Source organism: Prescottella sp. GW823-FHT02E09 (genome assembly GCF_058797375.1).
Map to the genome: position 1 here is coordinate 290,405 of NZ_JBXAJP010000005.1, position 115,343 is coordinate 405,747.

96 protein-coding genes, 5 tRNA genes and 1 pseudogene (1 of these 102 cut by a window edge) are annotated in these 115,343 nt (G+C 68.6%); 33 read left to right on the forward strand and 69 right to left on the reverse strand.

What is annotated here, in order from left to right; translation table 11 throughout:
* Nucleotides 1-11 precede the first annotated feature (11 nt).
* Complete coding sequence (locus tag AC1RIF_RS14925; RefSeq protein WP_492602134.1) at nucleotides 12-677, reverse strand: HNH endonuclease; 666 nt, start codon at nucleotides 675-677, stop codon at nucleotides 12-14.
* A 176-nt stretch (nucleotides 678-853) separates the two neighbouring features.
* On the opposite strand from AC1RIF_RS14925, the gene AC1RIF_RS14930 reads away from it, so the two are divergent.
* The 6 genes and pseudogenes from AC1RIF_RS14930 to AC1RIF_RS14955 all read left to right on the forward strand — a co-directional run bounded on the left by AC1RIF_RS14930 (nucleotide 854) and on the right by AC1RIF_RS14955 (nucleotide 6,482).
* The gene (locus AC1RIF_RS14930) at nucleotides 854-1,261 is read left to right on the forward strand and encodes a globin (protein ID WP_492602135.1); all 408 of its coding nucleotides are present in this window, start codon (nucleotides 854-856) and stop codon (nucleotides 1,259-1,261) included.
* Nucleotides 1,262-1,305: 44 nt separating this feature from the next.
* Nucleotides 1,306-2,916 carry a glycoside hydrolase family 13 protein gene (locus AC1RIF_RS14935; protein ID WP_492602136.1) on the forward strand — a complete coding sequence of 537 codons (1,611 nt, stop codon included), beginning with the start codon at nucleotides 1,306-1,308 and terminating at the stop codon, nucleotides 2,914-2,916.
* A 559-nt stretch (nucleotides 2,917-3,475) separates the two neighbouring features.
* A pseudogene (locus AC1RIF_RS14940) lies at nucleotides 3,476-3,691 on the forward strand (FAD-binding protein); the annotation flags it as partial.
* A 29-nt stretch (nucleotides 3,692-3,720) separates the two neighbouring features.
* Nucleotides 3,721-4,497 (forward strand): glucose 1-dehydrogenase, encoded by a 777-nt coding sequence (locus AC1RIF_RS14945; protein WP_492602137.1) that lies wholly within the window; start codon nucleotides 3,721-3,723, stop codon nucleotides 4,495-4,497.
* Between the two features lie 126 nt (nucleotides 4,498-4,623).
* On the forward strand, nucleotides 4,624-5,865 hold the full coding sequence (locus tag AC1RIF_RS14950) for a cytochrome P450 (protein WP_492602138.1): 1,242 nt from the start codon (nucleotides 4,624-4,626) through the stop codon (nucleotides 5,863-5,865).
* Nucleotides 5,862-6,482 carry a TetR/AcrR family transcriptional regulator gene (locus AC1RIF_RS14955; protein WP_492602139.1) on the forward strand — a complete coding sequence of 207 codons (621 nt, stop codon included), beginning with the start codon at nucleotides 5,862-5,864 and terminating at the stop codon, nucleotides 6,480-6,482. Before AC1RIF_RS14950 ends, AC1RIF_RS14955 begins: the two co-directional genes overlap by 4 nt.
* Here AC1RIF_RS14955 and AC1RIF_RS14960 read toward each other — a convergent pair.
* The 17 genes from AC1RIF_RS14960 to AC1RIF_RS15040 form a co-directional block, all read right to left on the reverse strand.
* Entirely contained in the window at nucleotides 6,472-7,158 is a 687-nt protein-coding gene (locus tag AC1RIF_RS14960) for a DUF8010 domain-containing protein (protein WP_492602140.1), read from the reverse strand. The two genes, AC1RIF_RS14955 and AC1RIF_RS14960, sit on opposite strands and share 11 nt — an antisense overlap.
* Nucleotides 7,151-7,615 carry an acyl-CoA thioesterase gene (locus tag AC1RIF_RS14965; RefSeq protein WP_492602141.1) on the reverse strand — a complete coding sequence of 155 codons (465 nt, stop codon included), beginning with the start codon at nucleotides 7,613-7,615 and terminating at the stop codon, nucleotides 7,151-7,153. The genes AC1RIF_RS14960 and AC1RIF_RS14965 overlap by 8 nt, the downstream gene beginning before the upstream one ends.
* Entirely contained in the window at nucleotides 7,612-12,477 is a 4,866-nt protein-coding gene (locus AC1RIF_RS14970) for an NAD-glutamate dehydrogenase (RefSeq protein ID WP_492602142.1), read from the reverse strand. The genes AC1RIF_RS14965 and AC1RIF_RS14970 overlap by 4 nt, the downstream gene beginning before the upstream one ends.
* Before the next feature lie 108 nt (nucleotides 12,478-12,585).
* The gene (locus tag AC1RIF_RS14975; protein WP_492602143.1) at nucleotides 12,586-13,008 is read right to left on the reverse strand and encodes an acyl-CoA thioesterase; all 423 of its coding nucleotides are present in this window, start codon (nucleotides 13,006-13,008) and stop codon (nucleotides 12,586-12,588) included.
* Between the two features lie 3 nt (nucleotides 13,009-13,011).
* A complete protein-coding gene (gene ettA / locus AC1RIF_RS14980; protein ID WP_492602144.1) occupies nucleotides 13,012-14,691 on the reverse strand; it encodes an energy-dependent translational throttle protein EttA in 1,680 nt (559 codons plus the stop codon).
* Nucleotides 14,692-15,544: 853 nt separating this feature from the next.
* Entirely contained in the window at nucleotides 15,545-15,850 is a 306-nt protein-coding gene (locus AC1RIF_RS14985; protein WP_492602145.1) for a hypothetical protein, read from the reverse strand.
* A gap of 171 nt (nucleotides 15,851-16,021) precedes the next feature.
* A complete protein-coding gene (gene ssb, locus AC1RIF_RS14990) occupies nucleotides 16,022-16,510 on the reverse strand; it encodes a single-stranded DNA-binding protein (protein ID WP_492602146.1) in 489 nt (162 codons plus the stop codon).
* Between the two features lie 198 nt (nucleotides 16,511-16,708).
* Nucleotides 16,709-18,739: a bifunctional copper resistance protein CopD/cytochrome c oxidase assembly protein gene (locus tag AC1RIF_RS14995; protein ID WP_492602147.1), complete on the reverse strand. Its 2,031-nt coding sequence runs from the start codon at nucleotides 18,737-18,739 to the stop codon at nucleotides 16,709-16,711.
* A gap of 36 nt (nucleotides 18,740-18,775) precedes the next feature.
* Nucleotides 18,776-20,014 carry a VWA domain-containing protein gene (locus tag AC1RIF_RS15000; protein ID WP_492602148.1) on the reverse strand — a complete coding sequence of 413 codons (1,239 nt, stop codon included), beginning with the start codon at nucleotides 20,012-20,014 and terminating at the stop codon, nucleotides 18,776-18,778.
* Nucleotides 20,011-20,643 (reverse strand): SRPBCC family protein, encoded by a 633-nt coding sequence (locus tag AC1RIF_RS15005; protein WP_492602149.1) that lies wholly within the window; start codon nucleotides 20,641-20,643, stop codon nucleotides 20,011-20,013. The genes AC1RIF_RS15000 and AC1RIF_RS15005 overlap by 4 nt, the downstream gene beginning before the upstream one ends.
* Nucleotides 20,644-20,662: 19 nt before the next feature.
* Nucleotides 20,663-21,562, reverse strand: coding sequence for an AAA family ATPase (locus tag AC1RIF_RS15010; RefSeq protein WP_492602150.1), 900 nt, complete (start codon nucleotides 21,560-21,562; stop codon nucleotides 20,663-20,665).
* Complete coding sequence (locus tag AC1RIF_RS15015) at nucleotides 21,559-22,149, reverse strand: nucleotidyltransferase family protein (RefSeq protein WP_492602151.1); 591 nt, start codon at nucleotides 22,147-22,149, stop codon at nucleotides 21,559-21,561. The genes AC1RIF_RS15010 and AC1RIF_RS15015 overlap by 4 nt, the downstream gene beginning before the upstream one ends.
* Nucleotides 22,140-23,045: an XdhC family protein gene (locus tag AC1RIF_RS15020; protein WP_492602152.1), complete on the reverse strand. Its 906-nt coding sequence runs from the start codon at nucleotides 23,043-23,045 to the stop codon at nucleotides 22,140-22,142. The genes AC1RIF_RS15015 and AC1RIF_RS15020 overlap by 10 nt, the downstream gene beginning before the upstream one ends.
* A gap of 13 nt (nucleotides 23,046-23,058) precedes the next feature.
* Nucleotides 23,059-25,458: an aerobic carbon-monoxide dehydrogenase large subunit gene (locus AC1RIF_RS15025; RefSeq protein ID WP_492602153.1), complete on the reverse strand. Its 2,400-nt coding sequence runs from the start codon at nucleotides 25,456-25,458 to the stop codon at nucleotides 23,059-23,061.
* A complete protein-coding gene (locus AC1RIF_RS15030) occupies nucleotides 25,455-25,952 on the reverse strand; it encodes a (2Fe-2S)-binding protein (protein ID WP_492602154.1) in 498 nt (165 codons plus the stop codon). Before AC1RIF_RS15030 ends, AC1RIF_RS15025 begins: the two co-directional genes overlap by 4 nt.
* Before the next feature lies 1 nt (nucleotide 25,953).
* The gene (locus AC1RIF_RS15035; RefSeq protein ID WP_492602155.1) at nucleotides 25,954-26,844 is read right to left on the reverse strand and encodes an FAD binding domain-containing protein; all 891 of its coding nucleotides are present in this window, start codon (nucleotides 26,842-26,844) and stop codon (nucleotides 25,954-25,956) included.
* A 108-nt stretch (nucleotides 26,845-26,952) separates the two neighbouring features.
* Nucleotides 26,953-28,080, reverse strand: a complete 1,128-nt coding sequence (locus tag AC1RIF_RS15040; protein ID WP_492602156.1) for an XdhC family protein — start codon at nucleotides 28,078-28,080, stop codon at nucleotides 26,953-26,955.
* An 88-nt stretch (nucleotides 28,081-28,168) separates the two neighbouring features.
* Here AC1RIF_RS15040 and AC1RIF_RS15045 point away from each other — a divergent pair, with 88 nt between their 5' ends.
* Both AC1RIF_RS15045 and AC1RIF_RS15050 read left to right on the forward strand, forming a co-directional pair.
* Entirely contained in the window at nucleotides 28,169-29,122 is a 954-nt protein-coding gene (locus tag AC1RIF_RS15045; RefSeq protein ID WP_492602157.1) for a LysR family transcriptional regulator, read from the forward strand.
* Between the two features lie 47 nt (nucleotides 29,123-29,169).
* A tRNA-Arg gene (locus tag AC1RIF_RS15050) sits at nucleotides 29,170-29,246 on the forward strand.
* 446 nt (nucleotides 29,247-29,692) lie between these two features.
* Here AC1RIF_RS15050 and AC1RIF_RS15055 read toward each other — a convergent pair.
* The 7 genes from AC1RIF_RS15055 to AC1RIF_RS15085 form a co-directional block, all read right to left on the reverse strand.
* The gene (locus AC1RIF_RS15055; protein WP_492602158.1) at nucleotides 29,693-29,974 is read right to left on the reverse strand and encodes a hypothetical protein; all 282 of its coding nucleotides are present in this window, start codon (nucleotides 29,972-29,974) and stop codon (nucleotides 29,693-29,695) included.
* 41 nt (nucleotides 29,975-30,015) lie between these two features.
* The gene (locus tag AC1RIF_RS15060; protein WP_492602159.1) at nucleotides 30,016-30,543 is read right to left on the reverse strand and encodes a DUF4236 domain-containing protein; all 528 of its coding nucleotides are present in this window, start codon (nucleotides 30,541-30,543) and stop codon (nucleotides 30,016-30,018) included.
* A 15-nt stretch (nucleotides 30,544-30,558) separates the two neighbouring features.
* Nucleotides 30,559-30,954 carry an excalibur calcium-binding domain-containing protein gene (locus AC1RIF_RS15065; RefSeq protein ID WP_492602160.1) on the reverse strand — a complete coding sequence of 132 codons (396 nt, stop codon included), beginning with the start codon at nucleotides 30,952-30,954 and terminating at the stop codon, nucleotides 30,559-30,561.
* Nucleotides 30,955-31,174: 220 nt separating this feature from the next.
* Nucleotides 31,175-31,555, reverse strand: a complete 381-nt coding sequence (locus tag AC1RIF_RS15070; RefSeq protein WP_492602161.1) for an Rv1352/Rv1906c domain-containing protein — start codon at nucleotides 31,553-31,555, stop codon at nucleotides 31,175-31,177.
* Between the two features lie 130 nt (nucleotides 31,556-31,685).
* Entirely contained in the window at nucleotides 31,686-31,934 is a 249-nt protein-coding gene (locus AC1RIF_RS15075; protein WP_492602162.1) for a hypothetical protein, read from the reverse strand.
* A 585-nt stretch (nucleotides 31,935-32,519) separates the two neighbouring features.
* Nucleotides 32,520-33,482, reverse strand: coding sequence for an esterase/lipase family protein (locus tag AC1RIF_RS15080; protein WP_492602163.1), 963 nt, complete (start codon nucleotides 33,480-33,482; stop codon nucleotides 32,520-32,522).
* Between the two features lie 202 nt (nucleotides 33,483-33,684).
* Complete coding sequence (locus AC1RIF_RS15085; protein WP_492602164.1) at nucleotides 33,685-35,037, reverse strand: glycoside hydrolase family 183 protein; 1,353 nt, start codon at nucleotides 35,035-35,037, stop codon at nucleotides 33,685-33,687.
* A gap of 427 nt (nucleotides 35,038-35,464) precedes the next feature.
* Between AC1RIF_RS15085 and gdhA the strand changes: the two genes are divergently transcribed.
* Nucleotides 35,465-36,808, forward strand: a complete 1,344-nt coding sequence (gdhA, locus tag AC1RIF_RS15090; protein WP_492602369.1) for an NADP-specific glutamate dehydrogenase — start codon at nucleotides 35,465-35,467, stop codon at nucleotides 36,806-36,808.
* A 66-nt stretch (nucleotides 36,809-36,874) separates the two neighbouring features.
* On the opposite strand, the gene AC1RIF_RS15095 is transcribed toward gdhA, so the two are convergent.
* Genes AC1RIF_RS15095 through AC1RIF_RS15105 form a run of 3 tightly spaced genes read right to left on the reverse strand, consistent with a single transcriptional unit; the run spans nucleotide 36,875 to nucleotide 39,426 of the window.
* Entirely contained in the window at nucleotides 36,875-37,084 is a 210-nt protein-coding gene (locus tag AC1RIF_RS15095) for a hypothetical protein (RefSeq protein WP_492602370.1), read from the reverse strand.
* A gap of 14 nt (nucleotides 37,085-37,098) precedes the next feature.
* Nucleotides 37,099-38,280 carry a fatty acid desaturase family protein gene (locus AC1RIF_RS15100; RefSeq protein ID WP_492602165.1) on the reverse strand — a complete coding sequence of 394 codons (1,182 nt, stop codon included), beginning with the start codon at nucleotides 38,278-38,280 and terminating at the stop codon, nucleotides 37,099-37,101.
* Nucleotides 38,281-38,313: 33 nt separating this feature from the next.
* A complete protein-coding gene (locus AC1RIF_RS15105; protein ID WP_492602166.1) occupies nucleotides 38,314-39,426 on the reverse strand; it encodes a ferredoxin reductase in 1,113 nt (370 codons plus the stop codon).
* Between the two features lie 174 nt (nucleotides 39,427-39,600).
* Between AC1RIF_RS15105 and AC1RIF_RS15110 the strand changes: the two genes are divergently transcribed.
* Complete coding sequence (locus AC1RIF_RS15110; protein WP_492602167.1) at nucleotides 39,601-40,230, forward strand: TetR family transcriptional regulator; 630 nt, start codon at nucleotides 39,601-39,603, stop codon at nucleotides 40,228-40,230.
* Between the two features lie 22 nt (nucleotides 40,231-40,252).
* A complete protein-coding gene (locus tag AC1RIF_RS15115; protein ID WP_492602168.1) occupies nucleotides 40,253-41,098 on the forward strand; it encodes an alpha/beta fold hydrolase in 846 nt (281 codons plus the stop codon).
* A gap of 10 nt (nucleotides 41,099-41,108) precedes the next feature.
* On the opposite strand, the gene AC1RIF_RS15120 is transcribed toward AC1RIF_RS15115, so the two are convergent.
* Nucleotides 41,109-41,678, reverse strand: a complete 570-nt coding sequence (locus AC1RIF_RS15120; protein ID WP_492602169.1) for a TetR/AcrR family transcriptional regulator — start codon at nucleotides 41,676-41,678, stop codon at nucleotides 41,109-41,111.
* 90 nt (nucleotides 41,679-41,768) lie between these two features.
* On the opposite strand from AC1RIF_RS15120, the gene AC1RIF_RS15125 reads away from it, so the two are divergent.
* The gene (locus tag AC1RIF_RS15125) at nucleotides 41,769-42,614 is read left to right on the forward strand and encodes an acyl-CoA thioesterase (RefSeq protein WP_492602170.1); all 846 of its coding nucleotides are present in this window, start codon (nucleotides 41,769-41,771) and stop codon (nucleotides 42,612-42,614) included.
* 49 nt (nucleotides 42,615-42,663) lie between these two features.
* Here the strand turns inward: AC1RIF_RS15125 and AC1RIF_RS15130 are convergent, their stop codons facing one another.
* Entirely contained in the window at nucleotides 42,664-44,001 is a 1,338-nt protein-coding gene (locus AC1RIF_RS15130) for an MFS transporter (protein WP_492602171.1), read from the reverse strand.
* A gap of 553 nt (nucleotides 44,002-44,554) precedes the next feature.
* On the opposite strand from AC1RIF_RS15130, the gene AC1RIF_RS15135 reads away from it, so the two are divergent.
* From AC1RIF_RS15135 to AC1RIF_RS15165, 7 genes are all read left to right on the forward strand, one after another.
* Nucleotides 44,555-46,252, forward strand: coding sequence for a sodium:solute symporter family protein (locus AC1RIF_RS15135; protein WP_492602172.1), 1,698 nt, complete (start codon nucleotides 44,555-44,557; stop codon nucleotides 46,250-46,252).
* A gap of 47 nt (nucleotides 46,253-46,299) precedes the next feature.
* Complete coding sequence (locus AC1RIF_RS15140; RefSeq protein ID WP_492602173.1) at nucleotides 46,300-46,431, forward strand: putative transporter small subunit; 132 nt, start codon at nucleotides 46,300-46,302, stop codon at nucleotides 46,429-46,431.
* A 109-nt stretch (nucleotides 46,432-46,540) separates the two neighbouring features.
* The gene (locus tag AC1RIF_RS15145) at nucleotides 46,541-47,101 is read left to right on the forward strand and encodes a PadR family transcriptional regulator (protein ID WP_492602174.1); all 561 of its coding nucleotides are present in this window, start codon (nucleotides 46,541-46,543) and stop codon (nucleotides 47,099-47,101) included.
* Between the two features lie 29 nt (nucleotides 47,102-47,130).
* Nucleotides 47,131-49,161, forward strand: coding sequence for an FAD-dependent oxidoreductase (locus AC1RIF_RS15150; RefSeq protein WP_492602175.1), 2,031 nt, complete (start codon nucleotides 47,131-47,133; stop codon nucleotides 49,159-49,161).
* A gap of 45 nt (nucleotides 49,162-49,206) precedes the next feature.
* The gene (cmrA, locus tag AC1RIF_RS15155; protein ID WP_492602176.1) at nucleotides 49,207-50,010 is read left to right on the forward strand and encodes a mycolate reductase; all 804 of its coding nucleotides are present in this window, start codon (nucleotides 49,207-49,209) and stop codon (nucleotides 50,008-50,010) included.
* 152 nt (nucleotides 50,011-50,162) lie between these two features.
* On the forward strand, nucleotides 50,163-51,518 hold the full coding sequence (gene lysA, locus AC1RIF_RS15160; RefSeq protein ID WP_492602177.1) for a diaminopimelate decarboxylase: 1,356 nt from the start codon (nucleotides 50,163-50,165) through the stop codon (nucleotides 51,516-51,518).
* A 78-nt stretch (nucleotides 51,519-51,596) separates the two neighbouring features.
* Entirely contained in the window at nucleotides 51,597-52,715 is a 1,119-nt protein-coding gene (locus tag AC1RIF_RS15165; RefSeq protein ID WP_492602178.1) for an NDMA-dependent alcohol dehydrogenase, read from the forward strand.
* Nucleotides 52,716-52,739: 24 nt separating this feature from the next.
* On the opposite strand, the gene AC1RIF_RS15170 is transcribed toward AC1RIF_RS15165, so the two are convergent.
* A complete protein-coding gene (locus tag AC1RIF_RS15170; RefSeq protein WP_492602179.1) occupies nucleotides 52,740-54,458 on the reverse strand; it encodes a helicase HerA-like domain-containing protein in 1,719 nt (572 codons plus the stop codon).
* Nucleotides 54,459-54,542: 84 nt separating this feature from the next.
* Between AC1RIF_RS15170 and orn the strand changes: the two genes are divergently transcribed.
* The 3 genes from orn (at nucleotide 54,543) to AC1RIF_RS15185 (ending at nucleotide 55,776) form a co-directional block, all read left to right on the forward strand.
* Nucleotides 54,543-55,142, forward strand: coding sequence for an oligoribonuclease (orn, locus tag AC1RIF_RS15175; RefSeq protein ID WP_492602180.1), 600 nt, complete (start codon nucleotides 54,543-54,545; stop codon nucleotides 55,140-55,142).
* A gap of 83 nt (nucleotides 55,143-55,225) precedes the next feature.
* A tRNA-His gene (locus AC1RIF_RS15180) sits at nucleotides 55,226-55,298 on the forward strand.
* Nucleotides 55,299-55,641: 343 nt separating this feature from the next.
* Nucleotides 55,642-55,776, forward strand: coding sequence for a hypothetical protein (locus AC1RIF_RS15185; protein WP_492602181.1), 135 nt, complete (start codon nucleotides 55,642-55,644; stop codon nucleotides 55,774-55,776).
* Nucleotides 55,777-55,878: 102 nt separating this feature from the next.
* Here AC1RIF_RS15185 and AC1RIF_RS15190 read toward each other — a convergent pair whose 3' ends face one another.
* Nucleotides 55,879-56,112 (reverse strand): hypothetical protein, encoded by a 234-nt coding sequence (locus tag AC1RIF_RS15190; protein WP_492602371.1) that lies wholly within the window; start codon nucleotides 56,110-56,112, stop codon nucleotides 55,879-55,881.
* A gap of 46 nt (nucleotides 56,113-56,158) precedes the next feature.
* Nucleotides 56,159-57,346, reverse strand: coding sequence for a L,D-transpeptidase (locus tag AC1RIF_RS15195; protein WP_492602182.1), 1,188 nt, complete (start codon nucleotides 57,344-57,346; stop codon nucleotides 56,159-56,161).
* 331 nt (nucleotides 57,347-57,677) lie between these two features.
* Here AC1RIF_RS15195 and AC1RIF_RS15200 point away from each other — a divergent pair.
* Nucleotides 57,678-57,750: transfer RNA gene (locus AC1RIF_RS15200), tRNA-Lys, on the forward strand.
* Nucleotides 57,751-57,774: 24 nt separating this feature from the next.
* Nucleotides 57,775-57,847, forward strand: a tRNA-Lys gene (locus AC1RIF_RS15205).
* 149 nt (nucleotides 57,848-57,996) lie between these two features.
* Here the strand turns inward: AC1RIF_RS15205 and AC1RIF_RS15210 are convergent.
* Nucleotides 57,997-58,218, reverse strand: a complete 222-nt coding sequence (locus tag AC1RIF_RS15210; protein WP_031936604.1) for a DUF3618 domain-containing protein — start codon at nucleotides 58,216-58,218, stop codon at nucleotides 57,997-57,999.
* A 206-nt stretch (nucleotides 58,219-58,424) separates the two neighbouring features.
* On the opposite strand from AC1RIF_RS15210, the gene bcp reads away from it, so the two are divergent.
* Nucleotides 58,425-58,895, forward strand: coding sequence for a thioredoxin-dependent thiol peroxidase (gene bcp, locus AC1RIF_RS15215; protein ID WP_492602183.1), 471 nt, complete (start codon nucleotides 58,425-58,427; stop codon nucleotides 58,893-58,895).
* A gap of 10 nt (nucleotides 58,896-58,905) precedes the next feature.
* On the opposite strand, the gene AC1RIF_RS15220 is transcribed toward bcp, so the two are convergent.
* Nucleotides 58,906-60,273 (reverse strand): dipeptidase, encoded by a 1,368-nt coding sequence (locus AC1RIF_RS15220; protein ID WP_492602184.1) that lies wholly within the window; start codon nucleotides 60,271-60,273, stop codon nucleotides 58,906-58,908.
* A 74-nt stretch (nucleotides 60,274-60,347) separates the two neighbouring features.
* Nucleotides 60,348-61,076: a TetR/AcrR family transcriptional regulator gene (locus AC1RIF_RS15225; protein ID WP_492602185.1), complete on the reverse strand. Its 729-nt coding sequence runs from the start codon at nucleotides 61,074-61,076 to the stop codon at nucleotides 60,348-60,350.
* A gap of 104 nt (nucleotides 61,077-61,180) precedes the next feature.
* Here AC1RIF_RS15225 and AC1RIF_RS15230 point away from each other — a divergent pair, with 104 nt between their 5' ends.
* The gene (locus AC1RIF_RS15230; RefSeq protein ID WP_492602186.1) at nucleotides 61,181-62,134 is read left to right on the forward strand and encodes an ATP-binding cassette domain-containing protein; all 954 of its coding nucleotides are present in this window, start codon (nucleotides 61,181-61,183) and stop codon (nucleotides 62,132-62,134) included.
* Entirely contained in the window at nucleotides 62,131-62,919 is a 789-nt protein-coding gene (locus tag AC1RIF_RS15235; RefSeq protein ID WP_492602187.1) for an ABC transporter permease, read from the forward strand. Before AC1RIF_RS15230 ends, AC1RIF_RS15235 begins: the two co-directional genes overlap by 4 nt.
* A gap of 42 nt (nucleotides 62,920-62,961) precedes the next feature.
* On the opposite strand, the gene AC1RIF_RS15240 is transcribed toward AC1RIF_RS15235, so the two are convergent.
* Nucleotides 62,962-63,894: a helix-turn-helix domain-containing protein gene (locus tag AC1RIF_RS15240; RefSeq protein WP_492602188.1), complete on the reverse strand. Its 933-nt coding sequence runs from the start codon at nucleotides 63,892-63,894 to the stop codon at nucleotides 62,962-62,964.
* Nucleotides 63,895-64,234: 340 nt separating this feature from the next.
* On the opposite strand from AC1RIF_RS15240, the gene AC1RIF_RS15245 reads away from it, so the two are divergent.
* Nucleotides 64,235-65,710, forward strand: a complete 1,476-nt coding sequence (locus AC1RIF_RS15245; RefSeq protein ID WP_492602189.1) for an amidase — start codon at nucleotides 64,235-64,237, stop codon at nucleotides 65,708-65,710.
* Nucleotides 65,711-65,815: 105 nt separating this feature from the next.
* Entirely contained in the window at nucleotides 65,816-66,469 is a 654-nt protein-coding gene (locus AC1RIF_RS15250; protein ID WP_492602190.1) for a TetR/AcrR family transcriptional regulator, read from the forward strand.
* Between the two features lie 138 nt (nucleotides 66,470-66,607).
* Here the strand turns inward: AC1RIF_RS15250 and acpS are convergent, their stop codons facing one another.
* Both acpS and AC1RIF_RS15260 read right to left on the reverse strand, forming a co-directional pair.
* On the reverse strand, nucleotides 66,608-67,018 hold the full coding sequence (acpS, locus tag AC1RIF_RS15255) for a holo-ACP synthase AcpS (RefSeq protein ID WP_492602191.1): 411 nt from the start codon (nucleotides 67,016-67,018) through the stop codon (nucleotides 66,608-66,610).
* On the reverse strand, nucleotides 67,018-76,326 hold the full coding sequence (locus AC1RIF_RS15260; protein WP_492602192.1) for a fatty acid synthase subunit beta domain-containing protein: 9,309 nt from the start codon (nucleotides 76,324-76,326) through the stop codon (nucleotides 67,018-67,020). Before AC1RIF_RS15260 ends, acpS begins: the two co-directional genes overlap by 1 nt.
* A 479-nt stretch (nucleotides 76,327-76,805) precedes the next feature.
* Between AC1RIF_RS15260 and AC1RIF_RS15265 the strand changes: the two genes are divergently transcribed.
* The 3 genes from AC1RIF_RS15265 to AC1RIF_RS15275 all read left to right on the forward strand — a co-directional run bounded on the left by AC1RIF_RS15265 (nucleotide 76,806) and on the right by AC1RIF_RS15275 (nucleotide 78,790).
* A complete protein-coding gene (locus tag AC1RIF_RS15265; protein ID WP_492602193.1) occupies nucleotides 76,806-77,474 on the forward strand; it encodes a DUF8548 family protein in 669 nt (222 codons plus the stop codon).
* Between the two features lie 78 nt (nucleotides 77,475-77,552).
* Nucleotides 77,553-77,637: transfer RNA gene (locus AC1RIF_RS15270), tRNA-Leu, on the forward strand.
* 157 nt (nucleotides 77,638-77,794) lie between these two features.
* Nucleotides 77,795-78,790 carry an ester cyclase gene (locus tag AC1RIF_RS15275; RefSeq protein WP_492602194.1) on the forward strand — a complete coding sequence of 332 codons (996 nt, stop codon included), beginning with the start codon at nucleotides 77,795-77,797 and terminating at the stop codon, nucleotides 78,788-78,790.
* 27 nt (nucleotides 78,791-78,817) lie between these two features.
* Here AC1RIF_RS15275 and AC1RIF_RS15280 read toward each other — a convergent pair whose 3' ends face one another.
* The 22 genes from AC1RIF_RS15280 to AC1RIF_RS15385 all read right to left on the reverse strand — a co-directional run bounded on the left by AC1RIF_RS15280 (nucleotide 78,818) and on the right by AC1RIF_RS15385 (nucleotide 108,729).
* Nucleotides 78,818-80,044: a winged helix DNA-binding domain-containing protein gene (locus AC1RIF_RS15280; RefSeq protein WP_492602195.1), complete on the reverse strand. Its 1,227-nt coding sequence runs from the start codon at nucleotides 80,042-80,044 to the stop codon at nucleotides 78,818-78,820.
* A 166-nt stretch (nucleotides 80,045-80,210) separates the two neighbouring features.
* Entirely contained in the window at nucleotides 80,211-82,064 is a 1,854-nt protein-coding gene (locus tag AC1RIF_RS15285) for a lipase family protein (RefSeq protein WP_492602196.1), read from the reverse strand.
* A gap of 231 nt (nucleotides 82,065-82,295) precedes the next feature.
* On the reverse strand, nucleotides 82,296-83,381 hold the full coding sequence (locus AC1RIF_RS15290) for a metal-dependent hydrolase family protein (protein ID WP_492602197.1): 1,086 nt from the start codon (nucleotides 83,379-83,381) through the stop codon (nucleotides 82,296-82,298).
* Between the two features lie 8 nt (nucleotides 83,382-83,389).
* Nucleotides 83,390-84,970 carry a signal recognition particle protein gene (gene ffh, locus AC1RIF_RS15295; RefSeq protein WP_492602198.1) on the reverse strand — a complete coding sequence of 527 codons (1,581 nt, stop codon included), beginning with the start codon at nucleotides 84,968-84,970 and terminating at the stop codon, nucleotides 83,390-83,392.
* 188 nt (nucleotides 84,971-85,158) lie between these two features.
* A complete protein-coding gene (locus AC1RIF_RS15300) occupies nucleotides 85,159-87,690 on the reverse strand; it encodes a [protein-PII] uridylyltransferase (protein WP_492602199.1) in 2,532 nt (843 codons plus the stop codon).
* The gene (locus AC1RIF_RS15305; RefSeq protein WP_492602200.1) at nucleotides 87,680-88,018 is read right to left on the reverse strand and encodes a P-II family nitrogen regulator; all 339 of its coding nucleotides are present in this window, start codon (nucleotides 88,016-88,018) and stop codon (nucleotides 87,680-87,682) included. Before AC1RIF_RS15305 ends, AC1RIF_RS15300 begins: the two co-directional genes overlap by 11 nt.
* A gap of 58 nt (nucleotides 88,019-88,076) precedes the next feature.
* Nucleotides 88,077-89,336: an ammonium transporter gene (locus AC1RIF_RS15310; RefSeq protein WP_492602372.1), complete on the reverse strand. Its 1,260-nt coding sequence runs from the start codon at nucleotides 89,334-89,336 to the stop codon at nucleotides 88,077-88,079.
* Between the two features lie 205 nt (nucleotides 89,337-89,541).
* Nucleotides 89,542-90,702, reverse strand: coding sequence for a phosphodiester glycosidase family protein (locus tag AC1RIF_RS15315; protein ID WP_492602201.1), 1,161 nt, complete (start codon nucleotides 90,700-90,702; stop codon nucleotides 89,542-89,544).
* 195 nt (nucleotides 90,703-90,897) lie between these two features.
* A complete protein-coding gene (ftsY, locus tag AC1RIF_RS15320; protein ID WP_492602202.1) occupies nucleotides 90,898-92,316 on the reverse strand; it encodes a signal recognition particle-docking protein FtsY in 1,419 nt (472 codons plus the stop codon).
* Between the two features lie 119 nt (nucleotides 92,317-92,435).
* Nucleotides 92,436-92,969, reverse strand: a complete 534-nt coding sequence (locus AC1RIF_RS15325) for a glutathione peroxidase (protein ID WP_492602203.1) — start codon at nucleotides 92,967-92,969, stop codon at nucleotides 92,436-92,438.
* Nucleotides 92,970-93,061: 92 nt separating this feature from the next.
* Nucleotides 93,062-96,667 carry a chromosome segregation protein SMC gene (smc, locus tag AC1RIF_RS15330; protein ID WP_492602204.1) on the reverse strand — a complete coding sequence of 1,202 codons (3,606 nt, stop codon included), beginning with the start codon at nucleotides 96,665-96,667 and terminating at the stop codon, nucleotides 93,062-93,064.
* Nucleotides 96,668-96,689: 22 nt separating this feature from the next.
* On the reverse strand, nucleotides 96,690-96,971 hold the full coding sequence (locus tag AC1RIF_RS15335; RefSeq protein ID WP_492602205.1) for an acylphosphatase: 282 nt from the start codon (nucleotides 96,969-96,971) through the stop codon (nucleotides 96,690-96,692).
* An 8-nt stretch (nucleotides 96,972-96,979) separates the two neighbouring features.
* Entirely contained in the window at nucleotides 96,980-97,909 is a 930-nt protein-coding gene (locus AC1RIF_RS15340; RefSeq protein ID WP_492602373.1) for an SMP-30/gluconolactonase/LRE family protein, read from the reverse strand.
* A gap of 177 nt (nucleotides 97,910-98,086) precedes the next feature.
* Nucleotides 98,087-98,521 (reverse strand): OsmC family protein, encoded by a 435-nt coding sequence (locus tag AC1RIF_RS15345; protein ID WP_492602206.1) that lies wholly within the window; start codon nucleotides 98,519-98,521, stop codon nucleotides 98,087-98,089.
* Complete coding sequence (locus AC1RIF_RS15350; protein WP_492602207.1) at nucleotides 98,514-99,956, reverse strand: alanine/glycine:cation symporter family protein; 1,443 nt, start codon at nucleotides 99,954-99,956, stop codon at nucleotides 98,514-98,516. Before AC1RIF_RS15350 ends, AC1RIF_RS15345 begins: the two co-directional genes overlap by 8 nt.
* Nucleotides 99,957-100,013: 57 nt before the next feature.
* Nucleotides 100,014-100,694 carry a response regulator gene (locus AC1RIF_RS15355; RefSeq protein ID WP_492602208.1) on the reverse strand — a complete coding sequence of 227 codons (681 nt, stop codon included), beginning with the start codon at nucleotides 100,692-100,694 and terminating at the stop codon, nucleotides 100,014-100,016.
* A complete protein-coding gene (locus AC1RIF_RS15360) occupies nucleotides 100,691-103,267 on the reverse strand; it encodes a DUF4118 domain-containing protein (protein WP_492602209.1) in 2,577 nt (858 codons plus the stop codon). Before AC1RIF_RS15360 ends, AC1RIF_RS15355 begins: the two co-directional genes overlap by 4 nt.
* Nucleotides 103,245-103,895 carry a potassium-transporting ATPase subunit C gene (locus tag AC1RIF_RS15365; protein WP_492602210.1) on the reverse strand — a complete coding sequence of 217 codons (651 nt, stop codon included), beginning with the start codon at nucleotides 103,893-103,895 and terminating at the stop codon, nucleotides 103,245-103,247. The genes AC1RIF_RS15360 and AC1RIF_RS15365 overlap by 23 nt, the downstream gene beginning before the upstream one ends.
* 7 nt (nucleotides 103,896-103,902) lie before the next feature.
* Nucleotides 103,903-106,011, reverse strand: coding sequence for a potassium-transporting ATPase subunit KdpB (gene kdpB, locus AC1RIF_RS15370; protein WP_492602374.1), 2,109 nt, complete (start codon nucleotides 106,009-106,011; stop codon nucleotides 103,903-103,905).
* Nucleotides 106,012-106,025: 14 nt separating this feature from the next.
* Nucleotides 106,026-107,726: a potassium-transporting ATPase subunit KdpA gene (gene kdpA / locus AC1RIF_RS15375; protein ID WP_492602211.1), complete on the reverse strand. Its 1,701-nt coding sequence runs from the start codon at nucleotides 107,724-107,726 to the stop codon at nucleotides 106,026-106,028.
* 21 nt (nucleotides 107,727-107,747) lie between these two features.
* On the reverse strand, nucleotides 107,748-107,846 hold the full coding sequence (gene kdpF, locus AC1RIF_RS15380; RefSeq protein WP_114722480.1) for a K(+)-transporting ATPase subunit F: 99 nt from the start codon (nucleotides 107,844-107,846) through the stop codon (nucleotides 107,748-107,750).
* A gap of 226 nt (nucleotides 107,847-108,072) precedes the next feature.
* Nucleotides 108,073-108,729 carry a pyridoxamine 5'-phosphate oxidase family protein gene (locus tag AC1RIF_RS15385; RefSeq protein WP_492602212.1) on the reverse strand — a complete coding sequence of 219 codons (657 nt, stop codon included), beginning with the start codon at nucleotides 108,727-108,729 and terminating at the stop codon, nucleotides 108,073-108,075.
* 77 nt (nucleotides 108,730-108,806) lie between these two features.
* On the opposite strand from AC1RIF_RS15385, the gene pdxR reads away from it, so the two are divergent.
* Nucleotides 108,807-110,285 carry a MocR-like pyridoxine biosynthesis transcription factor PdxR gene (pdxR, locus tag AC1RIF_RS15390; protein WP_492602213.1) on the forward strand — a complete coding sequence of 493 codons (1,479 nt, stop codon included), beginning with the start codon at nucleotides 108,807-108,809 and terminating at the stop codon, nucleotides 110,283-110,285.
* A gap of 7 nt (nucleotides 110,286-110,292) precedes the next feature.
* On the opposite strand, the gene AC1RIF_RS15395 is transcribed toward pdxR, so the two are convergent.
* From AC1RIF_RS15395 to rsmD, 8 genes are all read right to left on the reverse strand, one after another.
* Nucleotides 110,293-110,745, reverse strand: coding sequence for a hypothetical protein (locus AC1RIF_RS15395; RefSeq protein ID WP_492602214.1), 453 nt, complete (start codon nucleotides 110,743-110,745; stop codon nucleotides 110,293-110,295).
* A gap of 90 nt (nucleotides 110,746-110,835) precedes the next feature.
* Nucleotides 110,836-111,702 carry a bifunctional DNA-formamidopyrimidine glycosylase/DNA-(apurinic or apyrimidinic site) lyase gene (mutM, locus tag AC1RIF_RS15400; protein ID WP_492602215.1) on the reverse strand — a complete coding sequence of 289 codons (867 nt, stop codon included), beginning with the start codon at nucleotides 111,700-111,702 and terminating at the stop codon, nucleotides 110,836-110,838.
* A gap of 25 nt (nucleotides 111,703-111,727) precedes the next feature.
* Nucleotides 111,728-112,519, reverse strand: a complete 792-nt coding sequence (rnc, locus tag AC1RIF_RS15405) for a ribonuclease III (RefSeq protein WP_492602216.1) — start codon at nucleotides 112,517-112,519, stop codon at nucleotides 111,728-111,730.
* A gap of 16 nt (nucleotides 112,520-112,535) precedes the next feature.
* The gene (gene rpmF, locus AC1RIF_RS15410; protein ID WP_081880878.1) at nucleotides 112,536-112,718 is read right to left on the reverse strand and encodes a 50S ribosomal protein L32; all 183 of its coding nucleotides are present in this window, start codon (nucleotides 112,716-112,718) and stop codon (nucleotides 112,536-112,538) included.
* A 2-nt stretch (nucleotides 112,719-112,720) separates the two neighbouring features.
* Nucleotides 112,721-113,362: a YceD family protein gene (locus AC1RIF_RS15415; protein ID WP_492602375.1), complete on the reverse strand. Its 642-nt coding sequence runs from the start codon at nucleotides 113,360-113,362 to the stop codon at nucleotides 112,721-112,723.
* Nucleotides 113,363-113,463: 101 nt separating this feature from the next.
* Nucleotides 113,464-114,219, reverse strand: coding sequence for a DivIVA domain-containing protein (locus AC1RIF_RS15420; RefSeq protein ID WP_492602217.1), 756 nt, complete (start codon nucleotides 114,217-114,219; stop codon nucleotides 113,464-113,466).
* A 149-nt stretch (nucleotides 114,220-114,368) separates the two neighbouring features.
* Nucleotides 114,369-114,863, reverse strand: coding sequence for a pantetheine-phosphate adenylyltransferase (gene coaD / locus AC1RIF_RS15425; RefSeq protein WP_492602218.1), 495 nt, complete (start codon nucleotides 114,861-114,863; stop codon nucleotides 114,369-114,371).
* On the reverse strand, nucleotides 114,860-115,343 hold the 3' portion of the coding sequence (gene rsmD, locus AC1RIF_RS15430; RefSeq protein WP_492602219.1) for a 16S rRNA (guanine(966)-N(2))-methyltransferase RsmD. It continues 83 nt past the right edge of the window; only the last 484 of its 567 coding nucleotides appear in the window; the start codon falls outside the window, past its right edge — the gene reads right to left on this strand; its stop codon occupies nucleotides 114,860-114,862. The genes coaD and rsmD overlap by 4 nt, the downstream gene beginning before the upstream one ends.

Here is a 115,343-nt window from a genome sequence, read left to right on the forward strand (position 1 = left end):
GCCGAGGGGTTTCAGGCCGCGCCCTCACCCAGATAGGGAAGCCAGGTGGGATGCACCTCGGTGGTGGTCGACAGCAGCCGCCAGTGCGGTCCTGACGGTGGCACGAGGGCGGTCTGGAGCGTCCACCCCAGCTCGGTGAGCAATTTGTCTGCTTTGCGGTGATTGCAGGGGGCGCAGCACGCGACGCAGTTCTCCCACGAATGCCCGCCTCCGCGACTGCGTGGCACCACGTGGTCGATCGTCTCGGCCTTGTCCCCGCAGTACCCGCAGCGGAAGCGGTCGCGGTGCATGAGCGCGGCGCGAGTCATCGGGATGCGGGTCCGGTACGGGACCCGGACGTAGTTGCGGAGCCGGATGACGAACGGCACCTGGAGGGAGCAGCCCTCCGAGTGGATCACGGGACCGAGCGGGTCCTCGTGCACCGGGTCGGCCTTGTCACAGACCATCAGCACGACGGCGCGACGCGCCGGCAGTGCGGTGAGAGGTTCGAACGTGGCATTGAGCAGCAGCACCCGACGTTTGTTCCATGAGGTCAGGGTGCCCACACTCGGCAGACCGAGCCCGGACGATCCGGGCTCGGGGATGACATGCAGCGGAAAAGCCCCCGACGTGCGGTTTCCCCACACGTCAGTGGGCACGAGTTGTCGGTGCGCTCGCGCGCTCTGTCGATGTGTCATGCGACCTCCGCGAAGACTGACCCCAGTTGACCACGGATGATCGGCTCCCGCACACCCATTTCTGCGAAAAAGTTGCCGCACGGCCGGTGAACGAACGGTGCCGCGCACCACCCGCGGGCGAGCTCAGGCATCCTCGAGGCATGCTCGACTCGAAACCGGGCACAATGGGACGGGACATGACTGAAACAAACCCCATCACGAAGCAGACCTTCTACGAAGCCGTCGGCGGAGCCGAGACGTTCCACAAGCTCACGGCCCGCTTCTACGAGGAAGTGGCGAAGGACGAGGTGGTCCGGCCGCTGTATCCCGAGGAGGACCTCGGGCCGGCCGAGCGCCGCATGCGCATGTTCCTCGAGCAGTACTGGGGCGGGCCGCGCACCTACTCCGAGGAACGCGGACATCCTCGCCTGCGGATGCGCCACAATCCGTTCCGGATCGGCCCGATCGAACGGGACGCGTGGCTGCGCTGCATGCACACCGCGATCGCCTCGATCGACGAGCAGACGCTGGACGAACCGCACCGCCGGGCACTGATCGACTACATGGACACGGCGGCGGCGTCGATGGTCAACTCGCCGGTGTAGCGGCCACGGTTCCGCGTTCGCGGGTCCTCGATGCGGCACTATGAATGACTGTGACGCCCCGCGAGGATCAGTCGACCAGCCTTATCACCGGCGACGCCCGTTCGTGGTGGTCGGACGCTGTCTTCTACCAGATCTATCCGCGGTCGTTCTCCGACTCGAACGGCGACGGCATCGGTGATCTGGGTGGAGTGATCGACCGGCTCGGCTACCTCGAACTGCTGGGCGTCGATGCGCTATGGCTCAGCCCCGTGATGCGGTCGCCGATGGCCGATCACGGCTACGACGTCTCCGATCCCCGGGACATCGACCCCCTGTTCGGCGACCTCGCCACGATGGACGAGCTGATCGCGGCGGCACACGCCCGCGGCATCCGCGTCACGATGGATCTCGTCCCCAATCACACGTCCAGCGAGCACCCGTGGTTCCGGGAGGCCCTCGACGCGGGTCCCGGCAGCAGCGCCCGGGACCGCTACATCTTCCGTGACGGCCGCGGTCCGGACGGCGAACAGCCACCCAACAACTGGCCGAGCGTCTTCGGCGGTCCCGCGTGGACGCGGATCACCGAGCCGGACGGCACCCCGGGACAGTGGTACCTGCACATCTTCGCGCGCGAACAGCCCGATCTGAACTGGGACAACCCGGAGGTGTTCGCCGATCTCGAGACGACCCTCCGATTCTGGCTGCACCGCGGCATCGACGGTTTCCGCATCGACGTCGCGCACGGCATGGCCAAGCCGGAGGGGCTCCCCGATCACGACTGGGCCACCAACGAGCTCCTGAAGAACGACGACGACGATCCGCGGTTCAACAACCCGGCCGTGCACGAGATCCACCGGGGTATCCGCCGGGTCATGAACGAGTACCCGTACGCGATGGCGGTCGGCGAGATCTGGGTACGCGACAACGAGCGGTTCGGCGAGTACGTGCGCCCCGACGAACTGCACCTCGGCTTCAACTTCCGGCTCGCCGAGACCCCGTTCGACGCCGACGCGGTGCGCGCCGCCGTCGAGAACTCACTCGACGCCGTGGCACGGGTCGGTGGCACCCCCACCTGGACGCTGTCGAACCACGACGTGGAACGCGAGGTGACCCGGTACGGCGGCGGAACCCGCGGGGTCGCCCGCGCCCGCGCGATGGCGCTGGTGGAGTTCGCGCTGCCAGGGGCGGCGTTCGTCTACAACGGCGCCGAGCTCGGCCTCCCGAACGTCGATCTCCCCGACGCCGTCCTCCAGGACCCGACGTGGGAGCGGTCCGGGCGCACCGAGCGCGGTCGCGACGGGTGCCGGGTCCCGTTGCCGTGGGAGGGCGACCGACCGCCCTTCGGGTTCTCGACGACGCCGGACACGTGGCTGCCGATCCCGCCGCAATGGGCGGCGCTGAGCGTGGAAGCCCAGCTCGAGAACGTCGACTCGACGCTGTCGCTCTACCGCGCAGCCCTGGAGATGCGAGCCGGCCTGCCGGAATGCTCGGGACCCGGAATCGATTGGTACGGAAGCCCTCCCGGTTGTTTCGCCTTCCGCCGCACCGGCGGGCTCATCTGCGTGTTGAACACCACGGACACCGCGATCGAACTCCCTCCGGGCACGGTGCTGCTCACCAGCACGCCCCTCGCCGACGGGCTGTTGCCGGCCGATGCGGCAGCCTGGTTGGTCTGATTCGCGGGCCTCCCGCCCAGCGGGAGAGTCGATTTCGGACCGATCCGAGCGCTCCCTAGTGTCGTGGACGCGACGTGACGTGTCGGCTGGACGCAGCGTCACCGCCTCCCCCACGCCCCCCGAGGAGTCCCGCGATGCCCGCGATGCCTGCGATGCCTGCGATGCCTGCGACCGAGTCGCCCCGGACCGAGCAGTCCACCGAGCCCCGGTGGGCCCACGAGGTGGATCTGCTCTTCGTCGGCAGCGGCGCAGGTGGTTTCACTGCGCTGCCCGGCGGCGCAGTGTGGGTACCGAACAATCCCCTGCTGGTCGGTGAGGGTCTGGGCGACTCCCGCGAGGACGTCCGCCGCTACCTCGACGCGGTCCTCGGCGACCGGGTCCCGTCGGCCAACCTCGACGCCTATCGACGCGTCCAAGCACAACAGCGGCGACGGCGTCGCGGGCCAGAATGTCGGCGCTGCGGTCGATCTCATGGACGATGCATGGTGGATGATCACCTCCGGTGCCGTCGCCGAGGCCATCGCCGTCGTTCCAGCGACCCGACGGCATCGTGCAGGTGATGGTCGCCGGGGACCTGGGCACCAAGTGCGGACTGGTGCACAACGAGGACGGTCAGGTCCTGCGCCCGGACGGCGGCGTCATCGACGGCCTGTACGCGACCGGCAACACGTCGGCCTCGGCCATGAGCAACGACTACGCCGGAGCAGGCACGCCCATCGGTCCCGCGATGGTCTGCGGCTTCATCGGCGCCCGGCACGCCGCCCGCGGCAAGTGACACCACATCTCCCCAGAAAGGTTGAACCCATGAGTGAGGCTTCGAAGATGTTGTCCGGCAAGGTTGTTCTCGTCACAGGCGGCGCCCGCGGGCTCGGAGCCGCATTCGCCCGCCAGATCGTCGACGGCGGCGGCAGGGCGGTGATCGCCGACGTCCTCGACGACGACGGCCGCGCGACCGCTGCCGACCTGGGCGATGCGGCCCGGTACGTCCACCTCGATGTCACCGATGCCGACGCGTGGCGCGCCGCGGTCGAGTTCACGGTCTCCGAGTTCGGTGGTCTGACCGGGTTGGTGAACAACGCGGGAGTCTCCACCGGGCAGTACATCGAGCACGAGCCGCTCGAGCACTTCCGGCAGGTCCTCGACATCAACCTGGTGGGCGTGTTCAACGGCCTCCAGGCGGTCATCGCGCCGATGCGCGCCGCCGGTGGTGGCTCGATCGTGAACATCTCGTCTGCGGCGGGCCTGATGGGCCTGGCCCTCACCGCCGGCTACGGCGCATCGAAGTGGGGGGTGCGCGGGCTGACGAAGATCGCCGCCGTCGAACTCGGCACCGACCGGATCCGGGTGAACTCCGTACATCCGGGCATGACGTATACGCCGATGACCGCCGGCATCGGGATCCAGCCGGGCGAGGGCAACTACCCCAACACCCCGATGGGCCGTGTGGGCGAGGCCGACGAGATCGCGGGTGCGGTCACCTTCCTACTCTCGGACGCCGCGTCGTACGTCACGGGCGCGGAGATCGCGGTTGACGGCGGCTGGACCACCGGCCCGACCGTCAAGTACGTCATGGGTCAGTAACGCCGTGCGGCAGAACCCCGGCCGTGGGTGCCCGCTTCGGGCAGCTCGGGCGGCCCAGCCCACGGCCGGGGTTCGCCGCATCTCGGGACCCTTGACAAAGTTCGCGATCTGTCTCACTGTCTAAACATGATGACAACAATGTCCAGCCAGGCGTCCTATGTCCCCCGGTCGGGCGAGACCTGGCGCGACCCGTGGGGGATGTACGCGGCCCTGCGCGACCACGACCCCGTTCACAACGTGATTCCGGCGGACTCGCCCGAGAACGACTACTGGGTCCTCACCCGGCACGCCGACGTGTACGCGGCGGCGCGCGACGCCGACACGTTCTCGTCCGCCGAGGGGCTCACGATGACGTACGGCGAGCTGGACAAGATCGGGCTGCGCGACAATCCACCGCTCGTGATGCTCGATCCGCCCGTCCACACTCAGTTCCGCCGCCTGGTCGCCCGCGGGTTCACACCGCGCCAGGTGGAGGCCGTGGAACCGGAGGTGCGCAGGTTCGTCGTCGAGCGGATCGAGGGACTGCGCGATGCCGGCGAGGGCGATATCGTCACGGCACTGTTCAAGCCCCTGCCGAGCATGGTGGTGGCCCACTACCTCGGCGTCCCGGAGGAGGACCGCGGCCGGTTCGACGGCTGGACCGACGCGATCGTCGCGGCCAACGCCACCGGAGACCCGCTCGAGGCGGCGAACGCCGTCGGCGAGCTGATGGGCTACTTCGGCGGTCTCATCGAACGCCGTCGGGCGGAGGTCGGCAAGGGCACCGCGGGCGACGACACCATCTCGCACCTCGTCGCGGCCGGGATCGGCGCCGACGGCGACGACATCTCGGGCCTGCTGTCCATCCTCGGGTTCGCCTTCACGATGGTCACCGGCGGCAACGACACCACCACCGGAATGCTGGGCGGCGCAGTGCAACTGCTGACGCAGCGCCGCGATCAGCGCGAACTCCTGCTGAACGACCCCGCACTCCTCTCCGGCTCGATCGAGGAGTTCCTGCGGCTCACGTCGCCGGTGCAGGGCCTGGCCCGCACGACCACCAGTGATGTGACCATCGAGGACGTCACGATCCCGGCCGGGCGGAAGGTGCTGCTGGCGTACGGTTCCGCCAACCGCGATCCGCGGGTGTACGGCCCCGACGCCGAGGAACTGGACGTGCGCCGCAACCCGCGGCAGATCATGACGTTCAGCCACGGCAACCACCACTGCCTCGGCGCCGCGGCCGCCCGCATGCAGGCTCGGGTGGCGCTCGAGGAACTACTCGCCCGATGCCCCGACTTCGAGGTGGACATCGACGGTGTCGAGTACGCCGCCGGCAACTACGTCCGCCGGCCCACCCACGTCCCGTTCCGAGCCGTCGGACGATGACCTCCGAAACCGTCGGGGCGCCCAGCACTTCCGGCTCCTGGCTGCAGGACGAACGCAACGAGGCGGCGGCCGGGAAGATCCTCGACGCCGCCGCCGAGTTGTTCGTGGAACGCGGTGTCTCGGGAACCGGGATGGCCGAGGTCGCCAAGGCCGCGGGGTGTTCGCGTGCCACCCTGTACCGCTACTTCGAGAACCGTCGGGCGCTGCACCGGGCATACGTCCACAGGGAGGCGCGCAGGCTCGGTGAGGAGATCGCCGCGAGGGTCGCACCCATCGACGACGCCGGGTCGCGGGTGACCGAGGCCGTCCTGCTGGCGATCGCAGAGGTCCGCTCCACCCCGACGCTCGCGGCGTGGTTCGGCCTCGGCGACGCCGGCCTCGCGTCGGAACTGGCGAGCACGTCCGAGGTGATCGAGGTGATCGGCACCGCGTTCCTGGCCGACGTCTGGCACAGCGATCACGCCGAAACCGTCCGGCGCGCACGCTGGTTGGTGCGCGCCATCGTCTCGCTGCTCATGGTGCCCGGTGCCGACGCCGCGGACGAACGCGCGATGGTCGAGCGGTTCCTGGTGCCGGTGCTGATCGCGCCCGACACCACCGACAGCCCTACGCCGTGAACAGCGGGATGGCGCCGCCGCGACGGGCGTAGACCGAACCGAACCGGGCGTCGAGTCGCACCCACGACGCGTGGGCGCGGACCCGGACCAGTTCGGTCTCGGCGATGCGGTCGAGTTCGGTCTCGGCCGTCGCCGCCCCGCCGTCGGCGAGCGGCACGAATCCCATTCCGGTGAGCGCGAACACGGTGCGCATCGAGACCTCGACCCGGGTACCGCCGCCCTCGACCTCGAGCACCTTCTGCTCGAGCAGCGACGCGGGCGGCCCGTGCGCACTGCCGTGCTCCTTCGCCAGCGCGGCGCCGCGCTGCGCCAGCCCGAGCAGGACCCGTGCGGGCACGTCGTCGACGTGCACGAACCCCGACTCGGGCGGCAACGCGCCGCGCCACGCCGAATCCATCGCGAAACCCGGATCGATGTCTGGACCGGCATCGGGCTCCGCCAGCGCCCGCAGCAGGACGTCGGCACCCGCCGTCGTGTCCTCCGGGCGAATCCCCCCGGCCACGGCCCGTGTCGCGAGAGCATCGAATCCTGTGGCAGCCCAGACCGACAGACCGCCGGCCTGCCGCTGCCGCAACCGCACCACCGCAGCCTCGTCGAGCCGCAGGGCACGCCCGATGAACACCGCCAGGTCGGCGCGGTCCGCGGGGTCCGGAACCGTCAGAACTCGCTCACTCACGCTTCCAGCTCTCCAGATACTCGCGCTCGGCGGCCGTCAGCCGACGCAACCGCTGGGTGCCGATGTCGAAGGCCGCGATCTGGGTGGACGCGACGATCGCCGCCGGCGCCGTGGGCGCCGCACCGGCGGGCCGCACCTCGTACGCGATCGTGAAATCGACCGCGCGGACCTGTTCGATCCACATCAGCACGTCGAGCGGGCTGTCGTCGTGCCGGAGTTGACCGCGGTAACGCACGTGCAGGTCCGCGATGACCGCGCCGTCGCGCAGCGTCACCGTCGGCGAGTCGTCCTCGAACAGCCACGGGATCCGCGCCTCCTCGAGCAGCGTCACCATCCGTGCGTGGTTGATGTGCTGGAACACGTCCATGTCGGACCAGCGCACGGCCACCTTCGTGTGGAATCCGACGTGTGTGCCGGCGACCTCACCGTTCGTCCCCGCCTCCTGCGAAACGCTCAACGTCCAACCTCCGATCGGGTGCCCACTCCCCGCACCATGCTGCGTACCTGACGCGCCGCCACCGAGAGCGTCGCGAGGTCCAGCGTTCCAGACTCGAAGATCTCCGCGAGCGCGGACCTCGCCCGCGCCAGTCGTGATGCGTTCGTCGACTCCCAGTAGTCGATCTTCTCCTGCGACGTCTCGGTCGGTTCACCGCCGACCAGCACCTCCAGCGTGAGCGAGCGCAGCGACCCGTACAGGTCGTCCCGCAGCGCCAGCCGCGCCAGCGAATGCCAGCGGTCGCCACGCTCGAGATCGGACACCGCCGTGAGCAACCAGTCGATGCCCAGGTGCGCGTCGAGCGAGTAGTACAGCTCGGCAACCTCCTCGCCGTCCCGCTCGCAGATGTCGGCGACGTCGACGATGTCGAGCAGCGGATACAGGTCCAGCAGCCGATACACCTCGAGGGCGAGCTCGCGCGGCGCGCCGTCCGCGATGGCCGCGCGCGACCGCTTCTCCAGATCCGTCACGTGGTGCCCGCGCAGCCAACCGGGAACCTTCGGTGCCAACCGTCGGTACTCGATGGAGTAGCGACTGATCTCGGCGCCGACCGCGATCGGCTGCGGCCGGTTCGACAGGAACCATCGCGACGCCCGGTCGAGCACCCGGCGCGACTGCAGCATCAGCACGTCCGAGACGGCCGACGGGATGTCGGCGACCCGGACCCGCTCCCACACGTCGTGCAGGCCGAAGATCTCGGTGACCGCCGCGTAGGCACGGACCGCGTCCGTGCTGGACGCGCCGGAGTCCTCGGCGAGCCGGTAGGCGTAGGTGATGCCGCCGTTGTCGATCGCCTCGTTTGCGAGCATCGTCGCCACGATCTCGCGGCGTAGCGGGTGCGCGCGGATCGCGGACGTGAACCGCTCACGCAGGGGCCGCGGGAAGTACCCGGGCAGCCGGGACGCGAAGAACTCGCTGTCGGGTAGTTCGGTCGCCAGCAGGTCCTGCTCGAACGCCAGCTTCACGTGGGCCATCACGGTCGCCAACTCGGGTGATGTCAGGCCGGCACCGGCCTGGGCGCGACGGTTGAACTCGGCCTCGGTGGGAAGAGCCTCGAGCTTCCGGTCGAGGCCGTGGTGCGAGATCAGGGTCGCGATCAGCCGACGGTGCACGCCGAGCATCTGCGGCGCACTCGCGCGAGACATCCCCAGCTGGTCGTTCTGGGCGACGTTGTCCGCCAGCACCAGTCGCGCCACGTCGTCCGTCATCGACGCGAGCAGCGGGTCGCGATCGTCCTGTTCGAGGGCACCACTGCTGACCAGCGAGTCGAGGAGGATCTTGATGTTGACCTCGTGGTCGGAGCAGTCGACCCCGGCCGAGTTGTCGATCGCGTCGGTATTGATCTTGCCGCCGTGCAGGGCGTACTCGATCCGGCCGAGTTGGGTGACACCGAGATTGCCGCCCTCACCGACCACACGGGCCCGCAGGTCGGCTCCGTGCACCCGCACGGCGTCGTTGCTCTTGTCCCCCACCGCCGCGTCGGACTCCGATGCCGCCTTGACGTAGGTGCCGATACCGCCGTTCCACAGCAGATCCACCGGAGCGGAGAGAACGGCCTTCACCAGATCGGGCGGCGCCATCGCGGTCACGTCGGCCCCGAGTCCGAGCGCCTCGCGCACCTGCGGACTGATCGGCACCGACTTCGCGGTCCGCGCGTACACGCCGCCGCCCTCGCTGATCAGCGAGCGGTCGTAGTCGTCCCACGACGACCGCGGCAACGCGAACATGCGGCACCGCTCGGCGAACGAGCGGGCCGCATCCGGATCGGGGTCGAGGAAGATGTGCCGGTGGTCGAACGCGGCCACGAGCCGGATGTGTTCGCTCAACAGCATGCCGTTGCCGAACACGTCGCCGCTCATGTCACCGATCCCGGCGACCGTGAAATCGTCTGCTGCCACGTCGATTCCGAGTTCCCGGAAGTGTCGTTTGACGCTCTCCCACGCGCCGCGGGCGGTGATGCCCATCTCCTTGTGGTCGTATCCGGCCGAGCCCCCCGACGCGAACGCGTCGCCGAGCCAGAACCCGTACTCGGCGGCGACGCCGTTCGCGATGTCGGAGAACGTGGCCGTCCCCTTGTCGGCCGCGACCACGAGGTACGTGTCGTCCTCGTCGCGTCGGACCACCCGCGCCGGCGGCACCACCGCGCCGGTGACCCGGTCGACGTTGTCGGTGACGTCCAGCAGCCCGGAGATGAACGCGCGGTAGCAGGCCACACCCTGATCGCGCACGGCCTGCCGGTCGACGACCGGATCGCCCGTCGGCGCCACCGGTTGTTTGACGACGAATCCGCCCTTGGCACCCACCGGGACGATCACCGCGTTCTTGACCGCCTGTGCCTTGGCCAGACCGAGGATCTCGGTGCGGAAGTCCTCGCGACGGTCCGACCAGCGCAGCCCACCGCGCGCCACCGGGCCGAACCGCAGGTGCACGCCCTCGACGTCGGGCGAGTAGACGAACACCTCGAACTGCGGCCGCGGCTTCGGCAGTTCGGCGATGCGGGCCGGCTCGAACTTCAGGGAGAGGACCTCGCGCGAGAGCCCGTCGGAGTCCAGCACGAAGTAGTTGGTGCGCAGCGTCGCCCGCACGAGACCGAACAGCGCGCGCAGGATGCGGTCGACGTCGAGGCTGACCACCTCGTCGATCGCGGTGCGCAGTTTCCGCTCCAGGGCCTTCGAGCGCTGCGGGGACGCGGAATCGGGGGCGAACAGCGACTCGAACAATTCGACGAGCAACCGGGCCACCTCGGGATGTGCCAGCACCACGGACTCGATGTGCCCCTGGCTGTAGGCGAATCCCGCCTGGCGCAGGTACTTCACGTAGGCGCGCAGCACCGACACCTGCCGCCAGTCCAGGCCGGAACGCAGTACCAGTTCGTTGAACCGGTCCGCCTCGCATCGGCCGTACCAGATCGCCGCGAAGGCCTCCGTCACACGATCACGCAACTGTTCGTCGGGCCCACCGGCGCTCACCCCGGCCGCGGCGTCACCCAACAGCTCCGGGGGGACCGCGAGCCCGAACTCGTACAGCCAGCACTGGAGTCCGTCCGGGCGCCGGACCGCGTACGGCCGCTCGTCGAGCACCTCGACACCGAGACTGTGCAGCGCCGGAAGTATGTGGGACAACGAGATTCCCTCGCCCGCGAAGTAGAGCGCGAACTGCCACCGCCACGACGGGGCGGGCGGATCGTGGTGGATCCGCATGTCGATCGAATCGGCATCGAGGCCCTCGAAGCGGCTGATGTCGACGAGCGCCTCCAGAGCGTCGAAGTCTTCCTTGTAGCCCTCGGGAAGCTCGGCCGCGTACTTCGCGGCGACGGCCGGGTCCACGTCGGGATCGGCCGCCACGGCATCCGCGAAATGGTCGTCCCAGCTGCGACTCGCCTCGGCCAGCAACCCCTGGATGCGGAGCCGATTCGCTTCCGAGGTGTCCACGTGGCCGTCACGCGCGCCGGGCGGCTTCCGGATCGTCACATGCAGCATCGCGAGGTCTCCCTCGGACACCCGGGCCGTGTAGTCGAGCAATCCGCCGCCCAGCTCGTCGAGCAGGATCTGCTGCATCGCCAGTCGCACCCGGGTCGTGTACCGGTCCCGCGGCAGGTACACCAGACACGACACGAATCGCTCGAAGCTGTCCTCGCGCATGAACAGCCGCACCTGTCGGCGCAGCCCGATGTTGAGCACCGAGGTCATCGTCTCGAGCAGCGCGTCGGCATCGATCGAGAACAACTCGGTGCGCGGAAACGACTGCACCACCTCGAGCATCGCCTGGCCCGAGAAGGAGTCGATAGCGAAACCCGCACGCTCGATCGCGGTGCGCACGCGCCGCGCGATCACCGGAATCTCCAGGACGTTCTCGTGCAGGGCCGTCACCGTGAACACCCCGAGGAACCGGTGCTCTCCGACGATCGCGCCCTCGTCGTCGAGGATGCTGACACCCACGAAATAGGGGTACACCGACCTGTGCACCGTTGCGGGCGCCGAGCCCTGCGTCAGCACCAACAGCGGACGGTCCGGAATATCCACTGTCAGTGGGATTTTGATGTGCTCGTCGGCGTGGGCATCCGATCGCAACACGCCCAGTCCGCTCTCCGGAATCCGCCGGGTGCTGTGATCGTCCCCGCATTCGTAGCGGCGGTAGCCGAGCACCGTGTAGTGGCCGTCGGCGAGCCAGCGCAACAGGTTCGCACAGTCTCGCAACTCGTCGGCCGACCGCCCGGGCGGCGGGTTCTCGCCTCGTACATCGAGTTCGGCGGCGAGTGCGAGCTGCAGTGCGCGCATGGCATCGGTGTCCGCCACGACCTGTCCCACGTCGGACAGCACATCGGTGATGGATGATTCGAGGGAATCGAGCACCTCGTCCTCGGTTGCGGGATGCAATTGCACGTGCATCCACGACTCCGCGAGGGCGCCGTTCGGGAGGTCTCGGATCGGGACGTCGGCCAGAATCTGTTCCAGCGTGCCGTCGGCATTCCTGCGTACGCCCAGGATGGGGTGGACCACCTCGGTGATCGAGGCGTCCAGCCGGCCCAGCAGCGCGGTGACGGACTCGACGAGCAACGGCATGTCGTCGGTGACGATCTGCAGGGCGGCGCCGACACCGGTGCCGTCGGAGGGACGGTGGACGCGGGTGACCGCATCGCCCGGCGCGCGACGGTAGGCGAGCAACACGTGCTCACGGATGATCGCGTCCGCATGACGGTCCAGGACGCTGTCGTGCTCACCGGCGGAGGTGTGACGGAAGTAGGCGGCCGCCAGATCCGGTAGACATGCCCGCAGCCCGGCGGGCAGTTCGAGAGACCGGTCGGAATCGGCAGAATCCGTCATTGCGACGCTCCATCCCTGTTCGAGGTCACCGCGGGTGGCTCACTGGCGAGCCTAACCGCGGTGACCCCGAGCGGGGTGGATCTCGGATCCGACCGGTGTGCGCCAGGCCTACGCCGGCGTGGATGCCGGCAGGTAGCCCTCGAGGACCTGTCGTTCGCCGTCGGTCAGCGGGCGCGAACGCTCACCCCGGACATCGAACCCGACCATGAGGGCGTCACCGCTGGCACAGACATTGCCGGTGACGTCCTTGACGACGTGCCGCAGTGTGAACGACGACGTCCCCAGGCGGACCGCCGACACCTCGACCCGCACCGGGCCGGACGCGTCGGTGATGGGGCGCAGGAATTCGACGTCCATCTTGCGGACGACGACCGCGCCGGGTGCGGCGCCCACCGACGCCGCACCCTCGATCAGGAAGAGCGAACGCGCCTCCTGCATGTACTCCACGACGCGCGTGTTGTTGACGTGCCCGAGCCGGTCGGAGTCACCCCAACGAACCTGGATGTCGCAGGTGTAGATCCGGTCGGCCACGAATCAGTCCCGGGTGAGCTTGCGGTGCGTGACGCGATGCGGGCGAGCCGCGTCGGCGCCGAGGCGCGCAACCTTGTTCTCCTCGTATGCCTCGAAGTTGCCCTCGAACCAGTACCAGGCGGCCTCGTTGTCGCCGAAGGCACCTTCCCACGCCAGGATGTGCGTGCAGGTCCGGTCCAGGAACCAGCGGTCGTGGGAGATCACGACGGCACAGCCGGGGAACTCCTGCAGCGCGTTCTCGAGCGAGCTCAGGGTCTCGACGTCGAGGTCGTTGGTCGGCTCGTCGAGCAGGATCAGGTTGCCGCCCTCCTTGAGGGTCAGCGCCAGGTTGAGGCGGTTGCGCTCACCGCCGGAGAGCACACCCGCCGGCTTCTGCTGGTCCGGGCCCTTGAAGCCGAACGCGCTGACGTAGGCACGCGACGGCATCTCGTTCTGGCCGACCTCGATGAAGTCGAGTCCGTCGGAGACGACCTCCCACACGTTCTTCGTCGGGTCGATGTTGGCGCGGTTCTGGTCGACGTAGCTGAGCTTGACCGTCTCGCCGACCTTCACGGTGCCGGAATCCGGCTGCTCGAGCCCGACGATGGTCTTGAACAGCGTGGTCTTGCCGACGCCGTTGGGGCCGATCACGCCGACGATGCCGTTGCGCGGCAGCGTGAACGACAGGTCCTTGATGAGCAGGCGGCCGTCGAAGCCCTTGTCGAGGTTCTCGACCTCGACCACCACGTTGCCGAGGCGCGGCGGGGTCGGGATCTGGATCTCCTCGAAGTCCAGCTTGCGGTGCTTCTCGGCCTCCGTGACCATCTCGTCGTAGCGGTCGAGGCGCGCCTTGTTCTTCGCCTGACGGGCCTTGGCGCCGGAACGCACCCAGGCGAGCTCGTCCTTGAGCCGCTTCTGCAGCTTCTGGTCCTTCTTGCCCTGCACCTCGAGACGGGCGGCCTTCTGCTCCAGGTACGTGGAGTAGTTGCCCTCGTAACCGTGCAGGCGTCCGCGGTCGACCTCACAGATCCACTGCGCGACGTGATCGAGGAAGTAGCGATCGTGGGTGACGGCCAGGATGGCGCCGGGGTAGGCGGCCAGGTGCTGCTCGAGCCACAGGACCGACTCGGCGTCGAGGTGGTTGGTGGGCTCGTCGAGGAGGAGCAGGTCGGGCTTGCTCAGCAGCAGCTTGCACAGCGCCACGCGACGCTTCTCACCACCGGAGAGGTGGGTGACGGGCTCGTCCGGCGGCGGGCAGCGCAGCGCGTCCATAGCCTGCTCGAGCTGCGAGTCGATCTCCCACGCGTCGGCATGGTCGAGCTTCTCCTGGAGCGTGCCCATCTCCTCCATCAGCTCGTCGGAGTAGTCGGTGGCCATCAACTCGGCGATCTCGTTGTACCGCTTGAGCTGCACCATCGTCTCGCCGAGACCCTCCTCGACGTTCTCGCGAACCGTCTTGGTCTCGTCCAGGTGCGGCTCCTGCATCAGGATGCCGACCGATGCGCCGGGCGCGAGGAAGGCCTCGCCGTTGCCCGGCTGGTCCAGCCCGGCCATGATCTTGAGGATGCTCGACTTACCGGCGCCGTTCGGGCCCACCACACCGATCTTGGCGCCCGGGTAGAAGCTCATGGTGACGTCATCGAGGATGACCTTGTCGCCATGCGCCTTGCGCACCTTTTTCATCGTGTAAATGAACTCAGCCACCCAAAGGCTCCAATCTGGGACGGAAATGCGCAGCTCACCGGCTGCGAGAACGTACGACTCGACCGCCAGCGTACCGCGCCCCGCGAGGGCTCTCGCCCCGCGATCGGTTAGGTCACCGGCGATGACCAGCGCCGCACCGATCGCGGGCCCATGGACGGCGGACTGCACGACGGCCTGCACGACGGCCTGCACGGTGGCCTGCACGACGAGGCTGCATGACGGGGCTGGAACGGAACTCCCCGGCTCCGAGTCACTGCGCACGAATCCCTGATCGTCACCCGGAAGTCGACCGCCGTCTGCGGGTCGGGCGTACGGCCGCCCGATCGGCGGAACACGCGAGGGCCGTCAGCGAGGCTTGTCCCGTCGGTTTCGTCGAGTGCCGCCTCGACCAGGCGGCATCGTCCCGTCGCGGTCGCGTCGCGATCGGCCGGGCATGTCGGGTACGTGGCGTCGACACCCCGTGGGGTCGAGATCAGCGGCGAACCGGCCGAGAAGGGTGCCGGCTCCACGCAGATTCGGGATTGCGCCGAGCCCCTCGGCGAGAACTGGCACCGCAGCGAACAGGAATGGGCGCACGGTGCGGTGGCGGCGTTCGAACGACACCTCGTGGCGCCGTCAACGCGTCCAACATCTCGGCGCCGATCACAGACCGACCGAACACAATTACCGATTGGTCACGCGCTGGCGAACGCGCCCGCTCCTGGAAACCAGAAATAGGGCGATCGGCGATCAGCCTCGACATGAACCCATATCGAAATCGGTGTTACGTCAGCCCGGGCCGCACGGACGGACATTTCCGACGTCCGCCCATGCGGCCGGAGCGGCCGCATGGGCGGACTACTCGGGAAGCGACCTAGTTGTTGCCGCCACCACCACCGTTGTTGCCGCCTCCGCCGTTGCTACTGCCGAAATTGAAGCTTCCGAAATTGAAGTTGCTGCTGCCGAATTCGAAGCTCCCGAAGTTCAGGCTGCCGCCGCTGCTGCCGAGGTTCAGGGTGACGCTGCCGCCGTTGTTCGTCGACAACGACGACGCCGAGGCTGTCGTTGCTGTTGCCGCGGCGCCGCCGACAAGAGCGATAGCGGCAGCCGACACCACGACCAGGCGCCGAACACCGCGCCGATGACTTCCCTGTGCTTCAGAATGCAATCCCATTCTCATCTCCAGATTCTCGTAGCTTCGGCAATCACTGCCAGGGCAATTGAAGGCTACGGGAAAACATTCTTCCGAAAAATGAATCCAGCAATTCGATCCAAATTGACCGAGGTGTCCGAAATTCAAGGAATATTAAGATCGGCGACGGAATTGAACGGCGATTAGTTTGAACGACAATTAGCTGAGCACCGTGGCCTCGGCACCGCCCTCGGCGTCGTGAGTCTCGCGGCCCAAGTTCCCCTCGGCCGCGTCGGGCTGCGGAGGCGCCTCCTCCGCCCCGTCCGACCCTGCCGGGCCGCGTGAACGCCACGACCGGTCGAGCTTGGCGGTGCAGCGCGCCAGGTCCGGTCCGATCGAGGTGGCCCGCATCTCGAGGTCGGACCGCTGCTCGCCGTCGCGCGTCTTGTACTCGTTGGTGCGCAGTTCGCCGTGCGCGATGATCGGGTCGCCCTTCATGAGCGAGGCCCCCACCCCCTGGACGAGCCTGCGCCAGCAGCTCACCGTCAGGTACAGCGTCCCGCCGTCGGTCCATTCCCCCGTCTCGCGGTCACGCCGGCGCACGTTGCTCGCCATCCGGAAGCTCATCACCTCTTCACCGGACGCGGTTTCCCGCTTGACCGGATCGGTGATCACCGTGCCCACGACCGTGCCGTGTGTCTCGTACATCGAGTGCCCCCTCGCGCGTCTGTCTCCTGTCGCGTCGCCGGAACGGCGAACGCACCGCCCGGTTGGGACGGTGCGTTCGACGATGCCGTGGATTCGGGCTCGAATCCGGGTCCGGACGAATCTGTGGACGAACCCGAGTCGTATCCACAGCCTCGCCCGGGACCCGGGTTCGGCGACGGTTCGTGTCGTGCGGGTGTGCTACCTACCCGACTCGCGGTCACGGCGGGCCAGTTCGGCGAACATCGCATTGTGTGCGGCCAGGTCGGCGCCGTCGTCGCGGTCGGCGGCACGGTCGACTCGCTTGGCGGTCTTCTGGTCGCTGCGCGACCACTGCACCAGCAGGGCGAGCATGACGAGCACCAGGGGGACCTCGCCGGTGGCCCATGCGATGGAGCCGCCCAGCCGCTGGTCCTCGAGCAGGTCGGCGTTCCAGCCCAGCCCCAGCGAGCGGTAGAACGTCGCACCCATGACCTCGCCCATGCTCATGAGCGCGATGCCGAAGAACGCGTGGAACGGCAGCGACCCGAACACCATCGCCAACTTGGTGATGGGCTGCAGCTGCCGCGGTGACGGGTCGATGCCGATGACGACCCAGTAGAACAGGTAGCCGCTGAGGATGAAGTGCAGGTTCATCAGCACGTGCGCGGTGTGGCTGTCGACGTTCGCGCCGAAGATGCCGCCGAGGTAGAGCGCGTAGAAACCGCCGACGAACAGCACCGACGCGACGATCGGCTGGGTGAGGAATCGGGAGATCGGGCTGTGCAGGAACGCGAGCAGCCACTCGCGGGGACCTGGCACACCGTCCTTGCCCGCCGGTCGCAGCGCTCGCAGCGCGAGGGTGAACGGGCCACCGAGCACCAACAGAACGGGAGCCAGCATCGACAACGCCATGTGCGCACCCATGTGGACGCTGAACATCGCCGGGGCGTACCGGCCCACACCCGAGGAGGTGCCGATCAGCAGCACGGCGCAGCCGCACATCCACGCGATCGTGCGACCGACGGGCCAGCTGTCGCCACGCTTGCGCAGCGTGCGCAGCCCGACGATGTAGAGCACCGCGAGGACGATCGCGGCGGTGCCGAAGATCAGGTCGAAACGCCAGTCCGTGACGAAACGCCCGAAGGTCGGCGGGCCGTCGAGGTTGTAGCCGAGTTCCACCTCGGTGAGCGTCGGCAGCGTGGCCGGTGGCGGCGGCGGGGTACGACCCAGGCCGACCGCGATGCCGATCGTCGCGGCGAACACGAGCGCCTCGGCGCCCGCGAACCGAATGAGCGCGCTGCGAGATTCCGGGTTGGCTGCGAGCGCGGGAAGCGCCCGGCGACGCTGCATCCAGCCGAACACACCGAGCAGGACCAGCGCGACGACCTTGGCGACGATCAGTCGCCCGTACGTGGTGGTGAACAGATCACCGATCGGCAGTCGCACCAGCGCATTGATCACACCACTCAGTGCCATCGAGACGAAGCAGATGGTCGCCACGAACGAGAACCGGCGCGCCGCGACGTCGGTGTAGGCCCCGCGCCGGCGGGCGTGTGCGAGTAGCGCGAACAGGCCACCGGCCCAGAACGCCGCCCCGACGAGGTGCCAGATCAGGCTGTTGGTGGCGACGTCGTGCGAACCGCCGGACGACGAGTGCCCGGTGACTGCGAGCGGCATCATCGTCGCGACGCTGAGCGCCAACAGGAACGGCGTCCACGACCAGCGCAGCACGATCCGCGACAGGATCGCCAGCACGACGGCCAGGATCGCGGTCCACTGCCAGGCCACGGCGGTCTCGACCTGCCCGATCGCGGAGAAGAGGTTGGACGGCTTCGCGGCCTCCGAGAACGGCTGGCCGGACGTGTCCGACAGCGTCAGCGGCACCATGATCACAGAGCACAGCGCCCACGCGAACGCCGCGGCCGAGGCGGTCCGGATCGCGCGGTAACCGTCGACGTCGAGGACTCCCGACTTCTGGGGCGGCACCAGGAACGCCGCGAACAGCAAGGATCCGACCGCGATGACGGCGGCGACCTCGCTGACCGCGCGCAGCGCGGGTAGACCGTAGGTGGTGAAGGGTCCCGGGTCGGGGATGCCCATCAAGACCAGCGCCTGGGACGCGGACATCGCCACGACCAGCGCGGCGACGAGCCCGGCGAGAACGCCGCTGACCGCGTACACGACGCCGGATCCTGCTCGGGGTGGACTGACGGGAGCGTGGTCGGACTGCTCGCGCAGGGGTGTTGCCATACCGACAAGGGTAGGACCTACGACAATCTGTCGGACTTACGCCTCACCCGAGTCGCGGGCACGCGCGACTAAAGCGCTCCGGGCGACGGTCGTCAGCATTTCCCCGAGCGCGGCGATGGTGTGTGCCGAGAGGAAGTGGTCGCAGTGCGGCAACGCCGCCGCCATCGACCCGGCCGACGGCTCGAATCCCGGTGTCCCAGCACGCGGATTGAGCCACACCACCCGGTGTGCCCGCCGCCGGATGCGGGCGACGGCGCGGGCCAGCGCGGCGGGCTCGTCGCTGTCCCAGCCGTCCGACGCGACGATCACGACGGCGCCGCGCAGGGCGTTTCCGTGTGGTGAGGACAACAGTGCCGCCAGGCTGCCGGCGATGTGTGTGCCACCGAACCTGTCGACGACGCGCTCGCTGGCTCGCGCGACTGCCACGTCCGCGCTGTGGTGCGCGAGGACGGGCGTCAGCCGGGTCAGATGGGTCGAGAACGCGAACACCTCGGCATTGCCCCGCACCACCGCCGCCCGCATGAGGTGCACGTACACGTCGGCGTATCCGTGCATCGATCGGCTCACGTCACACAGCAGGACGATCCGCCGGGGTCTCTCGCGCCGGCGGGACCGCACCAGGCGGACCGGTTCGAATCCGGTGTCGCGGGCCCGGCGCATCGTGGCCCGCAGGTCCACCCGACCGTGTCGGTGCGGTTCGCGGCGACGGCTCGGCCGGCGGGGCCAGTGCGGCTCGGTCTGTTCGAGCCAGCGGCCCAGCCGTCGCAGGTCGTCGTCGCGCAGCAGTCCGAACGGTTCGTCGGAGATCGCCTCGAGGGGGCTCGGCAGCCGCAGCGTCACCGCGGTCGCCGCGCCGTCCACGCTCCGGTCCGGCGCCGGGGTCACGGTGGTGTCGAGGGTCGCCCACGGCGGTGCGGCCCGTCGACGGTGCCCGGTGGCGGCTCCCCCGTCGTCGGACCCGGCGCCGGCCCGCGTCCGGTTCGTGTGCGTCGCCGACGTACGGGCTGCGGGGTCGAGCGCGAGTACCGCGTCGTCGAACACGGCAGCGAAGACCGCGTCGAACCGCTCGATGTCGGTGTGCCGACCCACGAGGCTGACCCGCGCGGTCCAGTACAGCCGTCGCCGACCGGTGGGTGGCAGTGCCCGCAGGGCCTCGGTGAACCGGGCGGCGCCGCTCGCCGAGACGTCGATCCCGGCGCGGCGGGCGCGGGTGACGAGCGCGACGGCGAACGCCGCGAGGTCGACGCCGCGCAGCAGCGCCGCCGATCCGGTCACGTCCGCCGCGAGCGCAGGATCGTGAAGACGACGACGGCGGCGACGACCGCGACGATCCACGGCAGCGCGCGCCGCGCCGTCGACCCGCCGGCCAGCTCGATCAGGTCGATGGGCTGTACCTCCGGTGGCGCTGCCGAGCCGACCGGCAGCGGTACGACGTCGTCCGGGGCGGCCGGCTCCGCACCGTCCGCGGCGAGCTTGTCCTCGAGCGACGCCGCGAACTGGCCCATGAGCTTCTCGGAGACCTGCGCGATCATGCCGCTGCCGAACTGGGCAAGTTTGCCGACGATCTTCATGTCGGTGTCCACCGTGACGCGGGTCGCGCCACCGTCCTCGTGGAGGCGGGCGGTGATCGTGGCCGATGCGTTGCCGCTGCCGCGCTTCTCCCGGCCGCGCGCATCGATCACCGCGGTGTGGGAATCCTCGTCCTTCTCGGTGAACGATGCCCGCCCGGCGAACTCGCTCGTCACCGGGCCGACCTTGATCTTCACGGTGCCGAGGTAGTCGTCGCCCTCCCGTCCGGTCATCGTGGCGCCGGGCAGCAGCGGTGCGATGCCCTCGAGATCGGTGAGGACCTCCCACGCGCGGTCGATCGGTGCATCGACGGTGAACTCGTCTGCGATCTTCATGCCGGTCCTCTCGGTCGTCTCAGGGGGTTGTCCGGCCGGCCGCGTACTCGCCGGCCGCCTCGGCCAGCACGACGCGGTCGTCGGGGGTCTTCGCGATCGCGCCGAGACTCGCAAGGGCGGCGGCCGGCGCCAGATCCGCGGCCCCGAGTGCCGCGAGCGCGGACACCCAGTCGATGGCCTCCGCGATGCCCGGCGCCTTGTCGAGGTCGAGGGATCGGGCCGACGCCACGAAGTCGGTGACACCGGTGATCAGGGCGGTGTCGGCGCCGGGCACGGTGCGGCGCAGGATCGCGGCCGCCCGCGCGGGCGCCGGGTAGTCGATCCAGTGGTAGAGGCAGCGGCGGCGCAGCGCGTCGTGCAGGTCCCGGCTGCGGTTGGACGTCAGGACCACGGTGGGCGGCCGCTCCGCGACGAACGTGCCGAGTTCGGGAACCGTCACAGACGACTCGCCGAGGAACTCGAGCAGCAGCGCCTCGAATTCGTCGTCGGCACGGTCGATCTCGTCGATCAGTAGCACCGGTGGGAGCGGACCGCGGTGTCGCACACACCGCAGGATCGGACGCTCCTGCAGGAACTGCTCGGTGAACAGGTCCGCCTCCCGCAGCCGCTCCCCGTGCGCCTCCGACAGCCGCACTGCGAGCAACTGCCGCTGGTAGTTCCAGTCGTACAGCGCCTCGTCCGCGCCGAGACCCTCGTAGCACTGGAGCCGCACCAGCGGCGTCCCCAGTGCGGCGGCGAGCGCCTTGGCCGCCGTCGTCTTGCCGACCCCCGGCTCGCCCTCGAGCAACAGCGGTCGGCCGAGCCGCAACGCGAGGTACAGCGCCGTCGCCGTGCCCTCGTCGAGCAGGTAGTCCTGCGCGTCGAACCGTCGCGTCAGGTCCTCGATGTCGGCGAACGCGGGGGCGGCGGAAGCGATCACGACGCGTCCCGGTCCTGGTCGAGCAGTGCCCGGTAGCCGTCCCACGTGTCGACGTCGAGCGGGATCCGGCCCTCGGCCGGGATCTCGAACGTGTCGGCAACGGCGCGGTCGAAGAGCTTCCACACCGCCTTGTCCCCGTACAGCTCGGCGAGGTCACCGAACACACTGCGCCCCAACCACAGTGGATGCCCCGGGCCGTCGGCGTACCGGCACAGGCCGATGTTCTCGAGCCGCCCCCGCTCCACCAGCGCCCGCACGGTGGCCGGTGTGACACCGGGCTGGTCCCCGAGCATCAGCACGATCCCGGACGCCAGGGGATCGACCTCCGGTAGCGCCGCCTTCACCGATGCCGAGCATCCGCTCCCCGCGTCAGGACAATGCACGACCGTGCAGCCGCGCAGGTCGACCAGGTCCTCGATCGCGTCCGCCGTGCCGGGCACGGTCACCAGCAACTGCCGGAACCGGCACGCGCGCGCGACGGCGAGAGTGGCGTCGAGCAATGTCGCGCCGCGGTACGGCAGCAGTTGCTTCGGCCGGCCCAGCCGCCGCGACGCGCCGGCCGCCAGGACGAGTCCGGTCACGAACATCGCGCACGCTCCTTCTCGTAGGTACGCCGACACCCGGGCGCGCAGAACCAGTAGTCCTCGCCGTCGATCTGCAGGTGCGGGGTGTCGTCGTCGACGGTGACGGTCATGCCGCACACCGGGTCGATCACGGTCAACGCGGCGCCGACCTCCCCCACGCTCGCCTCCCCTGCCTCGTAACGACTTCCGACGGGAAGCTGCTCGACGCGGATCGCCCGCACCAGTTCGGCGAGGATCGACACCGCGATCTCGCCGGGAGTGCGGGCGCCGATCGGCAGCCCCGCGGGCGTGTGCACGACGGCGCGCTGCGCGGGATCGAGGTCCAGTTCGGCGACGACGGCGGCACCGCGCACCCGGCCGGCCACGAGCCCTACGTACCCGGCACCGGTGTCGAGCGCCGCCCGGATCGCCGTCGGCTCGTCCCCACCCAGGCTTGCCACGATCACCGCGGTCTCGTCCTCGACCGGTTCGACGCCGCGACGGACGTCCAGGTCGAGACGGCCCGCCAGGTCCGCGACGGCGTCGGCGACCGGTGTCGTGCCGACCACCCGCACGATCGGGGCGGGCAGGCACGGCTCGAGGAAGATCTCCATCGCACCACCGGACAGGCACGGATTGACGACGACACTCGCGCCCGGCGCCTCCGGGTAGTCCACCCCGCCGTCCGGCAGGATCCGCAGCAGCAGGCTCTCCCCCGACTCGAGGACGTCGGCCGCCGCGCCGCGCACCGAGTTCTGGGCGCAGTGTCCGCCGACGAACCCCTCGATCGTGCCGTCCCCCAACAGGATCGCACGGTCACCCGGCGACGCCGACGTCGGCTGCTGGGCACGGACCACCGTCGCGCGCACGAACGGGCGCCGCTCGCCCGTCAGTTGTGCGGCGCGCGCACTCAGGTCCATCGCACTCTCCTCGTCAGATCGGCGGGGTCGGTCGACCCTGCATCGCCTCCCATACCCGCGACGGTGTCAGCGGCATGTCGGCGTGCCGCACCCCGAACGGCTTGAGCGCGTCGACGACGGCGTTCACCACGGCCGGAGGCGACCCGACGGTCGCGCTCTCACCGATCCCCTTGGCCCCGATCGGGTGGTGCGGCGACGGGGTGACGGTGAAACCGGTCTCGAGGTGCGGCACCTCCAACGCAGTGGGGATGAGGTAGTCCATGAGCGAGCCGCCCAGGCAGTTGCCATCCTCGTCGAACGCGATGATCTCCATGAGCGCCATACCGATTCCGTCGGTGATGCCGCCGTGCACCTGCCCCTCGATGATCATCGGATTGATGCGGGTGCCGCAGTCGTCGACCGCGAGGAAGCGACGCACCTTCACCACGCCGGTGCCCGGATCGATGTCGACGACACAGAAGTAGGCGCCGTACGGGTAAGTGAGATTCTCGGGGTTGTAACAGATCTGGGCCTCGAGGCCGCCCTCGATGCCGTCGGGCAGGTCCCCCGCGCCGTACGAGCGCATCGCGATGTCCTGGATGGTGACCGCCGCCGACGGATCACCCTTCACGTGGAAGTGCCCCTTCTCCCATTCCAAGTCCGATACGGAGACCTCGAGAATTCCCGACGCGATGATCCGTGCCTTGTCGCGGACCTTGCGCGACACCAGCGCGGCCGCGGCACCGGACACCGGGGTGGATCGGCTGCCGTACGTGCCGAGCCCGAACGGGGTGTTGTCGGTGTCGCCGTGCACCACGTCGACGTCCTCGGGCGGGATGCCGAGTTCCTCGGCGACGATCTGCGCGAACGTCGTCTCGTGCCCCTGCCCCTGGGTCTGCACCGAGATCCGGACGACCGCCTTGCCGGTGGGGTGCACGGTCAGCTCGCAGCCGTCGGCCATGCCGAGGCCGAGGATGTCCATGTCCTTGCGCGGGCCCGCGCCGACGGCCTCGGTGAAGAACGACATCCCGATGCCCATCAGCTCACCGCGCTCGCGCTTCTCGGCCTGCTCGCGGCGCAGCGCGTCGTAGCCGATCATGTCCATGGCCTTGCGCATCGTGGTGGCGTAGTCGCCGGAGTCGTACTTCCAGCCCGTCTTGCTGGTGTACGGGAACTGTTCGGGCCGAAGCAGATTCCGCATCCGCAACTCGGCCGGATCCATGTCGAGATCGAACGCGAGGCAGTCGACCAGGCGCTCCACCAGGTACACCGCCTCGGTGATCCGGAACGAGCACGCGTAAGCCACCCCGCCGGGTGCCTTGTTGGTGTAGACGGCGGTCATCGTGCAATACGCGGCCTCGAGGTCGTAGCTGCCGGTGAACACCCCGAAGAAGCCGGCCGGGTACTTCACCGGCGCCGCGGTCCCGTTGAACGCGCCGTGGTCGGCGAGGACGTCGGTGCGGATCGCGAGGATCTTGCCCTCGGCGGTCGCGGCGATCTCCCCGACCATGATGTAGTCGCGGGCGAAACCGGTGCTGGTGAGGTTCTCGCTGCGGTCCTCCATCCACTTGACGGGCTTGCCGGTGAGCAGCGAACCGACGATCGCGCACACGTAGCCCGGATAGATCGGGACCTTGTTGCCGAACCCGCCGCCGATGTCGGGAGAGATGACACGGATCTTGTGTTCGGGCAGCCCGGCCACCAATGCGTACAGCGTGCGGTGCGCGTGCGGCGCCTGGCTCGTGGACCACAGCGTGAGCTTGCCGTCCACCGCGTCGTAGTCGGCGACGGCACCGCACGTCTCCATCGGCGCCGGATGAACCCGGGGGTAGACGATCTCCTGCCGCACCACGACGTCCGCCCTGTCGAACGCCGCCTCGGTGGCCTCCGCGTCCCCTGTTTCCCAATCGAAACAGTGGTTGTCGGTCTTGCCGTCGAGGTCGGTGCGGATCACCGGGGCGTCCGGTTCGAGCGCGCGGCGCGCGTCGATGACCGGATCGAGAATCTCGTACTCGACGTCGATCAGCTCCAGTGCATCGCGCGCGGCGTAGCGGTCCTCGGCGACGACGAACGCCACCTCCTGCCCCTGGAACCGCACCTTGTCGGTGGCGAGGACAGCCTGCACGTCGTTCGACAGCGTCGGCATCCACGCCAGGCTCTTCTCGGCGAGGTCCGCCCCGGTCACCACCGCCGCCACCTTCGGGTGCGCCTGCGCCGCGGTCGTATCGATGCGCACGACGCGGGCGTGCGCGACCGGCGACCGCAAGATCGCCAGGTGCAGCATGCCGGGCAGTTGGACGTCGTCGACGTAGCGGCCCCGGCCCCGGATGAACCGAGGGTCCTCCTTGCGCAGCATCCGGCCGTGCCCGCACGGCTTCTCGTCGTTCGCGACCCGGTCCGGGTCCACCTCGGCCGGTTCGTCCAGCGTGGTCACGACGCGCCTCCCGTCGTCACGGTGTCGGTCGTCGCACCGCCGTGCTCGGCGGCCCAGCGGACCGACCGGACGATGGTCGTGTAGCCGGTGCAGCGGCAGATCTGGCCGGAGATGGCCTCGCGGATGGTCTGCTCGTCGGGGTCCGGATCGCGATCGAGCAGGGCGCGGGCGGTGATCATCATACCGGGGGTACAGAAGCCGCACTGCAGTCCGTGGCACTGCATGAATCCCTCCTGCACGGGATCGAGCACCCCGTCGGTCGCGAGGCCCTCCACGGTGCGGACGTCTCGTCCACCGGCCATCACCGCGAGCATCGTGCACGACTTCACCGGCTCACCGTCGACCGACACCACGCACGTTCCGCAGTTGCTGGTGTCGCAGCCCCAGTGTGTTCCGGTGAGCCCCAGCCGGTCCCGCAGGAAGTGGACCAGCAGCATCCTTGGCTCCACATCCTCGGACACCTCGGTGCCGTTGACCGTCATCGTCACCTGCATGTCACGAGTCCGTTCCGTCGAGTGTTCCCGAGGCACGCTGTGCGGCCGTCCGCAGCGCGCGGACGGTCAGTTCCCCGGCGAGATGGCGCTTGTAGGCGGCGGTTCCGCGCGGGTCGGTCACCGGATCGCAGGCCTGCCCGGCGAGGACCCCGGCCTCGATGAACACGTCCTCGGACAGCGCCAGTCCGCCGAGGTACTCCCCGATGGCGGCGACGCGGGCGGCGTCGGGTTGCACCGCGGTGAGCCCCACCCGGGCACCGCCGATCCGCTCGCCGTCCAGCCACATCGAGGCACCTGCGGCGGCGATCGCCCAGTCACCCACCCGCCGTTCCACTTTCGCGTACGCACTGCCGCCGGCGTGCTCGCGCGGGATGCGCACCTCGACGAGGATCTCGTTGCCGCGCACCGCGGTCTCGTAGGGCCCGACGAGGAAGTCGTCCATCGGCACCTCACGCACCCCCGTCGGTCCGCGGACGACGCACACGGCCCCGATCACCGAGCACACCGTCGTCAGGTCCTCGGCGGGGTCGGCCTGGCACAGCGACCCGCCGATGGTGCCGCGGTTGCGGACGACCGGGTCGGCGATCACCCGTTCGGCGTCCCGGAAGATCGGGAACAACTCCGCGAGGTCGTCGGACTCCAGGATCTGGCGGTGCCGCACCATGGCGCCGATCCGCACGGCGCCGGGTTCGACGGTGATGTCGCCGAGTTCGGCGACCAGATCGTTGATGTCGATCAGATACTCGGGGTTGGCGAGGCGGAGTTTCATCATCGGCAGCAGGCTGTGCCCGCCCGCGACGACCCGTGCCTCGTCACCGAGTCGGTCGAGCAGCGCGATCGCGTGCTCGACGTCGGTCGCGCGTTCGTATTCGAACAGTCCCGGAACCTGCATGTGGCACCCCTCACGCCGCCGGATACCCTCCAGCCTGTGCCCGGCCGAGGGCGCCGTCAAGCACGATTCAGGGATCACTTGATCGCGTGCGCGCCGGACCTGTCGTGATCATCCGGATTGCTCGTGGTGAATTCGTCCGTGCAGGTCACGCAGGGGAAGCCCACCGCCGCCCCACCGCCGCGCGATGATCTCCGCTGCGATCGACACCGCCGTCTCCTCCGGCGTCCGGGCCCCCAGGTCCAGACCGATCGGACTCGACAGGCGGGCCAGTTCGTCGTCGGTGAGCCCCGCCTCGCGCAGCCGCGCTAGCCGGTCGAGATGCGTGCGTTCGGAACCCATCGCCCCCACGTACCCCACCTCCGGCAGCCGCAGCGCCACTTCGAGCAGCGGGACGTCGAACTTGGGGTCGTGGGTGAGTACGCAGATCACTGTGCGGCCGTCGATCCGACCCGCCGCGGCCTCGGCGGCCAGGTAGCGGTGCGGCCAGTCGACCACCACCTCCTCGGCCGTCGGGAAACGACTCGCGGTTGCGAACACCTCCCGCGCGTCGCACACCGTGACGCGGTACCCGAGGAACGCGCCCTGCCGCGCCACGGCGGCCGCGAAGTCGATCGCACCGAACACCAGCATCCGCGCCGGCGGTGCGTAGCTCGCGACGAACACGCGCATCCCGTCGCCGCGGCGCTGGCCCTCCGGCCCGTACTCGAGCACCGCCGTCCGGCCCGCGGCGAGCAGTCCGCGGCCGTCGTCGGTGACGGCCTCGTCGGCACGCGGCGACCCGAGCGAACCCGTCGACGTCTCCGGACGGACGACGAGATGCCGGCCGACCCGTGTGCGGTCCTCGTGGTCGATCACGGTGGCGACGGCCACCGGCCGGCGGGCTTCGACGTCGGCCGCGACATCGGAGAGGTCCGGGAACGTGCGCGGCGAGACGGGCTCGACGAACACGTCGAGGATGCCGCCGCACGTGAGCCCGACCGCGAACGCGTCGTCGTCGCTCACTCCGTAGCGCTCGAGCACCGGCTCGCCGGTGGCGACCACCTCCGACGCCAGTTCGTACACCGCGCCCTCGACGCACCCACCGGACACAGATCCGGCGACGACGCCGTCCGGCGCCACCACCATCGCGGCCCCGGGGGCACGCGGCGCGGACCGGAACGTGGCGACGACGGTGGCCAGTCCGGCGGTGTCCCCGGCCCGCCAGGTTTCGAGCAGATCGGGCAACACGTCACGCATCGAGTCGGCCTCCAGCCCCGGCCGTCGACGCAGGTCCGACGGGCCGAATCGCGGATGTCGATCTTTGCCGGGACGTACCCTCGATTCCGTGACACCCGCTCAACTGCGAGCCTATTCCGCGGTGGTGCGACTCGGATCGGTTCGAGCGGCCGCCCGCGAATTAGGCATGACGGATTCGGGCGTCTCCATGCATATCGCCCAGCTCCGCAAGGAGCTCGACGATCCGCTGTACTGCCGCCGGCCGTCCGGCCTCGCGTTCACGCCCGGCGGGCTGCGCCTCGCGAGCCGGGCCGTGGAGATCCTGGGGTTGCAGCAGCAGACGGCCCTCGAGGTGAGCCAGGCCGGACACGGACGACGGCTCCTACGGCTCGCCGCATCACCCCTTTTCGCCGAGCACGCCGCCCCCGGGCTGATCGACATGTTCGCCGGGCGGGCGAAGGATCTCGCGGTGGAACTCAGTGTCCACCCGGTCCGCCAGTTCGCGAGCCTGATCGCGTCCCGGGCGGTCGACGTCGCGCTCGGCCCCCGCATAGTCGACGGCGAACCGCTGTGCGTGCACCCCTTCCTGCACTACGAGGTCCTCACCGTCTGTGCACCCGATCATCCACTCGCCCATACACACCCGTCGCGGCCCCGGCTGCGCGAGCAACAGTGGTTCCTCGGCCCGTCCGCAGCCGGCGGCGACGGCGCGATGCGGCACCTGCTGCGCGCCCTCGACATTCCCCGGGACCGGCAGCGGATCTTCCAGAGCGACGCCGCCGCCGCCGAGGCTGTCCGACGCTCGTCCGCGCTCACCCTGGCCCTCGGGTTCGCGGTGGGCGACGAACTGTCGGAGGGATCGCTCGCCCGGATCGACGGCCCCGACCTGCGCGCCACGGGCGAATGGTGCGCCACCACGCTGCACCACCAGCACCTGCAACCCGCGGCATCCGAACTGCTGCACTTCGTCAGCACACCGCGGTGCATCCAGGCGATGATCCGCGGCACCGGCGTCGAAGTGACGCACTTCAAGCCGAAGGTGCACGTGACGCTCTGGAGCTGACCCGGATGCACAGATCATCCCCATTCAGCGGGTATGCTTTCCCGCGCGCCTCCGTAGCTCAGTTGGATAGAGCAAGAGCCTTCTAATCTCTAGGTCGCAGGTTCGATTCCTGCCGGGGGCACCATTACAGCAGGTAGACAAGGCCGCGGGCCCGAGTCGGAAGACTCGCCGTCCGCTCCCCCATCGGTTTCCCACCGGATTCAGCCAGGTCAGCGGCTGGATACGAACGTCGATCGTCTGATCGATGATGTCTACCACCAGGTCATGGACCCGACCATGGCCGAAACAGTCGTCCCTGGTCGAGTGCCGTCGCCAGCCCCCGACGGTAGTCAGCTCCCGATGTGGGTTACCGAGAACCCGGTGGTCCGGGTGACCAATTGACGACCGGGCAAGATCGGCACCACAGGTGTGCGTATCGATTTCGGCTCAGGCTTGCCGCCGGACCCCGATCCCGTCACCGATCACCCGTGAGACAAGCCATTCTGAACAACTGGCACTTCAACGACGCTGCAGTCGCCCGCGAGTGCCGCGAACCGCGCCCAGGTTTGCACCAGTAGCGGAGACGGTCGACTAGTCCAGTGGCGCCGGCTGGTAGTTGCCGTACAGTCCATCGTCCTTACCAGCTAGGTACTCCTGGTGTTGTTCGTCAGCGCGGGCGGCCAGGGCGGCGTTGTCGGCACGCTCCTTCGCGGTCCGTTCCTGATGCCGTCGAGCCGCGGCCGTGAGGCCGGCGTAGGCGCCCCACACCGCCAGGCACACGACCGCGAACCCGACGATCCACTTCCAGAACGCGAACACCAGCCCGATCGCAATCAGGATCGCGATCCCGCCAGCCTTACTGTTGCCCTTCATGATTGCCCCTCATGCCTCGGCCCCTGATCCCGGCGGCAGGCTCATGCGCGTCGCCGAGTCGGCGTGACGCGCGTATGACTCGACCACTCCGCCCCCGTCCAATAGCGCTGTTGATCGGTTTTGTACGGGTCTTCGTACCATCCAGCCTGGGTAGGTAGACGTGGCTTGCTCTGCCGGCCGGAGTCGGAGTTGTCGAAGAGCAGTGCGACACCACCGAGGAGGAGCACTCCCGCGATCACGATTCCAATGACGAATCCGGAGCTGATCGAGGGGATTCCGATCATGGCGGCTAGAGCGATCGCGCAGAGACCGTTCGTGGTATTCGAGTACTCCTTCTTCGGTGGAGTTGGCTTCGCCGCCTTCGGAGCCGCCGCAGCCTGTCTCGTGGTCCCCCTGATGACCTTCGTGTCGTAGACGCCGGTTCCCGGGACACGGATGGTTCGCCGGACTTTGCCGTCAGCGCCCCTGCTGACGCGGAGGGGGCCGGCTCCGACGCTCACTCCCAGGCCGCGTTGGGACGCGGTCAGGCGGACTGGCCCGAACTTCCTCGACTTGCGGAACTGAACCATGGTGCGCTCCCAGATCTATTCGCAGGCGACGCCATCACCGTCGCGGTCCAGCTTGCTGCTGTAGCCGGGATCGCCGCTGTAGAGGGGTGCGGCGCCTGCTGCTTTCGCGGCTTTGCAGTTCGGGTAGTACGCGCTCGCTGCGGGAGCAGGTGCCGGTGCCGGTGCCGGTGCCGGTGCCGGAGCAACCGCTGCCGGAGCCGGAGCGGGAGCGGGAGCAGGGGCCGGGGCGACGAGCGGTGCAGGCGCGGATGCCGGTTCGTTCACGATCGGAGCCGGCACGGCAGGCGGCGGTTCGACAGCAGCCGGAGCGAGCCACGGCGTCGTTGTCGGCGGAACCGCGGTGGTTGTTGTGACCTTGGCGGTGGTTGTCGTGGCCTTGGCGGTGGTGGTCGCCTTCGTAGTTGAAGACACAACCGTGGTGGTGGTCTTCGGTGAGCTGGAATCGTCACCGCCGCAGGCAGTCAGCGCGAACGCTGCCGACAAAACCACGATTCCCGCACCTGTGCGCCGAACGATCGAACTAGAGACACGCATTTTCAACATCCCGTCTGTGAGTGCAGAAAAGGCGTGTCCCAACCAGGACTGGCTGGGACACGCCTACCTGTGGTCAGGCACCGGCCAAACCCTGTGTTCAGCGGCCCATCAGCGAGCCGAGCAGCGAACCCGCAAGCGATCCGGCTGAGCCGTTGTTCGCGCCACCCACGATCGAGCCCGCGAGCGACCCGGTCAGAGATCCGGCATCCAACGAACCGGTCAGCGAGCCGGTGTCCAGTGAGCCCGTGCCACCGACAAGGGTCCAGTCGGCACAACCCGCAGAGATGAACGCGTCATCGCCACGCTCGATCGTGACCTGGCCAGGCCCCGTCAACTGGCCGACCGCGATCGGCTCCACACCCATCGGGGTGACCTTGGCGCGAGCCCAGGTGCAGGGCTGCCATGGACCCATGACGGAGCCGTCGGTGCTGTAGGTGCCGGGCGCGATGTCGATCCCGACCCGGTACACGCCCTGCATTCCCGGGAACGTTGTTGCCGCAGAAGCGACCCCCGTGCTGCCAAGGACGATTCCTACCGATGCTGCTGCCACTACGCCAGCAGCCATGAACTTCCGCACTCTCGATCCCCCACATGTTCTTTCGTCTGAATCAAACGTGGGGACCATAGCCCAGGATTCGGACAAACCGGTCGGCCGACAGGGTGAACGTGAGGGTGAACCGGCTTCGAGGCCAGCCGGCGTTCCGGATTTCGCCGACGATGCACTCGATGTCGCGGTAGCCCCTGCGAGCCGCATCGATGGTGGCCTCGTCGCGTCGGCTCTCCGCGCAGTCGAGATCGTCTACACGGCGTGTCCGCCGATCGACTGCTTGTTCACTGGACCCCAGATCGTTTCTCACACAAGCAGTGTGACGGCACGCAGAGCCGACTGACAGAGACCTGCATCCGCTGGCCATCGCCCCAATCGCGCCAGCAACTCGGGACGACTCGAGTGGTGGCCAGAAGCGTGATCCCCGCGACCGCGAGCGCGAGCGCGCTGCAGGCTCCCGAAAATTCTTACGATCGTGCCGAAGTTCACGACCACCACGGGGTAGACAGATCCGCGATCTACGAGGACGTACGCCTCCATGACCGTCAAGGCAGGCCGATCGGGCACGACGATGCTCGTGCACTGCTCTCATGCGAGAGCTACGACGCGGTCGCCCGCTCGATCACCCCAGACATCTCGAACCTGGATCAGACCCGACTGGTCTCAACGATCGGGTTCGGCGGACCTGGCGCTCGGGGCTTTCCGGACCCGATGTCTTTCGGACCCTCACGGTCGATGGGAACTGCAAGCACCTGGATTCCATCAATTCGGCTACCGAGGCGCGCGCCCTCCCGTCGCACGAGGCGGTGGTCGAAGAGCACTCGAAGAACATGGCCGATGCCGTCAATGCCGACCTCATGCAGACGATCACGTAATAGCGCTTCCGCCGTCTTCCTCACCCGATCGGCAGCCCAGTGAGCGGCGAGATCATCATGCACGGCACCGGACGCGGGTGCTCCGGGTCCAATGCGTTGAGCACGTGCACGGCCGCGATGGGCGACGCTCCGAGGGCCGCGTGCTCGGAGTAGTCCTGCGGGCACTGGTCCTGCACCACGATGTTGGTCGTCTCGGGCCCGGGCACCAGCCCGCTGGTGTACGGCACCACCAGTTCGTCGTAGCGGGTTGCGATGTTCGTGTAGGTGACGCCCGGCGCGTAGGGGCTCCCGCCTTCGTTGATCTTGTCGACGAAATCGGCGCCCGGCGCCATGTCGAGACACGAGGCGCAGAGCTGGCCGAACGTCTGTTCCTGCAGCGGCCTGAGCCCGTTCTGCTCGACGAAGGACGTGATCTCGCCGGCCCAGAATGCGCCGGCCCCACCCCACAGCGGTGCCAGCGAGACGTACTTGTCCACCTTCGCGGCGCCGCCGAGGAACTTCACGTAGTAGTTCGGCATCAGGGTGCCCTGCGAGTGACCGACGATGTCGACCTCGGTCGCACCGGTGGCGGCGAGGACCTCGTCCACGAAATCGGAGAGTTGCTCGGCGCTCTGGTCCAGCGGCGTCAGCGCACCGAGGGCGCTGGCGGGCCATGTCGCACCGGGTCTCGTGCCGTAGGTGGGCGCGAACACGCAATAGCCTTCGTTCTTCAGCAGCGGAACGTAAGTGGCCCAGTTGGTCTGCCTGTTGGCGCCGGTGCCGTGGACAAGCACCACCGGCACGGGGTGCTCCGCGCTCGGCCTGCAACTCCAGTCGTTCGATCCGGGAATCGAGCCGCCGGGATTGGCGGCCTCGAGCCCGATCCCGTCATAGAAGTTGTGCGGGACCGGCATCTGATCGGCCACCGCCGTCGGCGCCATTGCGACCGGACCGTAGCCGGCGATCACAACGAGCGCGAGGATGCCGATGAACGACCTGCGCATACAGTTCCCCCCAAGTCGCCGACCTGACCCCCGACCGGTCGAAACCTAACACCCGCAGGTCAATCCGGATCCACAATTCCCCGCTGTGCGCACTTGTCGTTCCCCGACCCCGCCCTCGAACACCGACAAGTGCGCAAAACGCGGGGCGGCCCGCCCCCCCCCGAATGCCGGGGACGGGCCGCACTTCACGAAGCAGGCGAAATCACTCGACGTCGGCGGCCTCGACGAACCCTTCGGGGGTCTGGAAGCCTTCGAGCCGCTGCTCGCCGGTGACTGCGGGGTCGGGGCTGTCCATCGGAACCGCGGTCCTGAGATTCATTCCGCCCAGATCGGACTTCATGTAGATCACGTTGTACCGATCCCAGGTCGTCAGTACGAAGTACAGATCCTTGCCTGTCGACCAGGGATGCATGAACCCGCCGTACAGCGACGGCAGCAGCGTGCCACTGATCAGGGTCCGCTTGCCGACCCACGGACCCTCGGGGCTGTCGGCCACACGCATCACGAGACCGTTGAGATCGGTGTACATCGCAATGTACTTACCGAGGTAGTCGTTCCACTGCACCGACAACTCGCTGACCTTGCCGTCGATCACGGGGACCGCATCCGTGAGGGTCGGACTCCAGTCCGATCCGTTCCAGTACTGGTACGCCTGCGGGTCGGCGATCTGAGTCTTCAGCACGCGCGCGAGTCGCGCCTGTCCGGAACGTCCTGAGGGCGTACCGAATTCGTAGACGTAGTCGTCTCCATCTCGGCCCGGCAGGAAGGCACTCATCTGCCAATTCTTGTTGGCAGTGGACGCGGCAGGTATGTCGTCGACGATCGGAATCGGGAACTCGAGACCGTCGCGGTTGATGCGGACGGTCGCGGGATCGGTATGCCAGGTCTCCCCGTTGTCGGTCGAGGTCGCGAGCCCGGAGTAGTTGGTGGTCCACTCGCCCGGCGTGTCCCACGACCGGACGGACATCCACCGCACGTACTGGACCCCGTCGACGGCGACGCCACCGGTCGGGATGACGGTGAACTCGGGGAAGCCGCCGCGCAGGTTCGGGAGCAGCCCGTCGATAACCTGCTTCGAGAAGCTCGGTGCTCCGAGCGGCGAGCTGTCGATCCGCAGGCCGTCAGCCAGCTCTTCGTCGCCGCTGCGGAACAGGACGTTGCTGCGCCACTGGTCGCCCTCGATGCCGCAGTCGCCGACGGTGTCACCGAAGAGCACCATGACTTCGCGGTCATCGCCGGTCTTACCGGTGTCCCACATGATCCCGAGGTCGGTACCGGAGACGCTGAATCGTTCGATGCTGTTGTTGGGGCTGCCCGGACCGGTGACCATCTCGATGGCCTTCGTCTTGCCCGTCAGCACCGGCAGCGCACCGTTGGGAGCGCCGGTGATCCACGGGAGCGAGTTGATGAGCGAACCCGTCGCGCTGCCGAGGCTGCCCGAAGCCAGGCTGCCCAGACTCCCTGAGCTTCCGGCGCTGCCGGAACTTCCTGCGCTACCGAGACTTCCGCCGTTCTGCCCACACGGTCCCCCGACCGCGTTCGCAGGTGTCGCCATTGCAACCGAGAGTCCGACAGTGACTGTCGCAGCGGACAGTGCCGCCGTCCATCTTCTCTTCGTTGCTCTCACAGACCGATTTCCTTCCAAGTGGCCGGGGAGGCAATGTGTGCGCGGCCCAACCGCTGATTCCCCCCGGATTCGTGCATTGATCAACGAGCAAACCATGAAACACCCAAGATAAAGGCGTTACTCATGTGATTTCTGTGAAAGCTGCGACTCGACGCGGCAATCACGCGCCGGTCTCCGTGGCGAACGCCGCCTCCTGTTCGGGTGACGCCGAACCGATCTCACCCGCCCTGCGTAACACGATGTTTACACGTGTCCAATCTCACTTTCCCCAGGTAACCGTCGAAGTGTAGGTCGGCTACGGACTATCGTGTAACGGAAAGATTAATAAGTTCTCACGGAATCAGGTAGGTGAATGTTGTCTGTACGCGACCGCGTTGAGGAGATCTACGAGCAGGTCCTGCTGCGCAATGCCGGCGAGCCCGAATTTCACCAGGCAGCAGCCGAGGTCTTCGAATCTCTGCATGTGGTCCTCGAGCGTCACCCCCGCTACGCCGATTCCGGCCTGATCGAGCGGCTCTGCGAGCCCGAGCGTCAGATCATCTTCCGCGTGCCGTGGACCGACGACAACGGCAACGTGCACGTCAACCGCGGTTTCCGTGTCCAGTACAACAGCGTGCTCGGCCCCTACAAGGGCGGCCTGCGCTTCCACCCGAGCGTCAACCTGGGCATCGTCAAGTTCCTGGGCTTCGAGCAGATCTTCAAGAACGCCCTCACCGGCCTGCCCATCGGCGGCGGCAAGGGTGGCTCGGACTTCGACCCCAAGGGTCGTTCCGAGGCCGAGATCATGCGCTTCTGCCAGTCGTTCATGACCGAGCTGCACCGCCACATCGGCGAGTACACCGACGTGCCCGCCGGTGACATCGGCGTCGGCGGCCGCGAGATCGGCTACCTGTTCGGCCAGTACAAGCGCCTCACCAACTCGTACGAGTCGGGCGTCCTCACCGGTAAGGGCCTCACCTGGGGCGGCTCGATGGTCCGCACCGAGGCCACCGGCTACGGTGTCGCATACTTCACCGCCGAGATGATGGCCGCCAAGGGCGAGAGCCTCGAGGGCAAGAAGGTCGTCGTGTCGGGCTCCGGCAACGTCGCGATCTACGCCATCGAGAAGATCCACCAGCTCGGCGGAACCGTCGTGGCCTGCTCCGACTCGGCCGGCTACATCGTCGACCCCAAGGGCATCGACCTCGAGCTCCTCAAGGAGATCAAGGAAGTCAAGCGCGCCCGCATCTGCGAGTACGCCGACCAGGTCCCCCACGCCACCTACGTCGAGGGCGGCTCCATCTGGGACGTCGAGTGCGAGATCGCGCTCCCCTGCGCCACCCAGAACGAACTGGACGAGGACGCCGCGAAGAAGCTCGTCGCCGGCGGCGTGCAGGCTGTGGCCGAGGGTGCGAACATGCCCACCACCCCGCAGGGCATCAAGGTCTTCCGTGACTCGGGCGTCGCCTTCGCACCGGGCAAGGCCGCCAACGCCGGTGGTGTCGCCACGTCCGCTCTCGAGATGCAGCAGAACGCCTCGCGCGATTCCTGGAGCTTCGAGTACACCGACGAGCGTCTGTCGAAGATCATGCGCGGCATCCACGAGCGCTGCATCACCACCGCTGCCGAGTACGGCCAGCCGGGTGACTACGTGCACGGCGCCAACATCGCCGGCTTCGTGAAGGTCGCCGACGCGATGTTCGCCATGGGCGTCATCTGATCCACCAGCACCACGAACGGCTCGGGCCGGCATCGTCCTTCGATGCCGGCCCGAGCCGTTTCCCGTCTACTGGTCGGGTCGGTCCTCGCCCGCGTCCTCCCGCGCCTTGCGCGCGGCCTCCCGCATCTCGATGCCGTCGGTGATCCAGTCCCCGATCTCGCGGGTGACGTCCCGGACCGCTCCGGTGATGATGACGGCGATCCGGCCGACGTGTGTGGCCGCGGATTCGGTGAGATCCTGCACCGTGTCCTTGCCCCGTTCGAACTTCCCCACCATGTTCGACGCGCCTCTCATGCAGCGGTTCTCCGACGCTCGACGATAACACCGCGCACCGGTGCGGGGCCGACGAGCGACGGCGGAAGAGCGAGGCGGAAGATCTTGGCCCACACCGAGCCGATCTGCCGGAAGAAGCCCCCGGTGTTGTAGGGCAGACCGTACTGTTCGCACAGTTCACGGACCCGCGGCGCCATCTCCGGGTAACGGTGCGCCGGAATGTCCGGGAACAGGTGATGTTCGATCTGGTGCGACAGGTTGCCCGACATGATGTGGAACAGCGGGCTGCCGCTGATGTTCGCGCTGCCCAGCATCTGCCGCAGGTACCACTGTCCGCGGGTCTCGTCGGCCGTCTCCTCCTCCGTGAAACTCTGTACACCCGAGGGGAAGTGGCCGCAGAAGATGATCGAGTAGGCCCACACGTTGCGCACCACGTTGGCGGTGGCGTTCCCGAGCAACGTCGAGACGAACAGCGGCCCCGACAACATCGGGAACACCGCGTAGTCCTTGAGCACCTGACGACCGGCCTTGCTCCACCAGCCCTGCACCAGTGGTTTGACGTCGGCCCAGCTGCGTTTGCCCTGAATCACGTTCTCGGCCTCGAGGTCGTGCAGCATCACCCCCCACTCGAACAGGAACATCAGTGCCGTCGCGTACACCGGGTTGCCGAGGTAGTAGGGGTTCCAGCGTTGAGCGTCGTCCATGCGCAGGATGCCGTATCCGATGTCGCGGTCCCGGCCGACGATGTTGGTGTACGTGTGGTGCAGGTAGTTGTGCGAGTGCTTCCACTGGTCGGCCGGACACACGGTGTCCCATTCGAACACCCGCGAGTTCAGGCCGGGCTCGCGCATCCAGTCGTACTGGCCGTGCATGACGTTGTGGCCGATCTCCATGTTGTCGAGAATCTTCGAGATCGACAGCGCGCCGACGCCGGCGAGCCAGAACGGTGGGAGGAACCCGAGATACATCAGGCCGCGACCTGCGACCTCGAAGCCGCGCTGCGCCTTGATGATTCGATAGATGTACTCCCGGTCGACGGCGCCCAGGTCGGCGACGACCTCCGCGCGCAGGGCGTCGAGGTCCCGGCCCAGCGCCTCGACGTCGTCGTAGCTCATGACCGCGATCTCGCCCCGCGTTTCCGGTTCACGCTCCCAGAACTTCAGGAAGCCGGGCACGCCCGGCAGGCTGATTCCGAACATCGTGTTCTCCTGTCTGTCGTGTGATCGGTGGGATCAGAGATCGACCTCGATGTCGCCGATCGGCGCGGAGATGCACAGCTGAATCGGCTGATCGGGGTCATCGTGGGTGTCACCGGTACGGATGTTGCGGGTGCGGCCGGATCGCTTGACCGCGGTGCAGGAGAAGCAGATCCCCATCCGGCAGCCGTACTCGGGTGTCAGTCCGGCGGCCTCGGCCTGCTCGAGGATGCTCGCCCCCGAGTTGTCGGCGGTGACACCGCTGCGCGCGAACGAGACCGTCCCGCCCGCCGTGTCGACCGGCCCCGTCGAGCCGATCACGAACCGTTCGGTGTGCAACTGTTCACCGAAACCGTCGGCGTCGAGCAGCTGCCGCACGGCCGACGTGAGCGCGTCCGGACCGCACACGAACACCTCGGTGCCCACCCCGAAGCCGGGGGCCACCCGCTCCAGATGCCCGCGGCAGAAGTGCCGACCGTCGGCATCCGCCCGCGTGGTCTCGACCAGTTCGATCGCGACGTTGTCATGCGCCTCGTCGATCGCGTGCAGCTCGTCGCGCGCGGCGATGTCGTCGACCGTCCGCGCGTAGTGCAGGAACGCGATCCGACCGGGATAACCCTCGTCCAGCAGCGTGCGCAGCATCGACAGCACCGGCGTGATGCCGCTGCCGCCACTGACGAGCAGCACCGAATCGGGCCGGTGCACCGGCAATCGGAAGTCACCGGCGGCCGGCGACAGGTCGACGACCATGCCCTGCTCGGCGTGTTCGTGCAGGTACTGCGACACGAGCCCGCCGGGATGGGCCTTCACGGTGAGCCGGATCGGATCACCCGCGCGGTGCCGCGAACCGGTCGGCGAGTAGCAGCGCACGTGGCGGACGCCGTCGATCACGACGCCGACCTGGACGAACTGCCCCGCATCGAATCCGCGCCACTGCCGGGTGGGCCGTAACTCGAGGGACACCGAATCCGCCGTCGGCCGCGATACCGCCACCACGCGGGCACGCATGTCGCGCACGGTCGCCATCGGGTCGACCAGTTCGAGGTAACGGTCCACGGCGTGCGGGGTGGCCATCGACTCCAGCAGCGCGAGCAGCGGGTGCCGTCGGCGTCCGATCGAACTCACGGACGGTTTAGATCTCACAGCCATGACCTTCTCCTCGTCGGAGCGCCGCCCCGAGGGCGGCGACACAGTTTCAGTGCACAGTCGTACACTGATTAGTGTGAACGCAGTTACCCCACAACTGTCAATCCCGGACATCCGTGACGCCGGTCACCCTGCGGATCCGGTGAGCGGGGAACCGCGGTGAATACACTCGACGCCGTGACGGAGCCGGTGGAGACGCGAGCGCAGCGCAAGGAACGCACCCGCCAGGCACTACTCGATCGCACGCTCGAACTCCTGGCCGACCGCAGCTTCGCGAGCGTCAGCCTGCGTGAAGTCGCGCGCGCGGCCGGCATCGTGCCGACCGCCTTCTACCGGCATTTCGCGTCGATGGACGAACTGGGCGTCGCCCTCGCCGAGGACAGCATGCGGGTATTGCGCCGGATGCTGCGCGACGCCCGACGCACGCCCAGCACCGAGAACGTGACGGCCTCGCTCGACATCCTCGTCCTTCAGGTCCGCGCGCACGAGGCCGAGTTCCGCTTCATCGCCCGCGAGCGGTACGGCGGCGTCACCGAGGTCCGGCGCGCGATCGCGACCGAGTTGCGGCTGTTCGTCAGCGAACTCACGATCGACCTGTCCCGCATGCCGGGGCTCACCGACTGGGACGTCGAGGATCTCGAGATGGCCGCTGACCTCATCGTGCAGGCGATGCTCGCCGCGGTGGTCGACCTGCTCGAGGTGGATCGTCCTGGATCGGCCGACGAACGCGCGGTGATCGAGCGGGCGGAGAAGCAGTTGCGGCTCATCATGCTCGGGATCGGGCGCTGGAAGCCCACGCGCCCGTAGCCGTTCGGCTACCGTGGCCACCATGACAGCCGACGCGCGCCACGACCGAGTTCGACTGGGCGACCTCACTTTCGACGTCACAGTCACCGGCCCGGAGGACGGCGTGCCCATCGTCGCACTGCATGGCTTCCCCGAGAGCGCGGCGTCGTGGCGCCCAATCACGCCGCGACTCGTCGACGCCGGATTCCGGGTGATCGCCCCGAACCAGCGGGGCTACTCCCCCGCCGCCCGCCCCGGCTCGGTCGAGGACTACCGGTTCGATCATCTCGTCGCCGACGTCGTCGGACTGCTCGACGCGTACGACCTCGAGACCGCCCATCTGGTGGGCCACGATTGGGGTGCAGCGATCGCGTGGCAGGTGGCGGGCCGGCACCCGGAGCGGATTCGCAGTCTCACGGCGGTGTCGACGCCGCACGCGGCCGCCTTCGGGTGGGCGCTACGCCATGACCCCGACCAGCAGCGGCGGTCCGGCTACATGCGGCAGTTCCGCACCGAGAGCGACTCCGAAAGCGCTTTGCTCGAGGATGATTCACGGGGACTGCGAGCCGTGTTCGGCGACGGCAACGACCCCGCCCTGGTCGAAGAGCACGTCCGGCTGCTGTCGGAGCCGGGCGCACTGACGGCCGCGATGAATTGGTACCGCGCGCTGGTCCACGAGTTCGGCGACCTGCCGCCGGTGCGGGTCCCCACGACGTACGTGTGGAGCACCGCCGACCCTGCCATCGGGCCGGCGTGCGCCCAGCGCTGCAGCGACTTCGTCGACGCGCCGTACCGCTTCGTCGTGCTCGAGGGCGGTAGCCACTGGATACCCGAGGAGAATGCCGACGCGCTGACCGACGCGATCCTTGCCCGGGCAGCCCTGAGCTGACAACCGGTCGTCACCCGCCGAGAAGCACCTCGAGCTCGTCCACCACCGCGTCGAGCGGTGCCGACGTGCCCTGCGCCTGGGCCATCACCAGTGCACCCCCGAGTGCGCCCACCACGAGGACCGCCAACGACGACGACCGCTCCGGCGCCACGCCGTCGTCGACGAGCGACGCGGCGATGAGGTCGCACCATTCGGAGAAGGTCGCGCCCGCCACCTCGCGCGCGCCGCGCTCGGTGCCCAGCGCGGCCGCGACGATCGGACACCCGGCGGCGTAGTCGGTGGCCTCGAGCGCCCGCCGCCACAGATCCACGATCTCCCGCAGCGCGGAGACGGTGTCGCACGCCTCGAGCACTCCGGCGACACCCCTGCTCAGGTCCGACGCCGCCGACCGGGTCGCCTCCTCCACCAGCTGTGACTTCCCGTTCGGAAAGTGGTGGTAGATCGAGCCGCGGGGGGCACCACTGTGGGCGAGCACGTCCGCGAACGACGTCGCGGCCACACCCTGCTCGCGGATGAGCGCGACGGCGCTCGCGATCATGGCCGCGCGCGGACCGTTCGCGGGATCACTTCGCCTCGCCATGTCGTCACCTTCCGTCGATCGCACTGTTGCCGTCCGGTTCTATGTATGTTGTCATACCTAGAACCGGATCGTCACCCACCAGGAGCAGCCGTGACACAGATCGTCGCACCCCCGCACCCGTTCGACACGGCCGTCGAACTCAGCGCGTTCGACGCAGGCCGGTCACACGGTCACACCCACCCCGCCTACGCGAACATGGTGGGCCCCTTCGGCGGCATCACCGCCGCCACCATGCTCCGCGCGGTGCAGCAGCACCCGGAGCGTCTCGGCGAGCCGCTGTCCCTCACCGTGAACTTCGCCGGCCCCATCGCGGACGGCCCGTTCGAGATCGCCGCCCGCCCGACACGCACCAACCGCTCCACACAGCACTGGAGCATCGAGCTGACCCAGGACGGCGTCGTCACCACCACCGCGACCGCGGTGTTCGGCATCCGACGCGAGACCTGGTCGTCCACGGACATCACACCACCGGACGTTCCTTCCGCCGATGCCGTGGCCGAGCAGGTATTCCCCGACTTCATCGCGTGGGCCCGCAACTACGAGATGCGGTTCGTCGAGGGCGGCATACCCGGTCTCCCGAACAACGCCGGCATCGCCGACGCCGTCGGCGAGCAGGCGGATTCGACGACGACGCTGTGGGTACGCGACAACCCGCCGCGCGCGCTGGACTTTCCCGCCCTCGCCTCGCTGTGCGACGTGTTCTACCCGCGCGTCTTCCTGCGTCTCGGTCGTATGCTGCCGGCCGGCACCGTGTCGCTGACCGTGTACTTCCACGCCGATTCGACGACGCTCGCCGCGCAGGCGGACGACGCCGTCCTCGGGACCGCACGTGCCCAGAACTTCGGCAACGGCTACTTCGACCAGTCCGGCGAGATCTGGGGCCGCGACGGCGTCCTGCTTGCCACCACCCACCAGTTGGTCTACTTCAAGTCCTGACACCCCGCCGCCACTGGCCGAATGTCACACGCGTTCAGTTGGACTGAACCTATGTGACATTCGGCTCGCGCTCGGGGGCGCGGACGGCCAGCAGCGCGCCGAGACCGACGCCGAGGACCACGAGCAGCCCGACGATGCCCGCGCGGTCGGCGCCGAACCACCATGCGAAGAAGCCGAACAGCGTCGGCGCCAGGAACGACACCGCGCGGCCGGTGGTCGCGTACAGCCCGAACAGTTGCCCCTCGCGCCCGGGCGGGGTGATCCGCGCGAGGAACGTCCGCGACGACGACTGCGCCGGCCCGACGAACAGGCACAGCAGCAGCCCGAAGATCCAGAACATCAACGTCCCGGACACGGCCAGCAGCGCTGCGCCGACCACGAGCATCGCAATCAGCGAACCCGCGATGACGATCTTGGGCCCGATCCGGTCGTCGAAGCGCCCGGCCACGATGGCGCCGAGAGCCGCGACGACGTTGGCAGCGACACCGAACAGCAGCACACTGTCCGGCGCCATTCCGTACACGTTGACGGCCAGGACCGCGCCGAACGTGAAGACGCCGGCCAGCCCGTCGCGAAACAGCGCACTGGCCACGAGGAACCAGACGGTGCGTCGGTCGACAGCCCACAGTTCCTTCAGGTCTCGCCACAGCACGCGGTACGACTCGACGAATCCTGCCCTCGCGGCGCCGGGATCGGCAGCGGTGCGCGGCACCTCGGGCACTGAGAACAGCACCGGAATCGCGAACACCAGGAACCACACCGCCGCGAGCAGTGCGACGAGCCGGATGTTGAGGCCGCCGTCGGTACTCAGACCCAGGAAGCCGCGGGTGTCGCCGTCACCGGCGATGAACCCGAAGTAGCAGACCAGTAGCAGCACGATGCCGCCGAAATAGCCCATCGCCCAGCCGAACCCGGACACCCGCCCGATGTTCTCGGGAGTGGACACCTGCCGCATCATTGCGTTGTACGGCACGCCGGCGAGTTCGAAGATCACCGACCCGACGCCGAGCAGCACCAGTCCCAACCACAGGTAGTGGTAGTCGTCGACAACGAAGAACATGCCCGCCATCGACGCGACCGTGAGGAACGTCAGGACCGCCAGGGAACGTTTACGCCGACCGGCCGCGTCGAACCGCTGGCCGCTGACGGGTGCGAGGACGGCAATGAAGGCGCCTGCGATGCCGAGCGACCATCCGAGCCACGTGCTCGCGGAGATAGACCCGGGCAGATCGTCGCCGACCGCGTCGGTGAGATAGACCGAGAAGACGAAGGTGACGACGACGGCGTTGAACGCGGCCGATCCCCAGTCCCACAGGCCCCACGCGGCAACCTGACGACGCGTCGCCGCCTGTCCGATGCCGGCGTCCCCAACCACTTCGGTGCTCATGGCGGCGAGCCTAGTTAGTCGGGCGCGCCCCGCGCGGAGACACACCCGCACCCCGGATCGAATTCGAAACAAACACTCGCGGACACACGAAATACACCCTTCTATCAGATTTGTCGACCCAATTCAATTTCGTGCCACGAAATCCGTCCGCACAATTCTCGCGTGTTAGACTGCCCGACGACTGATGGGAATGCGTCGACGAACCCGCACACAACTTCGCGGACACCCGACCCGGAACACGTCGACCATCGTGCACGAACTGCGGGTAAGCGCATTTCGTGCACAATCGCACGCCGTCGACGTGGGCAACTCCTGCGCCGACGACGCCGCGCGCCACGAGGGCCCCGTCGGTCCACGAGCCATGCCGAGGGACATGATCCGCTCGCGCTGAACGGGTTTCACGTTCAATCCGAGCGGGTACCGCTGCGGCGCGGCACCGGCGCGACGACGCATGTACAGCGGTCGACCAGTGCGGATACCCCCTCGACCTCGCGGGCTCGCTTCGATTATTCGCGAGCCTGATTCTCGCGAAGAAATGTCAAGGAGGTAACGAATGGACGTTCCCGAACTCGTCCAATTCAGCGCCGTGGCAATTATTCTGCTACTAGTGTTCTTCTACGGTGGAACATTTCTCGTCTCGCTCCGCATCGGCCGGAAGCAGGAGAACGCGGACAACTTCATGACTGCCGGAAACCAGGTGGGTTTCGGCATCTCCGCGGCCAGCATGACGGCGACGTGGATCTGGGCCTCGTCGATGTACGCATCGGCAACCTCGGGATACACCTACGGCATCTCCGGGCCCATCCACTACGGATTGTGGGGCGCGCTGATGATTCTGTTCATCTACCCCTTCGGCCGCCGGATCCGGCAACTGGCACCCAGGGCCCACACCCTCGCCGAGATCATGTATGCCCGGCACGGGCGATCCAGCCAGCTCATGCTGGCGGGGTCCAACGTGGTCGGCAGCCTCATCAGCCTGATGTCGAACTTCATAGCGGGTGGAGTACTCATCTCGCTGTTGTCCCCGCTCAACTTCATCCAAGGGGTGCTGATCATTGCGGGCGGCGTGCTGCTGTACACACTGTGGTCGGGCTTCCGGGCCTCCGTGTTGACCGACGTGATCCAACTGGTGGGCATGCTCGGCGCCGTCGCCATCCTGATCCCGATCGTCTTCTTCGCCGCGGGATTCCCGGCGGCGTTCGAGACCGGCGCGGCGAATCTGACTCCCGCGCAGGGCAACTTCTTCTCGAGTGAGGCGTTCTTCAACCAGGGCGCCCCCTACATCGCCGCGGTCCTCGCCTACGCCATCGGAAACCAGACGATTGCCCAGCGCTTGTTCGCGGTGCGCGAGGACCTCATCAAGCCGACGTTCGTCACCGCCGCGGTCGGCTACGGCGCCACCGTGATCGGCATCGGCATGTTCGGCGTGCTCGCGCTGTACCTGGGCATCGATCCGTTGGACGGCGACGTCAACAACCTCATCCCGCAGATGGCGGGCACCTACCTGCCGGCCGTGCTGGTCGCATTGTTCTTCCTGCTGATCCTCGGAGCGTTGTCGTCCACCGCAGACTCCGATCTGGCAGCGCTGTCGTCCATCGTCATGACCGACGGCTACGGCCACACCGTCGCCGGCCGGGCGGCCGCCGATCCACGCCGCATGCTGCTGATCGGCCGCGCCACGATGGTCGTCGCGACCGCGCTGGCCGTGGCGTTCGCGAGCATGCGGCTCAACATTCTCGATCTCCTCGTGTTCGTCGGCGCCCTGTGGGGCGCACTGGTCTTCCCGGTGATCGCGAGTTTCTACTGGAACAAGGTCACCAACAAGGCGTTCACGGTCTCGACCCTCGCCGCGGTGGCCGCGTTCCTGCCGGTGCGCTTCGGGTGGGTCCCCACCGACGGCGCGAGCGGGTTCGTCATCGACGTCGTGTCCGTGGTCGGCGTCGGCGTGGTCCTCGCCCTGATGGCCTTCGGGTTCTTCGGACTGCGCGTCGCGAAGATCGTCGGCGCGGTCGCGATCGTGGTCGTCACCCCCTTCGGCATCGGCTTCCTGCACGACTACGCCACACTGAGCGGATCCCTCGTCGCGTACGCGGTGAGCACCGTGATCTGTTACCTGATGTCGGTCCGCAACCCCGACTCGTTCGACTTCGCGACGATCAAGGAACGCATCGGCGACTTCGACCGCGAGCCCGTCTCCCTCGACGTCGACGACGACCGCCCGTCGCGTGGGGAGGCGCCGGTTCGGGGCTGACCCGGACCACCTCGCGCCCCCACGATCCGAATACCTGAGGAGTACCCGTGAACACCGTGTTCCTGACCGCCTACGTCCTGGTCTGGCCGATCCTTGTCGCCGCGACGCTGTTCGTCATCACCCGCGGCGCCGCCCGCGAGTGGGCCGCCGCCCGCAGGAAGGGCGAGGAACTCGTCTGACCCGACGCGATTCGACGAGGGGGTGTCCCGGACCGCCGGAGGTCCGGGACACCCCCATCTCCGTATACGCCTAGTTGCATATTCACCTCGTTGCATACAGACTGTTGTTGTGGCCCTCGAACACGCGATCCTCGTTTCCCTCAGCGAGCAGTCCGGCTCGGGATACGAACTCGCGCGCCGGTTCGACAAGTCGATCGGCTTCTTCTGGAGCGCCACCCACCAGCAGATCTACCGCGTACTCAAGCGGATGGACGAGGCCGGCTGGGTCACGGGAGAGGCGATCGCACAGGACGGCCGCCCGGACAAGAAGGTGTACCGCGTATCCAGCGCGGGCCGGGCCGAACTGGCCCGCTGGATCGCCGAGCCCACCGAGCCCGGCCACCTGCGCAACGAACTCGCCGTGAAGATCCGCGGCGCCGCGTACGGCGACATGACCGCACTCGTAGCTGAGGTCCGCCGTCACCGCGACGAGCACGTCGCGCGACTGGACCTGTACCGCCGCATCGAGGCCCACGACTTCCCCGAGACCCGCCGCCGCACCGGGTCGTCGCTGCACCAGTACCTCGTCCTGCGCGGCGGCATCCGCGTCGAGCAGGGGTTCGTCGACTGGTGCGACGAGGTGCTCGGCGCCCTCGAAGCCGAACCGACCCCAGAGACTCGACAGCCCTGACCTGACCTGACCTGACCGAAAGGCCCGGCATGACTACCCAGTTCCCGCACCTGTTCTCGCCGCTCGACCTCGGATTCACGACGCTGAGGAATCGCGTGATCATGGGGTCGATGCACACCGGCCTCGAGGACCGCGCGAAGAACACCACCCGTCTGGCCGAATTCTACGCCGAACGCGCCCGCGGCGACGTGGGCCTCATCGTCACCGGCGGTTACGCCCCCAACAGGACGGGATGGCTGCTGCCGTTCGGCGCCAAGCTCACCAACCGGTTCGAGGCCCGACGGCACCGCGCCATCACCAAGGCCGTGCACGACGAGGGCGGCAAGATCGCGCTGCAGATCCTGCACGCCGGCCGCTACAGCTACCAGCCGTTCAGTGTCAGCGCGTCGTCGATCAAGGCGCCCATCAACCCGTTCCGGCCGCGTCGACTGACGAGCCGTGGTGTGCGGTGGCAGATCCGCAACTTCGTCCGCTGCGCCCGCCTGGCCCGCTCGGCGGGGTACGACGGCGTCGAGATCATGGGCGGCGAGGGCTACTTAGTCAACCAGTTCCTGTCGGAGCGCACCAACCGGCGCACCGACGAGTGGGGCGGCACCCCCGAGAACCGTCGCCGCATGGCCGTCGAGATCGTCCGCCGCACCCGCGCCGCCGTGGGTTCGAACTTCATCATTCTCTTCCGCCTGTCGATGGCCGACCTCGTCGAGCGCGGTCAGACCTGGGACGAGATCGTGTCGCTCGCACAGGAAGTCGAGGCCGCGGGCGCCACCATCATCAACACCGACATCGGCTGGCACGAGTCGCGGGTCCCGACGATCGTGACGTCGGTGCCGCGCGCGGCGTTCGCCGACATCACCGACAAATTGGCGAAGCACGTGTCCATCCCCGTCGCGGCGTCCAACCGCATCAACATGCCCGAGACCGCCGAGGAGATCCTCACCCGCGGTGACGCCCAGCTGATCTCGATGGCCCGGCCGATGCTGGCCGACCCGATGTGGGTGCGCAAGGCCGAGGCCGGCACTCCCGACGAGATCAACACGTGCATCGCGTGCAACCAGGCGTGCCTCGACCACGCGTTCGGGAACAAGCACGTCTCGTGCCTGCTCAACCCGCGCGCGGGGCGCGAGACCGAGCTGATCCTGTTGCCGACGCGACGAAGGAAGACCCTCGCGGTCGTCGGCGCCGGACCGGCCGGACTGTCGGCGGCGCTCAACCTCGCGCAACGCGGCCACACCGTCACCCTGTTCGAGGCACGTGACGACATCGGCGGCCAGTTCGGTATCGCGCAGAGGATCCCCGGCAAGGAGGAGTTCGCGGAGACCATCCGCTACTACCGCCGCCAACTCGACCTCGCCGGCGTCGACGTCCGGCTCGGCACCCGCGCCACCGCCGCCGACCTGATCGCGTCCGGCTACGACGAGGTGGTCCTGGCGACCGGCGTGACCCCGCGTGTCCCGAGCATCCCCGGCATCGACCACCCGAAGGTGCTGTCGTACGCCGAGGTGGTGCGGGACGGGAGGCCGGTCGGCGGGACGGTCGCGGTGATCGGCGCCGGCGGCATCGGCGTCGACGTCAGCGAGTTCCTCACCCACGAGCACTCCCCCACCCTGGACCTGACGGAGTGGAAGCAGGAGTGGGGCGTCACCGATCCCGAGTCCGCACCCGGTGCGCTGACGACGCCGCAGCCCGCGCCGTCGCCACGCGAGGTGTACCTGCTGCAGCGCAAGCCCGGACGGATCGGCGCCGGGCTGGCCAAGACCACCGGCTGGGTGCACCGCGCCGCCCTGAAGGCGAAGGGCGTGCACGAGCTGTCGGGCGTCAACTACGAGCGCATCGACGACGCCGGTCTGCACATCACGTTCGGCGAGAAGCACGAGCGTCCTCGGACACTCGACGTGGACACCGTCGTGATCTGCGCGGGGCAGGAGTCGGTGCGCGACCTCGTCGACGAACTGACGGTCGCCGGTGTGACCACGCACATCATCGGCGGCGCCGACGTCGCCGCCGAACTCGACGCCAAACGCGCGATCGAGCAGGGCACGCGGCTGGCGGCGAGCATCTGAGCGCATGACCACCACGAATCCGGGCACCGGCTACGCTGCATTCTCGTGAGCCTGCCGAATCCCACCCCAGACGCCCGCGCGGTCGTGACCGGCGCCTCCTCCGGTATCGGAGAGGCCCTCGCCGCGGAACTGGCCGCGCGCGGACACTCGCTGATCCTCGTCGCCCGCCGCGGCGACGTCATGGAGAAGTTCGCCGCCCAGCTGCGTGAGAAGCACGGCGTCGAGGTCGAGGTCCGCGCCGTGGACCTGTCCGACCGCGACGGCCGCGCACCGCTGGTGGCCGAGCTGTCCGAACGCGAGATCTCGATCCTGTGCAACAACGCCGGCATCGCGACGTTCGGTCCGGTCGCCGAACTGGATCCGTCGTACGAGCGCGACCAGGTCGAGCTCAACGCGGTCGCCGTCCACGATCTCACCCTCGCGGTCCTGCCGGGCATGGTGTCGCGCAAGTCGGGCGCGATCCTGATGGTGGGCTCGGCCGCCGGCAACATGCCGATCCCCAACAACGCCACCTACGCCGCCACCAAGGCGTTCGTGAACACGTTCTCCGAGTCGCTGCGCGGCGAGCTCAAGGGCAGCGGCGTCAACGTCACGCTCCTCGCCCCGGGCCCGGTGCGCACCGAGACCCCCGACCCGGCCGAGGCATCGATCGTCGACAAGCTGGTCCCCGACTTCCTGTGGATCTCGAGCGAGTACGTCGCGAAGGTCTCGCTCGACGCCCTCGCCGAGAACAAGATGCGGATCGTGCCGGGCATCCTGAGCAAGGGCATGTCCGTCGCCGGCCAGTACAGCCCGCGCGCGGCCATCGCGCCGATCGTCGGCACGTTCTACAAGAAGTTGGGCGGCTGACCCGCCGCGCGTCAACCGCGCGTCAACCGCGCGTCAGGGCTCGACCGAGGGCCGTCAAGCCCCCGTCAAGAACCGACCGACGGGCACGAGACCGGCGTAGTCCTGAAGGTGACCCCGCTCCACCCGGACGCGGGCACCCTCAGGAGACGCCGGTGACCCTGCTCGATCTCTTTCCGTCACTTCGCACGACGATGACGCCGCGACTGGATCCGGCGCTGTGGCCGGTCACCACCGACCACGACGATCGCGGCCGGATCCGAGTCGGCGGCGTCTCGCTCGACGACATCGCCGACCAGTTCGGCACACCCGCCTACGTCCTCGACGAGGCCGACGTGCGACACCGCTGCCGCACGTACCGGACCGCATTCCCCGAGGCCGAGATCGCCTACGCCGGGAAGGCGCTCATGATCCGTGCGGTCGCCGACTGGGTGACGCACGAGGGACTGTCCGTCGACGTGTGCTCCGCGGGCGAACTCGCGATCGCGCTCTCCGCGGGCGTCGATCCGGCCCGGATCATCCTGCACGGCAACGCCAAGACCGCGGGCGAGCTGCGCACCGCAGTCGACGCCGGAGTGGGCCGGATCGTGGTCGACTCCCTCACCGAGATCCGCCTGCTCGCCGCCATCGCGGACCGGCGCGTCCAGGTGCTGGTGCGGGTCACGCCGGGCGTCGACATCCACGGCCATCACGCGGTGACGACCGGGATCGACGACCAGAAGTTCGGATTCCCCCTGTCCCATGACCAGGCGGGAGATGCCGCTCGGCTGGTCCTAGCGCAGCCTGACCTCGAACTCGTCGGCCTCCATTGCCATCTCGGATCCCAGATCGCCGACGTCGACTGCTTCCGGTCCGCGGTCGCGCGCCTCGTCGGGCAGATGGCGCAGATCCGCAGCGATCACGGCGTCATCCTCACCACCCTGGACCTCGGCGGCGGGCACGCCGTCCCCTACCGTCCAGGAGACCCGGAGACCGATCCGGCGGTCCTGGCCGCCGTGATCGACGACGCCCTCGACGACGCGTGCGCACGCAACCGCTTCCCCCGCCCACAGATCGTCCTCGAACCGGGGCGCGCGATCGTCGCCCGGGCCGGCGTGACCCTCTATCGCGTCGTGTCGACGAAGACCCGCACCGGCGGGCGCACCTTCGTCGCGGTCGACGGCGGCATGAGCGACAACCCCCGCGTCGCGCTGTACGGCGCCCGGTACGACGTCGTGATCGCCAACCGGCACCCACTGGGCCGCCACGTGTCGACGACCGTGGTGGGACGGCACTGCGAGGCCGGCGACGTCATCGCCGTGGACGTCGCGCTCCCGGCCGATCTGCATCCCGGGGACGTGCTCGCCGTGCCGTGCACCGGCGCCTACCACCACAGCCTCGCATCGACGTACAACGGCGTCGGCCGGCCACCGGTGATCGCGGTGCGCGGCGAGCACATTCGCGAGCTCATCCGCCGCGAGACCGTCGCCGATCTGATGTCCCGCGAGACCGGTACCGGTACCGGTGAGTGAGACCACGCCCGCCCGAACGAACCACCCGGACGGATAGTGACGCGGACCACATCCCGCGCCCCGTCCAGGAGGAACCCCGTGAAGACCCGCGCCGCCGTCATCACCGAAGCGCCCGGCACCTACAAGGTCGTCGACCTCGAACTCGAGGGCCCCCGCCAGAACGAGATCACCGTCAAGATGGTCGCGTCCGGCCTGTGCCACTCCGACGACCACATCGCCAAGGGCGATCACGGTGTAGGCCGCTACCCCATCTGCGGCGGCCACGAGGGCGCGGGCGTCATCGTCGAGGTCGGCCCGCACACCGTCGGCTGGGAGGTCGGCGACCACGTCGTCTTCTCCTTCCTCGCCGGCTGCGGTCGATGCCGCTGGTGCGCCAAGGGCCTGCAGAACCTCTGCGATCGTGGCGCGGCGATCATGACCGGCGGCCGCCCCGACGATCCGGACAGCTACCGACTGTCGCTCGACGGTGCGGCCGTCGCGCAGACCTGCGGACTCGGCACCTTCAGCGAATACACGACGGTGAGCATCGATTCCGCGGTCAAGGTCGACAAGGACCTGCCCCTCGAGACGCTGTGCCTGCTCGGCTGCGGCGTCGGCACCGGCTGGGGTGCGGCGGTGAACTCGGCGCAGGTGTACCCGGGTCACACCGTGATCGTGATGGGCGTCGGCGGCATCGGCATCAACGCGGTGCAGGGAGCGGCGCACGCCGGCGCGGCCCACGTCATCGCCGTCGACCCGGTGGAGTTCAAGCGCAGCACCGCCCTCGAACTCGGTGCGACACACGCGGTCGCGACGACGGAGGAGGCCACCGAGATCGCCCGCTCGTTCACCAACGGCCAGGGCGCGGACTCCGCGATCGTCACCGTCGGCGTCACCACCGGCGATCATGTCGCACAGGCGTTCTCGTCGATCCGTAAGGCCGGCACCTGCGTGGTGACCGGCCTCGGCAAGATGGAGGACGTGGGTCTTCCGATCAGCCTGCTCGAGCTCACGCTCTACCAGAAGCGCATCCAGGGCTCGCTGTTCGGCGCGTCCGCACCCAGCGCCGACATCCCGTGGATGATCGAGCTGTACAGGGCCGGCAAGCTCGAGCTCGACAAGCTCGTGACCACCACCTACAAGCTCGACGACATCGCGCAGGGCTTCATCGACATGCACGAGGGCCGGAACATCCGCGGCGTCGTCCTGTTCGACTGATCGCCGATTCGGTGCCGGGCGTGGTCACCGGCGTCGCCTGCGCCCGGTACCGAAGATGCTCCGCGAGATCTCCCTCCCGGCAGCGGACGCCGCCGACCGGAGGAAACTCTTGACGGCGGTGTTACCGAGGATCTGCTCGGCGACACTCGGCCCCTCGTTCGGGGCGGGTGGCGGCGGCAGATCCGGAAGATCGGGCAACGGCGGCACATCCAATGCCGGATCGAGATTCGGTGCGCCCGAGACCTTCGCCGACAGCAACTCGTACGCCGATTCCCGGTCCACCGTCTGCCCGTACTTCGCCTGCAACCCGCTCGCGCCGGCGGCCGCCCGGATCCCGTCGTCGCCGATCGTGTCCATCAGGGACCGTGGCGGCCGGATCCGCGTCCACGCCACCGGCGTCGGCGCGCCCTTCTCCGACAGCACGGTCACGATCGCCTCACCGGTTCCGAGCGACGTGAGTGCCTTCTCGAGGTCGTAATGCGCAGTCTTCGGGTACGTGCGGACCGTCTTGCCCAGTGCCTTCTGGTCGTCCGGCGTGAAGGCACGCAGCGCGTGCTGCACCCGCGCACCGAGTTGCGACAGCACCGCATTCGGGATGTCGGTGGGCAGCTGGGTACAGAAGAAGACTCCGACACCCTTGGACCGGATCAGCTTGACCGTCTGCTCCACCTGAGCCAGGAACGCCTTGGACGCGTCCTTGAAGAGCAGGTGGGCCTCGTCGAGGACGAAGACCAGCTTCGGCTTGTCGAGGTCCCCTTCCTCGGGCAACGTCTGGAACAGGTCGGCCAGCACCCACATCAGGAACGTCGAGAACATCGCCGGGCGAGCGGCCTGCGCACCGAGCTCGAACAGCGTGACCACCCCGCGACCGTCGGCGCCCACCCGCAGCAGATCCTCGGTCTCGAACTCCGGCTCACCGAAGAAGGTGTCGCCGCCGTCGGCCTCGAGGTTCACCAGTGCGCGCAGAATCACACCCGCCGTGGTCGCCGACACGCCCCCGATGCCCCTCAGGTCGGCCTTGCCCTCGTCGGACGTGAGATGTGCGATCACCGCCCGCAGATCCTTCAGGTCCAGTAGGGCGAGACCACGGGTGTCGGCCCAGTGGAAGATCAGCCCCAGCGTCGACTCCTGGGTCTCGTTGAGTCCGAGCACCTTGCTGAGCAGGATCGGCCCGAAACTCGTGATGGTGGCGCGCACCGGGATCCCGATGCCTTCGGTGCCCAGCGAGACGAACTCGACCGGGTAGCCCGTGGGCGCCCAGTCCGGGTCGCCGGTCTCCACGGCTCGACCCGTGATCCTGTCGTTCGATTCGCCCGGCGCGGACAGCCCGGACAGGTCGCCCTTCACATCCGCCATCACGACGGGAACACCTGCCGCCGACAGCTGTTCGGCGATGCCCTGCAGTGTCTTCGTCTTGCCCGTTCCGGTCGCGCCGGCGATCAGCCCGTGCCGGTTGACCGTCGCCAGCGGAATCCGCACGCGGGCAGCCGGATCCACGAGGCCGTGGACGACGACCGTCCCGAGCTCGAGCGCCGCACCCTCCGACGCGTATCCGGACGCGATCTCGGCGGCGGCGGACCCCTCCACCGAGGCCCCCGTCGCCGGCTCCACCTGCTCCGCGGCGGCCGCTTCACGCTCGGCCACTTCGGCCGCGGCCGCCGCCTCCGCAGCCACGCGAGCCGCCTCCGCAGCCGCAGCTTTCGCGATCCGGGCCTTCTCCGCCGGCGTCGGGTCGACCGTCATGTGGTGTCCTCCTCGAGCAGAAAGCGTGCGGGAAGTTCTCCACCGTGGACAATATCCCGCCCGGGCCTGACTACTGTGTTTCTCGTGCAGGACAAACTGGTATGGATCGATTGTGAAATGACGGGCCTTCGGCTCGGTACGGACAAGCTCATCGAGATCGCGGCATTGGTGACCGACAGCGACCTCAACATCCTGGGCGAAGGTGTGGACATCGTGATCCACGCCGACGACGACGCTCTGGCGGACATGCCGGACGTCGTGACCCAGATGCATGCGAAGTCGGGGCTGACCGAGGAGGTGCGCGCCTCCACGGTGACGCTCGCCGAGGCCGAGCAGATGGTGCTGGCGTACATCCGCGAGCACGTTCCCGTCGCGGGCACGGTGCCCCTCGCGGGCAACTCGATCGCGACCGATCGGGGCTTCATCGCCCGGGACATGCCCGAACTCGACGCCCACCTGCACTACCGCATGATCGACGTCAGCTCGATCAAGGAGCTGTGCCGGCGTTGGTATCCGCGGATCTACTTCGGTCAGCCGGAGAAGGGCCTGTCGCATCGCGCGCTCGCGGACATCAAGGAGTCGATCCGCGAACTGCAGTACTACCGGCGCACGGCCTTTGTCGCGGATCCGGGTCCCTCGACCACCGAGATCGCGGCCGTAGCGAAGGAGCTGGGACCGGCCTGACCAGCCGATTGGCACTTTCCTCGATCGACAGGCTAGTATTCATCTCGCTGCAGCAACCGGTTCCGCCGGAAGCGACAGTGATGGTGACTGTAGTTCAGTTGGTAGAGCACCAGGTTGTGATCCTGGCTGTCGCGGGTTCGAGTCCCGTCAGTCACCCCGAAGAGAAGCCCCCGGCATTGCCGGGGGCTTTTCTCGTTCCCGAGCCCCGCTCCGCCCTCCCCCGCGTTTTGCGCACTTATCGATGCCGGAGAGGCCCCGAAAACACCGACAAGTGCGCAAAACGCGAGACCGAGGGGACGGAAGTGATGCAGTTCACGTTTCAAGTACTCGGCGACACACACAAATCGCCCTGAACAGGAAAAACTCGCAAGTCCCACTGAGTGGGACCTCCAATTAACCGTTTGTTCATCCGGCCCCTACTGTGACCCACAGCATCTCTGATGCAACGGCATGACCCATGCCACATTCCCCGATTCGCATCACATGAAGGAGCTTCACAATGGGTTCTTCCGAGGCCGACCTCGCCCTGATCAAGCAGATCCAGCCGGTCGTCAGCGGCATCGGCGGCGTTCTCGCCGGCGTCGGTGCAATCCTGGGTCTGGTGGGCGCGCTGAACGCCCTCTTCCCCGCGTAGAGGTCGACACACAGACTGTTCCACGAGAAGCGGCCGGCACCCGATGGGTGCCGGCCGCTTCTTGCTGCGTCTCACGCCGCGATCATGCGGTCGCGACGGGTACTAGTCGAAAAGCGTCGGCGCGTCGCCGGCGCCCGCGTCGTCGGCCGACCGCGTGGCGCGCGCACCCGGTTCAGCCTTACGCACCACGGTCAGCGTGGTCGTCCGACGCGAGAGCCGGTGCCCATCCGCGTGCTCGAGCAATGCCATGCCGTGCCGGACCTCGAGAACAGTCCACGGGCCCGCATGGCCCGCCGCCTGAACGAGATCCCCGACTCCCACCGTTACCACGCTCAGCTCCCGTTCCTTCGGACGATTCGGTCACACCCAGAATAATCGCCCGCTACGCGTTACCCGCTCGCCAGGTCTCCCAGGGGATGTTCCAGTCGCCGAGTCCGTCGGTGCCGGACAGGGTGCCGCCCACGGTGTTCTCGACGAGGACGATGTCGCCGCGCTTGGTGTTGTCGTAGATCCATTTCGCGTTGGCCGGGCTCAGATTCAGGCAGCCGTGGCTGGTGTTGGTATTCCCCTGCTCGCCGATGGACCACGGTGCGGAGTGGAAGAAGATGCCGCTGTACGACATTCGAGTGGCCCAGTCGACGGGCGTCTTGTATCCGTCCGGCGAGTTCACCGGAACGCCGTAGGTCGACGAATCCATCACGAGGTGGTCGAAGCGGTCTCCGATGATGTAGACGCCGTTGTCCGTAGGAGTGCTGTTCTTGCCCATCGACGTCGGCATCGTCTTGACGTCACGACCGGACACGTTGACGGTGACCTGCTTGGTGTCGTCGTCCGCGGTGATGACGACGGCATCGCCGATCGTGAACGACGAGTGCACGTCCTCCTGCCCGAACAGTCCCTTACCGAGGTCTCGGCCGTACGCCTTGACGTCGACGGTGACCGTGGTCCCCGGCGCCCAATAGTTCTGCGGCCGCCAGCGCACCTCTCGGTTGTTGAGCCAGTAGAAGGCGCCCTCGACCGGCGGCACCGTGACGACCTCGATCGCGGCCTCCGCAGCCTTTCGGTCGGGAATGTTCTCGTCGAACTGGATCGCGACAGGCTGACCGATGCCGACGACACTGCCGTCGCCGGGCATCACGTACGGCTTGGTGAGATTCCCGGGGGCGCTGGTCGTGAACGACAGGGTGGTCGACGTCGACCCGCCGAGCCCGTACGCGTCGGCCCGGAGCGTGTACTTGCGGTTGTATCCGAGCGGTTCGGTGTTGGTCCAGGACAGTCCGTCCGGCGCCACGGCGCCGGCGACCGCCTTACCTTCCGGGTTGCGCAGCTCGACGTCCGCCAACCGGCCGTCGGCCACGCGGACCGTCACCGGGTCGCCGGGCGAGAACCCGACGGCGCCGTCCGCTACGGCGGTGGTGAGCTTCGGCTGGATCAGCGCGAGGAGCGGATTGGAGTCGACCGGCCCCGCACCGGAAGTGGTGGCCCCGGCCGCGCCGGTCGAAATGGTGCATCCCGTGACGAGCATCACCACCCCCAGGGCTGCTGCGACAACTGCCGCGGCGGCAGGCATCTTCGATCTCGTCGCCCCACCCCCGCGCCGACGACCCTCACCGCGACTGATCTTCATGAAAACCCCACTTCACACTGCACAACTACCGAGGCAAGCCCCTTCGACCCACCCCACTCGTGTGCCGACCCGACAAATCCCTGCGGCACCCGTGCCACTGCATGATGCCAGGTTCACGGAAGCGACCTCCGCGACGTGCCGGGCCCATGAGTAACGGTCGAATACCAATCGCCACCTGCGGCTCGAGGGTTACTGGACCACTGATTTGCTTTCGCTCGAATCGGTCCGTTAATGTTCTCCTCGCACCGAGCGAGGGACACCTCGCAGGGCAAATGCGCCGCTAGCTCAACTGGCAGAGCAAGTGACTCTTAATCACTGGGTTCGGGGTTCGAGTCCCTGGCGGCGCACGCTAGTACGCTAGCAATGGGTTGGCGCCTATAGCTCAGTTGGTAGAGCAAGTGACTCTTAATCACTGGGTCCGGGGTTCGAGTCCCTGTGGGCGCACCGAGAAAGGCCCCCGCACTTCACGTGCGGGGGCCTTTCCTCGTTTCGGGCCGTGGATGTGCGCCCGATGCCCGAACGACGAACGGGACGTCAGGTCACCCGCTCCACGGGAGCGCGCGACCCGACGTCCCGTTCGAGGCGCCGGTCGGTCAGCGGAAGATCTTGCGCAGCACCAGCAGCCCCACGACAGCACCGGCACCGATGAGCGCTGCCTTCACGGCCGGCTCGTTCAACTTCGCGAGGACGCTCTGCTTGGTGGTCTCGACGAGCCGCTTGGGGTTGGTGCGGACGGCGAGCACGTCGAGTGTCTGCGCGAGTTGATTGCGGGCGTTCTCGATGTCCCGCTCGATGCTCTCGGTGTCCCTGGGCACGTGTCCTCCAACTGGTTCGAATCGGTGCGGCTGTGACGCTGCTGTGCCGGTCACGCTACCGGCACAGCTCGACACAACCGTAGAGCAGAAGGCACTGCGGGGCGTCGCGCGGACCTCCCCCGAGACCGTCTGTGCCCATCCGACCCCATCCGAGCCCGCCCTCGGCCGACCACAGGCGTCGGGCGCCTTCGGTAGCCTCAGTCGCTGTGACCGAGAACAGGCTCGCCCCCGGCGACATCGCACCCGACTTCACCCTGCCCGACGCCGACGGCAACGAGGTGTCGCTCGCCGACTACCGTGGCCGCAAGGTGATCGTGTACTTCTACCCCGCTGCGAGCACGCCGGGGTGCACCAAGCAGGCGTGCGACTTCCGTGACAGCCTCGCCGAGCTCACCGAGGCCGGCCTGGACGTCGTCGGCATCTCCCCCGACAAGCCCGCCAAGCTCGCGAAGTTCCGCGACAACGAGGGACTGACCTTCCCGCTGCTGTCGGATCCCGAGAAGGCGACGCTCACCGCCTGGGGCGCGTTCGGCGAGAAGAAGATGTACGGCAAGGTCGTCCAAGGCGTCATCCGCTCGACGTTCCTCGTCGACGAGGACGGCAAGATCGAGGTCGCGCAGTACAACGTGCGCGCCACCGGACACGTCGCCAAGCTCCGCCGCGATCTGTCGGTCTGAGGCCGATCCGTCAGCCGAGGCCCTGCAGGAACAGGGCCTCGGCGACGGCCAGATTCTCGATCTCCGACGGATCCACGCTCTCGTTGGGCGCATGGATCAGCGCCCGTGGTTCCTCGACACCCATCAGTACGATCTCGGCATCGGGAAACTGTCCGGCCACGACATTGCACAGCGGGATCGTGCCGCCCTGCCCCGCCACCGCGACGTCGGTACCGAATGCCTCCGCCAGTGCGGCTTTCAGAGCGGTGTAGCCGGGTCCGGACGTCTTCGCCCGGAACGGCGACCCCACCGCCTCGCGTTCCACCGTCACCCGGGCACCCCACGGCGCCGCCTTCTCGAGATGCGCGATGAGCGCGTTCTGCGCCCCGAGCGGATCCATGCCCGCCGGTACCCGCAGATTGAGCCGGGCCGACGCCCGCGGCTGGATCGCCGCCGCGGACCCCACGACCGGCGGCGCATCGATCCCGAGGATCGTCAGCGCCGGTCGCGCCCACACCGCGTCCGCAACCGAGCCCGAACCGGTGAGTCGGACCCCGTCGAGCACACCGGCGTCCGCTCGGAACTGCTCCTCCGGGTACTCCACGCCGTCCCAGTCCTGGGCGGTGTCGAGGCCGTCGACGACGGTGTTGCCGCCGTGGTCCCGCAGGGTGGACAGCATCTGCACGAGCGCCGCCAGGGCGTCCGGCGCCGATCCGCCGTACATGCCCGAATGCAGTTCGCCCGCGAGGGTTTCCACATGCACCACGACGTTCGCGATTCCCCGCAGACTGGTCGTGAGGGTGGGCCGGCCGACCGCGACGTTGCCGGTGTCGGCGATCACGACGACGTCTGCGGCGAACAGTTCGGGCCGCTGCTCGACCAGGTCCTCGAGTCCCCCGGCCCCCATCTCCTCGGAGCCCTCCGACACGATGCGGATCCCGACCGGTAGCGGCTGCCCCGACTCCCCCGTCCCTGCCAGCGCCCGCAGTGCCAGCAGGTGCATGACGACGTTGCCCTTGCAGTCCGCGGCGCCGCGTCCGTACCACCGGCCGTCGCGCTCGGTGAGTTCGAACGGCGGCGTCGCCCACAGTGCCTCGTCGCCCGCCGGCTGGACGTCGTAGTGGCTGTACAGCAGCACCGTCGGCGCGCCTTCGGGTCCCGGCTGATGCCCGACGACCGCGTGTGAACCGTCGGACGTCTCGATCAGTTCGACGTGGCCGATCCCGGCCGCCCGGAACGCGTCGGCGACCCAGTTCGCGGCGCCGGCACACTGCTCGGGCGGGGCCTGCCGCGGATCCGCGATGGACCGGAACGCCACGAGCGCGGCGAGTTCGTCACGCGCGGTCGGCATCAACTCCCGGACCCGGGCCCGGATCTCGTCCGACGTCTGCACCACCACGGCCACCTCCAGCAATCTCGACGGGTCGCATCCGAGCCTACGATCCGGAGACCGCAGACGTTGCGTACTGCACGCTAGGAGTCGTACTGCGCCACGAGCCGTTCGACGCCGTCGAGGAGCAGCGACAGCGCGAACCGGAAATCGGCTTGCTCCCAATCGACGTCGTCCTCGTCGAACGCACCGCTGCCCAGCGCCGACAGCACAGCGGGAAACTGCGCCGGATCGAGGATCTGCGGCAGGATGCGCGCGTAATTGTCCGGTTCCGCGTCCGGGACCAGATCGATGGCGAATCGTGCCCGGCCGATGACGTGCACCGAGACATTGAGCGAGATCTGCACCTTGACCGCCTCGGGCAGCCCGGTCGACGCGAGGCATCCGAGGGCGGCCTCGAGCCAGGCCATGTTGTTCGGCCCCAGGGGAGCTCCGTTGATCGGGAGCCGCAGCCACCACCGGTGACACATGAGAGCGCCGTACTCGGCGTGCGCCCACATCTCGAGCCCCTCCCGCCACGACAGGGTCGGCGGAATCGTCGGCGGCGGGCCGAGGACGCGGTCGGAGATCAGTTCGAGCAGCTCGTCCTTGCTCTCGACGTACCGGTACAGCGACATCGTGGTGAAGCCCAGGCGCTTCGCGACCCGCGCCATCGACAGCGACGCCACGCCCTCGTCGTCGGCCAGTTCGATGGCGGCGTCGAGGATCTCGGTCACGCTCAGACCCCGTTTGGGGCCGCGGCTACCGGCTTCGCCCAGCCCCCAGGCAAGTTCAACGACCCGAGGCAGTGCAGCACCCTCAGTGGTCTCCATCCGCGTCACCGCTCCTCGCTCCCGCCGACTCTTGCGCTCATCCTAAAACTGCGTATGTTGTAAACAGTTGTGTATCACGTACACAGTTTTGGGGAGGGAGCCTCATGAACCGACCGCAATCCACGCACGCCATCTCGGTCACCGGCCTACGGAAGACCTTCGGCGAACGCACGGTGCTGGACGACGTGGATCTCCACGTGCCTTCGGGCAGCGTGTTCGCACTGCTCGGGGCCAACGGCGCGGGCAAGACCACCACGGTCCGAATCCTGTCGACCCTGCTGCCGTTCGACGCCGGACGGGTCGAGGTAGCGGGACACCTGCTGCCGTCACAGGCCCGTGCGGTCCGCACCGACATCAGCGTGACCGGCCAGTACGCATCGGTAGACACGCTGCTCACCGGCCGTGAGAATCTCGTGCTCCTGGGCGATCTGCATCACCTCGGCCGCCGCGAATCGCGACGCCGCGCAGACGAACTCCTCGAGCAGTTCGACCTCACCGGCGCCGCGAACCAGCGTGCCGACACCTACTCCGGCGGCATGCGACGACGTCTCGACCTCGCGATGAGCCTGGTCGCGCGGCCGCGCGTGCTGTTCCTCGACGAGCCGACGACCGGGCTCGACCCGCGGAGCCGTCGGGACATGTGGGCGATGGTGCGCGAGCTGGTCCGCGACGGCACCACCATCCTGCTCACCACGCAGTACCTCGACGAGGCCGACGAACTCGCCGACCGGATCGCCGTCCTCGACGCCGGCCGGATCGTCGCCGAAGGAACCGCGGACGAGCTCAAAGAACTGGCACCCGGTGGGCACGTGGAGGTCACGCTGCACGACCCGGCCCAGCTCGCTCGCGCGAGCGCGGCGCTGTCCGACGCCGTCGTGGACCTCGACAACTCGACACTGCAGATCCCCACCGACGGCAGCGTCCGCTCACTCAAGGCACTGCTCGACCGCATCGACGATCCGGGGCTGTCCGTCGATCGTTTCACCCTGCACACCCCCGATCTCGACGACGTGTTCTTCGCCCTCACCGGCGCGGCACGCAAGGAGGAAGTCCGATGACGGCATCGACCCCGACCGTGCACGAACCGATGTCCGCGGTGACGGACTCCTGGACGATGTTGCGGCGGAATCTCACCCACATCTCACGCAGCCCGGACACGATGATCACGGCCCTCGTCCTGCCGCTCATGTTGATGGTGATGTTCGTCTACGTGTTCGGTGGCGCGATCGACACCGGTGGCGCCTACGTCGACTACGTCGTGCCTGGCATCATCCTGCTGTGTGCCGCCTTCGGCGCGTCGACGACGGCGGTGAGCGTCTCCAGCGACATGACCGACGGCATCATCGACCGGTTTCGTACCCTGCCCATCGCGCGCTCGGCGGTCCTGACCGGGCACGTGCTGGCGAGCGTCGTGCGCAACATGATCACGACCGCGATCGTCGTCGCGTTCGCACTGCTGATCGGGTTCCGCCCGACCGCAGATCCCGTGCGGTGGCTCGGGGCGATCGGGATCATCGCGTTGTTCGTGTTCGCGCTGTCGTACCTGTCGACAGCGCTCGGGTTGCTCGCGAAGAATCCCGAGGCCGCGAGCGGCTTCACGTTCGTCATCCTGTTCCTGCCGTACGTCAGCAGCGCGTTCGTGCCGGCCGAGACGATGCCGAGTTGGCTGCAGTGGTTCGCCGCGAACCAGCCGGTCACCCCCGTCATCGAAACGGTTCGGGGACTGTTGATGGGCACCCCGATCGGTAACAGCGCCGCGCTGGCCGTCCTCTGGTGTGCCGCCGTCACCGTCGCCGGATTCGTCGGCGCCACAACGCTGTATCGCAAGCGCACGTCGCGCTAGTGCCTGCACAGCAGTGCCACTTAGCCGCGTGAGCGAACATTGTCACTGCGGTGCCCATGCGCGTCGGAACTCACTCGGGCTCACACCGAATCGTCGACGGAACGCCTTACTCAACTGCGAGGAATCCGTCATCCCCCATTTCTGACCGACGCTCGAGACCGAGAAATTCGTCGGAAGCGATTTGAGATCGTCGCGGACGTGTTCCAGGCGACGGTTGAGAATGTGGCGAGCGATCGTGGTTCCACTCGAGGCGAAAACTCGATGCGCCCATCGGACGGAGATATGATGGGCCCGCGCGACTGACTCCGGGGAAAGCTCCACGTCGGCGAGATTCTCCTCGATCCAGCACATCATCGATCGGAGCATTTCATCGGCATGCCCGGGTCCGGCCTCCCCGGTACGCCCGAACCCCATGATTCCCTGCAATGTATGCGAGATCGTTTCACCCAATTGATGACGCGAGACAGACGACATTTTCGATGTCGACCCGTACGCGTCGGTGAGCAGTGACACCAGTGCCGATCTGAACGGGCTCGACTCGACTACCGTACCTGCGGACAGGCTTTCCAATGCCGTGCGGCTGACCCGGAGCGCATCCGCAGATACCTGAACAATCGCGTATCGGTACGGCGATTCGAAATGGAACACGAAGGGCTCGTGTTGCGGGTACACCAGCAGAGTGCCTTCTTCGAATGGAGCGAGCCGGGAACCCCTCGACAAGGTGCCGCGCCCCTCGGCGATCACTCCGACGTTGTACTTCTTGTCGGAGCGACTGTCGAACGTGGGCTCGACGACCGATGGAATGTCGTACGCTACGTCGCATCCGTGAAAGATGCCCGCCCTCCATGGACTGAACTGTCCACAGAACGTCTCGTTTCCGCTCGAAATTGTGACGCTGTCCTCGCTGGCGAAATCATCCGTCGCGTAGAGATATCCAGATACTACGCAGCCGTGCTCCGACTCGGTGATATGCATGGATGGACCTCTCGTTGGACCGTGCGCCCGTGCTACCTCAGGTCGCATTCGCGTGGTGAGGCACGAGCCTACATATTCGGCCCGGGCTCGCCGCGATGTCTGTCGGCGTATCGCACGGATCGAGAAGGTGCCACGGTGAAACGCTCCGGCCCGGGCACCCTCCACGCGGATTTCCCTCAGTTCGCGCAATGACCAGCGCTGGCCGCTGCCGGACCAGACTTGTGGTCGATCTCACCCCTACGCTCCAGCAGCAAGGATCTGTCGGCGGGCCCGGAATCGAAGAATGGCCGGACCGACCCGCTGGATTCTCGACACTGGATTGAAGGAATGGAGCCGAAGAATGCAGCAGAACACCGGTGACATCTGGCGCTGGACCGCCGCGGAGATGCGCGCGGCCGTCGTCAGTCGGCATGTTTCGTCGCGCGAGGTGCTGGAAAGCTGCCTGAACCGCATCGACACCGTGAACCCGACGGTCAATGCACTGACCGAGGTGGATGTCGATCGGGCCCGCGCGGCAGCCCTGCTTGCCGACGACATGGTCCGTAGCGGTGTGGCTCTCGGTCCACTCCACGGGGTCCCCACCGTCACGAAGATCAACGTCGAGCACGCCGGCTCCGCAACAACCGATGGTGTAGTCGCATGGGCGGACAATGTCGCGACCGAGGACAGTCCTACCGTCGGCATGTGGCGCAAGTCCGGCGCCGTGCTCTGCGGCCGAAGCAACGCTCCGGCTTTCGCCTTCCGTTGGTTCAGCAACAACGACCTGCACGGATGTACCCGTAATCCATGGAGCAGCGACCACACACCCGGTGGTTCCAGCGGCGGCGCATCGGCAGCTGTCGCGAGCGGGATGGTCCCGATCGCCCACGGAAACGACATCGGCGGATCGGTTCGGTACCCGGCCTTTGCCACGGGCATCGTCGGTCTCCGACCGACCCCGGGTCGGGTCCCGACCGGAAGGGTCGTGGACGCCCCCGACCGCACGTTGTCGGTACAGACGATGAGCGTCGAGGGGCCGTTGGCGCGAACTGTCGAGGATGCGCGGCTCGCACTCGCCGCGATGTCGGGCTGGGACCCCCGGGATCCTTGGCTGGTTCCCGGTGATCCCAGGCCCGCACGTGCCTCGCATCCACGGCGGGTGGCACTGGTGCGCGACGCAGGAGTTCGCGCTCCGGTGGGTGCTGTGGATGATGCTCTCTCGCAAGCAGGCCGGATCCTGGAGGAACGCGGATACGAAGTCGAGGAGATCGAGCTTCCGCTGCTCGGTGAGGCCTACCGGCTCTGGTATCTGCTTGTGCTCCAGGAGTTCCGGACAGCACTGCCGCTGGTTCGGGAGGTCGGCGATGCGGGTATGCAGACCGCCGCTCAGTACTACCTCGACAACGCGGCCTCGTGGTGGGGTCCGGAGCCGTCTCTCGAGACCTTCATCAAGGGCTACGCCCGTCGTGGGACTCTCGTGCTGAAGCTGCAGCAGATTCTCGACCAGTACCCGACTCTGTTGATTCCGGGTTCGGCCGAGCTGGCGTTGCGTCAGGATTCGGATATCGCGAGCGTCGAGAGCATGCGATCCGCGATGGAGGCGCAGTGGCCGAGCATGTCCATCCCTCTACTGGGGGTGCCGGCTCTGTCGGTACCGACAGGTGTGTCTGGCGACCTCCCGGTCGGCGTGCAGTTGGTCGGACGCCGCTTCGACGAAGCGCACCTCCTCGATGTGGGCGCGGAAATCGAATCCCAGGTCGGGACGATTACACCGATCGACCCGCGCTGGTCGACGACGGACACCGATGCCGATCCTCGGCACCGGATCGCGCGTTAGCGGTACTGCGAGAAACACCAGAACGGGAAGGTCGTCGAATCTGACGGCAAAGACCGATAATCTGTGCTCGTGGAGTCCACTACCAGCCGCCGTCCCCCTCGTAGGGTGGACCCCGCGCTGGAGGTCCAGAGCGACCCCCAGGAGCTGATGCCCCGGAAGCGTCCGACGCAGGAGCGGAGCCGCCGCAAATTCGACGCCCTGCTGGCCTCGTCACGCGAGTTGCTCGTCGATGTCGGCTTCGAATCGTTCACGTGCGAGGAGGTCGCGGCCCGGGCGGACGTGCCGATCGGCACGCTGTACCAGTTCTTCGCGAACAAGTACGTGATCGTGTGCGAACTCAACCGCCAGGACCTCGTCGGCGTGCAGCAGGAGCTGGAGGCGTTCAACGGGGAGGTGCCGTCGCTCGACTGGCTCCGCTTCCTCAACAAGTTCGTCGATCACATGGCCGGGCTGTGGACGTCGGATCCGTCGCGGCGCGAGGTGTGGCTGGCGATGCAGTCGACACCGTCGACCCGGGCCACCGGGGTGATCCACGAGAAGCAGTTCGCCGAGCAGGTCTCGCGGATGCTGGCACCGCTCACCCCGCACACACCCCGCGAGCGCCGCACGATGATGGCCGAGGTCCTCGTCCACGTCGTCTATTCGATGTTGAACTTCTCGGTGCAGGACGGCCAGAGCCACGGCGACGCCGTCGCCGAACTCAAACGGCTGATGGTCGCGTACCTCCTGGTGGCGGAGAAGGAAGCCCGCTCCAAGTAGCCCGGATCGGTTGCGCCACCGCCGCGCACCGAGACGTCGGCACACCATCGATATCCCACATGTCCCGAAAGGGCAGACAGAACGAGGCCGGTCGACGGATTGTGTCCGTCGACCGGCCTCGTGTTCTTCCGTGCTCGATCAGCCGATGGGCTGGATCGGGTCAGGTTCTTCGATGACGACCATCGCACCCGCGACGTCCCCGTCGTGGGTGAGCGACAGGTGGATCTTCGCGGACGGCAGGAACTGCGCCGCCTCGTCGTGCAGCTTGATCGTCGGACGCCCCCAGGCGTCGTTGACGACCTCGACCTGCACGTAGGCGTTGTCGCCGACGGCCGGCGGCCGGGCGAACCGCGAGGCCGCCCACGCCTTGATCACGGCCTCCTTCGCCGCCCAGCGCACCGCGTAGTGCCGGGCCGGTTCACTCTTGGCCTCGCAGTAGCGCCGCTCCCCCGGCCGGAAACTCGACTTCATCGCCGTGCCGGGACGCTTCAACTGCTCCTCGAACTCCGAGATCGTGACGACGTCGAAGCCGATTCCGAGAACTGCCATCACTGGCACCCCGGATTCCCGAGGCGGTACACGTGATCGGTCCCCAGGCGCGCGTCCTCGGCGAGGAGAACGTCGGCCTCGAGCTGACGGGATGCCTTGGCGGGCACCGAGTCCCCACCGAATCGGCGATCCGCCGGACGCTCGTACAGGCTGTCGCCGCCGCACATCGCCGCGGCCAGTCGACGCTGACCGTCGACGGTGCGCTGCTGCGCCTGCGCCAGGTAGGCCTCGCGCTGGTCCGCCGGGATCGACTCGACGAACGCCTGCGGGTGAACCACCGCGATCAGGCCCGACACGTGACCGAAGCCGAGGCTGGTCAGCAGGCCGGCCTTGAGCGCGAACTGGTCGCCGAAGCGCAGCGGGGTCCGCGGCCACACCAGGTGCGAGAACTCCGCCATCTTGTCGTCGACACAGTCGAGGCTGCGGTTCGGCGGGATCACGCCCTGGCTGAGGACCTGGCACAGGCCGATCAGCTGGAACGCCGCCGCTCCGCCCTTGGCGTGACCGGTGAGCGTCTTCTGCGAGATCACGAACAGCGGGGCACCCTCGCTGCGCCCCAGGGCCGCCGCCAGACGCTCGTGCAGTTCGGCCTCGTTCGGGTCGTTCGCGGCGGTCGAGGTGTCGTGCTTGGACACCACCGAGATGTCGTCGGCGGTGACTCCGAGCGCGTTCAGCGACAGCGCGAGCTGCGAGTCCTGTCCCCCGCGTCCGGCGCCGAGGGCACCGATGCCGGGAGCCGGAATCGACGTGTGGACACCGTCGGCGAACGAACCCGCCCACGCGACCACACCGAGGACCGGCAGGCCCATCTCCAGGGCCAGGTCGCCCCGGGCCAGCAGGATCGTGCCGCCACCGGCCGACTCGACGAATCCGCCGCGACGGCGGTCGTTGGCCCGCGAGAAGCGGCGATCGCTGATGCCCTTGGCGGTCATCTCGTCCGACTTCGCGGTCGCCGACATGTCACCGAAGCCGATGATGCCCTCGATACCGAGGTCGTCGAAGCCACCGGAGACGACCAGCTTGGCCTTGCCGAGCCTGATCTTGTCGACGCCCTCCTCGACGGACACCGCGGCCGTGGCGCACGCCGCAACCGGGTGCACCATCGCACCGTAGCCACCGACGTACGACTGGACGACATGCGCCGCAATCACATTCGGCAGGGCTTCCTGCAGGATGTCGTTCGCGCGGGACTCGCCGAGCAGCGTGTCGACGTACAGCGAACGCATCGACGTCATGCCGCCCATGCCGGTGCCCTGGGTGTTGGCGACGAACGCCGGATGCACCCAACGGAGCAGCTCGGACGGGGTGAAACCGCCGGTGAGGAACGCGTCGACGGTCGAGACGATGTTCCACAGGCCCACTCGGTCCACGGATCCGGCCATGTCGGCGGGGATGCCCCACGTGGTGACGTCGAATCCGGTCGGGATCTGGCCGCCGACCGTGCGGGTCAGCTTCGCCTTGCGCGGCACGCGGATCTCGGTGCCGGCCTTGCGGGTGACGGTCCAGTCGCCGCTCTCCGGATCGACCGCGGCGGTCGTGTTCTCCGGATCGGAGTCGACGAATGCCTGGGCCTCGGCCTCGGAGCCGACCACGAACGACAGGTCCTTGTCGATGAAGACCGACGTCAGCAGCGGCGCCGTGTTGTCGACCATCGCGCCCTCGTCGCCGTAGGTGCGGATACCGCACCGCTCGACGACGGCGTCGTGGTAGCGGTCGGCGATCTCCGCCTCCGGCACCAGGTCGCCGGTCTCGGCGTCGTACCAGCCCGCGACCGGATCGTTCTCCCACGTCACCAGGCCGGTGTTCCACGCCAGCTCGAGCACGCCTGCCGCCGAGAGCTGCTCGTCGACCTCCATCTCGAAGCGGGTGCGCGACGAACCGTACGGGCCGAGCTCACCGGCGCCGACGATCACGACCAGGTCCGCCGGATCGACGTCCAGTTCGGGCCAGGAGCCGACCGCGGGCATCTCCGCCGCGCGCGGCGGAGCAGGCAGCGCCGCAATGGAATTCGCGTCGACACCGGCCTCGTCGGCCTGCTTGCCGGCGTTCTCGGCCGCCTCGGCGGCCTCCTTCGCCAGGGCCGGCAGATCCAGGTCGACCTCCGCGAGCCCGCCGGTCAGGTCGAGCTGACGCGGCGCGTCCGCAGCGGCACGCCGAACGTCCGCCGTGCACGAGCCGAGCAGCTCGGTGGCCATCTCGTCGGTGGACCAGGTGCGCACACCCTTGGCCTCGACGGCCTCGACCATCGGATCGTTGCCGCCCATCAGGCCGGTGCCACGCACCCACCCGATCAGCGCGTGCACGATCGTGACGCGCTCGGCCCACGTCCGCTCGGCCGACCAGCGTCCGACGACCGCGTCGAGCGCGGCCTTCGACTCGCCGTACGCGCCGTCGCCGCCGAACAGGCCGCGGTTCGGCGAGCCCGGCAGCACCACGTGCAGGTGGGTGTCGACGTCGCTGTCGTAGCCGATCTTCGACAGGCCGCCGATCAGGCGCTCCACCGACCACAGCAGAACCCGCATCTCCATCTCGGCGCGGGCGCCGGCGTCGGAGAGCTCACCGGCCACGCGAGGTGCGGCGAACGGGAACAGCATCGTCGGAGTCATCGCCTCCTTGATCAGCTTCTTCGCGCCACCCGCGGTCTCCGTCTGGACCGTGCCGACCCAGTCGATGAGCGCGTCGACGTCCGCGTAGGACGCCATGTTCGCGGGGACCACCCACAGGGCGGCACCGGCGCGGGCGTTGTCGGCGTAGAGCTTGCGGTAGAAGCCCAGTCGCGCATCGTCGAGACGCGAGGTGGTCACGACCACCGTCGCACCGCCACCGAGCAGCTTGCCCGCCACCGACGCGGCGATCGAGCCCTTGCTCGCACCGGTGACGACCGCGATCTCACCGGTCCACTGACCGACCTCGTCGATCGGGGCGACCGCGACCTGCGCGATGCGGCCGTAGAGCTCGGCGAGCGTGGTTCGGCCGGCGTCGGCGGCGCGCTGCTGCCACCACCGGGCGTGTGCGGCCACGGCGGCACCGGCACCGTCGAAACGCTCGACGGTCAGGTCGGTCTCGCCGATCCATGCACGGGCCAGATCCTCGCGAGCGGTGGCCCAGCGGTCGTCGATCAGGACGGCCTTCTTGCCGTCGAACGCGGGGGCGACCAGGCGCGGCCAGTCCGAACCCAGCTCGGCCGACACGAGGTCGACGAGCGCGGTGTCCTCGGTGGCGACGGCGGCGGCGGCCGCATCGCTGAAGCCGAGCTGCTCGAGCACCAGGCGGGCGGCGGATGCCAGCACGCCGTTGCGTCCGGTGATGTGTTCGGTGAACTCGCCGAGCGCGGCCGCGTCGACGGTTCCGCCCGCACCGCCACCGGCGGCCGGCATCGACACCGCCACACCGCGACGCGACGCCACCGACTGCACCGCAGCGTCGACGAGCGCATCGACAGCGGCACCGTCGGCGATCGCACCCTCGTGCAGACCACCCATCGCGCCACCGCGGACACTGGAGCCGTCACGGGTGCCGAGCGCGACCTCGGCGGTCACGTGGTGAGCCCAGCCGTCGCCGAGTTCCCAGACCTTCTTGACCCGGTCCGCGATCGCGGCGGGGCGGCGACCGGACGGGCCGAACACCTTCCGCAGGTGATCGTTGATCGAGTCCGACAGCACCGGGCCGAAGGGCTTGTAGGTACGGGCCAGGCGATCGACCGTCACCGCGAGCGAGCCCATGTCGGCGTCCGCGGCACCGTCGATCGCGCCGAGCGACAGCTCGGAGCCGAGGTCGACGAGCAGCTGGTTGCGGCGCGAGGACACACCGTCGCACAGCGCCTCGATGGTGTCGGCGGGGCCGATCTGGTCCGGGCGCAGCTTGGTCCACAGGGCGATGAGCACCTTGGTGGCGTCGGCGGCCTTGAACGCGATGTCGTCCGGGCGCGGACCACCGGCCGGCGCGGCCGGGGCCGCGACGGGGGCAGCGGCGGCCGGCGCCGCGGCAGCGGGTGCCGCCGGCGTCTCGGGCTCGTCGTCCTCCACCGGCGCCGGATCGACGTCGGTGCTGTAGACGACCGACGCCTCCCGCTCGATGTTGAGGACCTCGACCGTGCCGTTGGCGTGCTCGGGCAGCTTCATCGTCTGCGACGCGAGGTTGGCGACGGTCGGGGTGGCGCCCAGACCGATCTCGACGAACCGCTCGACGCCGAGGCCACCGTCGGCCACGTCCGTGAACAGCAGGTCCTGCGTCTCGATCCAGCGGACCGGGCTCGCGAACTGCCAGGCCAGCAGCTCGACGAGGATCACGCGGGTCAGCGCGACCGGGCGGGCGGCCCAGCCGTCGAAGTCCGCGAGGACCGCCTGCAGCTGCTCGGACGGCACCAGGTCGGCGATCTCCTGGACGAAGTCGCGACCGAGGTTGAACAGCTTCGGCACCAGGTTCGGGATGTAGCGACCGATCAGCAGCGACGGGTCGATGTCCTGCGGCAGCAGCTCGTCGAGCTTGGCGCGGAAGTCGTCCACACCGCCGCGCAGGACGGTCGAGTGGAACGGCACATCGATACCCGGAACCAGGATGAATGCGCGCTTGCCGCCGAAAGCCTCACGGCGGATGTCGATCTCACGCTCGAGCGCCTCGAGGCCCTTGACCGTACCGGCGATCGCGTACTGCGAACCCTTGAGGTTCAGGTTGACGATCTGCAGGAATTCACCGGTCGCGTCGGCGACACCACCCACGAAGGCCTGCAGCTCGTCGTCGGCGACGCCGATCTGCGACGGGCGGATCGCGGCCATGCGGTAGTCGCTGCGGCCCGCACCGTCGCGGGGCACCAGCTCGTGCATCGCCGAGCCGCGCTGGAAGACGACCTCGAGCAGTGCCTCGAGCGGCAGCACGCCGGCGACCGCGGTGAGCGCATTGTACTCGCCGACCGAGTGACCGGCCAGGTAGGAGCCCTCGACGAAGGCGCCCGACTCACGGAGTTCGGCAACCTGCGCGACACCGAGCGTCGCCATCGCGACCTGGGTGAACTGGGTCAGGTGCAGCACGCCGTCCGGGTGGCGGTGCTCGACGCCCCGCGCCTTGACCAGCGTCGGGTTGTCGCGGACCACGGCCAGGATCGAGAAACCGAGGGCCTCACGGGTGTGCTTGTCGGCACGCTCCCACACCTCGCGGGCGGCCTTGCTGCGGGCGCGGGCGTCGAGGCCCATGCCCGGACGCTGGATGCCCTGACCGGGGAACGCGTACACCGTCTTCGGCGTCGCGGTGCGGCCGGTGGCGACCATCACCAGGTCGCCGTCGACGCGGCAGCCGACCTCGACGATCTCGGCACCGCGGTCGGTCGCGACGCGGTCGACACGCACGTCGATCTCGGCGCCGGGACGGACCATCCCGAGGAAGCGCGCGGTCCACGCGGTGAGGCGACGGGCCGGAGTCTTCGACAGCGGATCGACGGCCGTGACCGCCTGCTGCGCCGCGGCCGAGAGCCACATGCCGTGCACGATCGGGCTACCGAGCCCGGCCAGCAGCGCGGCCGCGTCGGAGGTGTGGATCGGGTTGTGGTCACCGGAGACGCGGGCGAATGCCGCCATGTTGCGCGGCGCGACCATCTTCAGGTCGCGGCGGCGCCGACGCGGGGTCTCGGCGACGTCGTCGCCGAGCGAACCGCCGGCGCGGGCCGGATCGGCCAGCTCACCCTTGCCGGTGCGGCCGCGGATCGCGAAGCGCTCGGTGAGTGTCGCGACGGCCGGGGCGTCGAGGCCCTCGCCGAGCATCGCGCCGACCTCGACGCGAACCTCGACGACGCGACCCATGTCAGTGTCGACGATCTCGCCGGCCTCGGCACGGACCACGAGAATGCTGGTCTCCGTGGGAAGTTCACCCACGAGGTGCACGGCGTGATCGAGGTGGACCAGGTCGAGCATGCCCTCGATGACGTGGACGCCCGCCGTGGTGGTCGCCGCGCCCAAGGCGGCGAACACGGCCGGCCAGCAGGCGCCGACGACGACGTCGGGCACCGCGTTGCCGCTGGTGCTCACGGTCTCCGGCAGGCCGACGCCGGTGACACCGGCGTGGTCGGCGATCAGGTCCGGGGTCCACGCGAGGTTGATGTGCGCGACACCACCCTTGACCGCCGGAAGCTCCTGTCCGGCAGCGACACCGAGCAGCGCGGACATCGACGCCTCGGCGTCGGCATCGGTGACGACCGGGGCACCCCCGTCGCGAACCGTGGTCGGGACGGTGATCCGGATCTCGACGGCCTTGCCCAGTGCCAGCGGCACCGACAGGTCGACGTGCTCGGCGTCGGCGACGACCAGGCGGGCGCCGGTCTTGTCGTGGCTCGCGACGGTGTCGGACTCGATGGTCCACTCGGCGACCTCGCCGAGGCGGCGAACCGGGTTCTGCGTCAGGCGCGCGGCCCACAGCACGTCGGGAGCGGTGAGGACGGCGTCGAGCAGACCCGTACCGAAGCCGCCGTGGCGACGGCCCGCGACCTGGGCCGGGACGGCACCGGTCGCGACCAGCTCGTCGGCCGTGGCCTTCTCGAAGCGGTCGAGCAGCTCGCCGACCGGCTCGTCGACCCGGGTGATGCCGGCGACCGCGACGGTGCCGGGGATGACGCACACCTGGTCGGCACCGTAGCGCGGATCGTGGGCCTGCCACAGCGAGTCCGAACGCCACCAGCGACGGACGTCGCCGTCGACGACGGGCACGAAGTTGACGGGCTTGCCGGGCGTCTTGCACAGCGCGGTGAAGAACGGGACGTCGGCCGGGTGCAGCACGGTCGTCGCGTAGTCCGGGTAGGCGGCCTCGAGCGCGCACAGCGCCGCGAACGGCTGATCGAGCGTGGCCGAATCCGCGAACAGGGTCTCGATCGGTCCGCGGTCGTTGCGGTGCAGGCGGGCCTCGGCGCGCTGGAGCATCTCGCCGAACCGGTCGCGCCACGAGACGTCGAGCCACACCGACTGCGTGGCTTCGGCGATCGCGTCCTGCACGTCGCCACCGCAATCGAACGCCCGCGGGGAGTCGACGCCGACGGCGAGCTCGAGGTAGCGGCGCAGCCACTGCTGGTAGGTCATGGTGGCGACATCACCGAAGTACGGCTTGGCGGTCACGTCCAGCGCGGCGATGATCTCGTCGCGGCGGGCGGCGACGGCCTCGGCGTCACCGGCGACCTCGTCAAGCAGGCGACCGGTGCGCGACGCGGCGTTGTCGATCTCGTGGATGTCGGCGCCGAGCTGGCTGCGACCGGAGGCCATGCCGCCCTCGGCGGTGCCCGCACCGACCCAGTCGGGGGTGCCGGGGGTGTCGACCAGCAGCTGCTTGACCTCGGGCGAGGTGGTGGCCTCGAGGGTCGCCATCGCGGCGGTACCGACGAGGATGCCGTCGAGAGGCATTGCCGGGAAACCGTATTCGGTGGACCAGCGGCCGGTCAGGTAGTCGGCGGCCCGCTCCGGGGTGCCGATGCCGCCGCCGACGCAGAGCACCAGGTTCTCCCGGGTGCGCAGCTCGGCGTAGGTGTCGAGCAGCAGGTCGTCGAGGTCCTCCCACGAGTGGTGACCACCGGCGCGGCCGCCCTCGATGTGGACGATGACGGGGAAGTCGGGCACCTCGTTGGCGATGCGGATCACCGAACGGATCTGCGCGACGGTGCCCGGCTTGAACGCGACGTAGCTGAAGCCGGCCTCGGTGAGCTCCTCGATGATCGAGACGGCTTCCTCGAGCTCGGGGATGCCCGCGGTGACGACGACACCGTCGAACGGGGCTCCCGCAGCCCGGGCGCGCGGCACGAGGCGCTTGCCACCCACGTGCAGCTTCCACAGGTATGGGTCCAGGAACATCGAGTTGAACTGCACGGCGCGGCCCGGCTCGAGCAGACCCTCGAGCTCCTCGACGTGGTCGGCGAAGATCTGCTCCGTGACCTGGCCGCCGCCGGCCAGCTCGGCCCAGTGACCGGCGTTCGCCGCGGCCGCGACGATCTTCGGATCGACCGTCGTGGGGGTCATACCTGCGAGCAGGATCGGCGAACGGCCGGTGAGCTTGGTGAACGCGGTCTCGACGGCGACGCGGCCGTTCGGTAGCTGAACTGCCTTGGGCGCGAACTCACTCCACGCACGCGGCACCTCGGGCGCGGCGCCCGGCGTGAGGAGGTTGCGGTGGCCGCCGCGGGTGGACGCGGCGATGATGCCGACGCCGTGGCCACGCAGGCCTGCAGAGGTCATACGGGTGAGCAGGTCACCGGGGCCCAGATCGAGGATCCACGCGGCTCCGGACTCGACTGCGCCGTCGACGGCGTCGACCCAGTCGACCGGATCGACCAGCACGGCCTGTGCGAGGGCGCGCACCTGCTCGGGGTCCAGACCACAGCGGGTGGCCCAGCCACCGATGATGTCGACGGCCTCGTTCAGGGCCGGGTGATGGAAGCCGACCTCGACGGACAGCGACTCGAAGACCGGAGCGAACACCGCACCGCCACGGGTCTTGGCGTCGCGGGCACGGGTCTCGTCGGCCGCGATCAGCTCACAACGCTGCTGCACACGCGCCAGCTGGGCCGGCGGGCCGGACAGCACGACGCGACGGCGGCCGTTACGGATCGCCATGACGGCGGCACGCTCGGGCTGCTGGCCCTCGGCCAGCTCGGCGACGATTGCGGCGAGACGCTCGGGATCGACGTTGGAGACGGCCAGCATCGGCGCGCGGTCGGCGGTCGCGATGATGCCGCGGCGACGGCCCACGAGACCGGCCGCAGCGCCGATCAGCTGGGCGGTGGCGAGCAGCGCACCGTCAGCGGCACCGCCGCCCTCCACCGCAGCGGCCGCGATGAGACCCTGCGAGTGGCCGATCGTCACGACCGGGGCGGTCTCGGCGGGGTCGAGGCCCTGCTGCTGCAGCGCACGCAACGCCGCGAGCTGGGTCAGGAAGACGCCGGGCAGCGACACCGCGGCGGACGTGAGCGCAGCGGCGGACGGGCCGGCGGTGCCGGCAGTGTCTTCGTCGTCCGCGAGTTCCTGCTCGAGGATCCACGCGATCGGGTCGAATCCGACCGGGCGGACGACGAGGAGATCCTGAGCGACCGGCTCGAGGAGTACGGCCGCCTCGTTCACCAACTCGGTGAGCGTCGGCTCCAGACCGCTGTCACGCGCGAGCTCCGCGAGGGCACTGAGCCAGGGCGCACCCTGGCCACCGAACGCCAGCGCGTACGGCTCCCCCGCCCGCAGCCGGTCCACGAGCGGACCCTGTGCGGAGGACCGGGCAGAACCCCGATCCGAACCGAACTGGCTGCGCTCCCTCGAGGTTCGTCCGTTTCCTGCAGTGTCGTCGATCGTCACTGAAGTTGAGTCCTCTCCTGGTTCCCTGGCGGGAGGTAGGTCGTGGTCGGCCGCCCTCGGCAGAGCTGACGCGCGATGTCCTGCGACATCCACGGCACCCCTCGAACACGCTTCGAAGTCAGCGAATCCGGGCGCGTCAAGGTTGGCACAAAATCATGAGGGAAGCCTCACGTTTGCCGTCGACCCCCTCCCCTACCAGCGGGTATCGAGTGACATTTCCCACAGGATCGCGCGAAAGTGACTCGCGAGTAGACCGCGTAACCGCGGGTCACGGGCCATGCGAGGACGTCCACAAACCTGAGGAAACCCTCACATTGATTGTTACCAATTCGTGATCTTCTTGACGGCGGGCCTCGAACGTGCGGTCGGTCCGAAATCGGACAGCCGGGGATGTGTCGACGTCCGGTCGTGGGCTTGTCCGGATCCTGTCGGAGTGCCCGGATACCGTCCGCCCTCACAACCGAACACCAGGGGGGAACATGGATGCACCGGGGGTCCGCGAACTTCTCGATCACATCGCCGTGACGCTGCCGACCGAGCGATCACAGTGGCCGCCGGCCTGGCCGCGGGAGTCCGAGGCCGCGCTGTTGGACGCCGTATTCTCGGCGCGCGCAACGTACGGCACTCCGCGCACCGGGGTCCGACGCGTGATCGAGAACTGGCGCGATCATCGCGGCACGCAGCTCGACGACCTCGCCGCGCTGGCCGGCTTCGTCGACACCCCGGACCGGCTCGCCGAGATCCTGGGCAACCGACAGCGCGTTCCGGGCAACTACACCACCAAGGCCGAGGCGGTCGCTCGCGCTGCCGAGGGCCTCGTTCACGCGGGCATCAGAAACTCCCGGGCCCTGGGCGACGGGCGCACCGCCCGCTCCGCGCTCACCGATGTACCCGGGCTCGGCACCACCACCTGGGAGACGTTCGTGCTGCGCCTCGGGCTCCTCGGCCCCGAAGCACTCGACGCCGTGCGCGTGTTCGTCACGGACGCAACCGGATCGAAGGAACCGGTCACCGAGACGCGAGCCCTGGGGTTGCTGGGCTCGGCGGCGGAGGCCGCAGATCTCGACCCGGCCACCCTGCTCAATGCCGTGTGGCGGCACCGTCGCGCGCAGGCCGGCAGACGGGCACCGAAACCGTTGTCCGCGTAAATGAACGGGAGTACGCCGACCGTCGGCCGGTCCTGCCGATCGAGACCGGTCGTCGGTGGCGTATTCTGACAGGCGCTCGCGCGAGTGGCGGAATTGGCAGACGCGCTGGATTTAGGTTCCAGTGTCTCAGGACGTGGGGGTTCAAGTCCCCCCTCGCGCACCACACAGTTCGGACGCATCGCCGGTGTCGATGCTGCAACCATCTGCCGATCCCGACCCGGGATCCCCCTGCCCCCGACTAGCGTCGACTCTCACCGCTCGTGCCGTGCACGACACGAGCGGTCCACCGAGGCGACTCTCCACCACGACGGGAGGCCGGGATGTCGACACGCACGCTCACCGACTCGACCTTCACCCACATCATCGACGTGTCGGCCGAGAAGGTCGACATCGCCGAATGGTTGTTCACGCTTCCCGAAGCGGAGTTCCGGCGGTGCTGTCCCCCGGACCACATCACGGTGGGTATCGGTACCGGCGCGGACGGCAGGCCGATGTCGGTCGGTGTCGAGCGGATCGGTGAGACGCTGCTGATTCACCACTACGTGGGCGAGGTGACCGCACCACACCATTGCCGGATGGTCTCCACCTCCGACGCCGTGACCCCTGCCGGACGCACGACCGTCCTGGCGACGTGGGAGCTGCGCGCGGAGGCCACCGACGACGGACGGTGCACCATCACCAATCGCATCGCCCTCACGCCGACCGGCGACTACTTCGCGTTCCTCGACGGGCACGGCACCGTCTACGAGGATGCCGCCGAAACCGTCGACGCCGCGGCGGCCGACCACAACCGCCGCGAGACTCCGGGCTTCGCGGCGAGCATCGCACGCCACGCGACAACACCGATCGGGCGACATTCGTCGGATTCTGCTCCGGCAGTGACGATCCGGAACGGCAACTCCACAACCGGGGCCACCGGGGAGGCCGCCAAGGCCGTGGTCCGCCGGAACACCGAGGAGGTGCAGGGCGGCGGCGATTACGCGGTGTTCGACGAACTGTTCGCCGACGACTTCGTCGACCACACCCCGCAGCCCGGTCGATCGCCGGACAAGGACGGCGCCCGACTGCTGTACCAGGCGTTGCGTGCGGCATTCCCGGACTTCCACGCCGAGATCCATTGGCAGACAGTCGACGGGGACGTCGTGACGACGTACAAGACCTACCACGGCACGCACCGCGGCGCGTTCATGGGCATCGCGCCGACCGGCCGGGAGGTCGCGTTCGAGACCGTCGACGCGATGCGGGTACGAGACGGCAGGATCGTCGAGCACTGGGGTGTGGCGAATCTGTTCTCGCTGATGAAGCAACTCGGCTGAGTCGAGGCGACCACCGCCACCCGTGCGTCAGCGTGCCGCCGAGTCCTCGAACTCGAGCTGGACCACCGACGCCCCGCGCAGTTCGGCGACGTGCTCGGCCTCGTCCTGTAACTGCTCGCGCAATGCTGCGCTCAGCGGTTGGAACGTCTCGACCGTGAGCGTCAGTCGCCGGCCGCTCTTTCGTGGTCGCCAGGTTCCGACGATCCTTCCGTCGGCCAACACCGCGCCGGGATCGCCGACCGGCTTCCACACCTGACGATGGTGTTTCCTGTCGACGATGGTGTCCCGATCACGCATCTGCAGGTAGGGATCGCGCGGCGGAAGCAGTCGCACCCCGCGTGATGTGGGCGGCGCCTGCAGGTCGGCCAGGTCGTCGACGAGTGCCCAGGCCGGGCGGCCGTCGACCTCGACGGGCGCGAGCTCCTCATCGAGGAGGGTCCACCACGGTCCGAGGTCGCCGGCACGGACGCCCACCCAACTGGCGAAGTCCTTGCGCGTGGACGGGCCGTAGCAGTGCAGGTATCGGCGGAGCAGATCGGCGCGGGCACTGTCCGGGTCGACCTCGGGCAACGGCCGGCCCAGCCATTCCTCGACCAGGACGAACGGTGCCTTGTTCTTGCTTCGCGGTGCAAGGCAGACAATTCCGCGCAGCGTCAGTATGCGGATGCAGAAGTGCACGACGGCCTCCCCGAGCGGCTGGCCTGCACCGTAGGGGCCTTCCGACTGCCAGGTCTCACGTCGGCCGGGCGGCAGTGTGTCCGCGATGCGCCCGGCGAGTTCCTTTCCGAGTTCCTCGATCGCCAGTTGCCGCCGGGACAGCACCGGTCCGATCTGCTCGGTGAGCATGCCGACCGCCTCGTCCAACCCCAGCCCGAGTCGCTCGAGGGCCTGTTCGACACCGACGATCAGATGCAGCCGGGCCTTCTCGGTGGTCGGCAGGACGCCGGTGGTGAAGGCCGGAGCATCGACCGTCGGGAAGTAGAACGGCGCACCTCGCATGCACCAGGTCTGGAGCAGGCTCCGCTCGTCGGCGACCAGGTGGTCGACATTTTCCCGCGTCACGCCCTCGACGCGGGCACGCAGCGCGAGCAGCGCCGACCCCGGCGGGCTGTTCTGCACACCGCAAGCACCCACCACTTCGAGCAGGTCGCCGACCGGTCGCCGAGTGGTGAGGTGATGCGAGTGCAGCCGAAACGCGACGACGTCGCCGGTTCGCACCCTGGCCGGCTCACCGCCGCTCCGACGTGGTGTCACCGATCACCTCCTGCCGGTCGATCCGATTGTGCCGGAAGCACCGTGATCGCGCGCCACCTGCCGGGTCCCCGAGCCGACGCGGTTCATCTACGAGGCGATCCCGCTTGGTCCCCACGCGCACGGCAACACGCGTGTGCGGTGCATCCAGCGCCCGCCGGGATCGCCCTCAGCGGGTGAGCGCGATCAGTTCGGCGTCACCATCTCCGGCACTGATCTCGACGGGCCCGAGCCCGTGGACCGCCATGAACTTCAGCAAGCGCTCCAACACCTCATGTCCGGTCCGCAGCTGGGTCAATCGGTCGGACCTCTCATCCGAGAACGGTTCGAGACGACGAATCTCAGAGCTGATCTGGTTGTCCATCTCGGTGACCCGACCCCACAGAGCTTCATCGTGCGGGAGGTGCAGCTTGGTCAGTGCGTACTCGGCTGCAACCCGGGCGACCAGCGTCCGAGGATCGTCAGCTACCGGGCTCGTCGTTCCGACCGTCGCAGCAACAGTCGCCATGAGCGTCCCGGTCGATGCCAGTCCGCCGACCGCTGCGAGTCCACCGACCATCCCTCCGGGACCGAATGCAGCCAACATGCTCGTGAAAGCCGCAGCGCCGGCCAGACCCGCCGGAGCCGCCACCATCAATCCGATCGGACCAGCTGCCACGAGCGCAAGCCCCGCCGCCCCGATCAGCCACCGACTCTTGACCGAATCGCCGAATCGACTTCGCAGACTCGGGGCCTCGAGTGCTTCTCGACGAACCGCGACGATCGCGTCCCTGACAGCATCACCGATCTGACTGCTCAGCCCCAGGTCCATCGCGATGTGCGCCACGGCAGCCAGCTGTGCTTCTCCACAATCGATTTCGTACGGCGTGATGTTGTTCGCCGTTGCCAAGACCGCCATGTGCCGGACCGCCTCGACCTCCGACCATCGGATCGGAAGCAACGGCATGCGCCCCTCGGCGAGCGTCAGGAACTCGGCCGGGACCGGGCGCCCCTCCTTGAGCATGTGCCGGATACTGGATACCTCGGCGTCGCGGAGGAGTTGCGCGACATCACCGAAGCGCTGCTTGGTGTCCCTGTCGACGATAAGACCCGCTACGTGCTTGTTGAACTGCATAGCCAGCAACCGAAGGGCGTCACCGTCTTCGAGGCGCACTTCGATCGAAGAGCCTCCCCTGTATGTCGGCTCGGGCGTGGGCCAGACCGCCTCCCCGATCAGACCGGCGATCGCCTCGTGCCGCAGATACCGGACACTGTCGTGCGCGCCCGCCACGGCCACCTTGGCGGCGTTGAGGTCGTCGAGTTGGACCATGAAGTCCTGCGCCGCAGGGAACAAGGAGGTGAGCCCTCGCCCCAAAGTGACCGGGTCCCATACGGACAGAAAGTTCGACCAGTCGTCGACCCGCGAGTACGGGAACTTCTCGAGCAGTCGCTCGGCCCCCTTGTGCAGTGCCTCGGAGTGAGCGGGGCTGCCGATCGTGACGAATCGCCGCACGTGAACCGACTCCGGCAGGTGATCGAGGAGGTCGATCGCAACAACGCTGCCCAGACTGTGCGCGACGAGCACGACGTCGCCGTGGACGCCGTCCAGCGCATGAAGGATCCGCTTCATGACCGCGCCGCGAATGTTCGCGTTCTCCACGTAGTTCTGTACGGCCTTCAGTTGCCCCGGGGCAATCTTCACGACGGCAGCGCTTCCGAACGCGGCGAGAGGGTCCGGAACCCGGCCGAGACCGTAAGCCTGCACCGCCGGATCCTTCTGCAGCTTCCGCTGAATCCGCGCTTGCCGGCGTTCGTACTGCCGGCGGGACCCGCTGTCATCCTTGGGCTTGTATGTCACCGGCGGCAGCGACGCGCGGGCACCGGCAGACATGAGAAGGGTGTTGTATCTCGGTGCGATGACGTCAGCGCGGTCGAGCGATGCGTACCCGCACTGGTAGAGGCCCGTGTTCAGAGCACTGAGCCAATCCATGTCGGGATCACCGTTCCCGACGCCGTGCAGAAAGACAACCTTGGGTGTCGGCACCGAGTCCCCTCCGCCCCTCGCGATGCACGGCCCCTCCGCGCGAGGAGATCTTGGCACAAGCGTGCGACAGGGCGACGCCGGCCACCCGCATGATGTTGCACACCCAGTGCCGTTGTCGCAGGGGTATTCAGTGCTGAGAAGCTCTGCGACACCGACACAAGGCTTGCGACGACAGCCCGTCGGACGCGGGAGCAGCCGACCTGACCGGCCGGCTCCCCACCAGAATCCGGATCAGCCCCGCCTCGTGACGACCTCGCCGCCGACCATGACGAGCGACGGCTGCGACAGCACCTGCGGCCCGGTACGCGGATCCTGTTCGTAGACAACGAGATCGGCAGGCGCGCCCGGTTCGAGTCCGCCGCCGCCGAGCCAGCCCTGCGCATTCCAGCACGCGGCACCGAGGGCCTCGGTGGGCGTCATACCCACCTTGCCGAGCGAGGCGACCTCGTCGGCGACGCGTCCGTGCCGGACGTGTCCGCCGGCGTCGGTGCCCGCGTAGATCGCGATCCCGGCATCGCGCGCGGCACCGATGGTGTCGTTCACCCGCGCGTACAGGTCGCGCATGTGCGCGGCGTAGACGGGGAATCGCGTCGCGCCGTCGGCGATCTCCGGGAAGTTGTCGATGTTGATCAGCGTGGGGACCAGTGTGGTGCCGCGTTCGGCCATCATCGCGATCGTGGTGTCGGTCAGACCGGTGCCGTGCTCGATGCAGTCGATCCCGGCCTCGATCAGGCCGGGCAGCGCGTCCTCACCGAACACGTGCGCGGTGACCCGGGCACCCTCGCGGTGCGCCGCGGCGATCGCATCGACGAGGATGCCGTCGCTCCACAGCGGTGCCAGATCGCCCACCTCGCGGTCGATCCAGTCCCCGACCAGCTTGACCCAGCCGTCACCGGCCCGAGCTTGGCGCACCACCTCGTCGGGCAACTGCGATTCGTCCTCGAGGTCCACCGGCAGCCCCCGGATGTACCGCTTCGGGGCCGCGATGTGCCGGCCCGCGCGGATGATCCGCGGCAGCCCCGCGACGCCGTCGAACGAGCGGGTGTCCACCGGCGATCCGGCGTCGCGGATCAGCAGGACACCGGCGTCACGCTCGGTGCGGGCCTGCGCGAGCGCACCCTCGAGGTCCTCCGCGCCGCCGCCGTACCGGATCCCTACGTGGCAGTGGGCATCCACCAGGCCGGGCAGGATCCAGCCATCCGTGCACAGTGTCTGCGCACCCGGAACCGGCTCGTCCGAGAACTTCCCGTCCCGGATCCACAGCTCGAACTGCTGCTCGTCGGGCAGTCCGGTGCCACGCAGGTGGAACGAACTCACGGGCCTGCCTACTTCTTGGGGAGCTTGAGCTGCGACAGGTCGATGCCCTCGAGTCCCGGCGGCAACTGGTCGAGGCCCTTGGGCATGTTCGACAGGTCCGGCATGCCGGCCGGCATCCCACCCATGCCCGGCATTCCGGCGGGGAAGCCGCCCGGGAATCCGCCGCGGATCTTCGGCTGCGTCGGGCCCTTGCCGCCCTTCTTGCCCTTCTTCCCCTTCTTGCCCTTGATCTGCTTGCGCGCGCCGGGCATGCCCATGCGGCCGGCCATCGCGGCCATCATCTTGCGGGCCTCGAAGAAGCGCTCGACGAGCTGGTTGACGTCGGAGACCTTGACGCCCGAGCCGTTCGCGATCCGCAGTCGACGCGACCCGTTGATGATCTTCGGGTTCTCGCGCTCCTCCGGCGTCATGCCACGGATGATCGCCTGGATCCGGTCGAGCTGCTTCTCGTCGACGTTGGCGAGTGCGTCCTTCATCTGCCCCGCACCGGGCAGCATGCCCAGCAGGTTGCCGATGGGACCCATCTTGCGCACGGCCATCATCTGATCGAGGAAGTCCTCGAGCGTCAGCTGGCCGGAGCCGATCTTCTGCGCCGTCTCCTCGGCCTGCTGGGCGTCGAACACCTGCTCGGCCTGCTCGATGAGGCTGAGCACGTCACCCATGCCGAGGATGCGGCTGGCCATGCGGTCCGGGTGGAAGACGTCGAAGTCCTCGAGCTTCTCACCGGTCGACGCGAACAGGATGGGCTCGCCGGTGACCTCGCGGACGCTGAGCGCGGCGCCACCGCGGGCGTCGCCGTCGAGCTTGGTGAGCACGACGCCGGTGAAACCGACACCCGACTTGAACGCCTCGGCGGTGTGCACCGCGTCCTGACCGATCATGGCGTCGAGCACGAAGATCGTCTCGTCGGGCTGGACGGCGTCGCGGATGCCCGCAGCCTGCGCCATCAGTTCCTCGTCGATGCCGAGGCGGCCGGCGGTGTCGACGATCACGACGTCGTACTGCTTGTTGCGGGCCTCTTCGACGCCTGCACGCGCGACCTCGACGGGGTCGGCCGCCGAGACGCCGAGCGCGTTGTCGCCGCCACCGATCGACGTTCCGGGGTGCGGCGCGAACACCGCGGCACCCGCGCGTTCACCGACGATCTGCAGCTGGCTGACGGCGCCGGGGCGCTGGAGGTCACACGCGACGAGCAGCGGGGTGTGGCCCTGGCCCTTGAGCCACTTCGCGAGCTTGCCGGCGAGCGTGGTCTTACCGGAACCCTGCAGACCGGCCAGCATGATCACGGTCGGCGGCGTCTTCGCGAACCGCAGACGACGCGTCTCGCCACCGAGGATGCCGACGAGTTCCTCGTTGACGATCTTGACGACCTGCTGCGCCGGATTGAGCGCTCCCGAGACCTCGGCGCCCTTGGCGCGTTCCTTGATCTTGGCGATGAAGGCGCGGACGACGGGCAGCGCGACGTCGGCCTCGAGGAGTGCGAGACGGATCTCGCGGCACGTGGCGTCGATGTCGGCTCCGGAGAGTCGACCCTTGCCACGCAGATCCTTGAGGGCTCCGGTCAACCTGTCGGAAAGGGATTCGAACACCGAGTGCGCTCCTGAGCTCTGGGAGAAGGCCGTGAATATTCTCGCAACCAGGGTAACCGCTCGACGCGGTCGGACCGTGCGGCAACCCTGTACGCGGCGTCGACGGTCCGGGGTACCGCCGCCGCGGGCGGTTACTGCAACGCCCGAGAGCGCGCCGCAGCAACCGCCCGACGTCGACCGCGACGGGCTCAGGTGGACTCGGAGTCCGACTCCTTCTCGGGTTCCGGCGCCGGGACGACGGACAGGATCGCGCGCTCGAGCCGCTGCCGCCCGGCCCGGGTGTCGGCATCCGCGAGCCGGATGCAGAACGCGTCGACCACCGACGAGCCCAGCGTGCTCACCCGCGCCCAGCGCACGTCGGCACCGTTTCGCTCGAGCACCCGGGCCAGCCTACTGAGCAGGCCCAACCGGTCCTCCGCGCGCAGTTCCACGATCGCCTGACCCGACTCTTCCTCGACGTCGAACCAGATCACCCGCGGTGGTGCCTGCGAGTACTGCACCGGAACGGCCGCCCCGGTCCGATCCTCGAGCGGCTGCGTCCCCAGCGACTCGAGCTCGCGCGCGTCCAGCTGTTCGAGGACGTCCACCTCGCCGGCGATCGCCCGGATCAGCTCCTGTCGCAGCAGGCCCGCCTGGGGCGGGGCCCCGAACCGCGGCGCGACGACGAACGAGTTGATCGCCGAGGTGCCGTGACTGCCCAGCGACGCCGACAGCACGCGCAGCGAGTGCAGGGCCAGCACGCCCGCCTCGTGAGACAGCAGGCCGGGCGTGTCGGGCGCGACGACGGTGACGACGAACGTGTGCGCGGCGGTCCCGGTGTCGAGGGAGACGTGCACGCCTCCGCCTGCCGCCAGGTCGACCAGCGCCGGGTCGATCGGGTCGGGCACCGGCAGCTTCTCCCCCGCCATCGCGAGCCGACACCGCCGCACCAGCTCGCCGATCAGCGACGACTTCCAGTCACCCCACACGCCCGGCCCGGTCGCGAGCGAGTCGGCCTCGGCGAGCGCGTGCAGCAACTCGAGCAGCACGGGATCGCCGCCCAGCTTGTTCACCACCATCTGCACGGTCCCCGGATCGTCGAGATCCCGGCGGGTCGCCGTCTGCGCCAGCAACAGGTGGTGCCGCACCATCGCGCTCAGCAGCGCGATGTCCGACGGCCACAACCCCAGCCGGGTGCCGATCTGCGTGGCGAGTTCGGCCCCGACCTCGCTGTGGTCGCCGCCGCGCCCCTTGCCGATGTCGTGCAGCAGCGCGCCGAGCATCAGCAGGTCCGGTCTCGCGACGCGAGTGGTGAGCGCGCCGGCCTGCGCGACGGTCTCCACCAGATGCCGGTCGACGGTCCACGTGTGGACGGCGTCGCGCGGCGGCAGGTCACGCACCGCGCCCCATTCCGGTAGCAGCCGTCCCCACAGCCCGGTCCGGTCCAGGGCCTCGATCGTCGGGATCGCCCGACTGCCCGAGCCCAGCAGCACCAGCAGATCGCCGAGCGCACCCTTGGGCCACGGCTCCCGCAGCTCCGGAGCGTTGTCCGACAGCCGGCTCAGCGTCGACGCCGAGATGGGCATCCCGGTGGCCGCCGACGCGGCCGCGACCCGCACCACCAGGCCGGGGTCCCGCTTGGGCCGCGCGTCACGCGCCAGCGCCACCTCGCCGGCATGCTCGACGACGCCCTCGTCGATCGGCCGCCGCACCGGAATCCCGCGGAGCTTCGAAAGACCGCGCCGCGGAAGCGAATTGTTCGCCGTCCGCAGCCCGACATCGACCGAGTAGCCGATGGTTCGGGCGCAGTCGCTCAGTGTGCGGGCCAGGTCGAATCGATCGCCGATGCGCAGCGCCGCACCGATCTCGTCGGCGTCCTGCGCGCGCAACTGGTCCCGTGAGCGGCCCGCCACCCGGTGCAGTTCGGTGCGTACGTCGAGCAGGCGCCGGTGCGCGAGCGCCAGCCCACCGCCCGGCGCGTCCGGCCCGAGACCGGGCATACCGTCGGTGAGCTGCGCGATCGACAACGCGTTGAGCAACTGGACGTCCCGCAGCCCGCCCCGGCCGTTCTTCAGGTCCGGCTCCGCGCGGTGCGCGATCTCTCCGCTGCGCGCCCACCGGGTGCGTGCCTGTTCGACGAGTTCATCGAAACGCGACCGAATTCCGGTGCGCCACTGTCGGCGCACGCCGCCGATGAGGAGGTGACTCAGTTCCACGTCGCCGGCGATGTGGCGGGCCTCGAGCATGCCGAGTGTCGCGGTCAGGTCAGCGTTCGCGACCTGCAGGGCCTGTGGCACCGTTCGGACGCTGTGGTCGAGCTTGATGTGCGCGTCCCACAGCGGGTACCACAGCTGATCGGCGACCCGAGAGACCAGCGCGGGGTCGACGTCGTCGTGCAGCAGGATCAGGTCCAGGTCGGAGTACGGCAGCATCTCGCGGCGCCCCAGACCACCGACTGCGACGATCGCGAACCCCGAGTCCGGGCGAATGCCCAGTTCGTTTCCTTTTGTGGTAAGCCAGAATTCGTGCAGGTCGACCAGCGCGTGACGCAGCGAGGGCGCGTCGAGGCGGTGGTTGCGGTTACCGCCGCTCAGCAACTGCGCCCGCGCACGGGCCAGGTCACGGGCTTCGTCCGGATGGTCCGACTCCGCACCCCGAGACGGGGACGGCCCCGATCCGGCCGCCGTGGTGGCGACTGGATCAGGGCCGTCGAATCCGGACCCGTGAGGGTCAGAGCGCATCCGAACCTCGTTCCCCGGTTCGTACTCGGATGACCGATTCGACCGGCGTGACCCAGACCTTGCCGTCACCGATCTTGCCGGTGCGGGAGGCCTCGACGATGACCTCGACAACCTTGTCGACAGCGGCGTCGTCGACGACGACCTCGACGCGAACCTTGGGCACGAAGTCGACCGAGTACTCGGCGCCGCGGTAGACCTCGGTGTGGCCCTTCTGCCGCCCGTAGCCCTGCACCTCGCTGACCGTCATTCCGAGCACACCTGCCTGTTCGAGTCCGGACTTGACGTCCTCGAGCGTGAACGGTTTGACAATCGCCGTGATCAGCTTCATATCCGTATCCCTTCGAAAAGTCTCATGTGCCCGATGTTCGCTTTCCTTCAGTATCGCGTCAGGCTAGGTCGTACGCCGTCTCGGCATGTTCACCCTCGTCGATTCCGCGTGCTTCCGCTTCCTTCGACACGCGCCATCCGAGGGGCTTGAGCGCGAAGGCGATGACCGCGGTGAGGACTGCGGTGAACACCAGCGCGAAGGCCGCGATCACGATCTGGATCACCAGCTGCTTGTAGTCGCCGCCGTAGAACAGTCCGGTCTCCGTCGCGAAGAAGCCGATCGCGACCGTGCCCCACAGTCCGGAGACCAGGTGGACACCCACGACGTCGAGCGAGTCGTCGTAGCCGAACTTGTACTTCAGGCCCACCGCGAGAGCGGACAGGATGCCGGCGATGGCGCCGAGTGCGAGGGAACCGACCGGGCTGAGCGCGCCCGCAGCGGGCGTGATCGCGACGAGGCCGGCGACGGCGCCGGACGCGGCACCGAGGCTGGTGGCCTTGCCGTCGCGGATCCGCTCGGTAGCGAGCCAGCCGAGGATCGCGGCGGCCGTGGCCGACGTGGTGTTGACCCACGCGAGGCCGGCCGCACCGTCGGCGGCGAAAGCCGAACCGGCGTTGAATCCGAACCAGCCGAACCACAGGAGCGCGGCGCCGAGCATGACGAGCGGAAGGTTGTGCGGCCGGTACGCGGTCTTGCCGAAGCCCATTCGCTTGCCGACGATGACCGCGAGGACGAACGCGGCGATACCGGCGTTGATGTGCACGACGGTTCCACCGGCGAAGTCGATCGGTGCGACCTGTGCGACCAGACCGCCGTCACCGTCGTCCGTGGTGCCGAAGATCTTGGCGGCCAGGCTGTTCTCGGAACCGGACAGCAGTCCACCGCCCCAGACCATGTGCGCCAGCGGGAAGTAGACCACCGTCACCCAGATCGCGGAGAACGCCATCCATGTTCCGAACTTGACGCGCTCGGCGAGTGCACCGCTGATGAGCGCCGTGGTGATGATCGCGAACGTCACCTGGAACGCGATGTCGATGATGTTCGGGTATCCCCAGGCGCCGGCGATGAAGTTGCCGTCGGCATCGGTGATGCTGTCCTTCAGGCCGAAGAACTCGAACGGGTTCGCGAAGACGCCGCCGATGTCCTCGGTGCCGTAGGACATCGACCAGCCCCACAGCACGTACACGACACCGATCACGGCCATGGACCCGAACGACATCATCATCATGTTCAGGACCGATTTGGACCGCGACATCCCGCCGTAGAAGAACGCGACGCCGGGTGTCATCAACAGCACCAGCGACGCGGCCATCAGCATCCATGCGGCGTTGCCGGAGCTCGCCAACACTTCCTCGGGACTCACTAGAACCTCCCTCTCGCGCGCCGGGCAGCACGTCGTCATGGAGAAGAGTGGTCACGCGGTGTTTCCGGCAGGGCTCCCGGCTGTTTCGCGTAGGTGAACGCATGGCCAGACTATGTTGCAAGCACGTTTCATCAGCGAGTTTTCGCGAGGTTCCTGCTCGTTACGAGCCCGCATACTCGCGCATGTCGACGCCCAACCACCCAGGAACGGGACGCCTGGGACCCGGCGAACAGTACGCATCCGGAGCCTCGGAGCAGAATCCGAGGGGCGCGATTCCGGCGTTGATTCCCTGCCCTGCCCACACGATTCCCGCCGCCTTGTTCACGACCAGCGCAGACGATCCGCCGCCGTCGAGCCCCACGGCCAGATCGGCGCCGAGCGCCCGGTACAGGTCCTGCACATTCCCGATCGTGAAGCCGTCAGCCTCGTTCGATCCTCCTTGGAAGATGTACAACTGGTCGCGAGCTGTGTTGTAGCCGATCGCAGTTCGCGCCGCCCGCCGGATCGGGACGTCGACGAACTGGAAGTCGCCGGCCGGGCCGCGCAGCTTGATGCCCGCGAACGCCGTGAACTCGCGCCCGCCGAACTCCAACTCGTCGACCCGTCTTCTGGTCGCCTCGTTGCTGAACGGACCTTCGGCGTCGTGCAGTTCGAACGACACCGGCATCGGTAGCCCTGCGACGTTGTCGTCGACGACGAAGAACGTCGACAACGGTGACCACACCTGCCCGGCGCCGTCACTGAGGCCCTCGGACCCGACGAAGTAGCGGTCCCAGAACTTCGAGAAATCCAGGCTCCGTGTCGCGAGATGAGTGTCGTAGTAGGTCCCGAGCGGCGACGAGCATCCGCTGCGCGCCCAACTCGTGCCCTCGGCCTGTGGGCGCACGTCGAAGAAATTGGTGTTGATCGCAATTGCGGGCCGCCCCATACGGTTCCACGCATCGACGGGCGCATGCACCTCCGACGTCTGCTGGATCCCACCGGCGACCGCTGTGGGCGTCGCCTCGCATCGCAGCGAGTCACCGGCCTTGCGGTCCACCAGCAACTGCGACGTGAGCGGCGACCTCGAAGCTCCGGGAATCACGATCAGGCGACTGTCGGTGCCCATGTCGTAGACGCTGCCGTCCGCACGCTGCATCGGCAGTCGGAAGTCAGGGCCGAACTGGTAGACGACGGCACCGCCCCCGGCTACCGCGACGGCTCCGTCGAGGCGCGCCCGGGCATCGGTGAACGGATCGGCCGACGCGGGAGCGGGGCCGACGAATCCGGCCAGCAGCGCGGTGCCCACCGCGGCTGTCAGAAGGGTACGGACGGTTCGCACAACGCGCCTCCCCGAGCGTGAAATCGCGACCGAGCGACGCGGATGCGCTCGACTCCCCCGACTCGTCACGAACAACGGGCCCCAGTAGATCGCGCTACCGAGGCCCGTTGTCCGAGTGCATGTCATCCGTTACGCCGTCGTGACCCCCGTCCGGACAACGCGGACGGAAGGGATCGGCGCACCGGACGAAACCGGCTATCCGAGAAGCGCGTCGACGAACGCCTCCGGCTCGAACGGCGCGAGATCGTCGGCACCCTCACCGAGTCCGACGAGCTTGACCGGAACACCGAGCTCGTGCTGGACCTGAAACACGATGCCGCCCTTCGCGGTGCCGTCCAGCTTGGTCAGCACGACACCGGTGATGTCGACGACATCCGCGAAGACCCGCGCCTGCATCAGACCGTTCTGCCCGACGGTGGCGTCGAGGACCAGGAGGACGTCGTCGACTGCGGCCTTCTTCTCCACGACGCGCTTGACCTTGCCCAGCTCGTCCATGAGGCCGGTCTTGGTGTGCAGACGGCCGGCGGTGTCGATGACGACGACGTCGACGCCGTCCTCGATGCCCTTGGCGACCGAATCGAACGCGATCGCGGCCGGATCGCCGCCCTCGGGTCCGCGAACAACCTCGGCGCCCACCCGCTCGGCCCACGTCTGCAGCTGGTCGGCCGCAGCGGCGCGGAAGGTGTCTGCGGCGCCGAGCAGGACGCGACGGCCGTCGGCGACGAGGACGCGGGCGAGCTTGCCGGTGGTCGTGGTCTTGCCGGTGCCGTTGACACCGACGACGAGCAGCACGGCGGGATGATCACCGTGCGGCAGGGCGCGGATCGAGCGGTCCATCTCGGGACGCAGTTCCTCGACGAGCACCTCACGCAGCAGCGCGCGGGCATCGGCCTCACTGCGCACGCCACGGGCCGCCATCTGCTCACGCAGCCGCTCCACGACCTTGGTGGTGGTCGCGGTGCCGAGATCCGCGATCAGCAGGGTGTCCTCGACCTCCTCCCACGAATCCTCGTCGAGGTCACCGCCACCGAGCAGACCGAGCAGGCTCTTACCGACAGCATTCTGCGACCGGGACAGTCGACCGCGCAGGCGATCCAGACGGCCCTCGGTGGGTGCGATCTCCTCGATCGCCGGCGCGGGAGCGGCCTCGACAACGGGCTCCGGCTCGACAACGGGCTCCGGCTCGACGACGGGCTCGGGGGCCGGGGCGGGCTCGACAACCGGCTCCGGCTCGACAACCGACTCCGGCTCCGCAACGGGCTCGGGCGCCGGCGTGGGCGTGGGCTCCGGCGCAGGTGCGGCCGGTGGGACGGGCGGCGCCGTCGGCGGAACGGGCGGCGCGACGGGCGGCACCGGGGGTGCTACAGGCGGCGCCTTCGGCGCGGCCGGGGGCACCTTGGGCGGCGCGGTGGCCGTCGGCCCCTGACTGAAGTTGAAGCCGCCACCGGCTTGATATCCGCCCGAACGGTCCTTCGGCTGCTCCGTCAGCTCGGGCTTCTCGGGCGCCGCAGTGAGGCTGACGCGGCGGCGCCGGGCCATGGTCAGGCCGACGACGAGCGCCACGACGAGGACGGCCAGCACGGCCGCTATTGCTATCCAGGCTCCGGTAGTCACACCGACATCCTGTCAGGCTGCTCGCGACTGTGACGCCTCCGGGCAAGACAGGCCGGGGATGGGCCGCGATCGGCCCGTGACACCCGAGGAGCGGATCCTCGGGTGTCACGTCGCGACTTCTAGAGCAGTTCGGCGATCTGCTCGGCGATCTGCTCGGGGGTGACGGTCGGCTCGAAGCGGCGAACGACCTCGCCGTCCCGGTCCACGAGGAACTTGGTGAAGTTCCACTTCACCTCGTCGGTGCCGATCGCCTCGGGGCGGGTCTTGCTGACGTGCTCGTAGAGGAAGCCGTGATCGGGGCCGAAGTCGCCGGGGGCCACCGCGCGCAGATACTGGAACAGCGGGTCGGCGTCTTCACCGTTGACCTCGAGTTTGGCGAATACCGGGAAGGTCACGTTGTAGTTGACGCTGCAGAACTGCTGGATCTCGGCGTCGTCGCCGGGTTCCTGATCCCCGAACTGGTTGCACGGGAAGCCCACGATCTGCAGCCCCTTGTCCTGGTTCGCACGGTGAAGCGCCTCGAGGCCCTCGTACTGCGGCGTGAGTCCACACTTGCTCGCCACGTTGACGATCAGCAGCAGCTTGCCCTTGTGGGCGCTCAGGTCCTCGGTAGTTCCGTCCGCGGTCTTCACCGGGAAATCGTGCGCGTTCATCGTTTCTCCCATTCGTCTACTTTTCGAGTGCTGTTCGAGTGCTGTTCGAGTGCGGGCACGCGGTCGTGTGCCCGCGGATGAAGGTTCGGGCGTCACCCGGTGACCAGGTTCTCGCCGCGCAGCCGCTGCGAGATGACGGTGGTGATGCCGTCGCCGCGCATGCTGACGCCGTACAGCGCGTCGGCCACCTCCATCGTCGGCTTCTGGTGCGTGATGACGATCAGCTGCGACTTCTCCCGCAACTGCTCGAACAGACCGATCAGCCGCCGCAGGTTGGTGTCGTCGAGCGCGGCCTCGACCTCGTCCATGACGTAGAACGGCGACGGTCGGGCCCGGAAGATCGCGACGAGCATCGCGACCGCGGTGAGCGACTTCTCGCCACCGGAGAGCAGCGAGAGCCGCTTGACCTTCTTGCCCGGCGGCCGGGCCTCCACCTCGATGCCGGTGGTGAGCATGTCGGACGGGTCGGTCAGCACCAGGCGGCCCTCACCGCCGGGGAACAGCTTCGCGAACACCTCGACGAACTCACGCTCGACGTCGGCGTACGCCTCGGTGAACAGCTCGAGGATGCGGGTGTCGACGTCGGAGACCACCCCGAGCAGGTCCTTGCGCGCATTCTTGACGTCTTCGAGCTGGGTGGACAGGAAGTTGTAGCGCTCTTCCAGCGCCGCGAACTCCTCGAGCGCGAGCGGGTTCACCTTGCCGAGTGTCGCCAGGTCCTTCTCGGCGCGCTTCGCCCGGCGCTCCTGCGTGGCGCGGTCGTACGGCACCGGCGCGGGCCGGGTGACCTGCTCGCCGCGCTCGCGGGCCTGCTCGTACTCCGCGATCTCCAGCTCCGACGGCGGCAACGCGACGTCGGGCCCGTACTCGGCGATCAGGTCGTCGAGCGCGATGGCGTACTGCTCGAGGATCGTCTCCTCGAGCTGCTCGATCCGCAGCGCGGCCTGCGCGCGGGCCACCTCGTCCCGGTGGACGGCATCGGTGAGCGACACCATCTGGGCGGTGAGCTGGCGGACGCGTTCCTTGACGGCCTCGACCTGGTCGGTGTGCGCGGCGCGCAGGCGTGCGAGCTCGTCCCGGTGGGCGGCGGCCGCGGCCACGACCAGATCGAGTCGCTCCGCGATCCGTCGACCCGCGTCGGCGACCGCCGCGGCGACGGCGGCGGCGGTCTGCCGGGCCCGGCGCGCCCGTTCCGCACGTGCCCGTGCCTCCCGCTCGGCCCGTGCCGAGCGGCGGAGCGAATCAGCCTTGCCGCGAACCGATTCCGCACGTTCCTCAGCGGTCCGCACCGACAGTCGCGCCTCCACCTCGACGGCCCGCACCTCGGTCAGCGCCGCGGCAGCTGCCTCACGCTCGAACGTGGTCGCATCGGGACCTGTGCCGTCCGCCGGATCTCCGCCCGACTGCTCGTCCTCGGCCCGCCGCAGCCGTTCCTCGAGCTCCGCTAGCGATGCCAGCGTCTCCTCACGGCCGGTCTCGGCCTTCAACCGTTGGGCGACGAGCCGCTCGGATTCGGCGTGGGCGGCACGGACGATCTGCCCCAGCCGCCCCAGCTGCTCGTAGACGGCGGACAGCGCGGCGTCGGACTCGTGCAACGCGGCCAGCGCCTGCTCGGCGACCTCGGCCCGATCGGCCTGCTCGGCCAGCGCACCGGCGAGCGCGGCCGCCAGCTCCTCGGCACGCCGCTCCGCGGCCTCGAGCCCGACCGTGGAGGCGTCGATCGCGGCCTGCACCTCGAGCGTGCTGGGTCGACGGTCGGAGCCTCCGGTGATCCAGCCGACGCCGACGAGGTCGCCGTCGCGGGTCACCGCGCGCACCGACGGCATCGCCTGCACCAGTTCGGTGGCGTCGTCCAGCGAGTCGACAACCGCGACGCCCTCGAGCAGTGCCGTCACTCCCGCGCGCACCGACGCGGGGCACTCGACGACGTCAGCAACCCACTTCGCACTACCAGGCAGATCGGGAGGTGCTGTCCTGCCGACGTTTTCGACAGCGAACAGGACTGCGGCGCGACCGCCGTCCGCGGTCTTCAGTGCCTGCACCGCACTCGCGGCCGCAGCGGCGGACTCCGCGACGATCGCGTCGGCCGCGGGCCCCATGACGGTGGCGACAGCGGTTTCGAAACCCGCGTCGACCCGGATCAACTCGGCCACCGCGCCCGTCAGTCCCCGGTCGACGTGGTGCTCGAGTAACCACGCGCCGCCGTCCTTGCGTTCGAGGCCCATCGACAGGGCATCGATCCGAGCCTTCAGCGACGCCACCTCCTGGCCCGCGGCACGCTCGGCCGCCTGCAGTTCGGCGACCCGGTCGGCCACGAGTTCCAACGCCGCAACGGCCCGTTCGTGATGGCCGTCCAGCCCCACCTCACCCGCGTCGAGATCGCCGACGGTGGCCTCGACGGCATCGAACTCGGTCTGCGCGGCGTCCCCGCGCTGTCGGGCCTCGTCGATCGCGACGTCGAGGCGCGCGACCTCCGCGTCGACGGATTCGGCCCGGGTCCGCAACGTGTCGACTTGCCCCGACAGCCGGGCCAGCCCCTCCCGCCGGTCCGCGATCGCGCGTACCGCCGCGAGGTGTGCGCGTTCGGCGTCGGCGGCGGCCTCCTCACGCTCGGCAAGTTGCTCGCGCGCCGCGTCCAGGGTGGCGCGCGCGATCTCGACGGCCGCGACGAGTTCGGCCTCCTCCTGTGCGATCCGCTCGGCGCGGGCCTCCATCTCGTCCGGGTCCTGCCCGAGGCCGGCGGCCGGCTCGGCGTCGAGATGGCGCGCCCGCTCCTGCGCGATCCGGGTCGTGGCACTCACCCGTTCGGCCAGCGCCGACAGCTGGAACCACGTCTGACCGGCGACCTCGGTCTGCGGCGTCAGCCGGGCGAGCGCCTGCTCGTGCCCGCCGAGTTCGGCGGTGGCCGCCTCGAGCGCGGCCTGCACCGTTTCCTGTTGCTGCCGGACGAGCTTCTCGTCGTGAGATTGGCTGGCGAGTTCGGCCCGCCGCGTGACGAGGTCGTCGGCGACCAGGCGCAGGCGCGCGTCACGCAGGTCGGCCTGCACGGTCTGCGCCCGCCGCGCCACCTCGGCCTGACGACCGAGCGGCTTGAGCTGTCGGCGCAGCTCGGCGGTGAGGTCGGTGAGTCGCGCGAGGTTGGCCTGCATCGCGTCGAGCTTGCGGACGGCCTTTTCCTTGCGCCGGCGGTGCTTCAGGACGCCCGCGGCCTCCTCGATGAACGCGCGTCGGTCCTCGGGCCGGGATTCGAGGATCGCGGACAGCCGCCCCTGACCGACGATGACGTGCATCTCGCGGCCGATGCCGGAGTCGCTGAGCAGTTCCTGCACGTCCATCAGCCGGCACGAATTGCCGTTGATCTCGTACTCTCCGGCGCCGTCGCGGAACATACGCCGCGTGATGGACACCTCGGAGTACTCGATCGGTAGGGCCCCGTCGGAGTTGTCGATCGTGAGCGTCACCTCGGCGCGCCCCAACGGCGCACGGCCCGCGGTGCCGGCGAAGATGACGTCCTGCATCTTGCCGCCGCGCAGCGCCTTCGCGCCCTGCTCGCCCATCACCCAGGTGAGGGCGTCGACGACGTTGGACTTTCCCGAACCGTTGGGCCCCACGACGCACGTGATGCCCGGTTCGAACCGCAGAGTCGTGGCAGACGCGAAGGATTTGAAGCCCTTCAACGTCAGACTCTTCAGGTGCATGACGGTGGACTCTACCGGCGGATCAGCGCTCGACGAACCCGGAAAGGCCCCCGCGTGCCGCACCGAAGTGCTCGACCACGAGCGTCACACTGCCGGGCGTCTGCCCCGAACGCAGCAGCACCAGGAGCCGCTCGAGCGCATCGCGCGGCCCCTCGGCGATCACGAGCACCCGGCCGTCGGCGTGATTGGTCGCATGGCCGGCCAGCGCCAGCTCGAGAGCTCTCGCCCGAGTCCACCACCGGAACCCGACACCCTGGACGTATCCGTGGACCCAGGCGGTGAGACGTTCGGTATCGGGACTCATGGCCGCAATTATCCGACGGGCGGCGTGAGCCTGCGGACGGTGCCGTCGAAGCCGGTCGCGTACAGCGCGTTCGCGTCCCACCCGGGACCGGCACCGAACTTCACCGCGGACGTCAGTATCAGTCCCGCACCGATCTCACAGCTCTCGCCCGTGTCGGGGTTCACACGCAGCACTCGGCCCGCGACGTTGTAGGTCAGGTAGACGGCGCCGTCGGGGCCGACGGTGAGGTCGTCGGCGACGTTGAGCGGGCCGATTCCCGGCAGCGGGATCGTACGCACCGGTCCCCGCAGGTCCCGCGCGTCGAGGATCTTCAACTCGCTGACAGGGTCGAACGACGTGGTGAGGAACACGTGGTCGCCGGCGGTGGTGACGCCGTCGACGGTGCCCAGGTCGGAGCGCACGCGTTCGGGCGAACCGGGGCGATCGGCCGGGATCCGGGTGAGCCCCGGCGTTCCGAGGTTGTGCGTGGTGAGCAGGTCGCCGTTGCCGAGGCGGGCGAGCCCATTGGGCATCACGAGACCTCCGGCGACGGTTCGGCGGTCGCGGCTGCGCAGGTTCACGACGTCGACCGTGCCGTCGGCGATCCCCAGAAGACCGGAGAGAGCGGTGTTGCCGGTGGTGAAGAAGAGGTCGTCACCGTCGACGACGAGCCCGCCCGAGCCGTGCACCTGGTCGACGACCGTGCCGCCCGCACCGGACGGATCGAGCGTGCGGACCGCGCCGGGCGCCACGAAAGACGAATCCGACAGCAGCATCGACCCGCGTCCGTCGAACGCGAGATTCTCGAGCATCCCGTATCCGGACGCGATCGTCGCGACATCCCATCGCGGACAATCGATCCCGCCGACCGACATCTCCGCGGACGCGGGTCCCGCCGACATCAAAGCCGCCACTGCCGCCGACGCGAGCGAGAGAACTGCAATCCGATTCCGCACGATCGCCCCACCTTCCAGTCCTGCCGAGACCGCGATTGTCACAGATCCCACGCCCCACGAGAAGGACGACGAGAACTGTCACAAGCGTCGCAGCAACTGCCCCTCCTACCCTCCCGGTCCGGGCAGGCCCCCGCACGGCGCAGCGGGCAGGGGCCGGACGCTCAGGTGATCCCGAAGGCCCTAGTCCCGCGTGACCGACAGGGTCACCTTCGTACCCGCCTTGAGCGTGCGGCCGACGGTGCAGACCTTGTCGACCGAGCGCTCGACGAGTGCGATCAGGCGTTCCTGCGCCTCGGCGTCGAGTTCGCTGAGGTCGAGTTCGAGGACCTCGTCGAGCTGCGGGTACACCTCGTTCTCGCGGTCGGCGGCACCGGAGACGCGGATGGTCGCGTCGTAGTCGTCGCCCAGACGGCGCGAGAGCGGGAAGTCGGAGCTCATTCCGGAGCACGCCGCGAGCGCGATCTTCAGCAGCTCACCGGGAGTGAAGACTCCGTCCACCGATTCCGATCCGATGCGCACCTCGGCCCCGCGGGAACTGCGGCCCGTGTAGAGGCGGGTACCGGTGCGCTCCACCCACAGTTCGGTGGATGCGGGGGCAGGGGTCTGTTCAGCCATGAGTGGAGATCCTGCCATCCGCCGGGGCCTCGTCCCACACCTGGATGCCCGAGACCTCGGGCAGATCGTCGCGATGGAAGGATGGATCCTTGCCGGCTGCGCGCTGACTGCTGTAGTGCTTGAAGAGCAGGAACGCCACACCCGAGAGCGGTAGCAGCGCCGCAAGATTGACGGTCGCCATCACACCCATGACGAGATCGGCCAGCGCCCACACGAGCGGCAGCGAACCGATCGCGCCCGCGAACACGCACACGACGACCAGCGCGCGGAAACCGTTGAGCACACGCCGCGACTCGGTGAGGAACTCGATGTTGGTCTCGCCGTAGTAGTAGTTGCCGATCACCGAGGTGAACGCGAGGAAGAAGATCGCGACGGTGAGGAAGTGCACGGTCCAGCCGCCGAGCTGCGCGCTCAGGGCGTTCTGGGTCAGCGACGCGCCCGCCTTGGTGCCGTACTCGGGATTCGACAGCAGAATGATGAACGCCGTCGCGGTGCACACCAGCAGCGTGTCGAAGTACACGCCGAGGCTCTGCACCAGACCCTGCTTGACCGGGTGCGACACCGCCGCAGTGGCGCCGGCGTTCGGCGCCGAGCCCATGCCCGCCTCGTTCGAGAACAGGCCGCGACGGATGCCGTTCATGAAGGCTGCCGCGAATCCGCCGCTGACCACCTCGCTGATGCCGAACGCGTTCTCCACGATGAGCCGGAACATGCCGGGCACCTCGGTGATGTTGAGCGCCACCACGATCAGAGCGAGCACCAGGTACCCGCCCGCGACCACCGGCACCACCACCTGCGAGACCGACGAGATCCGGCGGACCCCGCCGAAGATCACCGCCGCGGTGAGCGCGGCGACCACCAGTCCGACGGCGACCGCGATACCGCGGGCGTCCGAGTCGAACGACGTCGACACCGCGTCGACGATCGAGTTGGTCTGCACCGCGTTGAAGACGAAGCCGTAGGTCACGGTGATCACGACCGCGAAGATGACGCCCATCCACCGGCGGCGCAGCCCGTGCAGCATGTAGTAGGCCGGCCCGCCGTGGAATCCGCCGTCCTCGTCGCGAACCTTGTAGACCTGGGCGAGCGTGGACTCGATGAACGCGCTGGCGGCACCGATGATCGCCATCACCCACATCCAGAAGACCGCGCCCGGCCCACCGATGCTGATCGCGATCGCGACGCCGGCAATGTTGCCCGTCCCCACGCGGGACGCCGCGGAGATCGAGAAGGCGCGGAACGCCGAGATTCCCTTGCGACCGTCAGGCAGCGTCTCGGCCGGTTCGGTCACCGACCGCAGCATGTCCGGCAGCAACCGCACCTGCACGAATCGGGAGCGAACGGTGAAGTACAGCCCCAGACCGACGAGAAGCGCGATGACGACATACCAGTAGGTGTCGTTGATGTCGGTGACGACGTCCACAAGTGAGTCCACTCCTGGGACTATGGAGGACGACCGTCCCCGACGCCAGTCCGAAACCGACCGGTAGCGCTACTCCTGGAAGCGATATCCCATCCCGGTCTCGGTCAGCAGGTGCCGCGGTTTGGACGGGTCGACTTCGAGTTTGCGCCGCAACTGGGCGAGGTAGACCCGCAGGTAGTGCGTCTCGGTGGCGTAGGCCGGACCCCACACCTCGCGCAGCAACTCCTTCTGCCCCACGAGCTTGCCCTTGTTGCGGACGAGCATCTCGAGCATCCCCCACTCGGTGGGGGTGAGGTGCACTTCGGTCCCGTCCCGAGTGACCTTCTTGGCCGCGAGGTCGACGGTGAACGAGTCGGTGACGACCACCGGTTCGCTGGTCTCCGCGGCGGCTGCACCGCGCCGGACCGCGGCCCGCAGGCGCGCGAGGAACTCGTCCATACCGAACGGCTTGGTCACGTAGTCGTCGGCGCCGGCGTCGAGCGCCTCCACCTTGTCCGACGAGTCGGTCCGGGCCGACAACACGATGACCGGCGCCGTGCACCAACCCCGCAATCCGGCGAGGACCTCGATGCCGTCCATGTCGGGCAGACCGAGATCGAGCACCACCACCTCCGGGTGCCGCTCCGCCGCTGCGTGCAGGGCTGCCGCGCCGGTCGATGCGGTCGTGACCTCGTAGCCGCGCACACTCAGGTTGATCCGCAACGCACGCAGGATCTGCGGCTCGTCGTCGATCACCAGCACCCGCGTCATCGAACGCCTCCCCCGTCACCGATCGAGTCCACCGGGTCTGCCGCCAGATCGACGACCATCGTCAGTCCGCCGCCGGGCGTATCCGTCACGCCGACGGTGCCTCCCATCGCTTCCACGAATCCTTTGACCACCGACAATCCGAGCCCCACTCCTATCGTGTTGTCCCGATCCCCCAACCGCTGGAAGGCGTCGAAGACCTGATCCTCCGTGCCGCGCGCCAGGCCGGGCCCCGTATCGGCGACGGTGATCGTCATCCGGTCGCCCGCTCGGGCCGCACCGATCCGGACGGGCTCGTCCGGCGCATAGCGCAGGGCGTTGTCGACGAGGTTTGCCAGGACACGTTCGAGCAGTCCGGCGTCGGCCATCACCGTTGCATCCCCCACCTCGACCTTCACCTGGTCGCGTACGCGCCGCGCCGAGCCGGGCCCGCCGAACCCCGCACCGACGAGAGCTCGGTGCACCACCTCCTCGAGGTACACCCGTCGCAGCGTCGGTTTCACGACACCGGCCGCGAGCCGCGACGAGTCGAGCAGGTTGCCGACGAGAGCGGTGAGCTGGTCCGCCGACTCCTCGACGGTTGCCAGTAGTTCGGCGGTGTCCTCGGGCGAGAACTCGATGTCGTCGCTGCGCAGGCTCGACACCGCGGCCTTCACCGCAGCGAGCGGGGTGCGCAGGTCGTGGCTGACCGCCGACAGGAGCGACCGGCGCAACCGATCGGCCTCGGCGAGCGCGTTCGCCCGACTGGCCTCCTCCGCAAGCTGCCGCTGCCGGATCAGTCCCACGGCCTGATTGGCCACGGCACCGAGCACCTTGCGGTCGCGGGCGCCGAGCTCGCCGCCCGCGAGCAGCAGGATGTACTCGCCGTCGCCCGCCTCGCACGCCGTACCGGCCTCGTCGACGGTGCTCGGCGGCGACGTACCCGCCGAGCTGATGACACCCTCACCGCGCCGGACGACACTGACACCGGTCTGCGCGTAGGTTTCCCGCACCTTCTCGAGAAGCGCCGGGAGGTCCGCGCCACGCAGCACCGACCCCGCGAACAGTGCCAGCAGCTCGGCCTCCTGCGACGCCCGACGCGCCTCCCGGGCGCGCTTGGCGGCGGCGTCGACCAGCACCGCGACCGCGACCGCCACCACCAGCAGCACGACCGTGGTGATGAAGTTGTCAGGCTGCGCGATCGTGAAGCTGTAGAGCGGTGCCGTGAAGAAGTAGTTGAGCAGCAGTCCCGAGATGAGGGCCGACAGGATCGCCGGCCCCACTCCGCCGAGGAGCGCCACCGCCAGCACGACGACGAAGAACAGTGCGTTCTGTCCGCCGACCCCGGCCACCTTGTCGATCACGGCCATGAGCACGGCCGCGAGTGACGGCACGACCACGGCGGCAAGCCACGACATCAGCCTCCGATCACCGCGGCCCAGGATCGAGATCCGGTGCCGGGTCGCGGCCTCGTCGTGCGTGACCATGTGGACGTCGATCTTCCCGGACTGCTGGACGATGGACGCGCCGATCCCCTCGTCGAGGATGCGTGCCCACCGGGAGCGCCGGGAGGTCCCGATCACCAGCTGGGTCGCGTTGACCTCGCGGGCGAACTCGAGCAGCGTCGTGGGGACGTCGTCGCCGACGACACTGTGCAGGCTCGCGCCGATACTGCCCGCCAGCTTGCGCACTCTGCCCATCTCGGCGGCGGCGACGCCCTCGATGCCGTCGCCGCGCACGACGTGCACCACCATCAGCTCGGCACTCGCCCTGCTCGCGATGCGGCTCGCCCGCCGGACGAGGGTCTCCGATTCGGGGCCGCCGGTGACCGCGACCACCACCCGCTCGCGCGCCTCCCACGTGTCGGTGATCTTGTTCTCGGCACGGTACTTCGCGAGCGCCGAATCCACCTGGTCGGCGACCCACAGAAGCGCGAGTTCCCGCAGGGCCGTGAGGTTTCCGCGCCGGAAGTAGTTCCCCAGCGCCGCATCCACCTTCTCCGCGGCGTAGACATTTCCGTGAGAGAGCCTGCGCCGCAACGCCTCCGGAGTGATATCTACGAGCTCGACCTGGGTGGCAGCGCGGACCACCTCATCGGGGACGGTCTCCTGCTGGACCACCCCGGTGATCTGCTGGACGACGTCGTTGAGGCTCTCGAGATGCTGGACGTTGAGCGTCGAGAGCACATCGATGCCGGCGTCGAGCAGTTCGTAGACGTCCTGCCAACGCTTCTCGTTGCGGCTACCCGGGGTGTTGGTGTGCGCGAGCTCGTCCACCAGGACCACCGCCGGTCGCCGAGCCAACACGGCCTCGACGTCCAACTCCGGCATCGAGGTGCCGCGGTACTCGATGTACTTCGGCTCGACGATCTCGAGACCCGCGAGTTGCTCGGCGGTCCGGGCGCGGCCGTGGGTCTCCACCACGGCCGCGACCACGTCCCCGCCACGCTCGCGGCGCCGGTGCGCCTCGCCGAGCATCGCGTAGGTCTTACCGACGCCAGGCGCCGCACCCAGGTAGATCCGCAACTCGCCGCGGCGGCGCGCGCGGGACTGCTCGGGACTGCTCACAACGCCATCATTCACCCGACGACGCCGCATTGCATCCAGGCGCGGTCATTCCCAACGCGAGGTTGAGTTCGAGCACGTTCACCCGTTCCGCCCCGAGGAACCCCAGCTGGCGATCCTCGGTGTGCTCGGCGACGAGGTCACGGACGCGCTCCTCGCTCAGGCCGTTCACCGTCGCGACCCGTCGAACCTGCAGTTCCGCATACTCGGGCGAGATGTGCGGATCGACACCGGAGCCCGATCCGGTCACCGCGTCGACCGGCACGTCCTGCGGTGCCGCACCCTCGCGCTCGGCGATCGCGGCACGCCGCTGCTCGACGAAACTCGCGAGCACCTCGCTGCTCGGCCCCTGATTGCTCGGCAGCGCCGCCGCCGGGTCACCGGTCGCGAACGGGTCGTCGTCCGCCACCGAGCCGACGACCCGGTTGTGGAAGAACGGATCCGGCTCGCCGGCCGGCACCTGCGGGTCCACCCCGATCCAGCGACTGCCCACGACGCAGCCCGACGCGTCGGACACCGGCGAACCCTCCGCCGATCCCGAACTGATCCGTCCGACACCCCACACCGCTGCCGGGTACAGCACCCCGAGGATCGCGGTGAGCGCGAGCAACACCAGCAGTCCCGCCCACATCTGCTTGAGAAAACCGATACCGAATCGCATTGGAGGATCACCCGATTCCAGGAACGAGGCGGACGACGAGGTCGATCAGCCAGATGCCGATGAAGGGGGTGATGACACCGCCGACACCGTAGATCAACAGGTTTCGACCGAGCAGCTTCGACGCTGCCGCCGGCCGGTAGCGAACTCCCCTGAGCGCCAGCGGGATCAGGCCGACGATGACGAGGGCGTTGAAGATCACCGCCGACAGGATCGCGGATTGCGGGCTCGCGAGGTGCATGATGTTGAGCACCGCGAGCTGCGGGTAGATGGTGCTGAACAGCGCGGGCAGGATCGCGAAGTACTTCGCCAGGTCGTTGGCGAGGGAGAACGTCGTCAGGGCGCCGCGGGTGATCAGCAACTGCTTGCCGATCTCGACGACCTCGATGAGCTTGGTGGGATCCGAGTCCAGGTCCACCATGTTGCCGGCCTCCTTGGCCGCCGACGTACCGGTGTTCATCGCGACACCGACGTCGGCCTGGGCGAGGGCCGGGGCGTCGTTGGTGCCGTCCCCGGTCATCGCGACCAGGCGTCCGCCCTCCTGTTCGGCACGGATCCGTTCGAGCTTGTCCTCCGGCGTGGCCTCCGCCATGAAGTCGTCGACGCCGGCCTCCTCCGCGATGGCCCGTGCGGTGAGCGGATTGTCGCCGGTCACCATGACCGTGCGGATGCCCATGGCCCGCAGTTCCGCGAACCGCTCGGCGATGCCCGGCTTGACCACGTCGGTCAACGCGATCACACCGAGAACCGTCGCGGCTCCCCGTTCGACCACCGCGACCACGAGCGGTGTGCCGCCGCCGAGCGCCACCTTCTCCACGCTGTCCCTGACAGCGGGGTCGATCACGGCCCCGTAGCCGGCGACCCAGGCCAGCACCGCATCACCGGCGCCCTTGCGGATCTGCTGCGGCCCGGCCGCGGTCGCCAGATCCAGTCCGCTCATACGGGTCTGGGCGGTGAATGGCACGAACTCGCCCCCGCGCTCGTCCTCCGTCGGCTCGGTCGCGAGCCCGAACCGGTCGGCACACAGGTCGACGATGCTGCGTCCCTCGGGAGTTCCGTCGGCGAGACTCGACAGCCGTGCGGCCGAGGCCAGTTCGAGTTCGGAGCGGCCCGGCGCCGGGTACAGCGCCGTCGCGCGGCGGTTGCCGAACGTGATGGTGCCGGTCTTGTCCATCAGCAGCGTGTCGATGTCCCCGGCCGCCTCGACCGCCCGGCCCGACATCGCGAGGACGTTACGCTGCACCAGGCGATCCATGCCCGCGATACCGATCGCGGAGAGCAGGGCGCCGATCGTCGTCGGAATCAGGCACACCAGCAGGGCGATCAGCTTGATCGGATCCTGCTCCTGCCCGGCGTACCGACCCATCGGTCCGATCGCGACCACCGCGAGCAGGAAGATGATCGTGAGCGACGCCAGCAGGATGTTGAGCGCGATCTCGTTGGGCGTCTTCTTCCGGGACGCCCCCTCGACCAGTGCGATCATCCGGTCGACGAACGACTGACCGGGTGCACACGTGATCCGCACGACGATCCGGTCCGAGAGGACCGTGGTGCCACCGGTCACGGCACACCGGTCACCGCCCGATTCACGCACGACGGGTGCGGATTCGCCGGTGATGGCGGACTCGTCGACGGTGGCGATGCCCTCGACGACATCGCCGTCGCCGGGGATCATCTCTCCGGCCTCGACGACGACGGTGTCGCCGATGGAGAGGGCGGTGGCCGAGATCTCCTCGGTTGCACCGGAGGTGGTCACGCGCCGGGCGATCGTGTCCTGCTTCACCTTTCGCAGACTCGCCGCCTGCGCCTTGCCTCGTCCTTCGGCCACCGACTCGGCGAGGTTCGCGAACAGCACGGTGAACCACAGCCAGGCCGCGATCAGCCACGAGAAGACGGTGGGCTGCGCTAGTGCCATCACGGTGGTCACGACGGACCCGACGAGGACGACGAACATCACGGGGTTGCGGGCCTGGTGCCGCGGGTCGAGCTTGCGTACCGCGCCGGGGAGCGATGTGATCAGTTGGCGCGGGCTGAAGACGCCGGCCTTCACGGGTGTGTGCCCGTGGGCAGTGTCGTCGCCGGGCGCGTCGGGTAGGACGTCGATCGGTGTCAGGTTCATGTCGGTCCGCAGACTCATTGCAGGGCCTCCGAGATCGGCCCGAGTGCGAGGGCCGGGAAGAAGGTGAGGGCCGCGACCAGCACGACGGTGCCGGTGAGCAGGCCTGTGAACATGGGGCCGGACGTGGGCAGGGTGCCGGCACCGGCGGGCGTCTTGCGCTGCGCGGACAACGATCCCGCGAGCGCCAGGACGAAGAGGATCGGCAGGAAGCGGCCGAGCAGCATGCACACACCGAGGGCCGACTGGAACCAGTCGCTGGTCACGGTGAGGCCGCCGAAGGCGCTGCCGTTGTTGTTCGACGCCGACGCGAACGCGTAGAGCACCTCGGTGAACCCGTGGATCGAGCCCGGTGTGCCGGGATCGCCGCTGTTGCCGAGGTATCCGACGGTGGACCCGAGGATCACTGTGATCCCGGTACCGATCAGCACCAGCGCGGGCATCACGAGCACGGACGACGCCGCAAGGGTGATCTCGCGCTGTCCCAGCTTCTTGCCCAGGTACTCGGGCGTGCGGCCGACCAGCAGGCCACCGACGAACACCGCGATGAGCGCGAGCACGAGGATGCCGTACAGACCCGTACCGACACCGCCCGGAGCGATCTCACCGAGCAGCATGTTGAGCAGCACGGCGCCGCCGCCGAGCGGCGACATACTGTCGTGCGCGGAGTTCACAGCGCCCGTGCTGGTTCCGGTCGTGGTGACCGCGAACAGCGCCGATCCCGGGATTCCGAACCGAACTTCCTTGCCCTCCATCATCGAACCGGCCGCGGTGGCCGCGACACCGCGCGCCCCGGACTCGGCGGCCAGGGTGACCGCGAGCAGTCCGAAGTACAGGGTCGACATCACAGCGAGCAGCGTCAGTCCCTGCCGACGATCACCGACCATGGTGCCGAACGTGCGCGTCAGGCTCACCGGGATGAGCAGGATCGCGAGGATCTCGACGATGTTGGTGAGCGGAGTCGGGTTCTCGAACGGGTGCGCCGAGTTGGCGGCGAGGATGCCGCCGCCGTTCGTGCCGAGTTCCTTGATCGCTTCCTGTGACGCGACGGGCGCCAGCGCGTTGGTGACGCCGTTTCCGTCGAGTCCGGTCGACGCGAATCCGGTGCGGAAGGACTGGATCACGCCCTGGCTCAACAGGATCAGCGCGATCACGAACGCGACCGGCAGCAGGATCCGCAGGCAGCCGCGGGTGAGGTCCACCCAGAAGTTGCCGATCTCACCACCCCGCGAGACGCGCACGAATCCGCGGATCAGGGCGGCGGCCACGGCCATACCGACGGCCGCGGAGACGAAGTTCTGCACTGCCAGGCCGGCGGACTGGGTGAGGTGGCTCATCGTCGACTCCGGCACGTACGACTGCCAGTTGGTGTTCGCGACGAACGATGCAGCGGTGTTGAAGGCAGCGGCCGGGCTCACACCTTCCAGCCCGCCGCTGAGCGGCAGCACTCCCTGCACGCGCTGCAGGAAGTAGAGGAACACGACGCCGGCGGCCGAGAATCCGAGCAGGCTGCCTGCATAGCCGTACCAGGTCTGTTCGGTGCGGGGGTTGATCCGGCAGAGCCGGTACAACAGGGATTCGATGCGCAGATCGCCCGATCGGAGATCTGTGTCGGTGGTGTAGACCTTCGCCATGTAGTCACCGACGGGGACATACAGAATCGCTAGCACGGCCACGACCAGTGCTATCTGCAGTCCCGCTGCGAGAGCGGGATTCATGTGGGTATGACCTCTCGGAGACTAGAACCGCTCGGGGTTCAGGAGCGCGATGAGCAGGTAGATCACCAGGGCGGCGGCGATCACGACGACGGCTACGGTGACCGTCCCCGCGACGGTCACCGTGTGCCCCGCGCCTGGAGACCTCGCAGCACGAGCGCGCAGGCGGTGAACACACCGATGATCAACCCGACGTAGGCCATATCAGCCATGGCGTTCCTCTTCGACTTCCTCATGGATCAGGGCGCCGCATCTCGACGCTCACTGTGGAGCGTGCACCCGTTTCCGCCGTGCAGCCGCCCCTCTTACGCTCTCCTGACGCGACCATCCGAGCTCATTGACGCGATCTTTACGCCCCCTCGTTCCGCGCGGTGAGCGCGTGCACGGACGCGGGCACCGGCACGTCGCCGTGGACCCACGGCGCCCGGACCGGCTCTGCCGCAACCGTTCGTATCGGAACCACCCCCGCCCACACGTCGGGGTTCGCGTCGCCCTCGCTGGGCGGACCGGTTCGGACCTTGACCGTCCACTGCCCGGGATCGATCGGCAGGGCGATCGTCAGGGTCGCCGCGAGTTCCTTGCGGGTGGATTCCCGCACCTCTCCGCTGCGCCCGGGGATCAGGGCGTCGGACAGTTCGGCGAGGGCTGTCGCCGCCACGTCGTCGGGAACCTGCTCGAGGTTGCCCCGCACCACCGCCGAACGGTAGTTCGCCGAGGAGCTGAAGAGGTTGTCGGCCACCACGATCGCGTCGAGCAGCGTGACGCACAATGCGACGGGCGCGCCGGCCGCGACGTGTCGCAGCGCACCGGCGCCGGTCGATCCGTGCAGCAGGATCCGGTCACCCGCTCGGGCGTACAGCATGGGCACGGCCCACGGGAACCCGTCGACGACGGTCGCGAGCGTTCCGACGGCCGCCGCGTCCAGCACTGCGTCCAGGTCGGCACGGTCGGCGCGGGAACGCTCGGCAAGTCGATTGATCCGGTCGAGGTCGTATGTGGTGCTCATGGTGCCACTGTGGCGCCATTCCGGATGTGTATCCAGATCCGGAATCGACCGACTCCGTCGACCAGTATCCTCACGGGATGCCTCGGATCAGGCCCGTGTCGACACTGCACCTGCACCTTCGGCTTCCCGACGACGGGGAACCCCTGCGTCGCCGGATCGCGTCGGCGATAGTGACAGCCCTGCGCGACGGACATCTGAACGCCGGGGACCACCTGCCCGCGACCCGGGCCCTGGCGACCGAACTTCGGGTCGGACGCGCGGCGGTGGTCGACGCGTACGACGAACTGACCGCAGCGGGCTACGTCGTCACGCGCCCCGGAGCGGGTTCCCGAATCGCGGCGGGCGCCGATTCCGCCGCACGGGCGGGTGTCCGCCCACACGTCGCGACCCCCGATGCCGCGCCGCCGACCGCCCCTACGGCGCCGCGGCGCGTCACGTTCGACCTGTCCCCCGGCTATCCCGACACCACACTCGTCTCTCAACGGGACTGGCGATCATCATGGCGAGCAACGATTTCCGGAGACCTTCCGAACGAGGCTCCGAGCCCGGACCTCCACCTTCGACTTCGGGCTGCGCTGTCCGACCACCTGCGCCGCACCCGCGGAATCGTCGCGTCCGTGGACGAGATCGTAGTCGTCCCCGGCGTCCTCTCGGCGCTCCGGACGCTCGTCGCCGCAGCCGATCTCCCCGGTCGCCAGACCGCGTTCGAGGATCCCGGTTACACCCGGGCCCGACGTGTCCTCGAAGCGGCGGGAATCCGGGTCCGGGCTGTGCCGGTGGACGGCGACGGGCTCGATCCGGACAGTCTGAGCGCCGCGGACGCGGCCGTGTACTGCACCCCGGCGCACCAGTATCCGATGGGTGGACGCATGTCGGTCGCCCGCCGCGCTCGCCTGATCGCCTCGTCGGCCGACGCCGGACGCCTCGTCATCGAGGACGACTACGACGGCGAGTTCCGTTACGGCGTGGCGGCTCTGCCGGCGCTGCGGTCGATCGACGGCGGCCGCGACACGGTGGCGTACCTGGGCACGGCATCCAAGATCGTGTCACCGTCGCTCCGGCTGGCCTGGATGGTTCCGCCGACGCCGCTCCTACCACGGGTGCGCGAGGCGCTGGAGATCAGCGGCGAGACCGTGTCCGCCGTCACCGCGGACGCGTTCGCTCGATTCGTCGAATCCGGTTCGCTCACCAGGCATCTGGCGCGGGCCGCCCGGACCTACACGGCCCGGCGGCAGGCGTTCGTCGATGCGCTGCAGCGACATCACCCGGACGTCGGTCTCGCCGGGATCGAAGCGGGACTGCACCTCACGGTGCGCTTGCCGGACGGGGTCGACGACGCGGGACTCGCACACGAGATCGGCCGACGCGGGGTGCTGGTCCGGGGCCTCGACGCCTACCGTGCCGGAGAACCGGGCCCCCGCGGATTGCTGTGCGGCTACGCGCGACTACCAGAATCCCAGGCCGACGCCGCCGCGCGGCTGATCGCCGACGTCATCCGCGGACGAGGCGGGTCCGCGGCGGGTACTTCGGACAGCCGCACGACGAGCGGCGCGTGAACCTGCCCTACTCGGCGTCGACTCCACGCGCCCGCGCCCGCACGACAATCGGCGGGGACGGTGTGCCCGCTTCCGTCATCGGCTCCCGAAGTCCGAGCCGCTCTTCTTCTGCAGCAGACTCGATCGCGGCGGATACCGCCTGTTGCAGCCGAAGGAAATCGGACCATCCTCCGTCGCACTCGATCGAGGGCAGCCCGAAGCTCTCCACTCGTCGCGCCCAGGTCAGATGCACCTCGGTGAAGCGTTCGGGATCCTCCACGTGCTGGCAGAGAATGTCGTCGAAGGCGACATCGTGCGCCACGACCTCGACCGCCACCCCGAACAACGGATGTTCGGCCGGCACTTCTACGGCGAGTTCCTCTGCGATCCCGGAGTGAGACATGTCGCATTCCTCGCTGGGCCGGGCGGTGGCGCACCAGCCTTCGGGTAATTCGGAAAGCTGTGACTCGGTCAGGGGCATGCGCTTCTCCCGGTCGATGTGCGAGTGAATCGAATACGAAATCGATCCGGCGTGAATCTCAGCCCCGACGCCGCCCGGCCGATCGCCACGTCATCCGCGAATCGACCGGGGCCGGGGCTGGCACTTGGGGCAGCTGTACGACGAGCGGTTCATGAACTTCTCGCGCCGGATGGGCGCACCACATCGCCGGCACGGCAGATCCTCCTGCCCGTACGCGGCGAGTGAGCGGTCGAAGTAGCCGGACTCCCCGTTCACGTTGACGTACAACGCGTCGAACGACGTGCCGCCCTGCGCGAGCGCCTCGGTCATGACCGACTCGACCGCCTCGAGGAGGCTACGCAGCTGCGGTCCGCTGATCTTGTCCGTCGGTCGATTGCCGTGAATCTCGGCGCGCCACAGGGCCTCGTCGGCGTAGATGTTGCCCACACCCGAGACGACGGTCTGATCGAGCAGTGCCCGCTTGATCTCCGTGTGCTTGCCCCGCAACACCTTCACGACGTTGTCGGGGTCGAAGCGGGGATCGAGCGGGTCACGGGCGATGTGCGCCACCGAATCCGGCAGGTCCGTGCCGTCGACCGTGACGAGGTCGGCCAGCGCCCACCCGCCGAACGTGCGCTGATCGACGAAACGCAGGTCCGTTCCCGATGCGAGCCGGGCCCGGATCCGCAGGTGTTTCTCGTCGACGGCCGACGGTTCCTGCACGAGCATCTGGCCGCTCATCCCGAGATGGACGACCAACGCGACGTTGCTCGGGTCGAGGATCAACCAGAGGTACTTGCCACGTCGCTCGGCCGCGGCGATGCTCTCGCCCTCGATCCGACGGGCCAGATCGACCGCACCGGGCAGGTGCCGCCGGATCGCGCGGGGATGCAACACGTCGACCCGGTCGACGGTGTGGCCGACGACGTGGGCCTCGAGCCCACGTCGGACGACCTCGACCTCGGGAAGTTCGGGCACGGTCCGTCTCGCTCGATTCGAAGGGTTACTTCTCGGCGACGGACTGGTCGGCCCCGGAAGGCTGGAGAGACTCGGCCTCGGTGGACCCGGCAGCCTCGGACAGCGCACTCCAGGCCGTGCTGGCAGCCTTCTGCTCCGCTTCCTTCTTGGAACGGCCCACACCCACGCCGAGGGCGCCACCGGCGACGACAACGGTCGCGGTGAACTCCTTGTCGTGGTCCGGTCCGGTCGCGGTGATCTCGTATACCGGCACGCCGACGCCGCGTTCCGCGGTGAGCTCCTGGAGGCTGGTCTTCCAGTCCAGTCCGGCACCCAGTTTCGGTGCCCGCGTGAGCAGATCAGCGAACAGGTCGAGCACGACGCGACGCGCGGTGTCGATGCCGTGCTCGAGGTGGATGGCACCGAGGAGGGACTCCATGCCGTCGGCGAGGATGCTGGGCTTGTCGCGACCGCCCGTCATCTCCTCGCCCTTGCCGAGGAGCAGATGCGCACCGAGTCCGCCGGGGCCGAGTCCACGCGCAACCTCGGCCAGGGCATGCATGTTCACGATGCTGGCGCGAATCTTCGCGAGTTCGCCCTCGGACTTCTCCGGGTGCGCGAGATAGAGCCGCTCGGTGATCGTCAGTCCGAGAACCGAGTCACCGAGGAACTCGAGCCGCTCGTTGGTGGGCAACCCGCCGTGCTCGTACGCGTACGAGCGGTGGGTGATCGCCAACGTCAACAGCGGCTCTTCCAGAGGCACGCCAAGAGCGGCGAGGAGCGATGCGTGATCCCCCTCGCCGCCGGCGGGTGCTGTATTGCTTTTTATGCTGGTCACAGCGCCACAGAACAGACTAGACCGCGGCGGTAACCTGACGGCCCTTGTAGGTGCCGCAAGACGGGCACGCGACGTGGGGCAGGGTCTTCTCGCCACAGCCACGGTTCGGGCAGGTGATGAGGGTGGGCGCAGTGGTCTTCCACTGGCTCCGTCGCGACCTCGTGTTGGACCGCGACATTCTGCGCTTGGGAACAGCCACGTCTACTTCTCCTCGTTGATCTTGCTGGCATCAGCATGTGCATTGCTGGCTTCGGATCCTGCACCGAATTTGGCTGCGAGCCCAGCCCAGCGAGGATCCATTGTCTCATGACTGTGTCCCGATTCGGCAATCGCCAGGCGAACGCCACATTCGGGGCACAGTCCCTCACAATCGTCGCTGCACAACGGCTGGAGCGGAAGCTCCAATCCGACGGCATCGACGATCACCGGCTCGAGGTCGATCTCGTCGTCCACGATCCGGTAGATCTCATCCTCCTCGGTGGTCTCCTCGGTGGCGCTGTCCGGGTACGCGAACAGTTCCGTGAGGTGAAGATCCACCGTATCGGTGAACGGCTCGAGGCACCGTGAGCACTCGCCCACCGTGTCCGAGTGAACGGACCCGGTGACGAGGACACCCTCGGACACCGACTCGAGCCGTAGGTCGAGCTCCACGTCCGTGCCCTTTTCGATCGCGACCAGGTCGAGACCGATCCGATCGGGAGCCGGTACCACCCGCGACACAGTGCGCATCGAACCCGGACGACGACCCAGAGAGAGCGTGTCCAGCACGAAACCCTCGTCCCGGGTGGGGCGAGAGGAACTGCGGCGATGGGATGGCAACGAATTCTCTTTCGGGAAGCACATGGAACGGGCAACCATTCCACGGTACGCGATCAGGTGCCGCGTAAGGAAATCAGCAGGTGGTCGGCCCGGAAATCCGGGCAACGAAACGGGAAAACGGGGTACTACCGCCGACGTTCGCCGTAGCCGGCGTCGTAGTCCGGAACCCCGGTGCCGGTCCGCAACTGCTGCCGCCCCCGTCCGACCGACCTGATGGTGCCGTTCAGGAAGTCCTCGAACTCGGCGAGCTTGGTGTCCACGTACAGGTCGCACTCCGAGCGCAGGCGATCCGATTCCGCGTGCGCCGCATCGATCACCCGCGCCGACTCCGCATTGGCGGCCTGGACGACCTCGGCCTGCGAGACGAGCCGTTCCTGCTCGGCGATGCCGTCGGCGACGGACCGCTCGTACGACGCCTTGCCGGACTCGATCATGCGGTCCGACTCGGCCCGCGCACGACCGGTCACCGTGTCGTACTCGCGCTGCCCCTCGGCCACGGTCGCATCCGCCTCGTCACGGGCGTCGTGCACCAACTGTTCGGCGTGCGACCGCGCCTCGGCGACCATCCGGTCTGCCTGCGCCTTGGCATCGGCGAGGATGCGGTCCGCGTTCTCGCGGGCATCGGTGACCGTCTCGTGCGCCTGTGCGTTCGCGCTCGACACGGTCTGCTCCGCGTTCTGGCGGGCGTCGCCGACAAGCTTGTCCCGGTGGTCCAGGACGTCCTGCGCGTCGTCCAGCTCGCCCGGGATCGCGTCCCGCACGTCGTCCAGCAGCTCGAGTACGTCGCCGCGGGGCACGACGCACCCCGCGGTCATCGGAACTCCACGCGCCTCCTCGACGATCGCGACAAGCTCGTCGAGTGCCTCGAATACCCGGTACACGCACAACCCCAATCGTCAGTGCCATCGCTGGTGCCGGAAACCAGTCTGCCCCAGTTGCCGCGGCTCAGCCGCCGCGGCCGCCGGTGTGTCGGCCGTCGTGTTGCGCCCGGCCGCCGGAAGATGCGGTCGAGCGGGACCGTCCGGCCCGGTCAGGAATTCTCGGCGGACCGTTCGGCGATCCTGGTCATCAGCCGGGCGTGCACCTTCTCGGGGACCATGTCCGCCACGTCGCCACCGAACGTCGCGACCTCCTTGACCAGCGAGCTGGACAGGAAGCTGTAGGTGGGGTTGGTTGGAATGAAGAGGGTGTCGACGCCCGAGAGCTTCTGGTTCATCTGCGCCATCTGCAGCTCGTAGTCGAAGTCGTTGGCACCGCGCAGGCCCTTGACGATCGCCGAGATCCCTTGCGACTTGGCGTAATCCACCAACAGCCCGTGCCACGACGCCACCCGCACATTGGACAGGTGACTGGTGGCATCCTCGAGCATCTCGATGCGCTCGTCGACGGTGAACAGACCGCGCTTGCTCTTGTTGATCATGACGGTCACGATGACTTCGTCGAACAGCGCCGCGGCGCGTCCGATCACATCCAGGTGACCGTTCGTCACGGGGTCGAAGGATCCAGGGCACACAGCGCCAGTCATGAATCCAGACCGTAGCAGGTGGCGACCTCGATTCTGGTCTCGCCGTAACGCTTGACGCGCTCGGCGCGCATGCGGTCGGGCCACGACGTCTCCGGTGAGCGCGACGACCGTTCGACGACCACGACCGAGCCCTCGCCGACCCAGCCGTTGTCCAGCAGTGCGGCAAGGGCGGCGGTCACCGCGTCCTCGCCGACGGCGTACGGCGGATCCGCCAGCACGACGTCGTACTCACGGTCCGCAGCGCCGCCAACGACGGCCGCGACCGGTGCGGTCCGCACGACCGCACCGGACAGCCCGAGCGTCGCCACGTTCTGCTTGATGACGGCGGCGGCCTTCGTATCCGATTCGACGAGCAACACGTGCTCGGCGCCCCGGGACAGTGCCTCGAGCCCGAGGGCGCCGGAACCTGCGTACAGGTCGAGCACGGCGGCGCCCTCGAGGTCGATGCGGCTGTCGAGTGAACTGAACAGGGCCTCGCGG

Bases quoted from the DNA above. Each gene is read 5' to 3' on its own strand.
- coaD (WP_492602218.1), bottom strand. From the start codon at position 114,863: ATGACTGGCGCTGTGTGCCCTGGATCCTTCGACCCCGTGACGAACGGT.
- AC1RIF_RS15235 (WP_492602187.1), top strand. From the start codon at position 62,131: ATGACGGCATCGACCCCGACCGTGCACGAACCGATGTCCGCGGTGACG.
- AC1RIF_RS15105 (WP_492602166.1), bottom strand. From the start codon at position 39,426: ATGGCTGTGAGATCTAAACCGTCCGTGAGTTCGATCGGACGCCGACGG.
- AC1RIF_RS15355 (WP_492602208.1), bottom strand. From the start codon at position 100,694: ATGACGCGGGTGCTGGTGATCGACGACGAGCCGCAGATCCTGCGTGCG.
- AC1RIF_RS15170 (WP_492602179.1), bottom strand. From the start codon at position 54,458: ATGACGGTCGACCCGACGCCGGCGGAGAAGGCCCGGATCGCGAAAGCT.
- AC1RIF_RS15030 (WP_492602154.1), bottom strand. From the start codon at position 25,952: ATGCAGGTGACGATGACGGTCAACGGCACCGAGGTGTCCGAGGATGTG.
- AC1RIF_RS15325 (WP_492602203.1), bottom strand. From the start codon at position 92,969: ATGAACGCGCACGATTTCCCGGTGAAGACCGCGGACGGAACTACCGAG.
- AC1RIF_RS15345 (WP_492602206.1), bottom strand. From the start codon at position 98,521: ATGGCTGAACAGACCCCTGCCCCCGCATCCACCGAACTGTGGGTGGAG.
- AC1RIF_RS15300 (WP_492602199.1), bottom strand. From the start codon at position 87,690: ATGCGCTCTGACCCTCACGGGTCCGGATTCGACGGCCCTGATCCAGTC.
- AC1RIF_RS15060 (WP_492602159.1), bottom strand. From the start codon at position 30,543: ATGGTTCAGTTCCGCAAGTCGAGGAAGTTCGGGCCAGTCCGCCTGACC.
- AC1RIF_RS15070 (WP_492602161.1), bottom strand. From the start codon at position 31,555: ATGCAGGGCGTGTACCGGGTCGGGATCGACATCGCGCCCGGCACCTAC.
- AC1RIF_RS15055 (WP_492602158.1), bottom strand. From the start codon at position 29,974: ATGAAGGGCAACAGTAAGGCTGGCGGGATCGCGATCCTGATTGCGATC.
- AC1RIF_RS14950 (WP_492602138.1), top strand. From the start codon at position 4,624: ATGATGACAACAATGTCCAGCCAGGCGTCCTATGTCCCCCGGTCGGGC.
- AC1RIF_RS15245 (WP_492602189.1), top strand. From the start codon at position 64,235: ATGCAGCAGAACACCGGTGACATCTGGCGCTGGACCGCCGCGGAGATG.
- AC1RIF_RS14955 (WP_492602139.1), top strand. From the start codon at position 5,862: ATGACCTCCGAAACCGTCGGGGCGCCCAGCACTTCCGGCTCCTGGCTG.
- AC1RIF_RS15240 (WP_492602188.1), bottom strand. From the start codon at position 63,894: ATGCATATCACCGAGTCGGAGCACGGCTGCGTAGTATCTGGATATCTC.
- AC1RIF_RS15395 (WP_492602214.1), bottom strand. From the start codon at position 110,745: ATGCCCCTGACCGAGTCACAGCTTTCCGAATTACCCGAAGGCTGGTGC.
- acpS (WP_492602191.1), bottom strand. From the start codon at position 67,018: ATGGCAGTTCTCGGAATCGGCTTCGACGTCGTCACGATCTCGGAGTTC.
- AC1RIF_RS15225 (WP_492602185.1), bottom strand. From the start codon at position 61,076: ATGGAGACCACTGAGGGTGCTGCACTGCCTCGGGTCGTTGAACTTGCC.
- AC1RIF_RS15135 (WP_492602172.1), top strand. From the start codon at position 44,555: ATGGACGTTCCCGAACTCGTCCAATTCAGCGCCGTGGCAATTATTCTG.
- AC1RIF_RS15360 (WP_492602209.1), bottom strand. From the start codon at position 103,267: ATGCGGCGTCGTCGGGTGAATGATGGCGTTGTGAGCAGTCCCGAGCAG.
- AC1RIF_RS15115 (WP_492602168.1), top strand. From the start codon at position 40,253: ATGACAGCCGACGCGCGCCACGACCGAGTTCGACTGGGCGACCTCACT.
- AC1RIF_RS15005 (WP_492602149.1), bottom strand. From the start codon at position 20,643: ATGAAGATCGCAGACGAGTTCACCGTCGATGCACCGATCGACCGCGCG.
- AC1RIF_RS15195 (WP_492602182.1), bottom strand. From the start codon at position 57,346: ATGCCTGCCGCCGCGGCAGTTGTCGCAGCAGCCCTGGGGGTGGTGATG.
- AC1RIF_RS15385 (WP_492602212.1), bottom strand. From the start codon at position 108,729: ATGAGCACCACATACGACCTCGACCGGATCAATCGACTTGCCGAGCGT.
- pdxR (WP_492602213.1), top strand. From the start codon at position 108,807: ATGCCTCGGATCAGGCCCGTGTCGACACTGCACCTGCACCTTCGGCTT.
- kdpB (WP_492602374.1), bottom strand. From the start codon at position 106,011: ATGAACCTGACACCGATCGACGTCCTACCCGACGCGCCCGGCGACGAC.
- AC1RIF_RS15265 (WP_492602193.1), top strand. From the start codon at position 76,806: ATGGATGCACCGGGGGTCCGCGAACTTCTCGATCACATCGCCGTGACG.
- AC1RIF_RS14985 (WP_492602145.1), bottom strand. From the start codon at position 15,850: ATGAGAATGGGATTGCATTCTGAAGCACAGGGAAGTCATCGGCGCGGT.
- ssb (WP_492602146.1), bottom strand. From the start codon at position 16,510: ATGTACGAGACACACGGCACGGTCGTGGGCACGGTGATCACCGATCCG.
- AC1RIF_RS15335 (WP_492602205.1), bottom strand. From the start codon at position 96,971: ATGAGTCCCGATACCGAACGTCTCACCGCCTGGGTCCACGGATACGTC.
- AC1RIF_RS15185 (WP_492602181.1), top strand. From the start codon at position 55,642: ATGGGTTCTTCCGAGGCCGACCTCGCCCTGATCAAGCAGATCCAGCCG.
- AC1RIF_RS15100 (WP_492602165.1), bottom strand. From the start codon at position 38,280: ATGTTCGGAATCAGCCTGCCGGGCGTGCCCGGCTTCCTGAAGTTCTGG.
- AC1RIF_RS15365 (WP_492602210.1), bottom strand. From the start codon at position 103,895: ATGCGATTCGGTATCGGTTTTCTCAAGCAGATGTGGGCGGGACTGCTG.
- AC1RIF_RS14995 (WP_492602147.1), bottom strand. From the start codon at position 18,739: ATGGCAACACCCCTGCGCGAGCAGTCCGACCACGCTCCCGTCAGTCCA.
- AC1RIF_RS14970 (WP_492602142.1), bottom strand. From the start codon at position 12,477: ATGACGGATTCTGCCGATTCCGACCGGTCTCTCGAACTGCCCGCCGGG.
- AC1RIF_RS15150 (WP_492602175.1), top strand. From the start codon at position 47,131: ATGACTACCCAGTTCCCGCACCTGTTCTCGCCGCTCGACCTCGGATTC.
- smc (WP_492602204.1), bottom strand. From the start codon at position 96,667: ATGCACCTGAAGAGTCTGACGTTGAAGGGCTTCAAATCCTTCGCGTCT.
- AC1RIF_RS15415 (WP_492602375.1), bottom strand. From the start codon at position 113,362: ATGTGCTTCCCGAAAGAGAATTCGTTGCCATCCCATCGCCGCAGTTCC.
- AC1RIF_RS15020 (WP_492602152.1), bottom strand. From the start codon at position 23,045: ATGGACCTGAGTGCGCGCGCCGCACAACTGACGGGCGAGCGGCGCCCG.
- AC1RIF_RS15120 (WP_492602169.1), bottom strand. From the start codon at position 41,678: ATGGCGAGGCGAAGTGATCCCGCGAACGGTCCGCGCGCGGCCATGATC.
- AC1RIF_RS14935 (WP_492602136.1), top strand. From the start codon at position 1,306: ATGACTGTGACGCCCCGCGAGGATCAGTCGACCAGCCTTATCACCGGC.
- AC1RIF_RS15130 (WP_492602171.1), bottom strand. From the start codon at position 44,001: ATGAGCACCGAAGTGGTTGGGGACGCCGGCATCGGACAGGCGGCGACG.
- AC1RIF_RS15310 (WP_492602372.1), bottom strand. From the start codon at position 89,336: ATGCTGATGGCCGCGTCGCTGGTGCTGTTGATGACACCCGGCGTCGCG.
- AC1RIF_RS15230 (WP_492602186.1), top strand. From the start codon at position 61,181: ATGAACCGACCGCAATCCACGCACGCCATCTCGGTCACCGGCCTACGG.
- AC1RIF_RS15080 (WP_492602163.1), bottom strand. From the start codon at position 33,482: ATGCGCAGGTCGTTCATCGGCATCCTCGCGCTCGTTGTGATCGCCGGC.
- AC1RIF_RS15095 (WP_492602370.1), bottom strand. From the start codon at position 37,084: ATGGTGGGGAAGTTCGAACGGGGCAAGGACACGGTGCAGGATCTCACC.
- AC1RIF_RS14945 (WP_492602137.1), top strand. From the start codon at position 3,721: ATGAGTGAGGCTTCGAAGATGTTGTCCGGCAAGGTTGTTCTCGTCACA.
- kdpA (WP_492602211.1), bottom strand. From the start codon at position 107,726: ATGAATCCCGCTCTCGCAGCGGGACTGCAGATAGCACTGGTCGTGGCC.
- AC1RIF_RS14930 (WP_492602135.1), top strand. From the start codon at position 854: ATGACTGAAACAAACCCCATCACGAAGCAGACCTTCTACGAAGCCGTC.
- AC1RIF_RS15040 (WP_492602156.1), bottom strand. From the start codon at position 28,080: ATGCGTGACGTGTTGCCCGATCTGCTCGAAACCTGGCGGGCCGGGGAC.
- AC1RIF_RS15305 (WP_492602200.1), bottom strand. From the start codon at position 88,018: ATGAAGCTGATCACGGCGATTGTCAAACCGTTCACGCTCGAGGACGTC.
- AC1RIF_RS15035 (WP_492602155.1), bottom strand. From the start codon at position 26,844: ATGCAGGTTCCGGGACTGTTCGAATACGAACGCGCGACCGACGTCGAG.
- AC1RIF_RS15085 (WP_492602164.1), bottom strand. From the start codon at position 35,037: ATGGCGACACCTGCGAACGCGGTCGGGGGACCGTGTGGGCAGAACGGC.
- AC1RIF_RS15275 (WP_492602194.1), top strand. From the start codon at position 77,795: ATGTCGACACGCACGCTCACCGACTCGACCTTCACCCACATCATCGAC.
- AC1RIF_RS15015 (WP_492602151.1), bottom strand. From the start codon at position 22,149: ATGTTCGTGACCGGACTCGTCCTGGCGGCCGGCGCGTCGCGGCGGCTG.
- AC1RIF_RS14925 (WP_492602134.1), bottom strand. From the start codon at position 677: ATGACACATCGACAGAGCGCGCGAGCGCACCGACAACTCGTGCCCACT.